Consider the following 113,681-nt stretch of genomic DNA (forward strand, 5'->3'; position numbering starts at 1 on the left):
ACGCCCAGTTGCTTCAGTGCATCGTGCACCGGTTGGGTCAGCTCGGCGTCATAAGCAGGCAAAATCCGATCCTGCGCCTCGACCACGCTGACTTCGGCGCCGAGCTTGCGATAGGCAATGCCCAGCTCCAGACCGATGTAACCACCGCCAACCACGGTCAGGCGTTTCGGCACCGATTTCGGTGCCAGTGCCTCGGTGGACGAAATGATTGGCCCACCAATCGGCAGGCTCGGCAGATTGACGCTTTTCGAACCGGTGGCCAGCACCAGATGCTCGCACTGGATGCGGGTGTCGCCGACTTCCACGGTCTTGCCGTCGATGACCTTGGCCCAGCCGTTGATAACCTGAACCTTGTTCTTCTTCAGCAACGCGGCGACGCCGGTGGTCAGGCGATCGACGATGCCGTCCTTCCACTCGACGCTCTTGGTGATGTCGAGGGTCGGCGCCGAAACGCTGATGCCCAGCGCCGAATGCTGATTGTGGTGTTGCGTCTGGTGAAACTGCTCGGCCACATGGATCAGCGCTTTCGACGGAATGCAGCCGATGTTCAGGCAGGTGCCGCCCAGCGATTGGCCCTCGACCAGAAGGGTCGAAATGCCCAGTTGCCCGGCACGAATGGCCGTTACGTAACCGCCAGGACCGCCGCCGATGATCAGCAGCGTGGTGTTCAGAGTTTGCATGCCATCACTCCACAAACAGGGTCGCGGGTTGTTCGAGCAGGCCACGAATGGCCTGGATGAAGAGCGCCGCGTCCATGCCGTCGACCACGCGGTGATCGAAGGAACTGGAGAGGTTCATCATCTTGCGGATCACCACCTGGCCTTTGACGACCATCGGGCGTTCGACGATTTTGTTCACACCGACGATCGCTACTTCCGGCAGATTCAGCACCGGGGTGCTGACGATGCCGCCAAGGGCGCCGAGGCTGGTCAGGGTGATCGTCGAGCCGGACAGCTCATCGCGGCTGGCCTTGCCATTGCGCGCGGCGGTGGCGAGGCGGGAAATTTCCGCCGCGTTGTCCCACAGGCTGCGAGCCTCGGCGTGACGCACCACCGGCACCATCAGGCCAACATCGCTTTGGGTGGCGACGCCGACATGCACCGCGCCGAGGCGGGTGATGACCTGAGCTTCGTCGTCGTAACGGGCGTTCATCTGTGGGAAGTCGCGCAGGGCGACCACCAGCGCACGCACCAGGAAGGGCAGCAAGGTCAACTTGCCACGGCTGGCACCGTGCTTTTCGTTCAGGTGGGCGCGCAGTTCTTCGATTGCAGTAACGTCGATTTCCTCGACATAACTGAAGTGCGCCGCACGCTGAGTCGCGTCCTGCATGCGCTGGGCAATCTTGCGGCGCATACCGATAACCTGAATCTGTTCTTCATCGTTACGCTGGGCGTACGCGGCGGCAACCGGCGCCGAAGCGTTCGACTGACCCTGCGCCAGATAGGCCTCGAGGTCTTCGTGCAACACGCGACCGGCCGGGCCGGAACCGCGCACCAGACGCAATTGAATGCCCAGGTCCAGCGCATGCTTGCGCACGGCCGGCGAGGCCAGCGGACGCTCATCGGCTTCGCGAGCAACCATCGGGCCCTGGCAAACGGCAGCTGCCGGACGTGGTGCGGCGGGAGCAGGTTTGCTTTCAACGACAGCTTCAACTTTGGTTGCGACTGGAGTTTCTTTCGCCGCCACAGGCGCCGGTTTGTCCGACTCCTTCAGATTGCCAGCGCCTTCAACCTCGATGCTGATCAGCACACTGCCGACCGCCATCACTTCACCTGGCTGGCCGCCCAGCGCAATCACCTTGCCGTGGACTGGCGAGGGAATATCGACCATGGCCTTGTCGGTCATCACATCCGCCAGCACCTGATCTTCAACGACCAGATCGCCGACCTTGACGTGCCACTGCGACAGTTCGACTTCTGCGATGCCTTCGCCGATGTCCGGCATCTTGATAACGTGCGTGCCCATTCAGACCTCCATGACCCGTTTCAGCGCCGCGCCCACTCGGGACGGCCCAGGGAAATACGCCCACTCCTGCGCGTGCGGGTAGGGAGTGTCCCAACCGGTGACGCGTTCGATCGGCGCTTCCAGGTGGTGGAAGCAATGCTCCTGCACCAGCGACACCAGTTCGGCACCGAAACCGCAGGTGCGGGTCGCTTCGTGAACCACCACGCAACGGCCGGTTTTTTTCACGGATTTGACGATGGTTTCCAGGTCCAGCGGCCACAGGCTGCGCAGGTCGATGACTTCAGCGTCCACGCCGGATTCTTCGGCGGCGACTTGCGACACGTACACGGTGGTGCCGTAGGTCAGGACGGTCACGTCCTTGCCCGGACGGGTGATGGCAGCGACATCCAGCGGCACAGTGTAGTAACCGTCCGGCACTTGTGCGGCCGGGTGTTTCGACCACGGGGTCACCGGGCGGTCGTGGTGGCCGTCGAACGGGCCGTTGTACAGGCGTTTGGGCTCGAGGAAGATCACCGGGTCATCGTTTTCGATGGAGGCAATCAGCAGGCCTTTGGCGTCATACGGGTTGGACGGCATGACGGTGCGCAGGCCGCAGACCTGAGTGAACATCGCCTCGATGCTCTGGCTGTGGGTCTGGCCGCCGTAAATGCCGCCGCCGCACGGCATGCGCAGGGTCATCGGCGCGGTGAACTCGCCGGCCGAGCGATAACGCAGGCGGGCGGCTTCGGAAATGATCTGGTCGGACGCCGGGTACACGTAGTCGGCAAACTGGATTTCAGCGACCGGACGCAAGCCATAAGCGCCCATGCCCACGGCAACGCCGACGATGCCGCTTTCGGAGATCGGCGCGTCGAACACCCGCGAGGTGCCGTACTTGGTCTGCAGGCCTTCGGTGCAGCGGAACACGCCGCCGAAGTAGCCGACGTCCTGGCCGAACACCACGACGTTGTCGTCACGCTCAAGCATCACATCCATGGCCGAGCGCAGGGCCTGGATCATGGTCATGGTGGTCGTGGTCATGGCGGTTTCCAACTGAATATTGTTGTTGTGATCGTTCATGTCAGATCCCCAACTGCTGACGCTGGCGCTTCAAGTGCTCCGGCATCTCTTTGTAGACGTCTTCGAACATGGTGGCGGCGCTTGGAATCTGGCCGCCGGCAAGGGTGCCGTACTGCTCGGCCTGTTTCTGCGCGGCAATCACTTCGGCTTCGAGCTCGGCGCTGACGGCGGCGTGCTCTTCTTCCGACCAGTGGCCGACCTTGATCAGGTGCTGCTTCAGGCGGGCAATCGGGTCGCCCAGCGGGAAATGGCTCCAGTCGTCGGCAGGACGGTATTTGGACGGATCGTCGGAGGTCGAGTGCGGGCCGGCGCGATAGGTGACCCATTCGATCATGGTCGGACCGAGGCCGCGGCGGGCGCGTTCGGCGGCCCAGGCGGAGGCGGCGTAAACCGCGTAGAAATCGTTGCCATCAACCCGCAGCGAAGCGATGCCGCAACCGACGCCGCGTCCGGCGAAGGTGGTGGCTTCACCACCGGCGATGGCCTGGAAGGTCGAGATCGCCCACTGGTTGTTGACCACGTTGAGGATCACCGGCGCACGGTAAACGTGGGCGAAGGTGAGGGCGGTGTGGAAGTCCGATTCGGCGGTGGCGCCGTCACCGATCCAGGCCGAGGCGATTTTGGTGTCGCCCTTGATCGCCGAGGCCATGCCCCAGCCCACGCCCTGAATGAACTGGGTGGCGAGATTGCCGGAAATGGTGAAGAAACCGGCGTCCTTGACCGAGTACATGATCGGCAGTTGACGGCCCTTGAGCGGATCGCGCTCGTTGGACAGCAGTTGGCAGATCAGGTCGACCAATGGTACGTCGCGGGCCATCAGAATGCTTTGCTGGCGGTAGGTCGGGAAGCACATGTCGTCGATGTTCAAGGCCAGGGCCTGGGCGCTGCCGATGGCTTCTTCGCCGAGGCTCTGCATGTAGAACGACATTTTTTTCTGACGCTGGGCGACCACCATGCGGTTGTCGTAGATCCGGGTCTTGAGCATGGCGCGCATGCCTTTGCGCAGGATCTCGACCGGCACGTTTTCGGCCCATGGGCCGAGCGCATTGCCCTGATCGTCGAGCACGCGGATCAGTCCTCGGGCCAGGTCGGCGGTGTCGGCCGGTTCAACGTCGATGGAAGGTTTGCGCACCGTGCCGGCATCGGTCAGATGCAGGTAGGAGAAATCGGTTTTGCAGCCTGGGCGGCCCGAGGGTTCAGGGACGTGCAGACGCAGCGGTTCATACGCTTGGGTCATGGCTTCTACGCTCGATCTTGTGAATTTCTTGTAGTGAGCTGGCAGTCATTCTTGGATAAAAGAAATCCTGTCCTACAACAATCATAGGCCCGGGCAAGAAGAATATTTCTCTCTGTTTCGTTGCGCTGGCGATCATTTGCAGATAGAAAATCTGCATAAACATAAAAAACAGGTGGTTTTGTCTCATGCGCAAACTGGACCGTACCGATATCGGCATTCTCAACAGCCTTCAAGAGAACGCGCGCATCACCAATGCCGATCTGGCCCGTTCGGTCAATTTGTCGCCGACGCCGTGCTTCAATCGGGTCAAGGCGATGGAAGAGCTGGGGCTGATCCGCGAGCAGGTGACCCTGCTGGATGCCGATCTGCTCGGTCTGCACGTCAACGTGTTCATTCACGTCAGTCTCGAGAAGCAGGTAGAGGAAGCGCTGCAGCATTTCGAAGAGGCGATTTCCGATCGCCCGGAGGTCATGGAGTGTTACCTGATGGCCGGCGACCCGGACTATCTGATCCGGGTGCTGGTGCCGACCATTCAGGCGCTTGAACGCTTCATGATGGACTTTTTGACCAAGGTGCCGGGCGTGGCCAATATCCGGTCAAGCTTTGCGCTCAAGCAGGTTCGCTATAAAACGGCGTTGCCGCTGCCGGCGAACGGTCTGACGCTGGGCAACTGAGCGCGGCGCAGGTCACAGGTATTCATAGCGATAACCCAGTTCTTCGGTAAAAAGTGTCTGCTGAGCGGTGAAGCTCTGAGGCCAGGGCGCAACTTCGTTTTCCGGGTGGAAGACCAGTGTCGAGTTGCTCAGGTCGTCCTGCGGGAATGAGGGGACGTTCGGATGCAGGTTTCTCCAGCGTTCCCAGAGCAGGTCCAGGTAGCAATGGTGCAGGAAGAATATCGGATCGTTGGGAGAAGAGGCCTCCATCATGTTGCCCCCGATCCAGGCATGAACCGGATTGTGCAGCTCACGCTCGGAAAAGTTTTCCCAACCACCCGGCTCCATCCAGTAGGGCGTTCTGTTGAGCGCCGAAATGACGGTTTCTGGTGACGGCAAGGCACCTGCAGCCCCGAGATTGCGGCGCACGCCGGCGTTACCGAATCCCTCGTCCCATACCGAGACAATGAATGGCGACTGGTTGCTGGAAAAGGGGCCGGTGGTTACCAGCTGGTTCTGGGTATTGTCACCGTTGCCGCCCATGAAGTCCGAGGTGAACGGATTGTCGGCACCGCCGAGCTGCCAGTTCCAGTAGGGCAGGGTGATGCGCGGGTCATCGACGGCGGCTTGCAGCGCCAGTTCGAACTGGCGGATCAGGATCCGGTGCCACGGATAGAACAGGGGACTGCGGTGCGGATTGGGGACGAGCGGATTGCCACGCCCCATCGAATTCTTGTGGATCTGGACAAAGTCATCGTAGCGACTTTGTTGCCCGGGACGCAGCACGCTGTTGACGTTGTTTTTCAGCCTCAGCACCGCCTCGACAAATGCGGATTTCTGCTGCGGTGACAGATCCCGATGGTTACGGCGAATATCCATATTGCACAAACTCCATTGGTTGATTGCCCAATGAAGTCTGCCTGTTTGCTGGAGAAGCGCCAGTTCACCGCTATCGACGCGTTACGTGGGAAAGCTTTCCGTCAACCCGACTTACGCTGCCGTTTCTTATAGGGAATTGATCGGAATCTTCAGGTACGTCACACCGTTGTCTTCCGCCGGCGGCAGATTTCCCGCCCGCACATTCACTTGAATCGCCGGCAGCAGCAACGTCGGCATTCCCAGCCCTGCATCACGTTGTGTGCGCATCTCGACAAACGCGGCTTCGTCGACGCCATCATGCACATGGATATTGCTTTTACGCTGCTCGCCTACAGTGGTCTGGCACTGCGAGGCGCGGCCTTGCGGCGGGTAGTCGTGGCAGACGTAGAGCTTCACGCTGGCGGGGAAGGCCAGCAGCTTGTGGATCGAATTGAACAGCTGATGCGCGTTGCCGCCGGGGAAGTCGCAACGGGCGGTGCCGACGTCGGGCATGAACAGCGTGTCGCCGACCAGGATCTGCTCGCCGTCGATGAGATAGGCCATGTCTGCCGGGGTGTGGCCGGGGACGTGCAGGGCGGTGGCCTTGAGATTGCCGATCCGGAAGGACTCGTTCGGTGCGAACAGGTGATCGAACTGCGAGCCGTCGACGCGAAATTCCGGTTCCAGGTTGAACAGCGCCTTGAACACGTTCTGTACTTTGCTGATCGATTCGCCAATCGCGATTTTCCCGCCCAGTTCCCGGCGCAGGTAGGGCGCAGCGGACAAGTGATCGGCATGGGCATGGGTTTCCAGCAGCCATTGCACTTGCAGATGATGGGCACGGACGAAAGCGATGATCTTGTCCGCCTGAGCCGTGCAGGTGCGACCGGCGGCGCCGTCGTAATCGAGCACCGGATCGACGATTGCGCACTGACCGCCGTCGGCCTCGTAGACCACATAGCTGTAGGTCGAAGAGGCGGGGTCGAGGAAAGCTTCAATCAGCGCGGGCATGAAAACGGTCCTGTGGGGGAGGTGGAAAGTCAGGGTTGCAACACTTTATGTAAACACATAATGTCCGCAGCTTAAGTGACGTTGAAGGCATCCTGCAAATGCAATCCAGTCTGACCGAATGTGAAGTGGCGCAACTGCGCGCCTCGGCCTCCAAGGCCTGTTCTTTGCTCAAGGCCTTGGCCAACGAGGATCGGCTGCTGATCCTGTGTCAGTTGACCCAGGGCGAGCGCAACGTCGGCGAGCTGGAGAAAATGACCGGCGTGCGGCAGCCGACCCTGTCCCAGCAATTGGGCATCTTGCGTGACGAAGGGCTGGTCGCGACCCGACGTGAAGGCAAGTACATTTTTTACGGTCTGGCCAGTCACGAAGTGATCCAGGTGATGAAAACCCTCTCGGGACTCTACTGCGGAGCCGTGCTCAAAAGCTGGGCGCAATAGACCCGGCCATCCTTGCGTGCAGCCATAAGGAACAAACAATGAACGATCAACACTGGGGCCCCTCCATCAGTGCGGACATCGTGGTCATCGGCGGCGGCACTGCCGGCATCGGTTTTGTCGCGAGCCTGCTCAAGCGCGATCCCGGTCTGAACATCACGGTGATCGAACCGAGCACCCTGCATTACTACCAGCCGGCGTGGACGCTGGTCGGCGGTGGCGCCTTTGATGCCAAAGACACCGCCCGACCGATGAACAAGGTGATGCCGCGCCAGGCCAACTGGATACAAGCGGCAGTGACCGGCATCGACCCCGACCAGCGCCGTCTCACCCTCAACGACCAACGCAGCGTCACCTATCAGAACCTGATCGTCTGCCCCGGTCTGCGCCTGGCGTGGGAGAAGATCGAAGGCCTGCAGGAAAGCCTCGGCCAGCACGGCGTCACGTCCAACTACAGCTATCAGCACGCGCAATACACCTGGGATCAGGTGCAAAAGCTGAGCGGCGGCAAAGCCCTGTTCACCCAGCCGCCGATCCCGATCAAGTGCGCCGGCGCGCCGCAAAAGGCGCTGTACCTGTCCTGCGATCACTGGCTCAAACGCAACGTGCTGAGCAAGGTCGACGTCGAGTTCAATCTGGCCGGTGCCGCGCTGTTCGGTGTGCCGACTTTCGTGCCGCCGCTGATGAAGTACATCGAAAAATACAACGCTCGGCTGGCGTTCAATTCGAATCTGGTAAAGGTGGACGGCCCGGCGAAAACCGCCTGGTTCGACGTCAAGGATGCGGACGGCAACGTCACCCGACAGGCAAAGACCTTCGACCTGCTGCACGTCGTCCCGCCGCAGGTTGCGCCGGATTTCATCGCGCAGAGTCCGTTGGCCGACGCCGCTGGCTGGTGCGAGGTCAATCCGCACACGCTGCAACATCCGCGTTATCCCGACGTGTTTGCCCTGGGCGATATCTGCGGCACCACCCATGCGAAAACCGCCGCGGCCGTGCGCAAGCAGGTCGTGGTGGTGGCGGAAAACCTGCTGGCCCTGCGCAAGGATCTGGCACTGCCGCTGAAGTACGACGGCTACGGTTCCTGCCCGCTGACGGTGGAGAAGGGCAAGGTGATCCTCGCCGAGTTCGGCTACGGCGGAAAACTGCTGCCGACCTTTCCTCTCGACCCGACCGTGCCGCGCCGTTCCGCTTGGTGGCTGAAGGCGACGCTGCTGCCGTGGTTTTACTGGAACGGCATGCTCAAGGGACGCGAATGGCTGACGAGCCTGTCCAGGGTCGACTGAGAACACTTTATGTTGCTGGCAAGTCTGTTTGGCATGGTGATGGGATTGATCCTCGGTCTGACCGGGGCGGGTGGCGGGATTCTCGCCGTGCCGGCGCTGGTGTTGGGGCTGGGCTGGACGATGACGCAGGCCGCGCCGGTGGCGTTGTTCGCAGTGGGCAGCGCGGCGGCGGTCGGCGCGATCGATGGTTTGCGCCACGGTCTGGTGCGTTATCGCGCGGCGCTGCTGATTGCAACGCTCGGCGCGGTGTTTTCGCCGGTGGGCATCTACTTTGCCCATCAGTTGCCGGAAAAGGTCCTGATGATCCTGTTCAGCCTGCTAATGGTGATGGTGGCGTGGCGCATGTTGCGACGCGAACGCCAGCAGGAAGGACCGAGCGACCATGGCCACGCCAGTTGGGGCCAGAAAAACTGCATGCTCAACGAGCAGACCGGCCGTTTCGACTGGACCGCCAAATGCACCGCGACCCTCGCGGTGCTGGGCGCGGTCACGGGTGTGGTGTCCGGGTTGCTGGGGGTGGGGGGCGGGTTTCTGATCGTGCCGGCGTTCAGGCAACTGACCGATGTGCAGATGCGCGGCATCGTCGCCACTTCACTGATGGTCATCAGCCTGATTTCCGCCATCGGCGTAATTGGCGCGTTCCATGCCGGGGTGCGGATCGATCATCTGGGCGCATCGTTTATCGTGGCCAGCATCGTCGGCATGATCATCGGTCGTAAACTCTGCGCGCGAGTACCGGCGAGGACGTTGCAGGTGGGGTTTGCCAGCGTATGTCTGGTGGTCGCCGCTTACATGTTGCTGCGGGCGTGAGACAACACCTGTGGCGAGGGAGCAGGCGCCCTCGCCACAGCGTAGTGTTACAACACCAGATGCGGTAACCACAGCGACAGCGCCGGAACGTAGGTCACCAGTATCAGCACCAGAAACAGCACGGCGTAGAACGGCATCAGCGCCTTGACGGTGCTTTCGATGCTGACCTTGCCCACCGCCGAACCCACGAACAGCACGGCCCCTACCGGCGGCGTTATCAGGCCGATGCCGAGGTTGACCAGCATGATCATGCCGAACTGCACCGGGTCGACGCCGATACCGAGGATCACCGGCATCAGGATCGGCGTGAGGATCAGGATCAGCGGCGCCATGTCCATCACAGTGCCGAGCAACAGCAGCATGACGTTGATGCACATCAGGATCACGTAGCGGTTATCGGACAAGGTCAGGAACAGCGTGGTGATCTTCGCCGGGATCTGCATCAGGGTCATGATGTAGCCGAAACTGGCGGCGAAGCCGATCAGGATCATCACGATGGAAATGGTGCGCACTGTGCGGTGCATCAGTTTCGGCAGTTCACTCCATTTGTAGTCGCGGTAGATGAACATGGTGACGAAAAACGACCACAACACGGCGATGGCCGCCGACTCGGTGGCCGTGAAGATCCCAGACAGAATCCCGCCGAGAATGATCACCATCGCCATCAGCCCCCACAACGCTTCACCGCAGATCTTCAGGGCTTCGCGCAGCGGGATCACTTCCCCCTTGGGATAGTCGCGTTTGCGCGCAAAAATCAGGCACAGCGCCATCAGACACGCGCTCATCAGCAGGCCCGGCACCACGCCGGCCATGAACAGCGAGGCAATGGAAACGGTGCCGCCGGCCGCCAGCGAGTAGAGCACCGAGTTGTGACTGGGCGGGGTCAACAGGGCCTGTACCGAACCGCTGACGGTGACCGCCGTAGAGAATTCCCGAGGGTAGCCCTTGCGCTCCATTTCCGGGATCAGCACCGAACCCACCGACGCGGTGTCGGCCACCGACGAGCCGGAAATTGCGCCGAAAAAGGTCGAGGCCATGATGTTGACCAGTGACAGGCCGCCCCGCACGAAGCCCACCAGGACCCCGGCGAACGCCACCAGCCGTCGCGACATGCCGCCCTCGGCCATGATCGCGCCGGCCAGCACGAAGAACGGAATCGCCAGCAGCGAAAATTTGTTCACCCCGCCCGCCACCTGAATCATCAAGGCCTGGAACGGAATGTCGATCCACCACGCGCCGATCAGCGCCGACAGCCCGAGGGCATAGGCCACCGGCATGCCGATCAGGATCAGTGCGATAAAACTGCCCAGCAGAATCAATGCGTCCATCAGGCAGCCCCTTCGTTTTCTTCAACCAGGTCGAATCGCACCACGCGGCGATTGCTTTGATCGCCGAGCAAGAGTTTTTCCAGTACGAAAACCAGCGTCAGCGCACCGCCAACCGGGATCGGCATGTAAGTGATGCCGACCCGCAATGTCGGCAGGGCGCTCATGAACTGGTTCCACGTCGACAGGCATAATTTCGTGCCCCAGATCGTCATGAACAGGCAGATGATGCCCATGAGCACTTGGGAAACGATGCTCATGGCTCGGCGCATCTTCGGTTGCAGGCGGTCGGTGACCATCGCCACCGCCATGTGCGCCCCGGCGCGGTAGCTGGCGGCGGCACCGATGAAGGTGAAGACCATCATCAGCAGGATGGCGGTGGGCTCCGGCCAGCTTGAGCCGGTGCCGAGGACGTAACGGGCGAACACGCCCCAGGGGATGATCAGGGCTATGGTCAGCACCGACAGACCGGCGACCCAGATGCAGGCCATGTAGATCCGGTCATTGATGCGCAGCAGCAAATTCTTCATCGGGTTCCACCGTAACCGGGCAGGCGCGGACGTCGAGCGACGCCAGCGCTGCCGGGCCTTTTGCAGAGGTCTGGGAGGGTTACTGAACGGCTTCGATGCGCTTGATCAGGTCGGCGTAGGGTGCGCCGTATTTCTCGCGGATCGAGGCGGTGGCCTCGTAGAAGGGTTTCTTGTCGACGGTGATGAACTCGACGCCGGCCGCCTTGAGTTTTGCCTCGCTGCTGACGGACTTGGCGTCCCACAGCGTGCGCTCCTGGGCTTGCGCGGCCTTGGCGGCTTTTTTCACCAGCGTCTGCTGATCGGGCGTGAGTTTGTCCCAGGTGATTTTCGACATCACGATGGGCTCTGGCAGGATCAGGTGTCCGGTCAGGCTGTAGTACTTGGCGTTCTGGTAGTGGTTGTGTTCAAGCAAGGTCGGCGGATTGTTTTCCGCGCCGTCGATGACGCCGGTCTGCAGGGCACTGAAGATTTCGCCGGTGTCCATGGCGATACCGTTGCCGCCCATGGCGTTGATGGTTTCGATGAACATCGGGTTGCCTTGCACGCGGATTTTCATGCCTTTGAGGTCTTCGAGGCTGCGTACCGGTTTCTTGGTGTAGATGTTGCGCGTGCCGCCGTCCATCCACGCCAGGGCGACGAGGTTGAATTCGGAGTTGGTGATCTTGTCGAGGATTTCGTCGCCGATTTCACCGTCGATGATCTTGCGCATGTGCGCCTGGTCACGGAACACGAACGGCATGTTGAATACGTTCACGTCCGGCACCACCGGGCCGACGATGCCGAGGCTGACGCGGGCCATCTGGATGGCACCGACCTGGGCCTGCTCGACCACTTCCTTTTCCGAGCCGAGTACGCCGCCGGGGAACATTTTGAAGGTCAGTTTGCCGTCACTTTCGGCAACCAGGGTCTTGCCCAGCTGTTCTTCGGCGACCACGGTCGGATAACCGGCGGGGTGGATGTCGGCGAATTTGATTTCCAGCGCCTGGGCCGCGCTGCCGAAGGTGAGCGCGAGGGGGAGGGCGGCGGCGAGCAACGTGCGTTTGAAGTCCATCAGGGGTTCTCCAGTCTTGTTATTTTTGTGTTCAAGGCACAGCAATGCAGCAAGGGCGGGTTACAGCAGGTCGTCGAACATGGGCTCCGGCAGGCCTTTGACGCCGGGGTTGAGGGCGAACACGCCGCCGGCCAGGGACTGCGGATCCTGGTCGTCGCCGGGGCGGATCGAGGTCACGAACAAGGTGTCCATCCGGCTGCCGCCGAAGGCGCACATGGTGGGCTTTTTCACCGGTACCGACAGCGAGCGGTCAAGGCGACCTTCGGGGGTGAAACGATGGATCAGGCCGACATCGTTGGCGCAGATCCAGTAGCAGCCATCGGCATCCACGGCAGCGCCGTCGGGGCGGCCGTAAAAATGGTTCATGTCCACGAACACCCGTCGGTTGGAGGGTGTGCCTGTCTCGGTGTCGTAATCGAAAGCCCAGATCAGTTGGACGTTCGGGTGCGAATCCGACAGGTACAGGGTTCTGCCGTCCGGGCTGAAGCCCAGGCCGTTGGGCACGATGAAGCCATCAAGCTGTGCCTCGGTCGCGCCTGTTTGCCCGGCACCGTAACGATAGAGCCGGCCCTCGGGCAGATTCAGGCCCATGTTCAGTACCATGCTGCCGGCCCAGAACCGGCCCTGACGGTCGCAGCGACCGTCGTTCAGGCGCATGTCCTGGCGGCTGTGTTCGACCGGGGCCAGCAGGTCGCTGTCGAGGCTGCCATCGCTGTGCGGTTGCAGGTGAAAGAACCCGCTTTCCATGCCGGCAACCCAGCCGCCCTTGCTGTGGCGGGCGAGGCAGGCGAGCATTTCGGGAGCCTTCCAGGCTTGGACGTGGCCAGTGTCGGCGCTCCAGCGTTGCAGGCCACGGTTGGGAATATCGACCCAGTACAAGGCGTTTTCCTGCGATACCCAGACCGGGCTTTCACCCACGGCGTTGCGCGCATCGACGATCAATTCGGCTTGCATACTCATTCCCTTGGTTTGTTCTTTTGGAGACGGACCAGCGCAGCGCTCAATCGCCAAACGGGCCGGCCGCAACGAAGGCTCCGCCCTGATAGATCCGCGCCGGGTCATCGCGGGTGGGCATCGGCTGCGCTTCGACCTGTTCGCGAAACACTTCGGAGGTGTCCTTGGCCTCGAAACCGAGGTGGCTGGCGCAGCGGTTGTCCCACCACACGTCCTTGTTGGCGGACATGCCATAGACCACGGTGTGGCCGACGTTGGGGGTGTACAGCGAACGTTCGAGCAATTGGGTAAGGTCGTCGAAGCTCAACCAGGTGTGCATCATCCGGCGGTTCTGCGGTTCGGGAAACGACGAGCCGATGCGGATGCTGACGGTTTCGATGCCATAGCGATCAAAGTAGAAACTGGCCATGTCTTCACCGTAGGACTTGGACAAACCGTAGTAGCCATCGGGGCGGCGAGCGGAGCTGGCGTCGAGGTGTTCGTCTTGTTTGTAGAAGCCGATGACATGGTTGGAACTGGCGAAGATCACCCGTTTGACGCCGTGTCGGCGTGCCGCTTCATAGATGTGGAACACACCGCAGATATTGGCGCCGAGTATCTCTTCGAAGGGACGCTCCACCGAGACGCCACCGAAGTGCAGGATTGCATCCACGCCTTCCACCAGTTGATGCACGGCGGTTTTGTCGGCGAGGTCGCAGAGCACGACTTCTTCCCGGTCATCGATGGCCGGGGCGAGGGCGGCGATGTCCGACAGGCGCAGCACATTGGCGTAGGGGCGCAGACGTTCGCGCAGAACTTTGCCCAGGCCACCGGCGGCGCCAGTCAGCAGCAGGCGATTGAAGGGAGTGAGGGCGGTGGAGGTGGACGTCATGGCAATCCCTTATACGTTGTTATTAGGGTTGTTGTAGGTTGTCGTATGACTGCGCTGAAGTATCGGTAGGGTTTCCGGAACTTGTCAACGCGACTTTCGGTGTAAGTGACGGAAGGCCCGATTCACCTTCCGTTTCTGTCTCGTCGGGGTTTACAACAGCGAAATCGGGTAACTGATGAAGATCCGGTTTTCGTCGAATTCGTTGGTGCTGAAGTCCCGGCGAATCGTCGCATTGCGCCATTTGACGTTGAGGTTCTTCAGCGGACCGCTCTGCACGGTGTAGGCCAGTTCCGACTCGCGACCCCATTCCTTGCCATCGGTGAGGGTGCCGGTGTGCACGTTGTCACCGCTGATGTAGCGGTTCATCAGCGTCAGGCCGGGGACGCCGAGGACGACGAAGTTGTAGTCGTGGCGGATCTGCCAGGAGCGCTCCTTCGCGTTGTCATAACTGGCGTTGTAGCTGTCGTTGGCCAGTGTGCCGCCGCTGGTGCCGTTGACGCGCATCCAGGCATCATCGCCACTGAGCTTTTGCAGGCCGATGTAGAAGGTGTTGCCGCCGTACCGGGCCGAGAGCAGGGCGAACGCGGTTTTGTTATCGAGGTCGCCGGCCTGGGCGCTGCCGTCTTCCTTGCCGGTGAAGAAACCGAGGTTGGCGCCCAGTGTCCAGTCGCCCAGTGGCTGGCTGTGGCTGAGGTTGAAATACTGCTGCTGGTAGATGTCGCTGAGTTCGGCGTACCACAGACCGACAAGTGTGCGTTTATCGTTGAAAGTGTATTCGCCGCCGCCGAAGTTGAAACGGTCGGAGGTGAAGGCGCCTCGGCCGTTCATCGACATGTCTTCCATGCTGGCATCGTTGCGTGGGCTGTTGCCACGGAACTGGCCACCGTAGAGGGTCAGGCCGTTGATTTCGGTGGATGTGACCTGGCCACCGCGAAACGTCTGCGGCAGGGAGCGGCCATCATCCGAGCGAAGGATGGGCAGCACCGGCATCCATTCACCGACCTTCAATTCGGTCTTCGACACCTTGGCCTTGAGCGCGACACCCAGGCGCCCGAAGTTGTCCGCCGGACGCCCGTCATCGTGAATCGGCAACAGTTGCGTACCGCCGCTGCCTTTGCCGCCATCGAGTTTTTGCGAGTACATGCCCAGCACGTCCAGGCCAAACCCGACGGTGCCCTGGGTGAAACCGGATCGGGCGTCGAGAATGAAGTTTTGCGTCCACTCTTCAGCCTTGCCCTGCGGATGGTTCGGGTTGACGAAGTTGCGATTGAAGTAGGCGTTGCGCAGGTTCAGCGTGGCTTTGCTGTCTTCGAGGAAACCCTCGGCATTGGCGCTCATCGGCAGGACGAGGGCGAGACTGCCGCAGCCGATCAGGCTCAGGGTGGAACGCGGGCGGGGGCCGGAAAAACGGGACGTGCGGACGGAATTGCAGTCGAGTGTGCTCACTGTGACGCTCCCTGTTTCGGTTGTTGTTTTTATTATTTGTCATACGTCGTCGTACAACATGGGGGCGAATATTTGCGAGGTTTTCCGGAAAAGTCAACAGGGCGTCGTACGATGACTTTGGGTGAGCGGGCAGCCCTCAAAGCGCTGTGAAGAGGGCTGCTTTCGAGCGTTTTTAATGGTTGTAGAGCGCTTCAGTGTTATCGATCAGTGGGTTTTTTTCGGTCAGCACGATTTGCGCGATCTGGTCCTTGCGCATGAATTTCACTTTCGGATGGGATTGGGCATACCGGATGAAGCGTTCCATGGCTTCGACCATCGCCGGTGTGCCGCCGATGCGATCGTGCAGACTCACCGACATCATCCGCCGCTTGCTCGCGCCTTCGGCGTAGAGGCGATCGAATTCCAGCACCAGTTGCTGATAGAACTGCTCGGCGGAGAAGTGCCGGCCCTCGACCAGTACGATGTCGTTGTTGCGCAGGGTGTACGGCACCACGGCGAATTTTCGCCCACGGACCATGGTCACGAACGGTTCGTCGCGGCTGACATCGTCGATGTGGTAAGTAAAGTTCAGGTCCTGCAGCACCTTCAGCGTATTGGGACTGCGGCGCAGCCAGTTGGCGTTGTAGCCGACCGAGCGCTGGCCGGTGATTTTTTCCACCGCCGCGACGCCATCACCGATGAACTGTTTTTCCTGGGCGTAGTTCATGTTGTACGAATCGGCCCAGCGCATGCCATGGGCTGCCAGTTCATGACCGCGCTCAGCAATCGCTTTGGCCAGTTCCGGGTGTTTGAGCGCCGCTTCGCCGACCACGTGGGAGGTGACTTTGATGCCGGTGCGATCCCACAGGTCGAGCATCCGCCACAGGCCTTCCTTGTACCCGTAATCGAACCAGGTCTGCGCCGGCAGATCCGGATAACCTTTTGGCAGCGGTGTACCGGAGAACGGACTTTCGGCGCCCTCGGGCTGACCGCCGGTTTCGAATTGCATCGACACCGAAATCACCAGTTGCGAGCCGTCCGGCCAGGGGCGTTCCTGGGCGAAGGCGAGGGCGGGCAGCAACAGGGCAGCGGCCAGCAGGTTTTTCAGCAGACGCGGGGAGCGCTGCCAGCGGGGAGTGGTCATATCGGGCACCTTGCAGGTTGAGAAGTGCTGCAAGGTTGGCATTGGCCAGGCCCGGGAAACATCCGCTGCGGGCGAGATGACCTTTAAACAAAATTTACGAATCCCGGCGACCCCGGCAAACTGATGCCATCTCCGGCACAAGGCCAATCAATGAACCAATACGCCCCGCGCAACTGGCAGCCGCACGAGAAGCCCAGTCTGCCCGGCTCCCCCTCGACGCCGCTGCACTCCAACCCCAAGCGCCTGGCCTATGCGCTGGTCGGGTTGCTGGTGGCGGTGACCGGTGGCCTGGGCAATTCGCTGGTGGTCGCCAACCTGCCTTACCTGCAAGGTGCGCTTGGAGCGACCACGGCGGAGATGGCCTGGCTGCCGGCGGCGTACGTGATGACTAACGTCTCGATGAACCTGCTGCTGGTGAAATTTCGCCAGCAGTTCGGCCTGCGGGCATTCACCGAGGTGTTTCTGGTGCTGTATGCGCTGGTGACCTTCGGCCATCTGTTCGTCAATGACCTGAATTCGGCGGTCGCGGTGCGCGCGGCCCACGGCATGGTCGGCGCGGCGCTCAGCTCGCTGGGCCTGTATTACATGGTGCAGGCGTTCCCGGCCAAATGGCGGTTGAAGGCATTGGTACTGGGCCTTGGCACCTCGCAGTTGGCCTTGCCGCTGGCGCGGCTGTTTTCCGAAGACTTGCTGCAGATTGCCGAATGGCGCGGCCTGTACCTGTTCGAGTTGGGCATGGCGCTGCTGTCGCTGGGCTGCGTCCTGATGCTCAAGTTGCCGCCGGGTGACCGGTTCAAGACCTTCGAACCCCTCGACTTTCTGACCTTCGCCATCCTTGCCACCGGCGTGGCGCTGTTGTGTGCGGTGTTGTCCCTGGGCCGGATCGACTGGTGGCTGGAAGCCGACTGGATCGGCATCGCCCTGGCCGCGTCGATTGTCCTGATTCTCGCGGGGCTGGCCATTGAACATAACCGCAGCAACCCGATGCTGATGACCCGCTGGCTCGGCAGCGGGGTGATGATCCGCCTGGCGCTGGCGGTGATCCTGATTCGCATGGTGACCTCGGAGCAATCGACCGGCGCCGTGGGCTTCATGCAAAACCTGAACATGAGCAGCCAGCAGTTGCACAGCCTGTATGTGGTCATGCTGATCGGCAGCGTTGCCGGGCTGCTCATCAGTGCGCTGACCATCAACCCGCAACACTTGCTGATGCCCCTGATCATTTCGCTGGCGTTGATGGCCACCGGCTCGATCATGGACAGCTCATCAAATAACCTGACTCGCCCCGGCAACCTGTATTTCAGCCAGTTCCTGCTGGCGTTCGGCAGTACCTTCTTCCTCGGTCCGACCATGGTGCTGGGCACGCGCAACGTGCTGACCAACCCGCGCAACCTCGTGAGCTTTTCCGTGTTGTTCGGGATCTGCAACAACCTCGGCGGCCTGATCGGCGCGGCATTGCTGGGGACTTTCCAGATCGTGCGCGAGAAATTTCATTCCAGCCATATCGTCGAGCAACTGGTAATGTCCGACCCGCGTGTTGCCGCCCGGGTGCAAAGCGGGGGCTCGGCGGTTGGCTCGCTGATCGCCGATCCGAGCCTGCGTCATCTGGCGGGGATCCGCAGCCTGGCCAACGCCGCCACCCGCGAAGCCAACGTGCTGGCCTATAACGATGTGTTCATGCTGATTGCGGTGATCGCGATCCTGACCATGATCTGGATTTCCATCCGTGCGCTGTGGCTGATCAGTACCACCAAAGCCGTCGCCCCGACACCTTCCGTACCTTCCAGCGGTGCCACTTCTTCATGACCGAACCGACCACTACGACCACCAATGCCATCGCCGCCACCCCTGAGGGCGTGGCGCCGCCGTCATCACCGAACACCGAGCCGCGTTCGCTGCGGGTGCGGATCATCTCGTCGCTGGGGTTTGCCGCGATTGCCATCGTCGGCGTGCTGATCGTGCTTTACGCCTGGCAACTGCCGCCGTTCAGCAGCGCGGTGGAAACAACCGAAAACGCGCTGGTGCGCGGTCAAGTGACGATCATCGGCCCGCAGCTCAGCGGTTATGTGTTTGAAGTGCCGGTGCAGGATTTCCAGTTTGTGAAGGCGGGCGATTTGCTGGTGCGTCTCGATGACCGTATCTACCAGCAACGACTCGACCAGTCGCTGGCGCAACTGGCGGTGCAGAAAGCCTCGCTGGCCAATGTGGTGCAGCAGCGCAACAGCGCCGAGGCGACGATCAAGCTGCGGCAGGCGGTGGTGGCCGACAGCGAAGCGCAGCTGCGCAAAAGCGAGGCGGATCTGCGACGCAACAAGGCACTGGTCAATGATGGCTCGGTGTCCAAGCGCGAGATGGACGTGGCGCTGGCTGCCAACGCGCAAAGCATTGCGGCGGTGGCGCAGGCCAAGGCCAATCTGGAAATCGCCCGGCAGGATCTGCAAACGGTGATCGTCAATCGCGGTTCGCTGGAGGCGGCGGTGGCCAGTGCCGAGGCGGCGGTGCAGCTGGCGCGAATCGACTTGTCCAACACCCGGATCGTTGCCCCGCGTGACGGCCAACTGGGGCAGATCGGCGTGCGCCTGGGCGCTTACGTCAACTCCGGGGGGCAGTTGATGGCGCTGGTGCCGGACCAGAAATGGGTGATCGCCAACATGAAAGAGACCCAGATGAACAACGTGCGGGTCGGGCAACCGGTGAGCTTCACCGTCGATGCCTTGAACCACCGCACATTCACCGGCCATGTGCAGCACATCTCGCCGGGCACCGGTTCCGAATTCGCGTTGTTGCAGGCTGACAACGCCACCGGCAACTTCGTGAAAATCGCCCAGCGGGTGCCGGTGCGCATCACCATCGATCCGGATCAGCAAGAGAGCGAGCGCCTGCGACCGGGGATGTCGGTGGTGGTCAGCATTGATACAGCGGCGGGCGACACCCAGAAACATTGACCTCAGGCGGCGATCATCGGCGGCAGGGTACCGAGCACGGACACCGCCGCTACGGCGCCGATCCCCAGCAGCCACTCGAGCATGACGCTGCACTTGAGGGGGGCGAGCCGTTGTTCGCAATCGTTGATCCGCAGGCGCTTGAACAGCGCCAGGGCGAGCCTGCCGCCCACCAGTCCGTAGCCGAGTCCGCTGAATCGCCGCCCTTGCCGGAATAGCCAGGCCCCGAACAGCATCAACACCACGACGAAATGCAGGAACCGGCACAGCGCCAGCGCTCCGCTCTTGTGCATGTCGACCGACACCGCGTGCCATTCGACCTTGTATTCGCCGGCGTTGAGCAGGTTTTGCAGCTTCATGGGAAATCCCTTTTCCGTGAGTGACGGCGCACGGTATAGGGCGTGCCCTTGCCGAGAGCGGATGCTAGTCTTCAACCACGTTGTCTTCAGGGAGCCCTCATGGGCAATCACAAGATCGAAATCCGCCGCACCAACGTCGATAAGATTCTGCTGGCGGCGGAAAAAGTCTTCGCCGAAAAAGGTTTCGGCGGCACCGCCATGGCGGACATCGCCGCTGAAGTGCAGCTGCCACGCTCCAATCTGCATTACTACTTTTCGACCAAAAGCGAGCTGTACAGCGCAGTGCTGTTCGACCTGCTGGAAGTGTGGAAGCAGGACGCGCTGTGCTTCGAGATGTTCGACGATCCGCGCGTGGTGCTCAGCAGCTACATCCGCGCCAAGATGAACCACTCGCGCAGCCGGCCCTACGGCTCGAAAGTCTGGGCCAACGAAATCATCCACGGCGCACCGACCCTCGGTGAGGCGTTGGACGTGAGCCTGTACGACTGGGCGAAGATGAAAGAGGCGAAGATCCGCCAGTGGGTGGAGGACAAGCGGATTCTGCCGGTGGAACCATCGAGTCTGCTGTACATGATCTGGGCGTCGACCCAGCACTATGCCGACTTCGATCATCAGGTGAATATTCTGAATGAGCACCAGCCGTTGTCGGACATGCAGTTCGAGCGGGCGGTGCAGACGGTGACCAGCGTGATTTTGCGGGGGATCGGATTAGAACCTTGAGCCTCGTAACCGATCGTTCCCACGCGGAGCGTGGGAACGATCTTTCAGCGTGGGAACGATCATTCAGGCACTGACGTGATACGGATTCCTCGGATCATGATTCCAGTCCAAAAACGGCTTGCCCGTCTCCATCGGTACCATCTCGATGCAATCCGCCACCGGGCAGGTGATCTGGCACAGATTGCAGCCCACACATTCGTCATCGATCACTTCGTATTTGTGCGTGCCATCGGCCTGTTTCAGGCTGCTGATCGCTTGGTGTGACGTGTCCTCGCAGGCAATGTGGCAACGCCCGCAACCGATGCACGCCGCCTGGTCGATTTTCGCGATGACCTGATAGTTGATATCCAGGTATTTCCAGTCGGTCGTATTGCCCACCGCACGTCCGGAAAACTCGGCGATGCTGGCGTAGCCCTGACTGTCCATCCATCGCGACAGGCCATCCTTCATCTCATCGACAATCCGGAAACCATGCAGCATCGCCGCCGTGCACACCTGCACCGCGCCGCTGCCCAGGGCGATGAACTCCGCTGCGTCGCGCCAACTGCCAATGCCGCCGATGCCGCAGATCGGCAGGCCCTGGGTCTGCGGGTCACGGGCGATTTCCGCGACCATGTTCAGCGCGATCGGTTTGACCGCCGAACCGCAATAACCGCCGTGGGTGCTTTTGCTGCCGACGGTGGGCAGGGCGACCATGTGTTCGAGGTCGACACTGGTGATCGAGTTGATGGTGTTGATCAGCGACACGGCATCGGCGCCACCCCGGTGCGCAGCGCGGGCGGCCACGCGGATGTCAGTGATGTTCGGCGTCAGTTTGACGATCACCGGCAGCGAGCAATAGGTCTTGCACCAGCGCGTGACTTGCTCGACGTACTCCGGCACCTGACCGACCGCCGCGCCCATGCCGCGTTCAGGCATGCCGTGGGGGCAGCCGAAATTCAGCTCGATGCCGTCGGCGCCGGTGGCTTCCACCAGTGGCAGGATGTGTTTCCACGACGCTTCGACGCAGGGCACCATCAGTGACACGATCAGCGCGCGGTCCGGCCAGTCCTTTTTCACTTGGGTGATTTCCCGCAGGTTGATTTCCAGCGAGCGGTCGGTAATCAGTTCGATGTTGTTGATGCCCAGCACTTCACGATTGGCGCCGTAGTGCGCCGAATAACGCGACGACACGTTGACCGCCGCCGGGTCTTCACCCAGGGTTTTCCAGACCACGCCGCCCCAGCCGGCCTCAAAGGCGCGGACCACGTTGTAGGCCTTGTCGGTCGGCGGCGCGGAGGCCAGCCAGAACGGGTTGGGGGCTTTGATACCGGCGAAGACAATCGAGAGATCGGCCATTTACGCAGCCTCCACATTGAGCATCAGTTGAGCGTTGATCGCCTCGGCGGCGCGCTTGCCGTGTTGCACCGCTTGCACGGTCAGGTCCTGATCGAGGCTGGTGCAGTCGCCGCCGGCGTACACGCCGGGGAGGCTGGTGCGCAGGTTCTCATCGACCTGGATGCGTTCGCCCTGACGCTTGAGCTCGCGGGCCAGCGGATCGGCGAGGGCGCTGCCGTCGAAGGCCTGACCGATGGCTTTGAAGATTGCGTCGGCGGCCAGCTCGAACGTTTCGCCAGTGGTTTGCAGGCGACCGTCCACCAGATGGGTGCGGGCGAAACGCATGCCGCGCACCTTGCCCTGAGCGTCGAGCAGCACTTCTTCCGGTTGCGCCCAGGTCAGCAGCCGCACCTGATTGGCCTTGGCGATGTCCTGTTCGTGGCCGGTGGCGCCCATGTCCGCCGCACCACGGCGATAAACCAGGTTGACGTCGCGGGCACCGAGGCGGGCCATTTGCACGGCCATGTCGATGGCGGTGTTGCCGGCGCCGAGGACGATGCAGTGATCGGCCAGCGGCAGTTGCGACAGGTCATCGGCCTGGCGCAGTTCGCGGATGTAGTCGGTGGCGGCGAGCAGGCCGGGGGCCTCTTCGTGGGCCAGACCGAGCTGCTTGCTGGCGTTCAGGCCGAGACCGAGGAACACCGCGTCGAACTGTTGATGCAATTCGCTCAAAGTCAGATTCTCGCCGAGTTTCTGGCCGTGGCGGATTTCGATGCCGCCGATTTGCAGGAGGAAGTCCAGCTCCTTCTGCGCGTAGTCGTCCACCAGTTTGTACTTGGCGATCCCGTATTCGTTGAGCCCGCCAGCCTTCTCCCGCGCTTCGAAAATCACCACGTCATGCCCGTGCATGGCGCTGCGATGTGCGCAGGACAACCCTGCCGGGCCGGCACCGACCACGGCGATGCGTTTGCCCGTCGCGGCGGCGCGTTGGAATGGATGTTCAGTGAAGTGCGCGTTGTCCACGGCGTAGCGTTGCAGCAGACCGATCAGCACCGGTGCACATTCTTGGGCGTTGTTGCGCACGCAGGCTTGCTGGCAAAGGATTTCGGTCGGACAGACTCGCGCGCAACTGCCACCGAGGATGTTTGCCGAGAGGATTTTCTGCGCGGCGCCGGGCACGTTGTCCTGGTGGATATTGCGGATGAACGACGGAATGTCGATCTCGCTCGGGCATGCATTCACGCACGGCGCGTCGTAGCAATACAGGCAGCGCGAGGCTTCCAGGTGCGCCTGTCGGGCGTTGAGCGGCGGCGCCAGATCGGTGAAGTGGCCGGCGAGGGCGGCCGCACTTTCGTGCGGGTGCGGGAGATGGTTCAGGGTCTCGATCACGGTTTTTTGCCTCACGGTTAATTGAGGTTTTCTGCCTCTGTCGGGCAGTGGTTTTTTTGATCGTTCCCACGTCGAGGCGTCGAACCGTCCGCGTGGGAAAGATCATTGTGAGAACGATCCGGGATCAGCGCTTGACGGCCACAGGCCTGTGCAATTCCGCCCGCTTGCTCAGCAAATCAAACACCGCCGGATACGCCGGCCGTTCGATATACCGGCCCGCTCCACGCTCGGCGCGCAGGTCGCCGTCGGCCCAGACCACCCGGCCCTGGCTGACGGTATGGCTCGGCACGCCGGTCACGGTCTTGCCTTCGAAGATGTTGAAGTCCACCTGCTGATGGTGGGTCTTGGCGGAGATGGTGCGGGTGCCTTGCGGGTCCCACAGCACCAGGTCGGCATCGGCGCCGACGCGGATCGCGCCCTTGCGCGGATAGAGGTTGAAGATTTTCGCGGTGTTGGTGGAGGTGAGGGCGACGAAGTCCTGCATCGACAAACGTCCCGAGTTCACCCCTTCATCCCACAACACCGCCATGCGGTCTTCGATGCCGGCGGTGCCGTTGGGGATCTTGCTGAAATCGTCGCGGCCGGCGGCTTTCTGTTCGGCGCAGAAGCAGCAGTGGTCGGTGGCTGTGGTGTGCAGGTTGCCGCTCTGCAAGCCGTGCCACAGCGCGTCCTGATGTCCGCGCGGACGGAACGGCGGGCTCATCACGTAACCGGCGGCGGTCTGCCAGTCCGGGTGCTGGTAGACACTGTCGTCCAGCAGCAGATGCCCGGCCAGCACTTCGCCGTAGACCGGTTGGCCCTTGCTGCGGGCATAGGTGATTTCGTCGAGGGCTTCCTTGGTCGAGACGTGTACCAGGTACAACGGTGTGCCGATGGTCTCGGCAATACGGATCGCCCGGCTCGCGGCTTCGCCTTCGACCTGCGATGGCCGCGACAGTGGATGCGCCTCCGGCCCGGTGATGCCCTGGGCCATCAGCTTGCGTTGCAGGTGATAGACCAGCTCGCCGTTTTCCGCGTGCACGGTCGGTACGGCGCCGAGTTCCAGGCAGCGCTCGAAACTCGCCACCAGCGTGTCGTCGGCGGCCATGATCGCGTTCTTGTAGGCCATGAAATGCTTGAAGCTGTTGATCCCGTGATGGCTGACCAGCTCGGCCATTTCCTCACGCACCTGCTCGCTCCACCAGGTGATTGCGACGTGGAAGCCGTAGTCGGACGCCGATTTTTCCGCCCAGCCACGCCATTGGTGAAAGGCTTCAAGCAGCGACTGCTGCGGATTGGGAATCACGAAATCGATGATCGAGGTGGTGCCGCCGGCCAGGCCAGCAGCGGTGCCGCTGTAGAAGTCTTCGCTGGCCACGGTGCCCATGAACGGGAGTTGCATGTGGGTGTGCGGATCGATGCCGCCGGGCAACAGGTATTGACCGCTGCCGTCGAGCACTTCGGCGCCGGCCTGGGCATCCAGGCTTTCACCAATGGCTTTGATCACGCCGTCAGCGCAATAAACATCGGCGCGGTAACTTTCATCATGGGTAACAACGGTGGCGCCACGGATCAACAGAGACATTCCGAGTTCCTCGCAGGCATGACCGACTTGTGCCGGTTCTAGTGTTTTATTGTTTGCGGCGCTAAATGCGTAATCTTGTCAGCGCTGTCAGGAATAGACGCTAGTCGCAGTTATGTAATTGATCAAGATTATTTTTCATAAGCTTATGATTATTTTAAGTAGCTGAAAAATAACGATAAAAATGCAAAATCACCAAAATGGTGAGGCGCTTCACCATTTTGACGCACTTGACAGGTTGGAAATATGAGCAAGATTTCCTATGTGAAATCAGCCGCTTGAAGTTGAGCGGAGAGTGAGGCGTCCTGAAGAAAAAATAATGCAGTGCACCAGATTGAGTCCTGACAGTTCGGACAACTTGCCTGGCATTTGGCCTGAGTGTTCAGTCAAGTTTTCGCGGCCTCATAAGGTGAATAATTAAAACTGATCAATATCAGTCAGTTACAAAACGATCGAAGCACGGCCCCAGCGCCAAGCGGTTCCCCCGGCACGTTTATTGATGCCGCCGCTGACACCATGGCCGGTGCATGAAAGTTGTCAGTTCCTCCGGCCATCGTCCGGTTCGCACCTGCGTGTGCAGCCGCCTGATGAGCAAAAAATAATCAGAAGAACAGTGGAGCGGCCATGCAACAGAACAGATCGCAAGTGACCGAGCGCGACGGCTTGTTCGAACTCGAAGCCGGCAGCGACGTCCTCGACAGTCCCCGTTACAACCACGACATGGCACCGACCAAGGTGCGCGAACGAACCTGGAACAAATGGCACATCACCGCGCTGTGGGTCGGCATGTCGATCTGCGTGCCGACCTACACCCTCGGCGGTGTCCTCACCGCGTATTTCGGCCTGAGCGTCGGCGAAGCCTTGCTGGCGATTCTGGTTGCCAACGTCATCGTCCTGATTCCCCTCACACTCAACGCTTTTCCCGGCACCAAGTACGGGATTCCGTTTCCGGTGTTGTTGCGCTCATCGTTCGGGATCCTCGGCTCCAACGTGCCATGCCTGATTCGCGCGCTGGTGGCGTGTGGCTGGTTCGGCATCCAGACGATGTTCGGCGGGCTGGCGATTCACCTGTTTCTCGGTTCGGTGTTCGAGGGCTGGAAATCCCTCGGTGGGACGGGGGAGGTGATCGGCTTCATGATCTTCTGGACGCTTAATCTATGGGTGGTAATCCGCGGCGCCGAGTCGATCAAATGGCTGGAAACCCTGTCGGCACCGCTGCTGGTGGCGGTCGGCATCGGGTTGCTGGTGTGGGCCATGCCCAATGTGTCGATGACCGAGTTGCTGGCGATCCCGCCAAAACGTCCCGAGGGGGCGAGCGTGGTCAGTTACTTCGCCGCCGGGCTGACGGCGATGGTCGGTTTCTGGGCCACCCTGTCGCTGAACATTCCCGATTTCAGCCGTTACGCCCGCAGCCAGAAGGATCAGATCCTCGGGCAGATTTTCGGCCTGCCACTCACCATGTTCCTGTTCGCCGCGCTGGGCGTGGTAATGACCGCCGCCTCGGTGAAACTGGTGGGTGTCAGCGTTTCCGATCCGGTGACGCTGATCGGCCATATCCAGAGCCCGGTGTGGGTCGCGGTGGCCATGGCGCTGATCATTATCGCCACGCTGTCGACCAACACCGCCGCGAACATTGTTTCGCCGACCAACGATTTCCAGAACATCGCGCCCAAGGTGATCAATCGCACCAAAGCGGTAATTCTCACCGGGTTCGTCGGGCTGGCGTTGATGGGCCATGAGCTGCTGAAAAAGCTTGGGTTGATCGTCTCCGATGTCAGCCTGGAAACCGTGTATTCGAACTGGCTGCTGGGCTATTCCAGCCTGCTCGGGCCGATCGCCGGGATCATGGTGGTGGATTATTTCCTGATCAAGAAACAACAGCTGGACCTGGCCGGCCTGTACCGCGACGACGTGTACCCGGCGTGGAACCGGGCCGGGTTCATCGCCTTCGGCGTGCCGGTGGTGCTGACCCTGCTGTCGCTGGGCAGCAGCGCGTTCAGCTGGTTCTACAGCTACGGCTGGTTCACCGGCTCGGCGTTGGGCGGGTTGATCTATTACGGGTTGTGCGCGATGCGTGCGACGCCGGTGGCCGCTAAATCGCCGTTGTAATTCCCATAAGAACTGCCTGAGGAGATCCCCATGAACGCAGCCGTAGACGTTCTGCAATCGACCCATCAGCACATCAACCGCGACCGCTTGTGGGCGTCGCTCATGGAGCTGGCCAAGCTCGGCGCCACCGTCAAGGGCGGGGTCTGTCGCCTGGCCCTGACCGACCTCGACCGCCAGGCCCGCGACCTGTTCGTGCAGTGGTGCAAGGACGCCGGTTGCAGCGTCACGGTCGATGAAGTCGGCAACATCTTTGCCCGTCGCCCGGGTCGCAACCCGAACCTGCCACCGGTGATGACCGGCAGCCACATCGACACCCAGCCCACCGGCGGCAAGTTCGACGGCTGCTTCGGCGTGCTGGCCGGGGTCGAAGTGCTGCGCACCCTCAACGACCTCGGCGTGGAAACCGAGGCCCCGCTGGAAGTGGTGGTCTGGACCAACGAAGAAGGCTCGCGTTTCGCCCCGTGCATGATGGGCTCCGGCGTGTTCGCGGAAAAATTCACCCTCGAAGAAACCCTGGCCAAGGTCGATGCCGACGGCGTAACGGTCGGCGAAGCGCTGAACGCCATCGGCTACGCCGGACCGCGCAAGGTCAGCGGGCACAAGGTCGGCGCCTATTTCGAGGCGCACATCGAACAAGGCCCGATCCTTGAGGACGAACAGAAAACCATCGGCGTAGTGCTTGGCGCACTGGGGCAGAAGTGGTTCGACCTGAAACTGCGCGGCGTTGAGGCCCACGCAGGGCCAACCCCGATGCACCTGCGCAAGGACGCGCTGGTCGGCGCTTCGGTGATCGTCGGCGCGGTCAATCGCGCTGCGCTCGGCCATCAACCCCACGCCTGCGGCACCGTCGGTTGCCTGCAAGCCTATCCCGGTTCGCGCAACGTCATCCCCGGTGAAGTGCGCATGACCCTCGACTTCCGGCATCTGGAACCGGCACGCCTCGACTCGATGATCGCCGAGGTCAAGCAAGTCATCGAAGCGACCTGCGAAGAACATGGCCTGACCTATGAACTGACCCCGACCGCGGACTTCCCGCCGCTGTACTTCGAAAAAGGCTGCGTCGAAGCCGTGCGCGGCGCCGCCCAAGGTCTGGGCCTGTCGCACATGGACATCGTCAGCGGCGCCGGCCACGACGCGATTTTCCTCGCCGAACTCGGCCCGGCCGGGATGATCTTCGTGCCGTGCGAAGGCGGCATCAGCCACAACGAAATCGAAAATGCTGCGCCGGATGATCTGGCGGCCGGCTGTGCGGTGTTGTTGCGGGCGATGCTGGCGGCTTCGGCAGCGGTGGCCGGGGGACAACGCGCTGCCTGACGTTCATTAATCGTTCATGAAGATGTGCGACGTTGCCGCCCCTGAAAAGGAAGTCAGGACGCGCAATGTCGCCCATCAAAGTCATCACTTCAGGCTCGGCGTATCTGGATATTGATGCCTACGCCTGCTGCATCGCCTACGCCGAACTGCTCAACCTGCAAGGCATTCCCGCCCGCGCCGGCAGTAGCGCAAAACCCAATGCCAGCGTTTCAAAAACCGTGCTCGGCTGGGGCACTGTTCTAGAGCCTTCAATACTGCGCAAGGAACTGCTGAAGCTTTCTTTACAGACCCCACGTCACAAACCCGAAAGCTGAATCGTCATCCCGTTGAATCCCTCAAACATGGAGCAACGCGATGTCGTCCAACACCCAAGCCGTCAACCTGCAACAAGCCATGCCGCAAGTGTTCGAAAGCCTGATCCAGGTGCATGTCAGCCTCAACGACCATGACTTGCCGCGGTCGCTGCGGTACCTGATTCACCTGCGTGCCTCGCAGATCAATCAGTGCGGTTTCTGCGTGAAGATGCACACTCGCGAAGCGCGCGAAGCCAATGAGAGCAACGAGCGTCTGGATCGCTTGATCGTCTGGCGCCACGTCAACGATTTCACCGCCGCCGAACAAGCGGCGCTGGCCCTGTTCTAGAACTTGAAGACGCCAGGATAGTCTTCCTGCGGCTCGCCCTTGCGGTCATAGATGCGTGCCTGACCGATCTTGCCTTTCCTGCTCGCATCCACCGAAACGGTGACAAAGCTCTCTTCACCGATAAAGCCTTCGCCTTCGTAGCGGTACTCTATGCGGTCGCGCATGCGGCGGGTGCCATCGCTCCACTGCATGAACTCGAGTGTCCGGCCTCCGTAGAAGTTGCTGCGATTTTCATGGGGATAAGGCCAGTAGAAGGGGGAGGCGACCAGTGAGGTCAGCCCGAAGGTCGGGTCCTGGTAGCAGCGCATGCCGGCGAAGCAGCTGTTGTGCACGTCGCCGGACAGCACGACGACATTGTTGATCTTCTCGACCCGGATGAACTCCAGAATGATGCTGCGCTCCTCCGGAAAGCCCACCCACTTGTCGTCTCCGGATTTCGGGTCGGGGAAAAACGGTACGCTCGACACCACAAAGATCATCGGCGCCCCGCGATGCTCACTCAGCCATGTCAAAAACGCATTGAGCTGTTCACGCCCCAGCACCGAGCGCGGTTCGATCGAGGACGACTCACGAATGCGCTGGGTTCGGGTGTCCATCACGAAAAACGGAAAGGCACCTTTCTGGAAGGTGTACCAATACTGGCCCTTGGGCGTCGCCGGATTGTGCAAGTGCTGGTAGGACTCATAACCACGCATTGCACTGACGTAAAAGCCTTTGCCGACATCGTCGAGTTTCTCTCGCGACCAGTCGTCGCGGATCTCGTGATCGTCAAGGATCATGTAGGTCGGGATCCGGTTCATCATCTGCCGGATCCAGGGCAGGCCGAAGGCCTGGCGATAGATATCGAACATCTCTTCAAGCGTGCTGTACTGGCGCAGCGCATTCAGCGGATCGAGATACACCTGATCGCCGATCATCAGCGTCAGGTCGAAAGGCTTCTGCGAATGTTTTTCGACAATCGAGCGGAATGTCTTGTCGCCTTTTTCCGCGTCGCTCTGAAAGATGTTGTCCCAGTACAGATAACGGCACGAGCCGAATACAAAGTTCAGCGTGCCGTCTGCGGGTACCCGGTCGGTGGTGAACGTACCCTCGACGGATTCTTCCGGACGATTGAGCGGACGAACGGGTTTGTCGTCCCTGACCAGTCGGGTGACCTCCAGCTCATCGCTGACGTAGCTCGTGTTGCAGACCACGCGATAGGCCGTGGCGGGTTTCAGTTCACTGAGTTCTACCACACCGGTGAAGTCATAGTAGTCACGCAGGAAACAGCGGTACGACACCACCCAGGTCTTGCCCTTGAATACATCGATCAGCCCGACGCAAAACCGCTTTGTCTCCTTGTCATCATTAGCTTCCCCGCGTATCCAGATTTTTGCAGACGTGTCCGTGGTGTGCCCGATGATCGGGCCCAATGTGATCGTCATGTCCCTGCTCCAGTGAGTGATGGGCTATCCGTTTTCTCCACAGGTTCAGGAAAACCCGCGAGGCTTTCCTGAAACGACCCAATGGCTGGAGTGGCAGACCTGATCATTCAGAGGCGTAAGTCCGGACTCCATGGCTGGCAGTGTAGACAAGGTTATGGCAGCCGGCTGGCCGCCTTAACGGGGAGTCTTGTCCTGGCGTCGATCCGGTCCGTCGGGGTTGCCAACGTCCAGCAACCGTCGTTCCACCATGACTTTCTCAAGCGCCTGGCGTTCGGCCGGCGCCATCTGGTGCTCGCGCTTTTTCAGCTCCAGCAGAATGGGGCTGGACCAGGTGCGATAGGTCTGTTCGATGAGGCGGTTGGATGTCATCAGTCTCTCCTTGATCAAGAGCCCGGTGGAACCGGCAGGGGCTCAATCCGATGAGGTACTAACGTTAGTCGACAGAAGCGCAAGGCGCTAATGCTAGGTTTTTATGGAGGGCGTTGGTGAGCTTGTGAAACGCGCATGAGTTAAACAGGCATATTTCCTGCTCATTAATGGAGTAAATCTAGAGGCTCGACTGTAGGAGTGACCTTATCTCTACCTTTGATCGAAAAAGCAGTTTCAAAATCCCCCCTTGTCGGTGAGTATGGCCTCTGTTTGTTTCATCGAATTTTCCATGGAGAAGTGGTTCATGACCATCAAGATCGAGGGAGTGATCGCCAGCAAGATTGGCTTTGCTTCTCACCAAAATTCTGTCCCGGTCCTCAGAGAACTGACCGTACACAACGATGGTGAAGCTGATTACAGCGATCTTGAACTGGAGCTTGTTGCGGACCCTCCCTTCCTTGAAGGCAAGACTTGGCGTCTGGATCGATCAAACAAAGAGTCGACGCTGCATATTTCAGAACGAAGTTTGAAGCTGAATGCCGCTTATCTCGCCGATCTGACGGAGAGCCTCAGCGCGACCCTTTCGCTGCACCTACGTTGCAATGGTGAAGTTCTCAATAGTCAAATCTTCCCGGTTGAGCTTTTGGCACGAAATGAGTGGGGGGGCGTTAACTCCATGCCAGAGCTTCTGCCGGCGTTTGTAATGCCAAATGACCCTGCGGTAGATCGGATACTCAAATCTGCTTCTGATGTTCTGCGCCGGGCTGGCAAGGCAGATGGCATCAACGGTTACGAAAGTAAGTCCAGAACCAGAACCTGGGAGCTCACGTCCGCAATATGGTCCGCAGTCTGCGGACTTAAATTGAGCTACGCACTACCACCGGCAAGCTTTGAGACTTACGGTCAGAAAGTAAGAACTCCGAGCCTCATATTGGAGGGCGGTGTTGCAACCTGCCTGGACACAGCATTGCTTTTTGCCGCAGCACTGGAGCAAGCCGGACTGAACGCACTTCTGTTGCTGACGAAAGGTCATGCTTTTGCAGGAGTCTGGTTGCAGCCCCAGGAATTTTCTCAACTGATTACAGATGAGGCTTCCGCAGTACGAAAGCGTATCGACCTGAAAGAGGCTCTAGTATTTGAAACTACTCTAGCAACGCAATTTCCTGTACCAGGTTTCAGTCAGGCGATCAGTACAGGTGAAAGGCAGGTCAACGATGATGATTTCATCATGGCCATTGATATGCATCGAGCACGCATGCAGCGCATCCGTCCTTTGGCAACATCAATTCCCGCGTCGAAATCAGATGTGATTCAAGAGGCAGAGACACCACTCGAGGCATTAGAGATCGCGCCACAATTACCGGGTTTTGATGTAGAGATTCTTACTGAGTCAGAAACTCCCGCCGGTAAGCTGACGCTGTGGCAACGCAAACTTCTCGACCTGACTACTCGAAATCGACTTTTACATCTGCCGGATAGTGCTAAAGGCGTCCGCTTGATCTGTCCTGAACCCGCTGAGCTAGAAGACCAACTGGCCAGCGGCAAGCGCATCAGGATCGTGTCTATACCGGATCTGGAGGCTGGAGGTAGAGATGCGGCACTCTATGAGCAACAAAATCGAGAGTCGCTCAGAGATGAATACGCTCGCAGTGCATTGAATCGTGGTGAGGTACTGGCCACGCTTGATAAAACGAAGCTCGAAGTAGCGCTGATTGACCTGTACCGGAAAGCTCGAAGTGATCTTGATGAAGGCGGAGCAAATACTCTCTTTCTTGCACTCGGGTTTTTAAAGTGGAAAAAGTCGGCAGACGACCCGAAAACCTATTCCGCTCCTTTAATTTTGCTACCCGTAAAACTTGATCGTAAAAGTGCGTTGTCCGGCGTGACAATGACTTTGCTTGAAGATGAGCCTCGCTTCAATTTGACCCTGCTCGAACTGTTAAGACATGACTTTGAACTCGTTATTCCGGGGCTTGAAGGTGAACTTCCCTCCGACGACAGTGGCATTGATGTCACTGGGATCTGGAATACAGTGCGCCGTGCAATCAGAGACGTACCGGGCTTTGAGGTCACCACTGAGCTCGTGCTGGGAACGTTCTCTTTCGCGAAGTATTTGATGTGGCAGGACCTGGCTGCTCGCTCTGAGCAGCTTTTGAAGAGCCCGATGGTCAAACATTTGCTGGAAAGAAGTGTCGGCGGTGATGGCTTTGCAACGTCGGGGGAGTTTCCGCAGCCTCACGAGTTGGATAGAAAAGTCAGCCCGGCCGATCTGTTTACACCGTTACCTGCTGACTCCTCCCAACTGGCTGCAGTTGTTGCCTCCGCCAGCGGTTGTGATTTCGTTCTTGATGGACCTCCCGGCACCGGTAAGTCCCAAACCATCGCCAACATGATTGCCCACAACCTGGCTCTAGGTCGCAGGGTCTTGTTCGTAGCAGAAAAAATGGCCGCTTTGGACGTTGTCTATCGTCGGCTTGAAGAAAAAGGACTAGGCGAATTCTGTCTTGAGCTGCATTCCAGCAAAACATCCAAGGTTGAAGTACTTAAACAATTGGAGCGGGCTTGGGATGTTCGCGATGCGTTGACCGCTGAAGAGTGGGCTGTAGAAACGGCAAAACTGCACAAACTACGAAATCGATTGAACGAAGTCGTGGGAACCTTGCATCGTCGGCAACCTAATGGATTAACAGTCCATCAGGCTATAGGTCGTGTCGTACGAGATGGGCACGCCACGTTACCGCATATTGCATGGCCAGAGGGAACGTCTCACGACGCGGAAGAGTACGCGCGCCTGCGTGATCTTGCCCGACGTCTCGATTTGAATAGTCAGGCTGCCCGCGATCTGTCAGCTGACTTCTCGCTCATCTCTCCCACCGAATGGTCAAACGGCTGGCAAGAGTCGATCGCTGCAGTTTCCAGGGAGCTGCCGGGAGTCATTGAGCGGCTGAAGATTGCTTCTAACAACTTGTTGAGAGCCACCGATCTTCCCCTAGCCGTTTCGAGTGGGGAGGACATCGAACGTTTTTGCCAGTTTGTTGCGCTCTTGGTAGATACGCACGGTATCGATCTCTCTTTTGCATTCACGTTGAATGCAAGTGCCAAGATAGTTGCAGCCAAGAAAGCTGTGCAGATCCTCACAAATTACCAAGAAATTGAACACTCGCTGTCTGTGCGCTACGCCTCAGAAGCCTGCCGCACCATCAACCTCGAACAAGTCAAAAGCGATTGGGAAACTGGCAAGGCCAAGTTTTGGTTCCTCGCGACTTTGGCCAAGAAAAAGGTGGGTAAAAACCTTGCGGGTCAGGGCGAAGCGGCTGGCTTTCCGGACGTTGAGCAGGATCTTGCGAGACTCTTTGAAATGCGTGATCTGCTCATCTCGCTGGACAGCTTGTCTGCAGATTTGAACGCTGTGCCTGGGTGGAGCGGAGTTTCAAGTGATCAATCCGCGATGGCAGTAGCTTGGGAGCTCGCTGAACGCTTGAGAACGTTGATCAGCTCGAGCGCAGAGTCCCCTGAAGATCTCATTGCATTGCGGGGGGCCACACAAAAGCTCGTCGTTGAAGCCAATGAGTTATTAGGCGGGGGTGGTTTTATCGCAGCAGCGCTTCACCAATTAAAAGATGCATTGGAAGCGTTCAATCAAACGAGCAAACGCTTCTATGAACTGAGTAATCGCCCGGCAGAGGGCAAATTAACAATTGGGTCATTGCTCGATGCGGCCAGTGCTATTTCTCGGCATGAGTCGAAGCTGAAAGCCTGGTGCGATTGGTGTCGGGTGCGTGAAGAGGCGATAGCATCCGGGCTTCAACCGTTAAGTGATGCATTGACAGTGAAAGGGTTGCCAGAGGGCGGGACTGTAGACGCATTCGAAACATCTTACGCACGCTGGTTTGCAAGGGTGATGATCGACGCGGAACCTCTGCTTCGTAACTTCGTGCCAGCGGAGCACACTAGCGATATTGAGGCGTTTGTACGTCTGGATGAGGACCTTTCCAAGCTTACTGTTCGATACATTCGAGCGAAGCTGTGTGGAATGATCCCGTCGAAAAACGAGATCGGCAAGCAAGGTGGTTTCGGCATCTTGAAGCACGAGCTGCAAAAATCACGTCGGCACAAACCCGTGCGACAACTTGCTGTTGAGATGGGCGATGCCATGTCGAAACTCGCTCCTTGCATGCTGATGAGCCCTCTATCGATTGCGCAGTATCTTCCAACAGATCTCGCACTTTTTGACTTGGTGATATTCGATGAGGCCTCGCAAATTGCGCCATGGGATGCCATCGGGTCAATTGCGAGGGGTAAGCAGGTGGTCATTGCGGGTGATCCACGTCAGATGCCTCCAACCAATTTTTTCAATCGCGCCGCGTCTGCCGCAGAGGATGATACTGCTGAGGACATGGAGAGCATCCTGGATGAGTGTCTGGGCGCAGGCATCCCAAGTCATAGCCTCAGTTGGCACTACCGCAGTCGCCATGAAAGCTTGATCGCGTTCTCGAACCATCGCTACTACGACAGTAATCTCATTACCTTCCCTGCGGCTGAAACGCGTGCAAGCGCTGTGGAGTGGCGACGTGTTGATGGCGTCTATGCGAAAGGCAAGGACAGGCACAATCAGGCCGAGGCAGAGGCCATCGTTACCGAAACTGTGAAGCGTTTGATGGATCCGGCATTTGTAGCGAGCGGTCATACTATTGGGATCATCACACTCAATAGTGACCAGCAAAGACTGATCAATGATCTGCTGGATAGGGCGCGGCAACAGTTTCCGCAAATCGAGCCGTTCTTCCAGCATGACATTGCAGAACCCGTCGTCGTAAAAAACCTGGAAACAGTTCAGGGCGATGAGCGCGATTTGATCATGCTAGGTATCGGGTATGGCCCAACTGAGCCTGGTGCGCAGGTTATGTCGATGAACTTCGGTCCATTGAACAAAGAAGGCGGATGGCGTCGTTTGAATGTGGCGATAACCCGTGCACGCAGGGAGATGATGGTTTTCTCCTCTTTTGATTCTTCAATGATTGATTTAAATCGCACCAACGCCCGAGCTGTTCGCGATCTGAAGCACTTCATTGAATTTGCTCAGAGAGGGCCAAGGGCTCTTGCTGAGGCAGTGCAGGGTTCAGTGGGCGGTTATGACTCGCCTTTTGAGGAAGCTGTTGCTCAAGAGCTGAGACGAAAAGGCTGGCAAGTCGTGCCGCAAATAGGCGTATCACGCTTCCGCATTGATTTAGGCATTGTCCATCCAGACAGACCCGGCGATTACCTGGTTGGTGTTGAATGTGATGGTGCGACCTATCACAGTGCGGCGACCGCGCGAGATCGCGACAAGGTTCGTAGCGCAATCCTGCAAGGTTTGGGCTGGAAGCTGGTTCGGCTCTGGTCGACAGAGTGGTGGATTGATAAGTCCGGCGCGCTGGATCGCTTGCATGCATCGCTTGAGGCTCTTTTGGAGGAGTCGCGTGCATCGGCTCTCGTTAGCAAAACAGTTGAGCAAGAGTCCTCAATACCTCATTTGTCGTTAGTGCATAGCGCTCCACTGGCAAACGACGTAGAGAAAGAGGAAGTTTCTGCTGTATCAGAGGGCGATGCTACTGATGAACGACCTCCCGAACTCAAAATCGCGAAGTCGTTCACACTGCACGCCTCACCCGCAATCAAAGATGAATACCGTGTCACCGACTTCACAAGCGTCGGCGACAGAATCAATGCTGAGGCGTTTTACTCGCCTGAATATGATGCAGTTCTAGCCGAACTGATTGCACATGTGTTGTTGCAGGAGGCCCCGATCCTCGATTCAGTGTTGGTACAGCGCGTAGCCCGGGCACATGGTTTTCAACGCTCTGGCCGTCTCATTCGAGAGCGAGTTCTTGATCTGACAGAGCAAAATCATCATCTGAAAACTGATCCGGTTGAGGGTCAATTTGTTTGGCATTCCGAAAGTGATATAGCGGGTTGGAACAAATATCGGATACCTGCGACATCGGATGATGGCAGGTCGGTGGAGGAGATCGCCGCTGAGGAACTACTGATGGTTGCGTCTTTGATTTCCGCCGGCGACATGCCTTTGGAAATTGCCAAAACTTTCGGCGTGAAGCGTTTGACTGGAGCAGCGCGTGAAAGGATAGAGCTGGCAATCAAGTCGATGTCAGATTTGTGATTTTTTAAAGCACTACAACAAAAGGAGAGCATGGCGTTTGCCAGCTCTCCTTTTTATTGCGTGTTTACACGGTCGACTGAAAGTCCGCCATCGCTGGCAAGCCAGCTCCCACAGGGTTATGCAGTAGGTTTAGGTTAATCGTCGACCTTCATCATCGCCTGCACACCCTCCCAGGCCTCGGCCCGCATCCGCTCGACGTCCAGCCCCGGAATCACGCCGTTGTCGACGACGATCCGCCCACCCATCAGGCTGTATTTCACGGCAATCGGCTCACCCGCGACAACCGGTGCGACGGCGCTGTCGTGGAAACCGTAGAACCGTGGATGGTCGAGGCTGTAGATCACCAGATCCGCTGCCTGGCCGATTTCCAGCGTGCCGACCGCGCCGAGGCCGAGCACTTTCGCGCCGCCGGCCGTGCCCCAGTGAATGACGTCTTCGGCGGTGGTGGCCGAGGCGCCTTGTTCGGCGCGGTGGATCAGCCACGCGGTGTTGGCTTCGCCGACCATGCTCCCGGATTCGTTGGAGGCCACGCCGTCGACGCCGAGTGAGATCGGCACGCCGGCCTCATACATCTGCGGGATCGGCGCGACGCCGCTGCCCAGCCGGGCGTTGCTCACCGGGCAGTGGGAGACGCCGGTGCCAGTCTGGGCGAGCATGCGGATTTCTCCCGGTTGCAGGTGCACGGCGTGGGCGAACCAGACGTCCGGGCCGAGCCATTCGTGTTCGGCGACAAACTCCACCGGCAGGCAGTTGTACTTGTCGCGGCAGAAATTCACGTAGTTCTCGGTTTCCGACAGGTGCGTGTGCAGGCGCAACCCCATGCCTCGGGCTGTGCGCGCCAGTTCGCGCAGCAGCGTTGGCGGCAGCGAGAAGGTCGGTGTGGTCGGCGCCACGACCACCCGGCGCAGGGCATCCGGGGTGTCCTGGTGGTAGCGCGATTTCAGCCGCTCGATATCGCCGACCATTTGCTCCAGGGATTCCGGTTGCAGCGCGGTTTTCGAGAAGCCCGGGTGTGCGCTGGCAGACTCCAGTGCGCCGCCACGGCAGAGCACAAAACGCAGGCCGAATTCCTCGGCGAGGTCGAACAGCAGGTCGCCGGCCTCGGTGCTGCCGTGGGCGTGATAGAGGTAGTGGTGATCGGCGCAGGTGGTGACGCCGGACAGCAGCAGCTCAACCATTCCCAACCGTGCGGCGATCCGCGCCAGTTGCGGGGTGAAGCGGTTCAGGCGCGGGTAGGGCACGCTGGCCAGCCAACCTTGCAGATCCTGATTCAAACCTTCGGGCACGGCTTTGAGCAGGTTCTGGAACAGGTGATGGTGGGTGTTGATCCAGCCCGGATAGACCACCGAATTACGCGCGTCGATCACTCGTTCACCGGGTTGCGGCTCAAGGTTGGCGGCCATCTCCGCGATCCGGCCGTTGACCACGCGGATGTCCACGGCGCCGGCCCGGGCACGGGGGCCGCGCAGGCCGGTCATCACCGCAACCGGGTGCTTGATCAGGATGGTTTGAAGTCGAGTCATGGGCAGCTCCAGTCAGAGGATGTGCGAGGCGGATTTGCCGGGTGTGGTTTCTGGCACGCTGACGCCGTTGAGCGCCGCGTTGAGCAGCACCGACACCAGGCAGGCGATGACCACGCTGCTGTGCAGGAACGGCTGTGACCACTCGGGCAGTTGTTTGAACAGGGTCGGGGCGAGCACCGGCACCAGGGCGGCGGCGATGGTGAAACCGACGATCAGCACGTTGTAGCGATTGCGCTCGTAGTCGACCTTGGCCAGGGTCTGGATCCCGGCCGCCGCAACCACGCCGAACATCGCGATACCGGCACCGCCCAGCGCGGCGGTCGGCATCGAGGCGATGATCGCCCCGGCTTTGGGCACCAGCGCAATCGAGCACATCAGCAGACCGCTGATCGCCACCACCCAGCGGCTGCGCACGCCGGTCAGGATCACCAGCCCGACGTTCTCCATGAAGGCAATGAACGGAAACGCGGCGAACATCCCGGCGATGGTGCTGGCCAGGCCGTTGGCGCGCAGGCCATTGATCACCTGCTTGTCTTCCACCGGTTTGTCGACAATGTCGCCAATGGCCACGAACAGCCCCATGGACTCGACCATCTGCACGATCATCACCACCACCATGGTGGCGATGGGGATCAGGCTGAAAGTCGGCAGGCCGAAATAGAACGGGTAGGGCACGGTCAGCCACGGCGCGTCCTCGACGCTGTGAAAGTTGCCCATGCCCAGGCTGTAAGCCAGACCGGCGCCCACCAGCATCCCGACCAGCACCGCCATGTTGCGCAGCAACGGGCTGCCATAACGGTTGACCAGCAGGATGGTCAGCAACACCACCACGGCCACGGCGAGAAACGCCGGCGCGCCGAAATTGCTCGCGTTGCGCCCGCCGCCGACCCATTCATAGGCAATCGGGAACAACTGCAGACCGATCACCGTGACGATACAGCCGGTCACCACCGGCGGGAAAAATCGTCGCAAGCGACCCACGAACGGCGCGATCAGCATGGTGAAAATCCCCGCGCCGATCACCGCCCCGCAGACCCCGGCAAATCCCACCTCCGGGTTGCTGCCGATGGCGATCACCGGCCCCACGCTGCTGAACGCCACGCCTTGCAGAATCGGCAGGCGCACGCCGAACTTCCAGAAACCGACGGTCTGCAACAGGGTGGCGATGCCGGAGCAGAACAGCGTGGTGCTGATCAGCACCACCGTGTCGGCGTGGGACATTTTCAAGGCGCTGGCGACAATCAACGGCACGGCGATGGCGCCGATGTACGAGACGGCCATGTGCTGCAGGCCGAGGGTGAGCATCTGTCGCACCGGCAGGACGCGATCGACGGGGTGGACGGTGGAGGAGGAACTGGCTGACGACATGGGGAATCACCTCTAGCTGTTGTTATTCGGTACAGAGGGGTATTCGTTCTGTGTGCCCGGAACCGCCATCCACCGGCTCCGATGCCGGACTTCAGCCGGCCAGGCAGGCAGCAAAGCCCTGGTTCAGCGCCGCCCGATCCAGGTCGCGGCCGATGAACACGATCTTGCTCGAGCGCGGCTCGGAGCCCCACGCGGTCGAGGCGCGGAACTCCACCAGGCTATGCACGCCTTGCAGCACGTAGCGCTGGTCTTCGTTGGCCACCGCCAGCACGCCCTTCATGCGGTACAGGTTGTCGGCCTGAGCACTGCGCAACTCGCTGATCCAGCGGTGGAACGCCATCAGGTTGACGGCGCCGTCCACGGCGATGCCCACCGAGGACACGCTCGGGTCGTGCTCGTGGTCGGGTTCTTCAGCGTGATGGTCATGGTCGTGGTGATCGTGTTCGTGCTGATCCGCGCCGATCTCCATCAGCTTCTGTGTGCATTCGAAGGCGCCGATGCCGAGGATTTTCGACAGGTCGATTTGTGCGTGGGTCGAGGTCACCAGATCCGCCGTGGCGTTCAGGCCACGGATCTTGCCGCGCAGGGTTTCCACCTCTTCAGCGCTGACCAGATCGACCTTGTTGATGACGATGCGGTCGGCGCAGACGATCTGATCCACTGCCTGATTGTCGACGCCGTCCAGCTGCAAATCTTCCAGATGCTGGGCGATGTGCTTGGCATCGACCATGGTCACGATGGCGTCGAGTTCGACTTCCTCGGCGATCGGGTCGTTGATGAAGAAACTCTGGGCCACCGGGTACGGGTCGGCGAGGCCACTGGTCTCGATCAGGATATGGTCGAGCCGCACCGGGCGCGCCACCAGCTCACGGACGATGCGCACCAGGTCCTCGCGGACTTCGGCGGTGCAGCAGACGCAACCATTGACCATTTCGTAGATTTCTTCGGTCTCGGAGCTGAGTACCAGATCGCCGTCGATGCCGACCTCGCCGAACTCGTTTTCGATCACCGCGATCTTGCGGCCGTGGTTCTCCTTGAGGATGTAATTGAGCAGGGTGGTTTTGCCGGCACCGAGAAACCCGGTGAGGATGGTGACCGGGATTTTGGTGTTCGGGGTCGGGGCGTTGAAGGGGGTGTTCATGTGAGACTCCTTGGTAGTGATAGACCGGTGCACGATGAAGGGGAATGAGGCTGGATTTGGTCGGTGGCCGGGGCTTCACCCCAGCGCAGCGCGGTGCCGGCATCGAGGCCGAACAGGTCGAGGACGCGGCCGAGGCTGTGGTCGACCATTTGCGCCAGGCTATCGGGGCGGGCATAGAAAGCCGGGACCGGCGGGGCGATGATCCCGCCCATCTCGGTGACGGCAGTCATGTTGCGCAGGTGGGCGAGGGTCAGCGGCGTCTCGCGGGCCATCAACACCAAAGTGCGGCGCTCCTTGAGGGTGACGTCGGCGGCGCGGCCGATCAGCCCCGATGACGTGCCGGTGGCGATCTCCGCCAGCGTCCTCATTGAACAGGGCGCAACCACCATGCCCAGGCAGCGGAACGAACCGCTGGCGATCCCGGCAGCCACGTCATCGGCACGGTGATAGTGGCTGGCCAGAGCGGTGACGTCGGCCAGTTTGTAATCGGTTTCGTGGGCCATGGTCAGCAACGCGGCGCGGCTGATGATCAGGTGGCTTTCGATGTTCAGCTCGGCCAGCAGCTCCAGCAGGCGCACGCCGTAGACAAAGCCGGACGCGCCGCTGATGCCGACCACCATCCGCTGGCGGTTCACGATGGCAGACCTTCAAGCAGTTGACGGGCGCGGTGGAGGACGTCCTGATCGAGCTGCGCCTTGATCCCGTCGAACCCCGAACCGCGCGTGGCATCCAGGCCCATGCGCGACGTGGTGCCATTGACCGAGGACGACGGGTCCAGCGGACTGCCGGGCAAACCGTCGATGGTGAAAATGTCGAGGTGCGGCTGGAAATGCGTGGCCAGCGCCCACAGCACCTGACTGTCGTCGGTGAGGTCGATATCGCTGTCCACCGCGATCACGGTTTTCAGGTACGGATCCCAGCCGAGCAAGGCCAGCATGATCTGCCGGGCCTCGCCGTCGCGGCTCTGATCCAGCGCCACATAGCAATGAAAATGCGTGCCGGAGTTCGGGTAATGCACGGCGGTGACGGCGGGGAAACGTGCCTTGAGCTTCTCGCTCATTTCCGCTTCACGAGGCAGCCGCGCCAGGGTCAGGTGCTCGGCATAACGCCCGCCCATCACGTCCACCAGCCACGCGTCCTTGCGCCGCAATAGCGTGTCGACGCGCAGCACGTTGTTGGTCGAGCGGTCCGAGGAATAACCGCTGAACTCGCCGAACGGGCCTTCTTCGGCATAGGCCGTCGGGTCTATCGCGCCCTCCAGCACGAACTCGGCGTAAGCCGGGACGCCGATGCCGTAGCGCGGGGTCTTGACCAGTTCCAACGGCGCACCGAACAGCCCGCCGGCCACTGCGCGTTCATCGCTGCCATAGGGCAGGCGTGCAGCAGCGGCGAGCATGAACAGCGGGTGCGCGCCGACCACCATGGCCACGCGCAATTCTTCGCCGCGTTCGCGGGCGGTCTGCAACATCCGCCACAGGTGCCCCCGTGAATGCAGGCTGGTGGCCAACGCCTGACGGGCGTGGCGCATCGAGCGGTGGTAGCTCATGTTGGCGATGCCGGTCTGCGGGTCCTCGGCGATGATGATCGCGTTGGTGATGTACGGACCGCGATCACTGTCGAAATGCTTGAGCATCGGCAGCAGCGCCAGGTCGAGGGTTTCGCCTTCGAACACCTCGTCGAGCACCGGGCCGGTTTCGACGTAGCGTGGCGGGATCGGCTGGTTGGAGCGGGTCTGGAAGGTTTCGTGCAACTGCGCGGCGCTGACGCCGAACAGCCGGGCGATACGCCGGCGGGAGGCGAACAGATTGGTCGCCACCGGCACACCGAGGTTGCCGACGTTTTCGCAGATCAGCAGCGGATCGCGACCCTGGGCGGCGAGGGCATCGACCAGGGCGGTGACGTCCTGATCGGCGGAAAGGGGTTGGGTGATGGTCAGCACATCGTCCTGGTACTGGCGGCGATAGGCGTCGATGAATACGTGAAAATCCTGAGAGTCGCCGAGCGTCGAACGGGTCATGGTTTCACCTTGTAAAAAGCAGGCGCGCAGGGGTGAGGGTGGCGTTCGATCGACAAGCCGTTGGCCTGCCGGTCGATCGAACGCCGGGTCATCTTCGCGCCTGTAAAGTCGCTGTGTGGCTGGGTTAAAGCCGGGTCAGACCCTGTTAGAGATAGGTCGTGGTCAGACGAATGTCCGCCTCGGCCAGATCCTTGGGCGGCGGGGTCGGTTCGATCCCGCACAACCGGGCGATGTTGTTGCCCAGGTAATCCTCAAGGTGATCCTCGTCGATCCCCAGGCCCTGCGGCGCCGGCGAGCACAACACCTCCAGCTCGCGCAGCCACATGCCCGGTTCGTTCGGCGGCGAATCGGTGCCGAACACGATCTTGTTGCGCGGCAGCTCCTTGGCGAACTCGACGATCCGCGACTGGAAGCACCAGCCGGATTCGCAGTACACGTTCGGCGTGTCCATCGCCATCCAGAACGCCTCGAACGAGTAGTTGCCACCGGTCTGGATGCCGAAGTGACCGATGATGAAATTGACCATCGGGAACTCGCGGATGATCGGGTAGAACATCGTCGGTATGGTGTACGGGCCGTCGCCGGTGTGGATCAGCACCACGATGTTGTACTTGGCGCAGACTTTCATCGCCGGGCGCAGCCAGTCGAGTGCGCGATCCGGGCGATAGCCGTGCATGTTGGCGTGCAGCTTGAGCATCTTGAAGCCGTATTCCTTGATGTGAAATTCCAGCTCTGCCGCACCGTTTTCCGGTCCCCAGCGCGGGTTGAAGTTGAAGTTGCCGATGAAGCGGTCCGGGTACTTCACGCACAGTTCGGCGACGTACGACATGTAGTCACGCACGCCCTCGCGGCCACGGCGGTTGCCGTCGCGATAACCGGTGTTGCCCGGTGGCGGCTGGATGAACCCCATGTCGATCCGGCGCGGTTTGCCGTTGATCATGTACGGGCCGTCCATCAGTTTGAGCATGCGCTCGCCGGTGAACGGTTCGCCGGTGTGGCGCCAGGCCTCGTCGACCAGGTTGGTGGGGTGCAGATGGGTGTCGATGATCATCGGTTCAGCTCCTGGCCAGTTGAGTGGTGACGGGACGCTTGAGTTGCGCCTCTGCTTCGGAAACGGAACGCGGCGGCGAGGACGGCTCGAGGCCGATCATCCGTGCGGTGTTGTTGCCCAGGTAGTCTTCGAGGGTGTCCTCGTCGAGATTCAGGCCCTGCGGCGGCTCGTGGCAGAGCACTTCGAGCAGGCGCAGCCACATGCCCGGTTCATTCGGCGGGGTGTCGGTGCCGAACAGGATCTTGTGCGTCGGCAGGACCTTGGCGAACTCGACGATCCGCGATTGCAGGCACCAGCCGGACTCGCAGTAGACGTTGGGCAGCTCCATCGCCCACTGCATCGGTTCGAACACGTAGACGCCGCCGGTCTGCACGCCGAAGTGGGCCATGATGAAATCGACGTTGGGAAACTCCTTGATCATCGGCACCCATTCCGACGGGATGCTGTAAGGCCCGTCGCCGGTGTGCAGCTTGACCGGAATGCCCAGCTCGGCGCATTTCTCGAAGGCCGGACGCACCCAGTCCAGCGCGCGGTCAGGCCGGTAGGCATGCATGTTGGCCTGCATCTGCACCATCTTGAATCCGTGTTCCTTGACGTAGCGCTCGATCGCCTCGACGCCGTTTTCCACGCCGCAGCGCGGGTTGTAGACGAAGCAGCCGATGAAACGGTCCGGGTAGGTCTGGACCATTTTCAGGGTGTAGGCCATGTAGGCGTCGATGGATTCACGGCCCGACAGTTCGCCGTCGGTCCAGGTGTAAATGGTGTTGCCCTGCGGTGGCTGGATGAAGGCTTTGTCGATGCGGCGAGGCTTGCCGTTGACCATGTACGGGCCATCCATCATCTCCAGCAGACGCTCGCCGGTGAACGGGTCACCGTCATGCCTCCAGGCGAGGTCCACGAGATCCGTGGGATAGCAGCTGATATCGATGATCATTGAAGTCGATCTCCTGATAGCGGGGAAGGGAGCCTTGCGGCTCGCAGCATCCACGTCCCGGGCAATCGGCCGTTTCTATGCGCAGCACTCGCGCATTCCCTCGCCTGTTCGCATCCGGCCCGGGTGGGTGGTTGCTTGAGGCGAGTATTGGAAGGCGGGGGAGGGTTCGTACAATATTAATTGGGTGGGGTGGTGATACTTGTTCGATATGGGCTTGCCAGCGATGGCGTCAGTGAAGTGTTTGCATGGCCAACTGCTTGATCACTTCAACAACAGGTGCCACCCGCTCAGCCTGCCCATGCGGCCACACCGCATACAGGTTGTAATGCGCCGCAATCTGCGCCTCGTTCAACGCCACCAGCCGCCCGCTGCGCAACGCATCGGCGGCCAATAATCCACGCACCAGTCCAGCGCCGACTCCCGCTTCAGCCGCCGCAACCAGATTCGCCGCATTATCAAAAATCACCCGCGCCGGCGGTTCGCTCGGTGTCATCCCCACCGCATCCAGCCACGGAATCCACGACCGTCGCGTGTACCCCAGCAACGGCAACTCAAGAATCTGCGCCGGGCTCAGCGGCACCTGCAAACCCTGCCGTTCCAGCAGCGCCGGTGACGCCACCGCCAGCACCCGATCCCCGCAGATCTGCGTCATCTCGCAATCGTCCCAATCGCCGTAGCCATAGCGCAGCGACAAGTCCACCCGTTCGAACGTGCTGCGATCACTGCGCGGCATCGACAGCAGCGTCACTTCAAAATCCGGCAAGCCGTCGAGCAACTGTGGCAGACGCGGATTGAGCCAGCTCTGCGCCAGTTCGCTGTCTACATCCAGGGTCAGACGCTGGGCCACGCTGCGGTTTTTCACCGAAGACAACGCCCGGTCAATCTGCGCCAGACCATCCGACAGCACGCTGGCAAACAACTGCCCGGCGTCGGTCAGGTTGCTGCCGCCGCCTTCGCGCACGAACAGCGGCTGGCCGATGAAGTCTTCAAGGGCGCGGATCTGTTGGCTGATCGCGCTGTGGGTCAGGTCGAGCTTGCGCGCGGCGCTGGAAAAACTGCCGCTGCGCGCCGCGTGGATGAACGCGCTCATGGACTGCACCGACGGGTATCGCTTGTACATGTTGTTAGTCCTGCTTACACCGGTTGGCAGAAATCGTCGCTGGCCGCGCGTTGCCGGGGGTTCCAATAATCGGTCACCAGGCCCGCACAAAGACGGGCCGCTCTTTTGGAGCCTGACAATGATTGCATTCACGGTAAACGGCGAACGACGCGAGCTGGATGAGGCGTCCCCCTCCATGCCCTTGTTATGGGTGTTGCGTGATCAGTTGAAACTCACCGGCACCAAGTTCGGTTGCGGCATGGGCCTGTGCGGTGCCTGCACCGTGCACCTGAATGGGGTCGCGGTACGTTCCTGCCAGTTGCCGCTGGCCGCCGTCGCGGGCCACAGCATCACCACCATCGAGGGCCTGTCATCCAGCGAAAATCATCCGCTGCAACTGGCCTGGATCGCCGAAGATGTGCCGCAATGCGGCTACTGTCAATCCGGGCAGATCATGTCGGCTGCCGCGTTACTCAACACCGGCGCATCGGTCAACGACGACTCGATCCGCAACGCGATGGCCGGGAATATCTGCCGCTGCGGCACTTACGGGCGGATCAACAAAGCGATCAAACGTGCGGCGAATATGCCGAAGGAGGCGTGATGAGCCTCATCGATGGCACCCTTCGAGAACCCTCGCGCCGGGTGTTTCTCAAACAGGCGGTGACAGTGGCGTCCGGTCTGGCGATTGCGCTGTACCTGCCTTCCGGCGCCGCCGCGACTGAAACGAAAACCACCGCCACGGAATTCGAACCCAACGCCTGGGTGCGCGTGCTGCCCGACGGCACGGTGAAACTGGTGGTGCACAAGCACGATTCCGGCACCGGCACCCAGACGACTTTGGCCGCGTGCGTGGCCGAGGAACTGGATGTGAACCCGATGACGGTGCAGGTCATCACCCCCGAAGATCCGTTCTTCGACACCTACATTCATCCGGTCTGGAAAGTCTTCTCTACGGGCGGTAGCACCAGCGTTTCTCTGGAGTACGATCGCTTGCGCATGGCCGGCGCCACGGCTCGGGCGTTGCTGATCAGTGCGGCGGCGCAGCAGTGGAAAGTCAGCCCCGACAGTTGCTCCACCGAAGAAGGCCGGGTCGTGCATGCGTCGAGCAAACGCAGCCTCGGCTACGGCGAACTCGCCGGCGCGGCGGCGCGACTGCCGGCACCGGCCAACGTCACGCTGAAGGATCCGGCGCAGTTCAAATACATCGGCAAGTTGCGACACAAACGCGATGCGGCGGCCAAGGTTTGCGGGCGCTTCAAGTACAGCATCGACGTGCAGTTGCCGGGGATGTGGGTGGCGGTAATCCAGCGTGCGCCGGTGGTGGGCTCGAAGGTTGTCGCCGTGGATTCGGCGGCCGCCTTGCAGGTGCCGGGCGTGCGCAAGGTGATCGCGATTCCGGGGCGGCCGGACGTACTCGGCGGCAACCTCGAAGGCGTCGCGGTGCTGGCCGAAACGTTCTGGGCGGCGCAACAGGGGCGCACGCTGCTGGAGATCAAATGGAGCGATTCTCCGCTGGCCGGTTTCGACAGCGCCGGGCTGAGCAGGGCACAGATCGCAGCGATCAGCGACCCGGCAACGCAAACCGTCAAAGCCATGGCCCAGGGCGATGTCACCGGACAATGGCCGGGTGCGGCGAAGCTGCTCGAAGCCGACTACACGATGCCCTACAAGGTGCAAAACCCGCTGGAGCCGATCTGCATCACCGCGCAGGTCAAGGACAGCGCGATGACCTATTGGGGCGGCGTGCAGGTGCCGTCGTCGGCGCTGGAAGCGGCGCAAACCGTGTGCGGCATCGGCAAGGACAAGGTCACCATCCATGAGCTGGTCTCCGGTGGCAGCTTCGGTGCGCGGGAAGCCAAGTACTGGCTGTTCGAAGTGGCGTATCTGGCGCAGAAAACCGGTGTGCCGGTGAAACTGCTCAACAGCCGCGAAGACGAAATGCACGCGCTGTTCAATCACCCGGCCACGCTTCATCGGGCGAAAGGCGCACTGGATGCCCAAGGCAAACTCACCGCGCTGCAACTGCATGCGGTGTCGCCGGCCTCGCCGGAGCAGTGGGAACCGGGCTATTTTGAGCGCCCGGATCACATGGATTACAGCACCACCGAAGCCATCACCGCGTGGGACTTCGCCTACCGTCCGCCGCACCTGGAACTGAACTGGGTCAAGCACGAAAGCAACGTGCCCAGCGGCTGGTATCGCTCGGTCAGTTTCATTCCCAACGTGTTCGCCGTGGAAAGCTTCATGGATGAACTGGCCCATGCGGCCGGTGAGGATCCGCTGGCGTTCAGGCTGGCCAACATGCAGGAGCGGCCACGGCATGTGGCGGTGTTGAAGCACGCCGCCGAACGCGCCGGTTGGGGTCAGAAGCTGCCGCCGGACACGGCGCTGGGGATCGCCACCAATCAGGGTTACACCAGTTTCATCGCCGTGGTGGCGCGGGTCGCGAAGGTGGACGGCAAGGCCCAGGTCGAGAAGCTGACGTGTGTGGTCGATTGTGGTCTGGCGGTGTCGCCCGGCGGGGTCGAGGAGCAGATTTACGGCGGTTTGATGTGGGGCCTCGGCCACGCGCTGTTCGACCGCCTCGACATCCAGCAGGGCCGGGTGGTGCAGAGCAATTTCCACGACTATCGCGTCACGCGCATGTCGGACATGCCGCCCGTGGACATCCTCGTGCTCGACGGCCAGCCGGACAAGCCGGGCGGCGTCGGGGAGCTGGGCAGTCCATCGGTGGTCCCGGCGATTGCCAATGCGCTGTTCAGCCTGACCGGGGTGCGTCAGCGTTCCACGCCACTGAACCTGGGGTAAGTCGCCATGGACCTGCGTTTGCTGCGGTACTTCATGGCCCTGGCCGATGAGCTGCACTTCGGTCGTGCCGCGGAACGGCTGCACATCTGCCAGCCGCCGCTGAGCCAGCAGATCCGTTTGCTGGAGGAAGAACTCGGCACGCCGCTGTTCGAGCGCAGCCATCACCGGGTCGAGCTGACGGCGGCGGGGCAGATGCTCAAGGAGCAGGCGCCGCTGGTGTTCGAACAACTCGAGCGGGCGCTGGACCTGACCCGCCAGACCGGGCGCGGGCAACTGGGTGAGCTGGAAATCGGCATGATCAGTTCGGTGATGGTCGGCGTGCTGCCCTGGGCGCTGCACCTGTTTCGCGAGCGCTATCCGCAGGTGACCTGGCGTCTGCATGAGATGACCCCGGCGGCGCAGGTCAAGGCGTTGAAGGAAAAACGCATCGACGCCTGCGTGTTCCGCGTCGGTTATGACGACCCGCAGTTGCGCAATGAATTGCTGATCCATGAGCCGATCCATGTGGTGATGCCGCAGGATCACCCGCTGGCCCAGCGCGAGGTGCTGGCGCCCGCTGATCTCGCGCAGGAGCCGTTCGTGGCGCTGGAATTGAAGCAGTCGCGATTTGCCAATTTTCTCTATCAGTGCTGCATTCAGGCCGGGTTCACTCCGCAGATCCGTCAGCAGGTGATCGAGGTACAAACCCTGCTCAGTCTGGTTCGAGCCGGGTTCGGCGTGGCCTTGCTGCCGGCCTCCATCGAACAGTTGGCCCCGGCAGGACTGGTGTTCCGGCGCCTGACCCCGGCGCTGCCGCAAGTGCCGCTGTACGCGACGTATCGGGCGGACGATGCCTCGCCGGTGCTCAAGCTGTTTCTCGATACGCTGCGCGAGCTGGTCGATCACTCATCGCGGTAATCAGGAGCAAAGTTGCTCGGCACGATCGCAACGGCCTGCGGTCGTAAACTTCACATGCGCGAACTTGTGGAGAACCAATGAGCCGGGACGTCCTGACCACCGAAACCAATCGCCGTCAGTTGCAGCAGATCATTGCCGGGCTGTCCGACGGGGTGATTCTGCTGGAGATTGACCAGACGATTCTCTGGGCCAACGAGGCGGCGCTGGCGATGCATGGCGTCAGCCGCATCGGTGAATTGGGCAACAACGCCGGGGAATACGTCGAGCGTTTCAACCTGCGGTACCGCAACAACCACACGCTGACCCCGGAGCAATACCCGATCAGCCGTGTGGCTGCCGGCGAAACCTTCAGCGACGTGCTGGTCGAAGTCACCCCGTGCAGCGACGGGGAACGCACTTGGGTACACAGCGTGCGCAGCATGGTGCTGACCGATCGCGATGGCGAGGTCGAGTCGCTGGTGCTGATCATGAGCGACCTCACCGATTGGGCCAACGCCGAGCAGCGCTTCGAAAAAACCTTCAACGCCAACCCGGCGCCGGCGGTGATCTGTCGCCTCAGCGATCTGCGTTACATCAAGGTCAATCCGGGGTTCCTGGAGATGACCGGCTATACCCGCGATCAGGTGATCGGCGCCTCGACCTATGAGCTGGATATTCTTGAACAGGCCGAGCGCAAGGACCTGGCCATCCAGCGCCTGCGCGATGTCGCGACGATTCCGCAGATGCAGGCCGAGTTGCGCCTGCCGGACGGTGGCAGCAAACAGGTGATCGTCGCCGGCCAGCCACTGGTACTCAACGATGAGGATTGCATGCTGTTTTCGTTCGTTGATATGGAGCCACGGCACAAGGCCGAAGTCGCTCTGCGCCAGAGTGAAGAACGGTTTGCCAAGGCTTTTCGTCTGACCCCGGTGCCGATCCTGATTTGCAATGCCGATCAACAGCGGGTGATCGACGTCAATCAGGCGTTCCTCGATACCCTGGCCTACGACAGCGATGAAGTGCTTGGAAAAACTGTCACACAGCTTGAGTTCATTGATGAGTCGGCGGCCCGGGCGCAATTGCTGGCGGCGCTGGAGAAAAACGGCCGGGTCGATCGTGTCGATGTGCGGGTGCGCAGGAAGGACGCCGAACTGCTGGAATGCGCGGTCTCCGCCGACACCGTCAACATCCAGGACGCCGCGTGTTACCTGTTGGTGCTGATGGACATCACCGAGCGCAAGCGCACCGAGCTTGAGCTGGTGGCGGCGATTGAAGAGGTGATGAAGGATGCGTCGTGGTTCAGCCGTACGCTGATTGAAAAACTGGCCAATGTGAAGAAGGTCAATTCGCCGCAATTGCCGTCGGTGTCCTTCACCGATCTCACCGCCCGCGAGCGTGATGTGCTGGGGCTGATCTGCGAAGGACTGGCGGACAAGGAGATCGCCGCACGGTTGAAACTGGCGCCGAACACGGTGCGCAATCATGTGGCGACGGTGTATTCCAAGCTCGATGTGCACAGTCGCAGCGAGGCGATTGTCTGGGCTCGCGAGCGCGGGTTGTTCTCGGGCAGTAGCAGGGGGCAGCGGTAAGGTGCAAATGCACTAGTTCAGGGGGTGCAAATTCGGGTGTCTGACAGGGCAGGCTGTTCTTAGGCTGATGAGATGCGGTGCGGGTTTTGTTCGTGATCGTATTCCTTTCGTCGTTGCTTATGGATCAGCCCATGAATGTGTTTGTCATTGAACCTGGCGTGTTGCGCCGATTGTCGGAGTTGGCGCGATGATTTATCTGGCGCAGTTGCGGGCTCGGCTTGAGCGCAGTTTTTCGCCGTTGGCATGTGAATGTGTGGTGGATGGGGATCATTCGCTGACGGTGAAGCTGTATCACCCGGCTTCCGGGCAGGTTGATCTGGTGATCAGTGGTTTGAGTCTGGATGCCTTGCGTACGGATGAGGCGGTGGATGCTTTGATCGATGAGTTGCAGTATGAGCTTGAGAGTAATTCTCTGCGGTCGCCCAGTTGAACTTGGCGGCCTCTGGGCCGACCAGGTTCTTGTTCGGTTTGGGTGAATATCCGTTTCTGCGGGTGTTGCCTCTGGCGGTTTCGCCCTTACGGCGAGTCCCTTTTTCAAACGCCGGAATGCCGGCCCAGCAAAAAGGAACCAAAAGGCTGGGCCCCGGCGTTCGGCCCCTCGCTTTGGCTCGGTGTTCCTTCGCTCCGGGATTGATCCGGGGGCATCGCCTACGGTTTGCTTCGCTGCACCTCCTCTCGATGTGTTTGGCTTCGCCAAACGGTCGCTGCGCTCCCACCCCGGATCAATCCCTCCACTCAGCCTGCCGACGGGGCCAGCACGTCAAAAGCGGTACTCGAGCTAACGCTCATCGTGGTGAGTGGTGAGGAGCGAGGAGCGTAGGGTCGATTTTGATCGTTCCCACGCTCCGCGTGGGAATGCAGCCCGGGACGCTCTGCGTCCCAATCCGACGTTCACCTGTGAGTGATGGCTTGTCGGCGGTGGCGATGGATTAGTTGACTCATTCAGAAAATCGACAGCCAATTCCCCCCAATCCCACCATTTCACTGGCACTCACCCCCCACTGGTCTATAAGGAATGAGTGGTTCGGTTTCCATGGCCGGGCGTTGTCCTGCTCGGCGACGGGAGTTTTCTTCCTTTGATCGCGGGTCATCCTATGAACAATCCTGGGAAACGCGTGGGTTCTTCGCTGCTGTCGGCTTTCGGTCTGGTGCTGCTCAGTGGTTGCGCCAGTCCTCCACCCCCTCCGCCGGCAGCACCGCCTCCGCCACCTGAGCGCACGTGTCAGGTCATGGAAAATACCGAGGTCGCCGGTGATGCCTATGCCGACGGGCAAGTGACTCGACACATCACCAAGACCCGTTGCGTCACTCAATAAGCCGGGCGCCGTTGAAGGCGCGGGTCGAGTGGACTGTGCTGGTGGCCGATCTGGTCGGCACAGCGGTGTTTGCGGTTGAAGGCGCGATTGCGGCGATGCGCAGTCAGCTCGATCTGCTCGGGGTGATGGTGATTGCGTTCATCGTCGCACTGGGCGGTGGGGTGACCCGTGATCTGCTGATCGGTGCCACGCCGCCCAAGGCAGTGGCGGACTGGCGCTATCCGGCGCTGGCATTTGCCATGGGCGGGGTGGCGTTTGTTTTTCATGAGTGGGTGCTGGGTTGGTCCGGTTCGACGCTGATCGTGCTGGACGCGGCGGGGTTGGCGTTGTTTGCCGTGGCCGGGGCGCAAAAGGCGTTGAATTTCGGGATCTCGCCGTTTGTGGCCATGTTGATGGGCACCATCACCGGGGTCGGTGGCGGGGTGCTGCGTGACATTGTGCTGGCGCGGGTGCCGGTGGTGTTGCAGGCGGATTTGTATGCCAGCTCGGCGTTTGTCGGGGCTGCGGTATTGATTGTCGGACGCAGGCTGGGTGTGCCGCCGGTGGCGGCCGCGTTGCTGGCGGGCGCGGCGTGTCTGTCGTTGCGGTTGTTGTCGGTGCATTTCGGCTGGCAGTTGCCGAAGGTTCTGGAGGTATGAAAAAGGCAGCCCAGGGCTGCCTTTAGTTTTGCGTCAGAAACGGATCAGGACAGGAAACCGCCGTCCACGTTCAGCGACACGCCGGTGGTGTAGCTCGAGGCATCGCTCGCCAGGTACAGCACGGCGCCGGCCATTTCGCTCGGGTCGGCCACGCGTTTGAGCGGGATCTGTGTCAGGGCCTGTTTCAGGATCGCGTCGTTCTTCACCAGCGCCGAGGCGAATTTGGTGTCGGTCAGGCCCGGTAGCAGGGCGTTGCAGCGGATGCCGAACTGGGCGCATTCCTTGGCGAAGACTTTGGTCATGTTGATCACCGCGGCTTTGGTCACCGAGTAGATACCCTGGAAGATCCCCGGCGAGATGCCGTTGATCGACGCCACGTTGATGATGCTGCCGCCGCCGTTTTCGCGCATCAGCTTGCCGGCTTCCACCGACATGAAGAAGTAGCCGCGGATGTTCACGTCGACGGTTTTCTGGAAGGCGCCGAGGTCGGTGTCCAGCACGTTGCAGAACTGTGGGTTGGTCGCGGCGTTGTTGACCAGGATGTCCAGGCGCCCGAACTGTTCCTTGATGCCGGCGAAGACCTGGCTGATTTGTTCCATTTCGCCGATGTGGCAGGCAATGGCGGTGGCCTTGCCGCCGGCGGCGATGATGGCGTCGGCCACATGTTGGCAGCCTTCAAGTTTGCGGCTCGAAACGATGACGTGGGCACCTTGCTGGGCCAGCAGTTTGGCGATGGCTTCACCGATGCCGCGGCTGGCGCCGGAGACGAAAGCGATCTTGCCGTCGAGGTCGAACAACTGAGTCTTGGACATGGGATTCCCTTGTAGTAAGCCTTGTTATAACGCCGTCATCAGAGGCTGGATTTGGCAATGACCTGAAGGCTCATCTGCTCCAGCAGTTTGTTCATGTGAATGAACTGCGCGAAGCGTTTGTCCTGGGTCTGGCCATGGAAGAAGCGGTAGTAGATCTGCTGCACGATGCCGGCCAGGCGGAACAGGCCGTAGGTGTAGTAGAAGTCGAAATTGTCGATCTGGATGCCCGAGCGCTCGGCGTAGTAGTCGACGAATTCGCGGCGGGTCAGCATGCCCGGCGCGTGGCTTGGCTGGCGGCGCATCAGTTGTACCGGTGCCGGGTCGTCGGCCTGGATCCAGTAGGCGAGGGTGTTGCCCAGGTCCATCAGTGGATCGCCGAGGGTGGTCAGTTCCCAGTCGAGCACACCGATGATCTGCATCGGGTTGTTCGGGTCGAGGATGACGTTGTCGAAGCGGTAGTCGTTGTGGACGATGCTGGAGGTCGGGTGATCGGCCGGCATCTTGTCGTTGAGCCAGGCTTTGACCTGTTCCCAGTGCGGTGCGTCCGGGGTCAGGGCTTTTTCGTAACGCTCGCTCCAGCCTTTGATCTGGCGGGCGACGTAGCCTTGCGGTTTGCCCAGATCGCCCAGACCGCAGGCGTTGTAATCGACCCGGTGCAGCTCGACGAAGCGGTCGATGAAGCTCTTGCACAGCGCCTCGGTCTTTGCTGAATCCAGGCCCAGCTCCGGTGGCAGGTCAGAGCGCAGGATGATCCCCTTGACCCGTTCCATCACGTAGAACTCGGCGCCGATCACCGATGCGTCGGTACAGTGCACGTAGGCTTTCGGGCAGTACGGGAAGCCGTCGCGCAACTGGTTGAGGATGCGGAATTCGCGGCCCATGTCGTGGGCCGATTTGGCCTTGTGGCCGAACGGCGGACGACGCAAAACGAATTCCTGGTCCGGGTATTCGAGCAGGTAGGTCAGGTTCGACGCACCGCCGGGAAACTGGCTGATCTGCGGCGTGCCGGTCAGGCCCGGAATGTGCGCCTTGAGGTACGGATCGATCAGGCTGGCATCGAGTTCTTCGCCAGAGCGGATACGGGTGGACTGGTCAGTAAGCGCCATGCTTATCCCTTCTGCTTATTTTGGAGGCCAGACATCATTGGCTAATCTAATGGCGCGCTCGGGTCGTCACAAGCGCGGTTCGGTCTTATAGGTTAGCGTGTTGGACGATAATCACCTTTGGGAATGTGCGCGTCGGGCCGCTGGCGACTAAGGTTTAGCGCGTATGCCTTGTTCACAAAGGAGCTTTGAAATGGGCTGCCCGCAAGTCTGTGCCAGCGCCACCCTGCAATGCAGTTTCGGCGCCGCGCCGGCGGTGCTCAACGTGCTGCCGGTCAACCGCACGCTGACCGGCGGGATGCCGGCGGCGAACATCATGGATCACATTCCGCTGGTCAACGTCACCACGTTCGGTATGTGCATGAGCCTGGCCAACCCGATGGTCGCCGCTGCCACGGCTGCGGCATTGGGCGTACTGACGCCGATGCCCTGCATTCCCGCCACCGCCACGCCGTGGATCCCCGGCGGTGCGCCGACCCTGCTGCTGGGCGGGATGCCGGCGATCGATGCCAACAGTACGTTGATGTGCAACTGGGCGGGGGTGATCAAGATCGTGATGCCGGGGCAGATGCAGATGTTGATTCCCTGAATCAGGCCTGCGCCGGATCCGTCCACTTGCGAAACCACCAGCGCACCCGGGAAATCGGCTTGCCATCGGCATCCAGCGGCCGCCCGTCCTCGGCAAATCCCTGTTCGGGTTCCATCAACTGCCCATTCAGATAACGCGCATCCACCGCCGGTTTGCCGTTGGGATGAAAGCGCTGATAACGCCCTTCACGCACGCCATCGCGATAGAACTCGGCTTCCGCCACTTGCCCGTCGGGAAAGTAATTGAACGCCTCGCCATGCAACAGCCCGCGCCGGTAGGTGGCCTTACGCTGCAACCCACCCTCAGGCGCGTAGAAACTGGCGATGCCTTGCAGTTTGTTGCGCACGAACGGCATCTGCGCCGAAACCTTGCCGTTGGGGTGATAGAGCAGGGACGTGCCCTGCAATTCGCCCTGGCTGTAATTCAGGTCCGCCTGCGGGCGACCGTCATCCTTGATGTTCAACGGGCCGTCGAGCTGGCCGTCCTGCAGGCGGCCCTTGAGGTGTTTTTCATCCTGCTGCCAATCCAGCGGTGTGATCGCCATGGTTTCTCCTTGTCAGTTGACCTGCACCAGCCCGCCCTTGATGGTCAGCATGCCGCCGCCGTCCACGGTCTGTGAGGCCGCGCCCTTGTTGGTCAGGCTGATCCCCGCGTCGTTGGTCAGCGTGGTTCCGGCCTTGTTGTCCAGCGAAGTCCCGGCCTGATTGGTTATGGCGGTGCCGGCCTTCTGGGTGATCGACGTGCTGGCCGAAGTGGCCAGATCCGCGCCGCTCTTGATCGTGAAGCTGCCGCCGCTTTGCAGGGTAAGGGTGCCGCTGACCTTGATCGTCAGGTTGCCGTCCACCGTCAGGCTGTAATCGCCGGTGACCTTGTCGGTGTAGTTGCCGCCGGTGCTGTGGTTCTGGTCGGCGCCGACCTTGACGGTGCGGCTGTCCTTCACATCGAGGCTGTCGCTGCCGGTCTGGATCGTGACGCTGCGTTTGCCTTTCTCCAGCGTGACGGTTTCATCGCCGTCCTTGACCGTGCGGGTGCGGGCGTTTTGTACGGTCAGGGTTTCGTCGTGGCCGACCGTGGCGGTGGTGTCGTTGAGCACGTTGATCTTCAGGTCTTTCTGCGCCTGCAGGAACACTTCCTCGGCATCGTTCTTGTCCTCGAAACGCAGCTCGTTGAACCCGCCGCCGCCCTTGGACGATTGAGTCTTGATCCCCGACTGGGTCTGGTTCGCCGGCAAGGCATAGGGCAGGGCGTTGTCGCCGTTGTACACGCAACCGGTGACCAGCGGCCGGTCCGGATCACCGTCGATAAACGTCACAATGACTTCCTGACCGATACGCGGCACAAACTGCATGCCGAAACCCTTGCCACTCCATGGCAGCACGACGCGTACCCAGCAGGAACTGGTTTCGTCATTTTTGCCATCGCGATCCCAAGGGAACTGCAACTTGATCCGGCCGTATTCGTCGGTCCAGATTTCTTCGCCGGACTTGCCGACCACGACGGCGGTTTGTGGATGCATGCGCGGTTTCGGCGTGAGGCGTTGCGGACGAAATGGCGTGGCCTTGGGGATCGCTTCGAAGCGGTTGCGATAGCTTTCGTGGCTGGCGTCGTGGGTGACCCGAGTGACGACCCAATCGATGTTCAGGGTCGCATCTTCGTGGCCGTCGAGGGTGAACCAGTGCCCCGGAATCAGCCAGCGACAGTCGCTTTCGCCAACAAAACGCTTCTCTTCACTGCGCAGCCCGTCGACCCGTTGTTTGGTCAAGGCATCGCCGCGAGCCTTGGCGTTGTAGCCGCCGGGATGCTCATAGATCGATCGCGGCCCGGCCACGGCCTCGGCCTGGCCGAAGAGCGAAGTGGTCGGCGTCGTGAACTCGTAATCCGTTGCCTTGTACACCCCGGCCACGGCTTGCAGGCACACCTGGCCCGAACGGATGCCGTGCAGCTCGCGCCCGCCCATTTGCTGGCCCAGATACTTGACCTTCGGCCCGTTGGGGATCTGCACGAAGGCGTCGTTGCTGTCACCCAGCACCAGTGTGTGCTTGCCGTCCTCGTGGGTGAAAAACCAGAAAATGCCTTCTTCTTCCAGCAGTCGCGAGACGAAGGCGAAATCGGTTTCGCCGTACTGCACGCAGTATTCGCGTGGGGTGTAACTGCCGGTCAGCGAGAGTTTGAAATCGGTGAAACCGTGGGCCTTGAAGATCGTGGTGACGATGTCCGAAGTGGCGAGGTTCTGGAACACGCGGTTGTTGCTGGCCAGAGACAGCCACCAGAGCCACGGTCTTAATAAAAGTTGATAGCGCTCGGCGGTGGCGTCGGCCGGGAGCTGGCGGATCTCGGCCACCAGTGCGTCGAAGGGGCGCAGTTGCGCGTCGTTGTGCAGGGTGGTGGTGACGTGGGTGGCGATGGCGCTGGTGAGGGTGAGCGAGGTACCGTCGTTCAATCCGTTGAGGGTTTGAACGCCGAGGGTGTTCAGGGCTTCCTCACCGGAGAGTGACTCAGGATAAAGCGCCGACAGCGAGGTGGCGGTGAGGGAGAGCGTAGTGTTGCTGTCGGTGGAACGGGGCATCCGCATTGCCTCCGATCAGGAATTCGCAAAAACAAGTTGTGAGGATGCGATGCCATGTTGAACTTTGATGACCTGCATTGGCGTCCCGTGGGGGCAGCTCCATCCATTGAGTGAGTCAGATACTTTTTTCAAATATTTTTTCTTGACGCTGACAAACACCATGACCCGATCACGGCTGTCCGTCTGTGCGCGGATCACACTGGAGGTAAACATCCAGGACTGAGTTTTCCGTTGTTCGGGTCTGGAGCCAATGAGTGTTTGATAGACGGTTTCACGAACATTGAACCGGCCGATTTCATTGGTATTGCAGGCAGCGATCAGTGTGACCGCGCGCTCAGGAGGGCTCAGCCTTATCTCGTGTTCGAGTGTCGGGAAAATATCGAAGCTCATAGTCACCTCACGATGCCCAGCAGCCTTGGGCGACATGTTTCGGGCTACCTTCGTGAAACTTGTACACGCCGTTGAGAATATAGAGCGGTCCAGTGTTCCAGCCTTCACCATGCTCCGTCAAAACCCGATATATCAATGGGTAATTCAACTTTCCAGGTGCTTCTGCGTAGAAAAAGTCGATTCGTAAAGATTCCGGGCAGGGAAGCGGGCAGTAAGGATTGTTGGCAGCCCCGGATGTCGAACCACCGGGTGCAACTTGCGCAACCAAGTAGCGCGAGGTGTCGTACTGTGCGGTGACTTGATACACAAACTCGATCCCGGGATTCTTCTTCACGTACTCGTAAACCATGGCTTCGTACTCATACATGATTGGATGGTTGCTACCTTCGGTCAGTGTTACCAGATTCCGAAGATCGGTTCCGCTGCCGCCCAGCTTGTTTCCAATCAGATGCCCTCGTTGATGATGTTCCGGGCAAGTACCGGACACGAATCCCGGTGGTCGCAAGGACTGATCCGGGCCCGAGCCGCCGGTCATGTTGGTCGATGTCAAAGTTGCCTTTGCATAAAGAGGCACCGTGACGTTGCTACCGTTTACGTTGACAGTGGTGGATTTGTATTCCGGATTCAATGGCATTGGCGTTAGTCCCGTTAAAGGCCTGCAATCTTGAAAATTTATCAATAGGCTTGCTGCTCTCCTGAAGGGGACGGATTTATCTGTTTCGCATAAATAAATATGTCCCCTTGAATCCTTGTCCCCTTAAATCCTTAATTTCCTGTCGTCCGTTACGCCCCGACGGCCACGGGCACGGCGACAACGGGCGCAGGCCAGGTGACTGCATCCACTCTGCTGCCGCTGAACAGCAGATTAAAACGAGGATCAGCGGTGTCGACTTTGCAGCCTTCAGGCGCCACGAGGGCTGGTATGAACTCTGAAGGGCAGGTGGAATCGGTCGCGGTAGTCGATGGGCGGGCATCTTCCGGGGTATGAAGTGAGGCGCCGTTCACGAGAATCTTCTTGTAGTTATCAATCCATTTCTGGCAATTCTCACAGGCGGCTTTTTTGCCACCGAGGAAGATTTTGCTCTTTGAAAAATGACCCTCGACCATGCCCTTCGTAAAAAATTTGAGCAGCGCCAATTCAGCGTGAACGTTCTCTTCATTGTTTTCGATCACGTTGACGGTTTGCGTACCGATGCTGGCTAACGAAGTCACAAGGTGAAGGCTGCCGGTGGTGGTGTTCAGTTTCTTGGGATCAATGCTTTTGCCCGCCAGTTTTTTATACAGCCAGGCATGCGGAGCCTCGATGTCTTTTGGCAGCTTTGTTTCAATATCGACAATTTTTTTGATCTTGGTCGTTTGTTCTGCGGTCAGGGGGGCGGGGTTGAATGATGCATTGACGGTGTGGACGGCACTGTAGCCGTCTCGATCCTGGGCCGAGTAAAAGTACGCCATACCCAGCGAGTGCAAGGTCACACTCGGTGCACTGAAAATCTTGTGCGCTTTATACAAGAGTTGCATCAGGCTGCTGAGATTGGTGACGCCGCAACGATTGAGCATATTGAGGACACCCGTGTGCTCACGTGGGTTTGCTGCAATGAAAAGACGCTCCTCACCCTGAAAGAACGCGCACTGCACTTCCTGGATATCAAAAGCCTTGGATTGCTCATAAGCATGGGTGACCCAGTTTTGCCCGCTGGCGAGCGAGCCCAGAATGATTGAGATCTTGGCCAGATCGTATTGGTTGCTCAGCTCCATGCGCGTGTCGCCTTCTCTCTGGCATCAGTAAAAAACTGTGCCTGCAATGCGGTTACTGGCTAATAGCGTTTCACTATTCCAGCACCCACTCGGCCAACTTTCCTGTCACCTGTGTCATCAATACGTTCTCGACATCCCGCGCGCCTGCCGCGCTGCATTTGGCGAGCACGGCTTTGACGATGCCCGCATCGAACTCGAACGGTTTGCCGGTCGCCGCTTTGTAGCGGCCGCGCAGTTTCTCCAGCTTCGCCAGCACGATGCCTTCCAGCGTCTGCTCATCCAGCGGGCGATACGCCACCACCGTCATGCGCGCCAGAAAGGCCGGGCGGAAAGCTTGCAACAGGACTTTGTGCAGCGCCTCGTTGAAGGCTTCGGAACCGATCTGGGTGACGGGCGTATCGAGCAACAGTTCAGCACCAACGTTGCTGGTGGCGAGCATCACGGTGTTCTTGAAGTCGACCACCAACCCGGTCCCGTCTTCCATCAAGCCTTTGTCGAACACGTTGTAAAACGCTTCGAGCACATCCGGATGCGCCTTCTCGATTTCATCCAGCAACACCACCGAATACGGTTTGCGCCGCACCGCTTCGGTGAGCACGCCGCCACTGCCGTAACCAACGTAACCGGGCGGAGCGCCCTTGAGCTGGCTGACGGTGTGGGCTTCCTGATATTCCGAGAGGTTGATGCTGATCAGGTTGCGCTCACCGCCGTACAGCGCGTCGGCCAGCGCATACGCGGTTTCGGTTTTGCCAACGCCGGTGGGGCCGACCAGCAGGAACACGCCGACCGGTTTTTGCGGATCGGTCAGACCTGCACGGTAGGCCTGCAAACGCTGGGCGATGGTGTTGAGCGCGGTGCTTTGGCCCATCACCCGCTGGCCCATGCGGGTGCCGAGGGTACGCACGGCATGGGCTTCGTCGGCGAGCATTTTGCCGACGGGGATACCGGTCCAGCCGGCGATCACGGCGGCGACGGTTTTGCCGTCGACCTGTTCAGGCACCAGCGGATCGTCCTGGCGGATCGCATCGAGCCCGGCTTCCAGGCGCATAAGTTCGGCGGCCAGATGATCGATGCGGTTGTCGGTGGCTTCGTCGGGCCTGTCACTGTCGGCGCTTTCGCTCAACGTCAGTAACTCGCGGCGGGTGTCGAGCAGTTCGCGCACGGCGACGCGCTCTTCGCTCCAGCGGGTTTCCAGTTCGCGAATGGCCTGGACATTGGTCTTCGATTCGCTTTCCAGCAGGGTAATGCGCTCGCGGTGATCCAGCCCCGTGGCCTGTTCGCGGCGCAGGCGCTCGACTTCTTCTTTGAGGCTTTGCTGACGGTGGCGCAGGCTCTCCAGCGGTGGCGGCACGTCGTGCTGGCCGAGGGCGACCCGAGCGCAGGCGGTGTCAAGGACGCTGATGGCTTTGTCCGGCAACTGGCGGCCAGAGATGTAGCGGTGCGAGAGTTTCACCGCTTCGTGGATTGCCGCATCCAGCACCTGCACGCCGTGGTGCTGTTCGAGTTTGGCGGCGACGCCACGGAGCATTTCCACGGCGGTGATTTCGTCCGGTTCCTCGACCTGCACAAGCTGAAAGCGGCGGGCGAGGGCCGGGTCTTTCTCGAAATATTTTTTGTATTCCATCCAGGTCGTCGCGGCCAACGTGCGCAGTTCGCCCCGGGCCAGCGCGGGTTTGAGCAAGTTGGCCGCATCGCTGCCACCTTCGGCACCGCCAGCGCCGATCAGGGTGTGTGCCTCGTCGATGAACAGGATGATCGGCTTGTCGGCGCTGCGAACCGCGTCGATCACCCCTTTGAGCCGCTGTTCGAATTCACCTTTGACCCCGGCCCCGGCCTGCAGCAAACCGAGGTCGAGCACCCGCAGACTGACTTCCTGCAACGACGGCGGCACATCCCCGGCGGCGATGCGCAGCGCCAGGCCTTCGACCACGGCGGTTTTGCCTACGCCGGGTGCGCCGACGAGAATCGGGTTGTTCTGCCGGCGTCTTAAAAGAATGTCGATGCACTGACGGATTTCGCCATCGCGACCGACGATCGGGTCGATGCGTCCGGCGTGAGCGTCGGCGGTCAGATCCTGGGTGTATTGATCGAGTACCGAGTCCTGCCGTGGCGCTGGATTTGCAGAAGACACAGAACGCGGGCCAACGTGTTCGCGGGAGTTTTCCGTCCACTCCAGCAGGTTTGAACGCAGGGCTTCTTTTGGAATCCGCAGCAATGACGATGCACTGTTGAGCAGCAGGCTGCGGCGCTCGTCGCGATCAATCAGCGCCAATAAAAGCAGCCCGGAACGAATGTTGTCGACGCCCAGCACACTGGCCTGCACCACCGCGTCCTCCAGCAACCCCAACGTGTGCGAAGACAACGCCGGTGTGCGCGTGCTGCCAGCCTTGAACAGCTCCAGCGCCTTGTTGATCTCCGCCGTCAGTGCATCTCGTTCCAGTCCGAAACGCGGCAGCAGAAAGGCAAAATCGCCACCCTCGATCTCCAGCAACTCCAGCAACAGATGCTCGATCTCGACAAAGTGATGCCCGCGCTGCAAACACCGTTGCGCGGCACGCTCGAGGGCGCGGCGGTTATCCGGGTTGAGGCGTCCGATCAGGCTGGCCAGTTCCATGTCAGGTGATCTCCAACTGACGCAAGCGGGTTTCGATCCGTTGCACGGCCAGGCTGCTCTGCCGTTGCAGGCCACCGTTCCAGCTGAGCAGGGCCGGGGTTTGTCGGTCGAGTTGCAGGGGCCCGGCACCGCGCACCAGCAGCACCAGTTTCACGTCCAGATCCGGACCGAAATACAACGCTGCGAGGCTCGCCAGTGCCGGATGCGCTTCGCCGTCCGGCAGAAAACGTCCGGCCTGCGCCGAAGACAAGGGCCCGAGCGTCAGGCGAATACCGGCGTGTTCGTCCCAGACGCGAGTACCGGCGACGGCCGTGCGTCCGAGTTGCAAATTGCGTCCGCCAGCCTTCATGACGCTGCGGCTGGCCCGAGGGATCTCGCGCCAGGCCCCTGCATAGGCACTGAGTTCCACCGGCACGCAAAATTGCTCGCGGACAATCGCCGCGAACCCTGCCAACGAGCGGCGGCGATCGGCGTACAACGCCGTGCAGGCCAGAACGGCGCAGTCGGGAATCGCCTGGCGCTCTTGCAGGGACCTGGGCAACAACCCGGTCAGCGCCCGCAATTGCGCCTGCACCGGTGAGGCCCCCGGGGTGGTAAATCCGAGGGCGATCCGGTGTTTGCGCAGCACCTTGTACAGCAGGCTGAGCAACCGATGCTGGAACAGATCGAGGAACTCGGCGGGCGCGTGATCCTTGGCCCGCGCCCGTTGTTGCAGCCATTCCTGATAGGCGTAAGGCAACGGACCGTCGGGGCCGCCGAGACCGAACATCGGCGTGTTCAGGGTCAGCGGTTCACCGGGTTTTTCCTCCAGGCGCTCGATCTGACTGGCGGCGAACACCGGCGTCAGCGGCCCGCGCAACTTCAGCGCTTCGGCCTGTGGCGATGAACCTGTACCAAGACTGTCCGCCTGCGGCTGTTCGCGCTCCAGCAACAGCAACGCCTGCAACCATTCGAACGCCTGCGGATCGCGGCGCAGGCGCTGGCTCAGGGTCAGAGCGACAGGGGCATGCCGGCTTGGGGTTGCCATGCCTTGACCTCCTTGTCTGCCTGCATGAGTACCGTGCGCACAAAGCGATTGGCCGTGGCGTACACCGAAAAGAATTGCGCGAGCACCGCCGAAAACAGCACGGCGCTGCTGCCGACGAAATGCTGTGGATCGAGCTGCAGTTGCACTTCAAGCCCATTGCGCCAACCGCGCCAGGCGTCGGCGCCGACATGGCCGATCACCCGTTCGCAACCGAGGCTCGACAATCCTTCGATCTGGCGCAGGGCGCTGGCCTCATCGCGCAGGTTATGCAGGGTCAGGATTTCCTTCAGTGCATCCAGCGCCTGCGGTCCTTCGACCAGCGACAGATGATTGAGGGTCAATTGCGACACCAGCCGCCAGCGCGAATCACCGTCCAGACGCGGCAGGCTCTGTGGGCTCGGTGGATTGCGCAGGCGGACCCACGCCACCGGGCCTGGTCGTTCGAAACCCAGTGGTGTGCCGGCAGGCAGGCTCTGGGCCAGATGCCGATTGGTGCACAGCAGTTCGGCGGTCAGGCTGTAATCGGGCAGGTCGGTCTGCGGTTCGAGACGGGTGTCGACGACGCTGACCAGAAGGTCGCTGCCGAGCCGGTTCGGCGTCTGCCCGTTGACCCGTCGCGCATGCCAGTAACGTTGCCGGTCACCGCTGCTGTGCTGGCTGCCGTAATACGCCGGCAGTCTTTGTACGCCGCTGGCGGAGCTGGCGCGCAGGCTGCGGATGCTGTGGATCTCGACGCTGTTTTCCCGGTGGCTGTCGGCGACCAGTCGATACTCGCTGCGGGTTCCGTCCGGGCGCAGCGGCTCCGAGGTCCGCGGGAACAGGTTGATCACCGGCGCGCAGCCCAGTGCGATATCGCTGGCCTGCAAGTGCAGGCGACCCGCCGGGGCCCGGTCGAAAACGACGTACAGATACAGCGTCTGGCTGTCGCTCGAAACGCCGGACAGGGGCAGATCAAAGAAGTGGAATTTGTCCGGGAATGCGAAGTACTCGGCCAGCAGGCGCATGCCCGGATGCACGCCGTCTTCGTCCGGCAGCAGTACCTCGTCGTCGGCGAAACCGACGATCTTCGGCAGGCCTTTCACGCTGACGGGAATGCTCCCCGGTGAGCCGGCCAGTACCTGCACCGCGTGAGCGCCGAGCAGGTCATAGAGGCTGGCGTTGATCACCGGTGATGCGGCCAGGTGGATACGCAGCTGTTCGATACCCAGTTCGGACCATTGGCTGTCGCCGAGGCAACTCAGGCTCAGGCGCAGCGCCGAACGGGACTGCGCCACACCTGTCAGCGCCTGGGCTTCATCGCTACCGAGGAACAAGGCTTCGCTGACTTCGATCGGCCACAAGCGCACGGCGGCACTGGTGCGAAAGTGAATGCTTTCGCCCTTGCCGGTGGTGACGAACAACGGCGTGTCCCGGGGCAGGGAATAGCCGCCGTCGAGGTTACCTTTGCTCGGATCCGGCTCGAACTGGACGATGGCGCAGGACGGCAAGGGGCGCATGGCCAGAGGATAAAGCTGTTCGAGCAGCGCATCACTGAACTCGGCGTAGTCATCATCCAGTCGTCGTTGCAGACGTGCGGCGAGCAGGGCGAAACCTTCCAGCAAGCGTTCGACATGCGGGTCGGGGCATTCGCCGGGGGACAGCTCCAGGCGCCGCGCGACTTTCGGATAGCGCTCGGCAAACTGGCTGCCGGCGTGACGCAGCCAGGTCAGTTCGCGCTGGTAGTAGTCGAGCAGTTGCGGGTCAATCGAGTCGCTCATGGCGCACCTCCAGCCCTTCGTTGCCGGGCTCGATGACAAAGGCCACCGGCCAGTGCTGCGAACCGCTGTGCAATTCGCCGAGCAGGCGAATGCTCAGGCGCTGCGGGTGCTCGGGCAGGGGATTGACCTGAACCTCGCCCAGCAGCAGGCGCGGTTCGAAATGGGTGATGGCTTCGCGAATGTCCCGCGCCAGCCGACGCCGGTCATCGCTGCGCTGTTGTTGCAGGGCGCTCCAGTCGGCGATGCCGTAGTCGATGACGCTGGGCGGGGAGGTCAGGGCGCGCGGGCCACGGCGGGTGTTGAACAGGCGCGCCAGTTCGGTGTGCACCGAATCGAGCAGGTCCTGGCGATCGAACACCTGCACGCCGTCCGCCTCGCTGCACGCGAGGCGTTCGAACAGCGGCGGGAGCATCCCCGTGCCTGCCATGGCCGTTGCGTCCGGTTACTTGCTGGCCTTGTTCGCGGCCAGGTCCCAGACCGTGCCGGCGGTGCCTTCCTTGGTGCCGTCGTCTTTCTGCGCGGTGAGTTCCCATTTGATCTTGGTGAAGTTCAGGGACAGCGTCTCTACCGGCTTGCCACCGGTGCCGCCACTGACGCTGACGTTGGAGATCACCACGTTGGTCAGGGTGTAAATGATGAACGGCATGATCTGCCCGCTGCCTTCGGCGGCGTTGCGACCGATGGTGATCTTGGCTTCCGGGATCGGCTTGCCGGCGCAGCAATACTCGTTGAGCGAGGGGGTCGAACTGTCGATGAATTTGGTCAGGGTAAATTCACCGATGTGCGGCCGACCGGAGGTGCGCTCCGAGTTGCTGACGTCGTTGGTCACCTGCATCGCCACGTTGTGGCTGAAAGACATGACTTCGATCTTGTCCTTGTAGCCCTCGAGCAGGCTGTCGCCTTTGATGTCGCCGCCGAGGTCGAGAATGATTGCATCCATCGCTTGAAACTCCTGAAAGGTGTCGTGCCAGGCAAACAGGGAAACGCCCGCAAGGAACCCTGCGGGCGTGTACGGGTCAGGCGGCGACCGGTGGCGGCAGGGTCGCGACCAGGCGGATCGACGCAGTCAGCTCTTCGAGCTGGAAGTGCGGCCGCAGGAACACTGTCGCGCGATAGGCACCGGGCTTGCCGGCGACTTCGGTGACGTCCACCCGGGCTTCACGCAACGGGTATTGCGCCTTGATCTCCTGTGGCGCGTTGTCGTTGATCAGCACGTAGTCGGCGATCCAGTTGTTGAGGTAGGTCTGCACGTTGTCGCGGGTCATGAAACTGCCGACCTTGTCGCGCATGATCACCTTCAGGTAGTGGGCGAAGCGCGAGGCGGCGAGCACATAGGGCAGCATCGCCGAGATCCGTGCGTTGGCGTTGGCCTCGTTGGTGTTGTAGACCTTGGATTTGTTGGTGGTCTGGCCACCGAAGAACACCGCGATGTCGCTGTTTTTCTTGTGGCACAGGGCGATGAAGCCGAGGTCGTTGAGCTCCTTCTCGCGGCGGTCGGTGATCGCCACTTCGGTCGGACACTTCAGCGACAGATCTCCGGAGCTGGTGCGGAAGGTATGCGCCGGCAAACCTTCCACGGCGCCGCCACCTTCAGCACCACGGATTGCCGCGCACCAGCCGTATTTGGCAAAGGCTTCGGTGATGCGTTGCGACAGCGCCCACGCGGCATTGCCCCACAGGTATTTGCTGTGGTCGGTGCCGTTGGTGTCTTCGACATAGTTGATGCCTTCCACCGGCGAAGTGTCCGGGCCGTAAGGCAGGCGCAGCAGGAAGTGCGGCAGCACCAGCGAGACGTAGCGCGAATCTTCGCTTTCGCGGAACGAGCGCCACTTGATCAACTCCTGGCTTTCGAACACCTTCGACAGGTCACGCGGCACGGCCAGCTCGGTGAAGCTGTTCATGTCGAACAGACGCGGACTGGCGGCGGCAATAAACGGCGCGTGGGCAGCGGCGGCGACGTTCGACAGTTTCTCCAGCAGGCCGATGTCCTGCGGGTGGCGGCCGAAGGTGTAATCACCGACCAAAAGGCTGTACGGATGGCCACCGAAGGTGCCGTATTCTTCTTCGTAGATCTTTTTGAACAGCGCGCTCTGGTCGAACTCGACGGCTTTTTCCAGATCGTTCTGCAGCTCCTTCTGGGTCACGTTGAGCAGACGCAGTTTCAGCCGGGTGCTGGTTTCGGTGTTTTGCACCAGCATGTGCAGGCCACGCCAGGACGCTTCGAGTTTTTGCAGGTCCGGGTGATGCAGCACTTCGTTGAGCTGAGCGCTGATCAGCTCGTCGATCTGGCTGATGCGGTCGTTGATCATCGCCACGGTGTCCTTGTCGATGGCCATGCCTTCGTCGAGCACCTGGGTGGCGAATTCCGCGAGCATGTCGCGGGCGTAGTCCTGCTGACTGTCGTCATGGGCCATGCGGCCCTCGGCGATGATTCGATCGAGCAGGGATAAAGTCTCGGCAGCAGCATTTTCGCTGGCTTGATTCTGGGCGGCGGCGGGCATGGCGAATTCTTCCTCGGTCAGGTGGACGATCAGGCTTGCGGTTCGGCCGGAGCTTCGGCATCAGCGGCCGGGACAGCGGTGTCCGGGCGGGCCGACTTGATCTCTTGCAAGCCTTCGGTGTTGGCGATGACGTCGCGCAGCAGCTTGTCCAGATCGTCATTGCCGTCGAGTTTGGTCAGCAGGTCGCGCAGACGTTGGCGGGCTTCGAACAGGCGCCGCAGCGGTGTGACTTGCTCCACCACCTTGACCGGGTCGAAGTCGTCGATGTGCTTGAAGTTGAGTTCGATGTTGAGCTTGCTGTCGTCCCCGCTGAGGGTGTTGTTGACTTGCAGCGTGGCGCGGGGGGCGATGGAGGCGAGGACGTCGTTGAAGTTGTCGCGGTCGATTTCGGTGAAGCGCCGTTCATTCAGTTTTGGCAACGGCTCGAGTGGTTTGCCCGAGAGATCGGCCAGGATGCCGACCACCAGCGGCAGTTCCTTTTTCTCGATGGCGTTGCCGATTTCGACGTCGTAGGTGATTTGCACGCGGGGCGGGCGAACCCGGTCGAGCTTGTGCTGGGTACTTTCTGCCATGTCGGCGGACTCCGATGCGATGGGCGGGCGCAATGCATCGGGGAGGCCCGTTCATCGCTTTCCCTTGCTGGACCACAGGTTAGAAAGGGTGGCAGATGACCTGTCGTTCCTTTGACAAACCTTCCTCATTCGGCTGTAGGAACCGAACTACCCAAGACGCTAGAACAGGTCTATAAAAATGCAAGCGAAAAGCTTTTTTGGACTGACTGGCGAAAAGGAAAATTCATTTTGTCTGCACGACTTTTTCTAACGATCGGGTTTGCGCTGCTCGCCGGCTGTTCGTTTTTCGGGCCGAAAGTCGATCTCGACAGCCTGACCCTCGACGTCGCTCCCAAGGCCAATGACGACACTCCGATCGCCGTGGACTTCATCGCGGTCAACGATCCGGATCTGCTCAAGCAACTGTCGGGCATCACTGCCCGCCAGTGGTTTGCCGAGCGCGAGCAGTATCAACGCGACTATCGTCAACTGATGAGCGTGTGGGGGCTGGAGCTGGTACCGGGGCAATTCATCGACCGCCAGCCGTTCCCTCTGGGGGGCAAGCGGGCGGCTGGACTTTTGGTCTTCGCCAGCTATAAAACTCCCGGAGCGCACCGCCTGCGGCTGGACGATCAGAGCGACGCATGGCTCAAGTTCGACAGTCGCGAGATGAGCCTGGTCAGCAAGGAAAACTGAAACACACCGTCCGCCGCCGGTTCGCGGTGCAGTCGAAGGGAGTCGTATGAGTCTGCTACCTGACGCGGTCTGCTGGCATGAAGGCATGCAATTGCTGCCACAGCATTTTCAGTTGCAGGGCCTGCGGGCCGAGGCGCTGGGTGCGCATCTGGCCCAGGCGTGCAACCCGTGGTTTTTCGGTGTCAGCCACATGGAGTTCGACCCGTCGGCGATGAGCGCCGGGGTGGTGCGCGTGCTGTCGTTGCAAGGGACGATGCCGGACGGCCTGCCGGTCAATCTGCAAGTCGGCGTCGATCCGACGCTGGAGCTGGACGTCGCTGCCGCGATCGACGCCACGAACGATGCGACGGTGACGGTCTATCTGGCGATCAGTCCGTTGTGGCGCGCCGGCCAGTTGCTCCCGCTCAAGGGACGTCTGCAATCGGTGGTCGGCGAGGCATTGCCGGATCTTACCAGCGGTGAATTCCCCGAATCGATTACGGTGTGGCGCCCCAATCCACGGCTGTGTACGCAACTGAACAAAGCCGATTCGATCTGCCTGCCGCTGCTGAAAATTCGCAAGGAGGGCGGCGGTTTCCTGCCGTTGCCGTACACGCCGCCGACACCGGTCCTGCTGCCGGAGTCGCCATTGGGTCGGCGGGTGGCCGGGCTCTGCGCCCGGGCGCGGGAGAAGTGCCTGTTCCTCGGCGGGCGATTGCGCCAGGCGCAGCAGGCCGGCAATCAGGACGACGCGCTGGAGATTCGTCGGCAGATGACCGCGTTGTGGGCCCGGTTGCCTGAAGTGGAAGGGGCGTTGATCAGTCGTGTCGCTCATCCGCAAAGCATTTATGTGCAACTGCTGGGACTGGCTGGCGCATGGTCGGCGCTCGATCCGCTGGCGGGCGTGCCGGCGTTCGCGCCGCTGGATTTTCTCGAATTGCAGCGCGGTTATGAACCGCTGCTCGACTGGCTGGAAAACACCCTGGAACTGATCCGCGCCGGTTACCGCAGCATCGCGTTCGAGCGCAGCGAGCAGAGTTTTTCCATTCAGTTGCCGGACGAGCAACCGAGTCAGCGTCTGGTCATCGGCCTGCGCATGCCCAACGGTGCCAGCGAGCAGGCGGCCGGCGAATGGCTGCGGGGCGCGATCATCGCTTCGGCGCCGCACATTGCGTTGCTCAGCCGTCAGCGCATGAGCGGTCTGACGCATCAGGCCATGAGCCGCAGCGAGCAGGTGGCCTACAGCGTCGGCGACGACACCCGGCTGTTCGTGGTGACCGCCGAAGGCAGCTGGTTCGACGCGCAACTGCCGCTGATGATCGCCGCGCCGGCTACCAAGCTGACCAGCAGTCCGTGGCAAGTGGTGCTGTTTGTCGCCCAGAACAGTGAACGTGCCTGATCACACAAGGAACGTCGTATGTCGCAAGGAAGTGCCGCCAGCCTCGGATTGCAGGACGCTCCGCTGAGCAGTGCGTTCCGTCAGGCGTGGCAGCAGTGGTCGCAGGACTGGAGCCAGTTGTCCAAGGACAGCGAGGACGAGGCGGCGCTGGTCGAAACCGTGGTCGAACTCTCGACCCAGGCTTCGCAACGGTTGTGGCGCACGGCGTTTGCCCGGGTGGGCGATTCGGCGACCGAACAGGTCAAGGCGCTGGTGTATGCCTTCGTCGCGCTGGTCGATGAAACCTTGCTGTTCAGCCCGTGGCCGGGCCAGAGCGCCTGGCAGGAAAAGCCCCTGGAGTCGCGACTGTATTCCAGCCGTCAGGCCGGCGAGCAAGTGCCGGCGGCGATCCAGACCCTGCTCGATGAACAACAGCCCACCACCCGCGATCTGGCCAACGTCTATTTGCAGTGCCTGATCCTCGGTTTCCAGGGACGTTTGCGCGGTGAGCAGGGCCAGGTACAACGGGAAAAGTGGCGGCGGGCCCTGTTCACGTTTGCCTGGCAGGACGAGGCCGATTACGCCGGTGTCAGCCAGCGTCTGGTACAGCCTTCGCTGGCGACACCCTTGCAGTTGCCGCTGCGCACGGCGTTGCCCGACGGCTTTCGCCTGGCGCTGGGCATTCTGGCGATGATGCTGCTGCTGACCGGGCTCGGGCAGTTTCTGTGGCGTGACATCCGTCAGGAACTGGAGCCGGTGCTGCAGGCACCCGACACCCTGACGGTGCCGGAGCAAGACTCATGAGTACCCTGACGATCGTGGCCTGGGTGGTCGCCATTCTTTTGCTGCTGGTGATCATCGCGGTGGCAGTGTGGTGGTTGCGCACCCGGAGCGGCGCGGCGATCCGCAGTTTCTACGCCGCGGTGCGACACATGGAACAGGAGCAGGGCGCCCACGACCGTTATCAGATGCCGTGGCTGCTGATGCTCGGCGATGAAACCCAGGGCGCGCAACTTGCCACTCAGTGGCGTCTGCAACCCACCGACAAACCGGCGTGGTTCGGCCGCTGGTGGTCGGACTCCGAAGGCGCGGTGCTGGTGGTGCCCCAGGCGCTGTTTCTGCCGGAAGACGGCATGCACCTGCAACGCGGCGGCTGGTGGCGCCTGCTCGGGCTGATCCTGCGCCTGCGCAGCAAGCGGCCGCTGGACGGAGTGATCTGGACCGTGCCGGTCAATCGGTTGAGCCATCTGGAACAGGCCACGCAACTGGGGCTGGCGGCGCGTCGGCGCTTCATCGATCTGTTGCAGCGCTTTGGTCTGAGCCTGCCGGTGTACGTGGTCATCACCGGGCTGGAAGAACTGCCGGGATTTCAGGAGCTGATCAGCGCCTTGCCGGAAGAGGCCCGCGAGCGCACCCTGGGCTGGTCGTCGCCCTATGCCCGCGATGCGGTGTGGCAGGGGCAATGGAGCGATCAGGCGCTGAATCGGTTGCACCGCGCGGTGGCGGAAGCCGTGATCGAAATCGGCACCTTGTCCGGTCATTTGAGTGCGGATCTGTATGCCTTGCCGGAGCGTCTGGAAACGCTGCGTCGTGGTTTGCAGACCGTGCTGGAACCGGTGTTTCAAGGCAATGCTCAGGGCGAGGCACCGTGTTTTCGAGGCGTTTACCTGACGGCCAATCAGCCGGCCGAGGATGCGCTGGACGGTTTTTCTGCCGATGACAGCGGCTTGCAGCAAAGTGCGTTTGTCCGTCAGTTGTGGCGCCAGCGGATAGTCGGCGAGCGAGGACTGGCCCAGGGCGTGCCGCGCCTGTTGCGCCTGCGTCAGCGCTGGCAGCGAGTGACCGCCGGGGTAGCGCTGGTGGTCGGCGTGGTGTGGGCGGTGGCGATGGTCTGGGTCTGGCAGGCGTCGGTCAAGGACGCCCACGAACTGGCGCGGCTGCTGCAAGGCGCGCAGAAGAATTACGTGGCAGTCATCGACGACGAGCATCGGGTCGAGCCGACCCGGCGCAACGTGCAGAACTTCTGGCGAGTGCTGGAGCGGGCGCCGCACTGGCACTACGTTTCGCTGGTTTTTCCGACGTCGTGGTTGTCCTCGCTGGACGTGCGACTCGAGCAGGAAGTGTTCAGATCGACCCAACGCCACATGCTGCAACCACTGCACGATCTGCTGGTCGCGGAACTGGCGAAAATCAAGGCAATCCGCGCCACCGACCGGCGCGCGAGCGTCGAAAGCGAAGACCCGGCGCAGTGGCAGAATTACCAGAAGGCCACAGATCTGGTGGAGCGAGCCTTGCGGCTTGAACAGCAGAACCAGTTGTTCGCCCAAGTGCAGAACAATCAGCGAGCGCCGCTGGAAGACCTGGCGCAACTGAGCAACAGCGCGCTGTCGCTCAACCTCAATGCCGCGACTTTGCCCCACGCCGCCTACTACAACCGGCTGCTCGCGGCCAATGATGGCGGAGACTTGCAGGCGCTGGATCTGAGTGTTGAACGGCCGCTGATCGTGAGCCATTTCACCGGGCTGATGGAGCGCTGGCTCGATCAGTATTTTCTGGCCGACAACTTCGTCAGCAAGGCCGGTTACCTCAAACTGCACCTGGAACGGCTTGAAGCCGGAAGTGGCAACAACCTGCCCGAGCTGGAAGACCTGCGTGCACTGATCGATGACCTGCAAGCGGCGATTGCCCTGACCAACTCGACCTGGAGTCGCGGCAAGGGCCAGGAATTGGTGCCGGGGTATCGCGAGTTTCTCGACAAGGTGCGCAAGAGTTCATTGCTGGGACCTGCGGTCGAACAGCAGCTCGATGCGCAGGCCGGTAAATTGCAGCAGAGTTTTCGCGATCAATGGATCGCTCAAGTGGGCGCGCGGGGCAATCTGCTGGTGCAGCAGGGCAGCGGCCAGCTGGCGCTGCAGGACCAGGTGGTCAAGCTCGACAATGCCGTGCACGCGCTGTTCAAGCGTGACTTCGTCTCGATTGCGCTACGGGCGAGCCAGGACAGCGTCAACCGGCAAGGCCAGACGGTGGATGGTGATGACCTTAATGAGTCACTGAATTATTTCGCCAGTTACAAGAGCTATGTCGCCGAAGAGCTGCCGCGCATTCCGCCGGATTATCGCGAAGCACTGCTGAAAGCGGCCGAAACCGCCGCCGCGCAGGCGATGTGGTTGAGTCTCAAGGATCACGATGACCGGACTCATCCCTATGAGGTGTTCAACGTGCAGGCCGTGCAGGCGATGAACCTGCAAAAGGCTTTTGTCGAGGTGCATCGTGCCGATCTGGCGGCGCTTTTGCAGGGCGCGTTGAACCGCCGCGCCATGGCGCAGATTGTCGGCGGTCTGAATGAGATTACCGAGCAGCCGTTGTTCGGAGGCCGTACGGAAATCAGCCAGTGGGACGGATCGAAAAACCTCGGTTTGCAACTCTATGGCGCCAGCGACGTGCAGGAGCTGAAGCTGAGTCTCAAGCAGCAATTCAACACCATGCTCGGCATCATCGAGCGTCGTGCCCCGGCCCTGGAATGGCTGAAGACCCAGCAGGGCAGTCTGTCGGCGCTCGATTACGAGCGTGTGACCCAATTCAGCGCGCTCAACGAGGACTTGCTCAAGTACAAGGACTCGAACCCTGCCAGTTCACCGGCGCAGATCGAACAACTGGTCAGTCGTGATTTCATTGAAATGGACACCGGTTCCTGCGTGCAGATGTTGCAGACGGCCAATGTGACCGGCGGGCGTGGCACCCTGGCGATGCGCGCGGTGGAGCTGCAACAGTCGGCCCTGCAACGCTGCCAGTTTTTGCAACAGCAACAGGCGGCTGCCGCGTGGAACGAGCTGGCCGGCTATTTCAATCAGTACCTGGCCGAGCGCTTTCCGTTTGCCAACGGCGTGCAGGCTCAGGATGCTGACCCGGCGCGGGTCCGGCACTTTCTGGACATCATCGACAAGCGCTTGCCGGTGGCCCAGGCCGGCCTGGTCCTGAGTCAGACACCGGAGCGGCTGGCGGCGGAAGACTTTCTCAACCGGGTGAAGCAGGCCAGCGTCTGGCTGACCCCACTGTTCGTGCGCGACAAGAGCGGCATTCTCGGCGTTGAACTGGACGTGCGCTGGCGCACCGATCGTGAAGAAGAGAAGGGGGCCGATCAGGTGATCGCCTGGGGCCTGCAGGCCGGCAATCAGCAGATCAGTTATCCCGCCGCCGATCAACCGAACCTGCGCTGGATGCCCGGTCAGCCGATTCGCCTGACCCTGCGCTGGGCGCGCAACGGCAAGGAGCGTCCGGTCAACGATCCGCTGCAACCGAACCTGGTGGTGCGCGATCTGGAGGCCGGTTGGGAGTATGGCGGGCCTTGGTCACTGCTGCGCCTGATGCGCGCGCACTTTTCGGTACAGCGTCAGCCGAGCATGGATTACACCGATTTTCCGCTGAGCCTGCGCCTGCCGGTCACTGCTCAGAACGACAGCGTCACCAGCGAATTCACCCGGATGTTCGTGCGCGTTTCGCTGATGAGTCAGGGCTCGAAACTGCCGTTGTCGATTCCGCCGTTGCCGACCCGCGCGCCGCGTTCACCGTTTCAGGTGACCGGCACCACCGCCGCCCTTGAATCAAAGAAGGAGGATCTGTGAGCCTGCCCTCGACCCCGTTGCCGGACCTGATCGATCAGCTGCTCGCGCCCATCAGCGACGACGCGCCCTGTGGGGCGGACCTGCGCTACGAACGTGAGTACGACCTGTTGCGCGACCTGCGCCGCGAGGACGACGCGAGTCTGCCCACCGGCGTCTGGCAGTCGACCCTGAAACGGGCCAACTGGCCGGAAGTCGAGCGGCTGACCACCACGTTATTGCTCGAACGCAGCAAGGACCTGATGCTCAGCGCGTGGCTGGGCGAGGCCTGGCTGCATCTGCAGGGACTCGATGGACTGCCGGGCAGTCTGGCGCTGATCGCCGGCCTGTGTGAGCGCTATCCCGAACAGTTGCACCCGCAGGCCGACGACGGTGACCCGTCGTGGCGGACGATTCCGCTGGAGTGGCTGGTGCGTCGCTACAGCGAAGTGCTGCTGACCCGGGTGCCTTTATTCGGAGCCAATAACAGCGATTTTGAGGGTTACACCCTCGAAACCTGGCGACGGATTCAGGTGCAGCAGGTGCAGGCCAACGACTCCAAAGGCGCCAAGGCATCGGCCGAAAGCGCGCGCAGCGAACACAAGAAACTCATCGAGCAGGTGCGGGCCACGCCCATGGCTTTCTGGCTGCGCCATCAAGGCAATCTGCTGCTGAGCCTGCAACATCTGCAGCGGCTGGATGCCTGGTGCGATGCTTATCTGGGGGATCAGGGGCCTGGGCTCGGGCCGTTGCAGGACACCCTTCAAGCGTTGCTGACACTGATTCAGGAGTTCATCGCCATGCACCCACAACAGCCATTGTCGGCACCGACGCCTGCGCCGGACGCGGTCTCGCCGGTTGACGCGTCAGTCAAGGTCACGCCCGAAGCCGCGCCAGTGCAGCGCGAACCGGCCAGTCGCGAAGAGGCTTATCGGCAATTGCTGTTGATCGCCGAGTACCTGGCCCGCACCGAACCCCACAGCCCGGTGCCGTATCTGATCCGGCGCGGCGTCGAGTGGGGCAACAAGCCGCTGAGCGAGTTGCTTGGCGAGCTGATTTCGGCAGACGCCGAATCCCGGCGTCTGTGGACCTTGCTCGGCGTGCTTTAGTGCACGCGCTGGTTGTTCAGTTTCGGCGGTAGTTGGAGCGGCGTCAGTACCGGTTGGCCGGAGAAGAACGCCACCAGATTTTTGCCCACCAGCTCAACGGTGCCTTGGGTGGCTTCCGGAGACAGGCCGGCGACGTGAGGGGTAAGAAGCACATTGCTGAGGTTTTTCAGCGCATCGGGCACTTGCGGCTCGTGGTCGAATACGTCCAGCGCTGCACCTGCGATTCGCCGCTGTTCCAGAGCGCTGATCAGGTCAGCGGTTGCGATCACGCTGGCGCGGGCAATATTGACGATAAAACCGTTGGGTCCCAGGGCATCGAGCACCGGGCGGGTCACCAGATGCTGGCTGCCGATGCCGCCAGGCGTGGCGACCACCAGAAAGTCAGAGGCCCGGGCCAGTTCGGTCGGCGTCGAGCAGAAGGCGTAGGGCACGTCACTGCGCACCTGACGGTTGTGGTAACTGATCTCCATGTCGAAGCCCAGGCTTGCGCGCTTGGCAATCGCCATCCCGACCGCGCCCAATCCGAGAATCCCCAGGCGCTTGGCGGCCAGCGACGGGCGCATGATCTTCGGCCACTCGCCCCGACGCACGGCGGCATCACAGCGCGGTATGTCACGCACCAGCGCCAGCAACATGGCCATGGCGTGGTCAGCCACCGACGAAGCGTTGACCCCGGCACCGTTGGTCACGGTCAGGCCCCGGTCGCTGGCGGCTTGCAGGTCGACCTGTTCGTAACCGGCGCCGATCACGCAGATGATTTTCAGCGCGGGTAATGCGGCGATCTCTTCAGCGTATAAACCCAGCGGGCCACGGGTCAGCACCGCGTCGATCCGCGCCCCGTGGGTGGCGATGGCTTGCGCGCGTTCGGCAGGGGTCGGCGCGAGAATCAGGTGAAAACCCTGTCGTTCGAGAATCGGTAAATAGTCATTGATGGTTTCAACCAGTACCAGAACGGTGGCGGGCATTGCTCGGCTCCTGTGATCGTCGGTCTTCGGGCGCAAAAGTCGGTTCAGAGTGCTGATTCCAGAGCGCATTGGCAATGGTTGGCACGGCCCCGCATCAGGCAGTGTAGGAGCTGAGGCGGGGAGTGCGCGGGTGCTTCGTCAGAAGGTGACGCCGGCGCAGGCGGTCACTGAATCACGTCACGTACTGGGCGATGCCGTTGCCGAACGACCAGTTCTCTTTTTTCACCTCCACCAGATTGATGAACACGTCTTCCTGGCGCACGGCCAGTTGCTGGTTCAAGTTGCGCGCGATGGTCTGGAACAGCCGTTGTTTCATCTCCACGGTGCGGCCTTCGCTGATGGTCAGCTGGATGAACACGATGCCGTCGCTGCGCTGAATCCCCAGATATTGCGGGTCATAGACGAAGTGCTGGTCGTCGTGCTCGGCCAGCACCTGAAAGTTGTCATGTTCCGGCACATTGATCTCGCTGCGCAGGGCGGCGTAGATCACTTCGCCAATGCGTTTGGCGAACGTCGGGTCCGGGTTTTTCTTGATGTCGACGCGGACGAGAGGCATGGGATGGCTCCACAGGCGAAGGGGACTGGACGGGGATGTCAGTCAATTCGCCATTGGGTATAGCCGAAAAATGCCAGTCGGTGGGGCTGTTTAAAAGTGTTAGGAAATGGACGCACCGTCCTGCGGGATTTACGGATGTTGCCTACGCGTGCTGCCGGATTCATCCGCTATACGGCGGGGTGAGAAACGCGAAACCATAGAGAGTATGACGTGATGCGCTCTTCAGGACGGAGCGGCAACCCGGACGGAAATTGCCATCAGCCAAGGAAGGCCAATGCTTCAGAACAACCGTGAAAACCTGGAACTCGACAGGCTGCATAACGAAACGCGAAAACTGATAGCTGAGCGGCAGAAGCTTCTGGCGGAACAGAAGAAGCTGAAGTGGGAGACGTATTTTTATCCAGTCGCGGTGGTGGCCGGCGTGTTGACGGCAAGCGCGGCATTGGCAGGCGTCTTTTTCAAGTTTTGAGCGTTCGTTTTCGCAATCTTCAGACACATGACCCAAAAGGAAATCCATATGAGCACCTATGACGCCAAAGCCAGAATGGAACAACTGGAACGGGAACACGATGAGTGGGCCGAAAAAATACGCATCAAAAACCGGAAAGAAATGCGCCCGATCTGGGGGTTGCTGGGGCTGGGCATCTTTTGCATGTTCCTCGGCTTCATATTGGCCCGATCAATCTGATCGGGCTTTCCCATGGCTTATTCGGCGCCGGTACATGCCATAAAGCGACATATGGCGTATCTGGCGCCGACAGTATTTTTCCCAAAAACGACAAGCCTCCGATCTGCTCCGTACAACCATTCCTCAGCTAAGTCTTTGCTTCTGCTCATTTATCGCGGAGAATCGCGCCCCTGTTTCGGCCGGAGCATGTCTGTCGGTTTTTTCCGACGCGTCCTGACCGAGTGGCAAGTGACCGGAATGCGGAGATCCGACCGGATGAATGATCAGGCCAATAGCGTCGAACAACGCTTTGAGGCGGCAGCACCAGCCGAACTGTCGAGCTGGAATCGCCATGACACTACCTGGATGTTGGGACTGTTCGGGACGGCCATCGGCGCCGGTACCCTGTTTTTGCCGATCAACGCAGGTCTGGGTGGCTTCTGGCCGCTGGTGATCCTCGCGCTGCTGGCCTTCCCGATGACGTTCTACGCACACCGCGGCCTGACCCGCTTCGTGCTCTCCGGTCGCGAAGGCGCCGACATCACTGACGTGGTGGAACAGCATTTCGGCATCAAGGCCGGCGCGCTGATCACCTTGCTGTACTTCTTCGCGATCTTCCCGATCCTGCTGATCTACAGCGTCGGCCTGACCAACACGGTCGCCAGTTTCCTCGAACACCAACTGCACATCACGCCGCCACCGCGCGCGCTGCTGTCGTTCGTGCTGATCCTCGGCCTGCTGGCCGTGGTGCGTTGCGGCGAACAGGTGATCGTCAAGGCTATGAGTCTGATGGTGTATCCGTTCATCGTCGCGCTGCTGTTCCTGGCGGTGTACCTGATTCCGCACTGGAACGGCGGCATCCTGAGCACCGCTTCGCAGGTGCCGGCACCGTCGGCGCTGCTGCACACGTTGTGGCTGGCGATTCCGGTGATGGTGTTCTCGTTCAACCACTCGCCGATCATCTCGGCGTTTGCGGTGGATCAGAAGCGTCGTTACGGCATTCACGCGGATGAGCGCAGCTCGCAGATCCTGTCCCGCGCCCACCTGCTGATGGTGGTGATGGTGCTGTTCTTCGTCTTCAGCTGCGTACTGACCCTGTCGCCGGAGCAACTGGCGCAAGCCAAGGCGCAGAACCTGTCGATCCTGTCGTACCTGGCCAACCACTTCAGCAACCCGACCATCGCGTTCGCGGCACCGCTGATTGCGTTCGTGGCGATCTCCAAGTCGTTCCTCGGCCACTACATCGGTGCCAGCGAAGGCCTGAAGGGTTTGATCGTCAAAAGCGGCAAGCGTCCGGGTGCCAAGGCGCTGGATCGCATCGTGGCGGCGTTCATGCTGGTGGTGTGCTGGATCGTGGCGACCCTGAACCCGAGCATTCTCGGCATGATCGAAACCATCGGTGGCCCGGTCATCGCAGCGATCCTGTTCCTGATGCCGATGTACGCGATCCGCAAAGTGCCGGCGATGGCCCGTTATCGTGGGCAGATGTCGAACGTGTTTGTCACCGCTGTGGGTCTGGTGGCGATTTCGGCGTTGATTTATTCGCTGACGGCGTGAGATCCAACACAAGATTGCGTTTGATCTTGTGAAACTCAAAGGCCGATCTGCCTCGCAGGTCGGCCTTTTTTGTGCTTGCGATCTTCGCGGGCAGGTTCGCTCCCAAGATGATCGTTCCCACGTGGAGCGTGGGAACGATCAGCGCGGGGCGAGGCCCCCTCCGGCAGGCATAAAAAAACGCCGCTCATCTCGCGATGGGCGGCGTTTTTCATTGCGTTGCAGCGTTAGGCTTGAACGACCGGAATCTTGGCGTTCGCAGCCGCTTCACGGAACTCGGCAATCTGGTCGAAGGACAGGTAGCGGTAAACGTCGGCCGCCATGCTGTCGATCTTGCCAGCGTATTCCATGTACTCCTCGACGGTCGGCAGGCGACCCAGGATCGAGGCAACGGACGCCAGCTCAGCCGAAGCCAGGTAGACGTTCGCGCCGTCACCCAGACGGTTCGGGAAGTTACGGGTCGAGGTCGACACCACGGTGCTGTTCGGCTCAACGCGTGCCTGGTTACCCATGCACAGCGAGCAGCCTGGCATTTCCATGCGGGCGCCGGCCTTGCCGTAGATGCCGTAGTAGCCTTCTTCGGTCAGTTGGTGAGCGTCCATCTTGGTCGGCGGCGACAGCCACAGACGGGTTGGCAGTTGACCCTTGACCTGATCCAGCAGTTTACCGGCAGCACGGAAGTGACCGATGTTGGTCATGCACGAACCGATGAACACTTCGTCGATCTTCTCGCCAGCAACGCTGGACAGCAGACGGGCGTCGTCCGGGTCGTTCGGCGCGCACAGTACAGGCTCGCTGATGTCCGCCAGATCGATTTCGATGACTTCGGCGTATTCGGCGTCGGCATCGGCTTCCATCAGTTGCGGGTTGGCGATCCAGGCTTCCATCGCTTGGGCACGACGCTCCAGGGTACGCGCATCGCCGTAGCCTTCGCCGATCATCCAGCGCAGCAGGGTGATGTTGGACTGCAGGTACTCGGTGATCGACTCTTTCGACAGCTTGATGGTGCAACCGGCAGCCGAACGTTCGGCCGAGGCGTCGGACAGTTCGAACGCCTGTTCCAGGGTCAGACCTTCCAGGCCTTCGATTTCCAGGATGCGGCCGGAGAAGGCGTTTTTCTTGCCTTTCTTCTCGACGGTCAGCAGACCGTTCTGGATGGCGAAGTAAGGAATGGCATGAACCAGGTCACGCAGGGTGATGCCAGGTTTCATTTTGCCTTTGAAGCGCACCAGGATCGATTCCGGCATGTCCAGCGGCATGACGCCGGTGGCGGCGGCGAACGCGACCAGACCGGAACCGGCCGGGAACGAGATGCCCATCGGGAAACGGGTGTGCGAGTCACCACCGGTACCGACGGTGTCCGGCAGCAGCATGCGGTTCAGCCACGAGTGGATGATGCCGTCGCCCGGACGCAGGGAAACGCCGCCGCGGGTCATGATGAAGTCAGGCAGGGTGTGGTGGGTGGTCACGTCGATCGGCTTCGGATACGCCGCGGTGTGGCAGAAGGACTGCATCACCAGATCAGCGGAGAAGCCCAGGCACGCCAGGTCTTTCAGTTCGTCACGGGTCATTGGACCGGTGGTGTCCTGAGAACCTACGGTGGTCATCTTCGGTTCGCAGTAGGTGCCAGGACGAACGCCTTTGCCTTCTGCCAGACCGCACGCCTTGCCGACCATTTTCTGCGCCAGGGTGAAGCCCTTGGTGCTTTCAGCCGGAGCTTCAGGTTTCTTGAACAGGTCGAACGCTGGCAGACCCAGTTCGGCGCGAGCCTTCTCGGTCAGGCCACGGCCGATGATCAGCGGGATACGGCCGCCGGCGCGGACTTCGTCCAGCAGAACCGGGGTCTTCATTTCGAAGGTGGTGATGACTTCGTCGGTACCGTGCTTGCAGACTTTGCCAGCGTGCGGGTACAGGTCGATCACGTCGCCCATGTTCATGTTCGACACGTCGAACTCGATCGGCAGTGCGCCGGCATCTTCCATGGTGTTGTAGAAGATCGGAGCGATTTTGCTGCCGAAGCAGAAACCGCCAGCGCGCTTGTTCGGCACGTAAGGGATGTCGTCGCCGAAGAACCACAGCACCGAGTTGGTCGCCGATTTACGCGAGGAACCGGTACCGACCACGTCACCGACGTAGGCGATAGGGAAGCCCTGGCCGCGCATTTCTTCGATCTGCTTCATCGGGCCGGTCTTGCCTTGCTCGTCCGGAACGATGCCGTCACGGGCCATTTTCAGCATGGCCAGGGCGTGCAGCGGGATGTCTGGACGCGACCAGGCGTCTGGCGCAGGGGACAGGTCGTCGGTGTTGGTTTCGCCGGTGACCTTGAAGACGCGCAGGCTGATCTTGTCGGCCAGCACAGGGCGCTTCTTGAACCACTCGCCGTCAGCCCAGGATTGCAGCACGGCCTTGGCGTGAACGTTGCCGTTCTTGGCCTTTTCAGCCACGTCGTGGAAGGCATCGAACATCAGCAGGGTGTGCTTGAGTTCCTCGGCAGCCACTGGCGCCAGCTCGGCGTCGTCCAGCAGTTCAACCAGGGTCACGATGTTGTAGCCGCCCTGCATGGTGCCGAGCAGTTCTACAGCGCGCTTCTTGTCCAGCAGAGGGGAGGAGACTTCGCCCTTGGCCAGTGCGGAGAGGAAACCGGCCTTGACGTAGGCGGCTTCGTCCACTCCTGGTGGTACGCGATTGGTGATCAGGTCAACGAGGAAAGCTTCTTCGCCAGCCGGAGGATTCTTCAGCAGCTCGACCAGGCCTGCAGTTTGTTCGGCGTTAAGCGGCTGGGGAACGATACCCAGGGCTGCACGCTCTTCGATATGTTTGCGGTAGGCTTCAAGCACAGTTATTACCCTCATCAGTGGTCCCAAATGGGTGTCCGGGACGCTCATCCCGAAATTGCCGTACTCATGCTCCTCACGACGTTGTGGGTCGTTCGGCCAGAATTACCGGCAATTCCTTACAGAAGCTGCTTTCAAAGTTTTACGCCTGCAGAACGGGGAGCTGATGAGGGTTGGCGCTGGGCTTTTCCCCGCTGGAAAAACCCTTCGCCAACACCGCTCTGAAGGAACGACTGTGCTCGTGACGCTTTGAAAACAGCTTCTAACGGACATTGGCGCCTAAAAAGGCTGGCTGATTCTACGGCAAAAAAAATTTAAAGGTAAGTCGCGCTCTATTGGACTTTGGTTGCGTTGTGCGCGGGCGGGGCCAACCCTGATCCAGCGCTTGCCCCTGACGTTTGAGGGGTGATGAATGCCGGACAAAGGGCTAACATGCCGACCTGTTCCGCGTTTCAAGTGTTTTGCCCATTTATGCCCAATCAGACCATCAAGACCCCCTGCGTCGGCCTCTGCTCCACCGTTTACGGTGATCTGGTGTGCCGTGGCTGCAAGCGTTTCCACCACGAAGTGATCCACTGGAACGGTTACAACGAGGAAGAAAAGCGCGCGGTGTGGCTGCGTCTTGAGCAATTGCTGTCACAGGTGATGGCCAGCAAGGTCGAGGTCTTCGATCCGGCGCGTCTGCGCCAGCAGCTGGAACAGCGCAAGATCCGCTTCGTGCCGCATCAGTCGGAATATTGCTGGGCGTATCAGCTGATCGCCCGGGGCGCGCGGGTGATCATTAATCTGGAAGCCTACGGGATGGTGCTGCTGCCGGAGTTTCGCGACTGGAACCTGCCGGAACTGCGCGATGCCATTGATCGGGAATTCTTCCTGCTGTCGGAAGCGCACTATCAGCGCTACATTGCGCCGGGTTTTCTGAAGGATGCACTGGGCGAGTGAGCATTTCCGGTGGCGAGCATGCTCGCCACCGGATGACAACAGTGCTTAATGCTTCACCGCCAACTCGACCAAATGGTCTTCAACCTCCTGCGGCTTGAGCACCAGCACATCGCTCTCCAGCTGATCCAGCACCTGTTCGGCCGTGTTGCCAATCAACGCACCGGACACGCCGCTGCGCGCCACGGTGCCGATCACGGTCACCGCCGCCTGCAGCTTGTGCGCCATGAATGGAATCAGCACGTCCGCCGGACCTTCCTCGACATGCAGATGCTCGTCGTCGACATCGAATTCAGCCTGAAACGCCCGGCATTGCTCGCGATAGCGCGCCTCGATGGTTTCCTTGAGCTGGAACGTCGGGTCGGCCGCCGAGAGCATCGGTGACGGATGGGCGGTAATTACGTGCAGATGCCCTTTGGCCAGGCTGGCGATGTCATAGCCGTGGTCGATGATGGTGGTGTGCAGATGACGGTGTTCGCCGTCGGCATTGCCCACGTCGATCGCCGCCAGAATCACCTTGTCCTTCCATGAGCCCGCGGTTTTCACCAGCAGCACCGGGGTCGGGCAGTGGCGCAGCAGTTTCCAGTCCGCCGGGGTCAGCAGGGCCTTTTTCAGCGGGCTGTCGGGGAAGTGCTGCTTGATCACCAGCCCGCACCCTTCAGCCTGCTGCACATCGATAATGGTTTCGTGCAGGCTCTCGTTCCATGCCTGTTCGGTGGTGACGCTGTAGCCGTCCGCCAGCAGCGCGGCCTTGAGCACGCTGAGCATGCCGGCGTGATCGTGCTTCTTGTCGCAGACCAGCAGGTGCAGATGGGCCTGGGTCACACCGGCGATCAGCTTGGCGCGCTTGAGCGCCAGGCTTTCCGCGTGTTCGGGTTCGATGACCACCAGAATGCTGCGAATGGCTTGCATGAGCGGAGTCTCCAGCAATGAAAAGGCACGGCGTTGCACAACTATAGTTGCTGCGGCCGTGCCTGCGACTTGATGCATATCAATCCAGGCCGCTGGTGGTCTGCGGACAGGCCGGTATAATCGGCGCCCTTCGCTCGAACACCTTTTGACCGTGAGCCCCATGATCCTTCCCGAAATCCACGAATTCCTTGGTTGCCGCACGCCTGATGCCTGGGTCCAGGCCGCGCTGGCCGATCAGGAAACCCTGCTGATCGACCACAAGAATTGCGAGTTCAAGGCCGCCAGCACCGCGTTGAGCTTGATCGCCAAATACCATTCCCATGTCGATCTGATCAACATGATGTCGCGTCTGGCCCGGGAAGAACTGGTGCACCACGAACAGGTGATGCGCATCATGAAACGGCGCAAGATCGAACTGCGCCAGCTGCACGCCGGCCGTTATGCCTCGAGCCTGCGCAAAGTCGTGCGCAGCCACGAACCGGTGAAACTGGTCGACACCCTGGTGGTCGGCGCCTTTATCGAAGCGCGCAGTTGCGAGCGGTTCGAAGCGCTGGTGCCGCATCTGGACGAAGAACTCGGCAAGTTCTACTTCGGCCTGCTGAAAAGCGAGGCCCGGCATTTTCAGGGTTACCTGAAACTGGCTTACCAGTACGGTGACGCCAAGGACATCGCCCAGGTGATCGAGAGAGTGCGCGCCGCCGAGCAGGAGCTGATCGAATCGCCGGACGAGGAATTCCGTTTCCACAGCGGCGTACCTGTCGCGGCATGAATTGTTAAAAACTCTTAAGAGTATGAAACATCAACGAAAACCGGCCCCGGAGGCCGGTTTTTGCTGCCTGCGATAAACGACTCGCCCGCGAATGCCGCCATAATGGCGCCCACTTCACAAAGCGGTTGGCGGCGGTTGTTATGGATAACCTGGGTTTTGGCAGAGTCCTGCTGGTGGAAGACGATGAGCGGCTGGCCGCGCTGATCGCCCACTTTCTCGAACAACACGGCTATGAGGTCCGCACGGTGCATCGCGGCGACCTGGCCGTGGCCGCGTTTCTTGAATTCAGGCCCAAAGTGGTGGTGCTCGACCTGATGCTGCCGGGGCAGAGTGGTCTGCACGTGTGCCGGGAAATCCGCAGCGTGTCGGACACGCCGATTGTCATTCTGACGGCCAAGGAAGACGACCTCGACCATATTCTGGGCCTGGAATCCGGCGCCGACGATTACGTGATCAAACCGATCAAGCCGCCCGTCCTGCTCGCACGCCTGCGGGCCCTGCAACGCCGGCAGGTGCCGGACAGCGGCGTGGTCAGTTCGCTGGAATTCGGCAATCTGGTCATCGACCGCAGTTGCCGCGAAGTGCGTCTGGCGGGCGAGCTGATCGAACTGACCACCATGGAATTCGAGCTGCTGTGGCTGCTGGCCAGCGCCGCCGGCAAGATCCTGTCGCGCGATGACATTCTCAACCGCATGCGCGGCATCGCGTTCGATGGCCTCAACCGCAGCGTCGACGTGTACATCAGCAAGTTGCGCAACAAACTCAAGGACAACCCTCGCGAGCCGGTCTGCATCAAGACCGTGTGGGGCAAGGGTTACCTGTTCAATCCGTTCGCGTGGGAGTTGTAGATGCTGCGGTTATTTCTCGGGCTGTTTCTGGTGATGACCGTCGGGCTGGTGGCGGCGCTGCAAACCGTCGAGCACACTTTCAATGCACTGCTCGACAACCAGATGCAGGCCTACAACCGGGAAGCGGTGCGCGGTCAGGCCTGGTCGCTGGTCGAACACATGCGCGACCAGCAGGGCGCGGCGCGCGAGGCGCAACTGGAGACCTTGCGACCGCACTACGGGCTGACGTTGAGCCTGGTCGAGGCTGACCAGTTGAACCTCAACGATCAGGAAAAAGCCGAACTGGCTCAGGAGCTGTTGGTGATCCGCGACGATTACACGCAGTTCATCAGCAACATCGACGGTGGTTCGCAGCTGCTCAGCATCAAGCTGCCGCCCGAGCCGAGTCTGATGCAGTTCTACATTGCCGGGGCTTATCTGATGCTGGCCGTGCTGCTCGGCATTGTCCTGTACTTCTGGGTTCGCCCGCACTGGCGCGATCTGGAAAAACTGCGGCTGGCCGCCGAGCGTTTCGGCGACAACGACCTCTCGGTGCGAATCCAGCTGTCCAAACGCTCGAACATCCGCGACCTGGCCGGTCACTTCAACCTGATGGCGGCGCGCATCGAGGGGCTGATTGCCAACCAGCGCGAGCTGACCAACGCCGTCTCCCACGAATTGCGTACGCCGATTGCCCGGTTGTCGTTCGAACTCGATCAGCTCAAGCAGCAACCGGATGCCAGCCAGCACCGCGAACTGATCGCCGACATGTACGCCGACCTCGGCGAGCTGGAAGAAATGGTTTCCGAGCTGCTGACCTACGCCAGCCTCGAACGCGGCGCGACGGTGATTACCCGCGAGAACATTCAGGCTGCCAACTGGCTGGACAGCGTAGTCGGCAGCGTAGCCCTGGAGGCCGAGGCGGCCGGGGTGCAGTTGCTGATCGTTGATTGCCGGGTCGATGAAGTGCGGATCGAACCACGCTTCATGGCGCGGGCGGTGATCAATCTGCTGCGCAATGCCATTCGCTATGCCGAGCAGCGGGTCGAGGTGTCGCTGGTGCGCATCGGCGATCAGTACGAAGTGCAGGTCAACGACGACGGGCCGGGTGTGCCGCTGGAAGGCCGGGAGAAAATCTTCGAACCGTTCTCGCGCCTGGACGCCAGCCGCGACCGCCGCACGGGCGGTTTCGGCCTCGGTCTGGCGCTGGTGCGGCGGGTGTCGCAATCCCATGGCGGGCAGGTCGAAGTCGGCGATTCACCATGGGGCGGGGCGTCGTTTCGCATGACCTGGGCGCATCTGGATTGATAACGTTCCTTCCTCCGAAGGGGGCGGCAGTCGATTAACTGAGAACGTAGTCCACCGGTTTCAGCGCCGGCGGCAACGGCTCAGTCCCCAGCTCCGAGAGAATATCCCGCTCGATACCACGCACCAGCGCATCGGTCGGCAAATCGTTTTCATCCCGGCCGAACGGGTCTTCCAGTTCATCGGCAATCGCATCTAGGCCAAAAAAGGTGTAGCTGACAATCGCCGTGAACAATGGCGTCAGCCAGCCCAGCGGTTCGGCCATGGCGAACGGCAGGAGGATGCAGAACAGATAAATCGTGCGGTGCAGCAGCAAGGTGTAAGGGAAGGGCAGCGGCGTGTTCTTGATCCGCTCGCACACCGCCTGCGCCTGGGTCAGGCTGGTCAGGTGATTGGCCAGCAGCATGTAGCGCCACTCGCTGAGCGCGCCTGACTCATGCAGATCGGAACATTGCTGCCCCACCGTTTGTAGAATCCGCCCGCTGTAATCCGGCACTCGCGCATCGTGCTGCGGGGTGATCCATTGGGCGCTGGCGGCGGCTTCGTCTTCCCGGCGCAGTCGCGCATTCAGCGCGTGGGCAAAGCCGCAGAGGTTGAGCAGCAACAGGCGGCGTTGTGCCGACTCGCGGATCACATGGGTTTCGCGGATCACCGAGCGCACCTGCACGATCACTTCGCCCCAGGCCTTGCGCGCTTCGTACCAGCGGTCGTAACAGGCGTTGTTGCGAAAATTCATGAAGATCGACAGCGACAGGCCGAGCAGGGTGAACGGCGTGGCGTTGACCTTGGTGAAGTTGCTTGGGTGGAGCATTTCCATCAGCACGATGACCGACGCCAGCAGCGTGACCATCAGGGCGCGCAAGGCGATGCGCTTGGCAATCGAGCCCTTGAGCGTGAAGAGGATGGCGAATTGATTGACCTTGGGTCGAATGATCATGCGGCTTTCTGCCTTGAAAACGTGGCGGATCAGCCGCCGGTCATGTTCATGAAACGCACCACTTGCACGTCGTCGTTCACTTCAAAGTTGTGCCGGTAAGGCTTGAGTTTCATCGCTTCGATGATGGCTTTCTCGAGCCGTTCCGGTTGACCCGGATGGGCGCGCAGTACCGCTTTCAGATCCACCGAGTGCTCGTTCCCCAGACACAGTAGCAAACGCCCCTCGACGGTCAGCCGCACCCGGTTGCAGGTGCCGCAGAAGTTGTGGCTGTGGGGCGAGATGAACCCCAGCCGGATGTGCGGTGCTTCCGCCAGCCGCCAGTAACGCGACGGGCCATGGGTCGATTCGGCGGAGTCGATCAGGGTGTAGCGCTCGGCGATCTTTTCGCGCACCTGGGTGCTGGAAAAGAACGACTCGGCGCGGCTGTGTTCGCTGATGATCCCCAGCGGCATTTCCTCGATGAAGGAAATATCCAGATCCCGCTCGATGGCGAACTGCACCAGATCGTTGATCTCGTGATCGTTGCGGCCCTGCATCACCACGCAGTTGAGTTTAGTGCGGGTAAATCCGGCGGCGCGGGCGGCGTCGATGCCGTCGATCACCTGGGCCAGGTCGCCGGTGCGGGTCATCTGCTTGAAGCGCTCGGCATCAAGGCTGTCGAGGCTGACGTTGAGGCGTTTGACCCCAGCGTCGAACAGCGGGCTGGCCAGTTTGCCGAGTTGCGAGCCGTTGGTGGTCAGGCACAGTTCGCGCAGGCCGGGCAGGGCGGCGATCTGTTTGCACAAACCGACGACGCCGGGGCGAATCAGCGGCTCGCCACCGGTCAAACGAATCTTGCGGGTGCCCAGCGCAACGAAGCTCTGCGCCAGTTGATAGATCTCCTCCAGCGTCAGCACCCGTTGGCGCGGCAAAAACTGCATGTCTTCAGCCATGCAATACACGCAGCGAAAGTCGCAGCGGTCGGTGACCGACATGCGCAGGTAGTCGACGCGGCGGTTGTAACCATCGATCAAGACGCGCTCTGACATGACAGCCTCGCTGGGGTGAAATCCACTATTGAAGGGATCGGGGCGGTGCAGGTTATGAGCAACTTTGAACAGCGTCCAATCACTCTTAATGAACGGCCGATTGATGCTGTCGATGACCAAATGGTTATTTCGGATTTATCGCTTCTTGGTTTTGCAAGTGCCCGGATTTTAAGGGTTTAAGTCGGTGACCTGACCGAACCACGCGATCCAACCCTTTCGTTTTTTTGACTGGCTGCAGGCGATTGCCGCGTTCGTTGCTACGGCGTTCTTTGTCGGCGCTTCGGCGGCCCGGCATTTGCTGCGCGGCAATGGGAGGATGCCTTGATGTTTACTCTCCGCCAAACATCGCCGTCCAGTAAATGCCGGCGCTGCTCTTCGGATCGACTGCGTAAGCGGCGCCCAATTCGCGATACTGCGGGTTCATCAGATTGGCGCAATGCCCAGGACTGGCAAGCCAGCCGGCCACGACTTTCTGCACGGAGTCTTGTCCCGCAGCGATGTTCTCGCCGACCTGCTGGCCGCTGTAGCCGGCCAGTTCGGCGCGGTCGCCGGGAGTGCCGCCGTTGCGGTCCTTGTGGTCGAAATAATTGTTGTTGGCCATTTCGCGGCTGTGCTCCTGGGCTACGCCGCCGAGCACCGCGTTCCATGCCAGCGGCGCAGTCGCTGCAAACGCCTGACTGCCGCACTGGCGCGGTTGGGCGCGGGCCGCGTTGAGTTGTTCGAGGAGTTTCTGGCCCTCAGCCTGACCGTCGCCGAGGCGGGCGGAGAGCAGTGGTCGGGCCAGGGTGATGCGCCAGTCACGGTCGGCGCGGCTGACACCGATATCGACGAACTGCGGATCCAGCACCACCTGGCAGAAACTCTCCTGAATCGCCTTCATCGCCGACGCCGCATCCCGGGGGCCGTTGAGGGTGATTGCCTGCACGTTGACCATCGGGTAGCGGGCGCTGGACATCGCCTGCTGTAAATCCACCACGCCGCTGGCCGGCAGAATCAGGCGCGGATCGGCCGACAGCGGCGGCAATTCGCTGGACGCCTGGCTGCCACAACGCTGCGGCTGGCTGCGGTAGCTGTTGATCGATTCGATCAATTGCGACTCGTCGGCGGCCATGGCCGAAGTGGCCAGCGTCAGGCCCACGGACAACGCGGCGAATCGCAGAAAGGATGGCATGAAGCGCATGGAAATCTCCCTTGGGCTGAGTGCGCACATCATGCGCGAAAGGGCCCCGGTTCGTGCAATGTCTTTTTCTTCACAACGCTGCTTTTTCTACAGAACGATTCCGTGCAATTTGCCGTCTACACTCTGCGAAGGCCCCGGAAACCGGGCGTCTCAACCACGTAATACTTTGCCCGCAGCGGGCCCTGCCGGAAGAATGATCATGGGATTGAACGGGTTGCTTTGCTGTCTTGTATTGACCCTGTTGAGCGGCACGGCGCTGGCCACCGATCAGGCACCGATCAAGGAAAAGGCCGAAGCGAAAGCCGAGGTACTGGAAGAGAAGGCCGCCGACAAACCCGATGCACCTCCTGCACCCAAATCCGAAGCCATCACCCCGACCGAAGCGCAGGCGGTCGACCCCGCCGGCGCCGCACCGCTGGACGATCCGATCACCTGTCTGGCGCGCAGTATCTATTGGGAAGCCAAGGGCAAGGACACTGCCGACATGGAAGGCGTGGCCAGTGTGGTGATGAATCGCCTCGGGCATGACGGCTTTCCCGGCACGGTGTGCGAGGTGGTCAAGCAGGGCTCGGAAACCAGGAGCTGCCAGTTTTCCTGGTGGTGCGACGGGCGTCCGGATCAGGTCAAGGAAGATGCCGAATACGCCCTGGCCAAGGAAATCGCCGGCAAGGCGCTGAACCGCCAGCTCACCGATCGCACCCACGGCGCGCTGTATTTCCACGACCGCAACGTTCACCCAAGCTGGGCGAAGGAATACCGGAAAACCGCCGAGACCAGGAAATTTCTGTTCTATAAACCCGCTGGCGGGGATGCGCGTTAGGCGCAGACTTCCCGCACGCAATGGCGCAGCCAGCGATGTGCCGGATCGGCGTCCGTACGCGGGTGCCAGAGCATCGACACGCTGATGTCCGGCATGCGCAAGGGCAGGGAGAAACTGTGCAGGCCCGTTCGCAGCTTGCTGGTGTGACGTTCCGGAACGGTGGCGATCAGGTCCGATTCGCGGACCAGCGTCAGCGCCGCCGAAAACCCGCCGAACGAAGTGACGATGTCCCGCGTCAGGCCGAAGGCGAGCAACGCTTCGTCTACCGGGCCACTGCTGCGCCCGCGCCGTGACACCAGAATGTGCTGGCCGGCGGCGAAGCGTTTGGCGCTGACCTTGCCGCTGCTCAACGGATGACCCTCACGCACCACGCCAATCCACTGATCGCGGAACAGGATGCGGCTGTGCAGCGTCGGGTCGGTGCTGTCGTCAACCACACCGGTTTCCAGATCCACCCGGCCTTCGCGCAGCAGCGTGCTGTCCTTGTCGGCCTTTTGCACAAAGCGCAGGCGCACGCCCGGCGCCTCTTCGGCGATGCGGGCGAGCAGGGCGGCGGCGAAGGTTTCGACAAATCCGTCGGTGTTGCGCAGGGTGAAGGTGCGCTGCAACTGGCCGGGATCAAGCACTTCTGCCGGGCGCAAAACCGCTTCGGCTTCCTGCACCAGATAGCTGACCCGGTCGCGCAGCTCCAGCGCACGCGGGGTCGGCACCAGACCGCGACCGGCGCGCACCAGCAGGGGATCCCCGGTGGTTTCGCGCAGCCGGGCCAGCGCCCGACTCATCGCCGAAGGGCTCAGGCGCAGGCGTTCGGCGGCGCGAGCGACGCTGCCTTCACTCAGCAATACGTCGAGGGTGATCAACAGATTCAGATCCGGAGTATTCATGACATGGCGTTCCATGCAGGTATCAAGTGCAAAGCATGCGTCTTGCGCCTTGTATTGTCGAGGCTCAGGCTATGTCCCATGACCTCTGCCGTGTGAGCCACCCCATGCCCCGAGAACCCCTGAGCCCTCCCGCCCGCTGGGCGCTGACCAGTCTGGCGCTGTCGATGTTGATGCCGTCACTCGACACCAGCATTGCCAATGCCGGATTGCCCACGCTGGCGGCGGCGTTCGATGCGACGTTTCAACAGGTGCAGTGGATCGTTCTGGCCTATCTGCTGGCGGTCACCACGCTGATTGTCAGCGTCGGGCGATTGGGTGACGGCGTCGGGCGGCGGCGCTTGCTGTTGATCGGCATCGGCATTTTCACCGCTGCTTCGCTGGCGTGTGCACTGGCGCCGAGCCTTGCCTGGCTGATCGGTGCGCGGGCGGTGCAAGGCCTCGGCGCGGCGATCATGTTCGCGCTGACCGTGGCGCTGGTGGCCGATGCGGTGCCCAAATCCCGGGCCGGCAGCGCGATGGGCTTGCTGGCCACGATGTCGGCCACCGGCACCACCCTCGGGCCGTCGCTGGGTGGGCTGTTGATGGCGCATGTCGGCTGGCCGTCGATCTTTGTGATCAACGTGCCGTTGGGCTTGCTCAATGCGTGGCTGGTGTATCGCTACCTGCCGAAGGATCGAACTGCACGCACAAGTGTTGCGTTTGATTATCCCGGCACCGCCGTGTTGATGCTGACACTGGCGGCCTATGCCCTGGCGATGACGGTTGAAGGATTCGAACAGGCGTTGCTGCTGATCAGCCTGTTCGGTGCGGGGTTATTCATTCTGGTCGAGAAGCGGAGCAAGGCGCCGCTGATTCACCTGTCATTGTTCACCGACAGACGCACCAGCGGCAGTCTGGCGCTGACCTTGCTGGTGACGACGGTCATGATGACCACGCTGGTGGTCGGGCCGTTTTATCTGAGCCGAGGCTTGGGCCTCACCAGCACGCAGGTCGGCCTGGTGTTGTCGGTCGGGCCGTTATTGGCGGCGTTCAGCGGCGTACCGGCCGGGCGTCTGGTCGATCGTTTCGGCGCGCGGCGGATGGTGCCGGGTGCATTACTCGGCCTGGCGTGCGGTTGCGCGCTGTTGGCGCTGTTGCCGATGAGCTTCGGAGTGCTCGCTTATGTGCTGCCGATCACGGTGGTGGCCTTGAGTTATGCGCTGTTCCAGGCCGCCAATAACACCGGGTTGATGGCCGGCGTTGCGCAGGATCAACGCGGTGTGGTCTCGGCCATGCTGGGCTTGTCGCGCAATCTGGGGTTGATTACCGGGGCGGCGGCGATGGGCGCGGTGTTTGCCCTGGCCACGGACGATCCGACCCAGGCGTCGGCCGCAGTCATCGCGGGCGGATTGCACCTGACCTTCGGTGTGGCCACGGTGTTGATGCTCGCGGCGTTTGCGCTGGCCGTCTTCACACACCCGCGTCTCGCGTCTCCCGTGCCGGAAAGAACAGTTCAAAGCAGGTGATGCCGTCAGCGCTGCTGACGCTGTAGCGACCCTGATGCAATTGCATGATGGTCGCCACGATCGACAGGCCCAGACCGTTGGATTGGGCCGAACGTTCACGGGACGGATCGACGCGATAGAAACGCTCGAACAGGCGCGACAGATGCTCGGCAGGAATGGTCGTGCCCCGATTGCGTACCCGCAGATAGCTGCCGTCCGCTTCGGCGATGGCCTCGACCTGCAGCGTCGAATCTGCGGCACCGTACTTGATCGCGTTGGCGCACAGATTGGCCAGGGCCCGCCGCAGCAGCATCGGCTCGGCCCAGATGACGCCGCTGCCTTTCGCCTCGATGGTGACGCCGACATCGGCGGCCAGACCTTCGAAGTAGTCGGCAATGCGCTGCATCTCATCGCCGGCGTCCAGCTCCTGACGCTGGCTCAGCGCGCTGGCCGGGTCGGTGCGGGCGAGAAACAGCATGTTGTCGAGCATGCGCGCCAGGCGTTCGAGTTCTTCGACGTTGGAGGCGAGCAACTGTTGATAGGCGTCAACGCTGCGGTTTTGTTGCAGGGCGACCTGGGTTTCGCCGAGCAGGTTGTTGATCGGCGTACGCAGTTCGTGGGCCATGTCGGTGGAGACCTGGCTCAATTGCGCGACACCTCTGTCGAGCCGGTCCAGCATCGCATTGAAGGCTTCGATCATCGGCTGCAATTCACGAGGCGTGCCTTGGCTATCGAGGCGTTCGCCGAGGTTGGCGATGCCGATTCCGTGGGCATGCCGGGCAATCCGCCGCAGCGGCAGCAGGCCGCGATAGACCAGCAGGCAGCCGACCAGCGCCAACACGACCGCTGCCAATGAAGCGAGGCCGTACACGCTGAGCCGGTAATTGGCGAGCATTGCCGTGCGCTCGGTCATCAGCCGGCCGGTGAGCACCTGCAGGTTGCCCAGATCGCCCGAGTCGATGGTCGCCGCCACCGCCGAAAACGGCACACCGTCGACGCTCGGCAAGTGCTGCACATCGCTCAGGGCCATCGGATGATCGATCGGTACGGCGGGCAAGTCCGGGGTGGCAAGGTTGCCGGGGTTGACCACCAGCAACGGCGGCTGGCCGGGTGCGCCGATGGTCAGCAAGGCTTCGCGGTTACCGAGCATGTTTTGAAACAGCGCCGGCTTGTTCTTGATCAGCTCCAGGGTGTTGCTGTCGTTGAGGAAGGTGCGCAACTGATCGACACGACTGACCAGTTGAATGTCGTCACGACGAATCAACTGCGTTTCCAGCTGGTTGTAAAGCGCGGCGCCCAGGCCTGCCAGCGCGGCGAAGGCGAGCACGGCGAAGACCAGTGCCAGACGCAAGGTCAGGGAATACGTGCCGGCGATTTTCATGGCTGGGTATCGAAGCGGTAGCCGATGCCGCGCACGCTGTGGATCAGCTTGAGCGGGAACGGATCGTCGATCTTCGCCCGCAGGCGGCGCACGGCGACATCGACCACATTGGTGTCGCTGTCGAAATTCATGTCCCATACCCGCGAGGCGATCAGCGAGCGCGACAGCACTTGCCCGGTGTGGCTGGCGAACAATTGCAGCAGGGCGAATTCCTTGTTGGTCAGGGTGATCCGGTTGCCGGCGCGGCTGACCCGACGCTTGAGCACATCGATCTGCAGATCGGCCACCTGCAATTGCTCTTCTTCATGGATCGGCCCGCGCCGGGTCAGGGTGCGCAGGCGCGCCACCAGTTCGGCAAAGGAAAACGGCTTGATCAGGTAATCGTCGGCACCCAGTTCCAGGCCCTTGACCCGGTCGGCGATGTCGTCGCGGGCGGTGAGGAACAGCACCGGCGTGTCGGTTTCCTTGCGCAGCCGGCGCAGCACTTCCCAGCCATCCATTTTCGGCATCATCACGTCCAGCACGATCACGTCGAAGTCGAATTCCAGCGCCAGGTGCAGACCGTCGGCGCCGTCCCGGGCCAGGCTCACGCAGTAGCCCAGTTCCTGCAAGCCGTTGAGCAAGTAATTGCCGGCCTTGGGTTCGTCTTCGACAACAAGGATATTCATGGGCACTGTGCCTCAATTGTCATTGATGCAGCCGCTGCCTTGCACTTGATAGTCCAGCACATGTTCGCGGCCCTGGTGGTCGAGGTAATTGAGCTGCGCGGGGATCACGCCGCAAGCCTGGGAAATATCGGTGCTGGAGAGGACTTTGTCGACATCCAGGTGCACGAAGAAACCGGTTTTGTCATGAATGACGGCGGCGTCCGGCGCAGGCGCAGCGAACACGGAACCGGTGGCGAGGAGGGCGGTGAAGGCGAGGATCAGGGTTTTCATGATGGGTCACTCGAGTCGTTGAAGTTGATCGGCGTTCTGGCCGGGACAACTTCAAGCTACCGGGCGATCCGCTCGGCAAACCGACAACTCGATGACAAATCTGTAATAAACCGAATCTGTGGGAGCCAATGCACTCCCACAGGGAGTTCAGCTGGCGTGAGTGCTGAGAATGCTCGCGATCTGTTGTGGCTGGCAGTTGAGGTACGGCGAGGATTTCAGCCATTGCTGATCCGGGTACCAGGAGAACATGAACTGGCCGTTCTTCAGGCTGTCGATCACCCGTTTGGCGACCTGCGGTCGCACGGCCGGGCAACCCTGGCTGCGGCCCAGACGGCCCGTACGTTTACTCCAGAACGGGTTCACGTAGTCGGCGGCGTGGATCACGATGGCTCGGTCGCGGGCCATGTCGTTGATGCCCGGTTCCAGACCGTCCATGCGCAGCGAATAACCGTGAGTGCCCTGGTAACTTTCCTGGGTCCGGAACAGGCCGAGGCTGGACTGAAAACTGCCTTCACGGTTGGAGAACCGGGTGGCGAAATTTTCCCCCGAGTTCGAACCGTGGGCGACCAGATCGCGCAGCACCAGTTTTTTCCGGGTCAGGTCGAAGATCCACAACCGGCGCTCGGTGGAGGGCTGCGAATAGTCGATGATCGCCAGATGACGAGACCGCTTCGCGCCGTTGTTGATCGCACATTGCATGGCGCTCAAGGCACCTTTCAGCGCCTGGGGATTGAGTTCCGGAGCGGCGTGCGCGAGGCTGGTGTACAGAACCGGCGAAGAGGTGCCGGCGGCAAAGGCTGGGCTGGTCAGCACGCCAAGGGCGGTGGCAGTCAGCAGAAGTCGGCGCAAAAACGTCAACATTTAAGGTGAGTCTCCACTTGCTACTTGTTTGGCACTTAGGCTCCTGACGTCCAGTCATCCCCGGCAAGCCCGCGAATCGGGCCTGACTGTTCACCGCACCTGAGGTAAGGTTGACCGTCAATCAAGACGGCCATGGATTGGAGTAAAGCAGTTGTTCAAAAAGTACGCATGCTACTTGAGCATTTGTTTGCTCGCTGCGCCGTTTGTCGCTTGCGCCGAAGAGCCGTTGCCGGGGCTCCCGACGCTGCCGCCCGTGCCGACACAAATGCCCATCGAACCGCAGAGCCCGTTGCAGGCTGCGCTGATCAGCCTGCCTCAGGCGTGCCCGACGATCGGCACCCGCCTCAATGGTCCGGCGCTGGATCAGTTGCGGGCGTTCTACCAGCAGCAGGACTGGCTGCCGGTGTGGGCCGATGGCGGGCAATTGCCGGCCTTGCATGCGCAATTGCAGCTGTTGGCCGACGATGGCCTTGACCCGAAACGCTACCCGGTGGCGCTCACTGCCCCGCAGGACGGCGAACTGTGCGCCGACATCGAGATCAGCCGCTATTACCTGCAAGCCCTGCAGGATCTGCATTACGGCCGCCTGTTGCAATCGCATTTCGAACCCCTGTGGCATGCCGACCAAACGCCGCGCGACCGTCAGGCCGAATTGCTCGCCATCGCCGTGCCGGGCGTGCACAACGTCCCGGCCGCCTTCGATCTGGCTAGGCCGCAGCTGGCGCAGTACCAGAATCTGCGTCATCACTATGCAGCTCAACGCCTGCAAGCCTTGCCCCAATGGACAACAGTGGGTAACGGGCCGTTGCTGCGTCCAGACATGGAAGACAAGCGTGTGCCGGACCTGGCCCGGCGGCTGTACGGCGAAGGCTACCTGAGCAGTGTGGTCGGCACCCCGGACAACGCTTATCACGGCGTATTGGTGGAGGCGGTGAAGCGTTTTCAGGCCAGCCATTCGTTGCAGGCCGACGGGGTGGTGGGGCCGGGAACGATTGCCGAACTCAACATCAGTCCGCTGACCCGCCGCGAACAGTTGCGGGTCAACCTCGAACGTTTCCGCTGGATGGCCCAGGACATGGAGCCGGACGGTTTGCTGGTCAACGTCGCCGCGGCCGAGCTGACGCTTTATCAGGGCGGCTTGCCGGTGTGGCAGACCCGCACCCAGGTCGGGCGCGCCGAACGCCAGACCCCGCTGCTCAAATCCCGGGTCACACGCTTGACCCTGAACCCGACCTGGACCGTGCCGCCGACCATCTGGAAGGAAGACAAGCTGCCGGAAATCCGCAAGGACCAGACTTTTCTCAGCCGCCAGAACCTGCAAGTGCTCGACGCCAACGGCCAGCCGCTGGCCGCCGCCGACATCGACTGGGACAACCCCGGCAACATCCTCTTGCGCCAGGACGCCGGGCCGCGCAACCCGCTGGGACAAATGGTCATTCGTTTCCCCAACCCGTTCTCGGTGTATCTGCATGACACGCCGAGCAAGTCGCTGTTCGACAAGGGGCCACGGGCGTTCAGCTCCGGTTGTGTGCGAGTCGAGCATCCGATGAAGCTGCGCGATTTCCTGCTCAGTCCGGCGGAGAAGGCGCGCACCGACACCTTGCTGGCCACCGGCACCACCCATGAATTCCGCCTGAGCAATCCGGTGCCGATCCTCATGACTTACTGGACGGCCGAGGTCGATGGCCAGGGGCGTGTGCTCTACGCGCCGGACATCTACAGCCGTGACAGTGCGTTGCTGGCCGGGCTGGACCGGGCGCATTGATCCTCAGTGGCTGGCGCGTTTCCAGAAAAACCGCGCCAGCCACGCATCCACGCTCAACTTGCCGGCCCCGGCAAACACCAGCGGCACCAGCGCAGCCAGATAAATCGCCGGCAGCTTGAAGTTGCCGAAGCCCTTGTTGGTGATCGCGTAACCCTGGGCCAGCTCACTCAACGATGACCAGTCCGCCGGCCAGTGCACGGCAGCGGTGGCAACAACGGTCACGACAATCAACGAAATCGCCGAAATCCGCGTGCCGAATCCGATCAGGATGGCCAGCGCGCAAATCAGCTCGGCCCACATCGACAGCTCCCAGTTCAGCGTGGCCGGCAAGTGGTCGAAGGGAAACGGGAACCGCTCCTGAATGTCTTCGAACCAGTTCTGGCCGTTGAACTTCTCCAGCCCCGATTCGAAAAACTCCCAGGCGATGAACAGGCGCAAGGTCAGCGGCGCGAGCCACTGGCCGGCGCGGTCGAGGTTCCAGTGCAGGCCTTTGACGGCCGACGAGAGAGCTGTGGTCATGGCAAGGCTCCATTCATTCAGGGGAAAGCGGGGCGTGTAAGTGCCCCGTGAAAAGGGTTATTCACCGGCGCCGCACTTGCCTTCGCCGCATTTGCCTTCCGAGGTTTTTTCCGCCGTGTCGGCCTTGGCCTGGGTCTGGCTGTAGCCGTGATCCAGTTGCTTGACGCTGAACGTTTCGGCAGCCGAAGCCGCGTTGGACAGGGCCAGGCCACCGGCAAGCAGCAGGCCGACGGTCAGGGAGGTTTTCGAGCGCTGGGTCATGGTGAATCTCCGATGCGAGAGGTGAGTTCAAAGGCTTGATCGGGGTTGCCGATCGACAGGTTCATTTGAACGTCAGGCTGTATCGCGGATGTGTCGCAAAGGGCCGGATTTGTGCGCGGGATGTGTCGGACCTCGGGCCGTACACACTGCGATACACAGAACCGGTGTGATTCGATCGCCGGGCGCAGCGTCTAGCCACCGTGTCCCCGCAATCCCATGGGGCGAGACTTCGAGACCCGGCATGCAAGCGCTGTTGAACGAGATCCTTGACGCGGTCCGGCCCCTGATCGGGCAGGGCAAAGTGGCTGACTACATTCCCGCCCTCGGCACCGTGCCGGCCAATCAACTGGGCATCGCCGTGTATGGCAACGACGGCGAAATGTATTGCGCCGGCGACGCCGAGACGCCGTTCTCGGTGCAGAGTATTTCCAAGGTGTTCAGCCTGGTGCAGGCCATCGAACATTCCGGCGAGGCGATCTGGGAACGCCTGGGCCACGAGCCGTCCGGCCAGCCGTTCAACTCGCTGGTGCAGCTGGAATTCGAACGCGGCCGTCCGCGCAATCCGTTCATCAATGCCGGGGCGCTGGTGATCTGCGACATCAACCAGTCGCGCTTTGCCGCACCGGCCTTGTCGATGCGTGACTTCGTGCGGCGGCTGTCGGGCAATCCGCAGGTGATGGTTGACGGCAAGGTCGCCGACTCCGAATACCAGCACCGTGCGCGCAATGCTGCGATGGCGTACCTGATGCAATCTTTCGGCAATTTCCACAACGACGTCGAAGCGGTGCTGCGCAGCTACTTCAGCCACTGCGCGTTGCGCATGAGCTGCATCGACCTGGCCCGGGCCTTCTGCTTCCTGGCCAACGACGGCTTCTGCAAACACAGCGGCGAACAGATCCTCACCCGCCGCCAGACCCAGCAAGTCAACTCGATCATGGCCACCAGCGGTCTCTACGATGAGGCCGGCAACTTTGCCTACCGCGTCGGCCTGCCGGGCAAGAGCGGCGTCGGTGGCGGCATCGTTGCGGTGGTGCCGGGGCAGTTCACGGTGTGCGTGTGGTCGCCGGAGCTGAACACGGCGGGCAACTCGCTGGCGGGGATGGCGGCGCTGGAAATGCTCAGTTCGCGGATTGGCTGGTCGGTGTTCTGAGCCCGTGTTGCTTTGCGGGAGGCCAACCTATACATTTTCCGGCCGCCCTCAATATGGTGAATCCGCTCCATGTCTCTCGCGCTCGAACGTCTCGTCGCTGGCACGCCCATCCCTTTCGCCGGTAACCGCGTCACCGTGGTCAGCCCCGAACTGGCCGAGCGTTTCCGACCCGGCGACCACCTGCTGGTGGAGCAGGTGAGTGGCGAGCTGTTGCTGATTCCGGTCGTGGATCAGCAGGCCGCGTCGGTGGCGATCGAGCGTGCAGCGGCGGCGTTTGCCGCGTTGTCTGCGGTGCCGGATGAGGCCATCAGCCGCTTCTTCGATCTGTTCGCTCAACGTCTGGAAAACCCGGACGCCTGGGCGCTGATTGAAACCGCCAACCTCGCCGACATCGAACGGGCCAAGGCGCGCGGTCGTTCCACCACCCGTTTGCTCGCCGACGAGCGCATGCGCCGCGACATGATCGCCGGCCTGCGCGCCTGGCGTGATGCACCGGCCACCCGCGGCAAGGTGATCAGCTGCGTCGAGCATGACGGCTGGAAGGTTGAGCAAGTGGTGTCGCCGCTGGGTATCGTCGCGTTCGTGTTCGAAGGTCGGCCGAACGTCTTTGCAGATGCTGCCGGCGTACTGCGCACCGGCAACACGGCGGTGCTGCGTATTGGCAGCGATGCGCTGGGCACCGCGCAAGCCATCGTCACCCACGCCCTGAACCCGGCGCTGGCCGATGCCGGTCTGCCGGCGGGTGCGGTGTCGCTGGTGGAGAGCGTCAATCACGCCGCCGGTTGGGCGATGTTCGCCGACCGGCGTCTGTCGCTGGCGGTGGCCCGTGGTTCGGGTCGTGCGGTCAGCCAGTTGGGCAGCATCGCCCAGCAGGCCGGCACCGCCGTCAGCCTGCACGGCACCGGTGGCGCATGGCTGATTGCTGATCGCGATGCCGACGCCACACGCTTCGCCGCCGTGGTGCGCAACTCGCTGGATCGCAAGGTCTGCAACACGCTGAACGTCTGCCTGATCCAGCGCGACCGCGCTGCCGAACTGGTGCCGTTGTTCCTCGATGCCTTGCAACAGGCCGGTGCAGCACGCGGTCAGGGCTGCAAATTGCACATTGTCGAAGGCAGCGAAAGCGTTCTGCCGAGTGACTGGCAGAACGCGACGGTTGAGGTCTATCGCGCCGAGGGTTACCAGACCGAAGCCCTGGCCGAGCCGCTGCCCGAAGCTCAACTGGGCCGCGAGTGGGAATGGGAAGAAACCCCTGAAACCAGCCTGATGATCGTCGACGATCTGGATCAGGCGATTGCGCTGTTCAACCGTTACAGCCCGCAGTTCACGGTGTCGCTGATCAGTGAAGACGCGGCGGTTCAGGAGCGTTTCTACAGCGCGGTCAACGCGCCGTTCGTGGGTAACGGCATTACCCGTTGGGTCGATGGCCAATACGCGCTGAACAAGCCGGAACTGGGGCTTTCGAACTGGGAAAGCGGCCGGTTGTTTGCCCGCAGCGCGATCCTCTCCGGCGACGGTGTGTTCACCGTACGCAGCCGCATGACGCAACTCGATCTGGGCGTAAAACGCTGAACAGAACAACGCCGCGTCCGTCGCAATGACGGGCGCGGCGTTGTGTTTTCAAGCAGCATCGACTGCCTGACCGTACACCGCGCACGTCGACGGTTGCTCGGCCAGCGAGACAAAGGTGCGACGGTCGGCACTCAGCGCGTCGATCGAGCCGGTCTCGATGTCGTACACCCAGCCGTGCAGGTTCAGCAGGCCTTTCTCCTGGGCCAGGCGCACGCTCGGATGCGTCTGGATATTCGCCAGTTGCGCGATCACGTTTTCCCGCACCATCGAACTCAGCCTGGCCGCGTCATTGGCGTGCGGCCGCGATTCGTTGACCACTTTCGCCGACTCGGCGTGTTGCAGCCAGCCGCTGACGGCGGGCAGGTGATCCATGCACTTGCACTGGGCGATGGCGGTCATGGCGCCGCAGTCGGAGTGGCCGCAGATCACGATGTCGGTCACACCGAGCACGGCCACCGCGTATTCCACCGTCGCCGAAACCCCGCCCGGATGCGGGCTGTAGGACGGCACGATATTGCCGGCGTTACGGATCACGAACAGCTCGCCGGGTTCTTGCTGGGTCAGCAGTTCCGGGACGACGCGGCTGTCGGAGCAAGTGATGAACAAGGTGCCTGGGGTTTGGGTCGTCGCCAGGTGTTTGAACAGCTCGGTGCGTTGTGGAAACGCTTCGTTCTGGAACTTCAGGAAGCCTTCGATCAGGTTTTTCATGGTGTAGTCCTCTCAGTTCGAACAGCCGGTGCCGAATTCGCTGTATTGAAGAATGTGTTTTACGCCGTGGCTGTCGAGGTAAGTCATCTCGACCGGCACCACGCCACAGACGTCGGCGACCGGGGTGATGCTCACGACTTCAGCGATATCCAGCGACATGCCGTAGCGATAGGCGACGGCCTCTTCATCAGCCTGGGCCTGGGCGGCAAGGCCGGCGAGCAGGGCCAGGGTCAACAGAATTTTTTGCATGGGGCAGCCTCCAGACAGATGGGGTGACGACTTGGCAATTGAGGTTTGGATGGGCCCGCACGCGGTGTGCGGGCCCGGAGGGATCAGAACGGACGCAGCGGGAGGAACTTGCCGTCGAGGGTGACCACGGCGCGGGAGCCGCCTTCAGGGTCTTCGACTTTCTTGATGTCGAGCTTGAAGTTGATTGCGCTGATGATGCCGTCGCCGAACTGCTCGTGAACCAGCGCCTTCAGGGTGGTGCCGTAGATCTGGATCATCTCGTGGAAGCGGTAGATGGTCGGGTCGGTCGGTACGCCGTCGAGGCTGCCGCGCAGCGGGATGATTTGCAGGGCGGCGACGTCTTCGGCACTCAGCTCAAGTTTGTCGCCGACCACTTCGGCGGCCGCTTTCGGCAATGGATGCTGGCCGAGGAGGGCGGCGGTGACATAGGCCAGGCTCAGACCGGTACCGTCGGCCAGATCCTGCCACGACAGGTTTTTCTGTGCCTTGGCATCCAGGGCGCGGGTGGTCAGGGCAATGCGGCTGTCGTTGTAGGCTTGGGATTGCATGGTGCTTCTCCTTTCGGGGTTGGCTTGCTGTGTGGGATTGATCTTCTGCCGATTTATCCATAGCGTCCAAGACCGATATACAATGCAAAGCATAAGCACTGCCTATAGATGGAGCGTCCCCATGTTGCTGCGACATTTGCGATACCTGCTGGCCGTGGCCGATCACGGCGGTTTTACCCGGGCGGCCGAGGCGCTGCATGTGTCCCAGCCGACCCTGTCGCAACAGATCCGCCAACTGGAAGAAAGCCTCGGTGTGGATCTGTTTGATCGCACCTCGCGCTCGGTCAAACCCACGGATGCCGGTCAGGCCTATATCGAATGTGCCCGACGGGTGCTGGTGGAGCTGGAGGCGGGCAAGCGCGCGTTGCATGACGTGAAGGATCTGTCCCGAGGCTCGCTGCGGCTGGCCATGACCCCGACGTTCATGGCGTACCTGGTCGGGCCATTGGTGCGCGATTACGTGGCGCGGTATCCGGGCATTCACCTGGAGATTTTCGAGTTGTCGATGGATGACATCGAGGCCGGGCTGGCGGATGACTCGCTGGATATCGCGATTGCCTTTAGCCCGGTGCGCCATCCGGACATTGAGTGCATTCCCGCGTTTGTCGAGACGTTGGGGGTGATGGTCGGGCGTGAACACCCGCTGTATGACAGCTCATCAGTGCTTAAGCCAGATGACATTGCGCAACTGGATTTCGCCTTGCTGGCGCCGGACTTTTTCACGCGCCTGTCGATCGATGAATATTTCCGCCAGCACGGCATCACGCCCAAGGTGCAGATCGAGGTGAATTCGGTGAGCACGTTGCTGGAAGTGATCCGGCATTCGCCGATTGCGACCATGTTGCCGGAGGCGATTGCGACCGAGGACCGGGCACTGCGCCGTTTGCGTATCGAGAGCGAGGCGCCGCAGCGGGGAGCGGCGTTGTTGCGGCGCCAGAATAACTATCACAGTGCGGCGGCTGAGGCGTTCATGAAGCTGGTGCTGGAAACCCGTTCATGAACATGGTTTACGATCAATAAAAAGGGCCTGCGTCTTTATCGGACGCAGGCCCTTTTGTTTATCGAACTTTTAACTTAGCAGAACCGATCAATCACCCGAACTTCGTTCTTGTTCTGCATCGAGTCCCACGCCTGTTTCAGCGTCTGCAGAACATTACCGATGAAGTCCTTGTCGGCCGCGGCTTTCTTGCCGACATAGCCGTGGCCGCGGCGGTACATCTTCAGACGGGCCAGCAGGTTCTGGTTGTTCCGGTCGAACTCTTCTTCACCAGCATGGGGCGACAGGCAGTCGATATGGACCTGACCCGACTTGCTGATCCACAGAATATGGCTGTCGTGGCTGTCTTTTTGTGCCGCGAACATACGAGCCAGTTCTTCGATAGTAGGTTGATTGTTCAGATTCATGATATTGCCCCTTGACCAGTCTGGTGATCTTTCAAAGTTGATTCGCTAATACAGGTAGCCCATCGGTTAGTTGATCCCTGGCACCGAAACCAGGACGTCAGCGGTCGCCCGTGTGAAGCACGGGGTCATGCGTCTGTTGCATGTAGTCGTGTTGAATAACTGCTACGCAATAGCGTCACAACGAGGAGAAGCAGCGAAAACCGGGAGGCTCCTTGACGACGTTTTCAGTGTCGACCACAAGCGTCTTGAGAATTTTCGCCAGCGCTTCTCGTCCTTGTACTGGACGTTCAGGCCAGGTCAGCTTCTTCAATCTGCCTTGTGGGCAGCGTGTATCCGGAAAAAACAGCTCGGCGGTCAGACGAGCTTGCTCAAGCGTGTTGCCAGTGCTCCCGATCGGGGAGACGTCTGCATCATGCAAAAGCCCAACGACGCCGTCAACGCTTTTGTAGTGAATATTTTTTCTCACTACATATTGTCGGACAAAGTCATTCTGGAATGAAAAAAGGGAACTTCAGGCAGCGGGAGAAAGGCTGCGCAGGCAGTAGACCGTGCAGGGATAGCCGTCCACGGTTTTTGTCTGGCGGGTAAAGTCGCCGCCGCTCAGCTCGGGGATGAGCCGGGCCCAGAACCGCTGTGCAGGCAGGTTGGCGTCGACATGGAAAATCTGCCATCGACCGGGCAAGTGGCTCAAGAGGGCAGAGGCGACAAACTGCGCGACGCCTTGGCCACGCCAGCGCCGGCTGACGAAGAAATAGCCGATGTTGTAGTCGGCGCCTTCGATGAGGAGGTGGTCATCCACGGTCACGAACCCCGCCAGCTCATCGTCGACGTGGATCAGGAACGGCCGGGTTGCCGGCTGGCGCCAGTAATCGTCCTTCAACTGGATCGGGAAGAAACCATGCCCGCCGAGCTTCAGCGGCAGCCACTGGCTGAAGTCATAGGTGTAGAACTGCATCAGGTTTTCGAGGGTGTCCAGTTCGTCGCGCCGGGCGACGCGCAGTTCGATGACAGACATGCCGCTGCCTCCTGACCATCACTACGGAAACAGTAGCGCGCAGCGGGCTAGTTGGCTGCCGGTTTCGCCGCGCGCTTGCTGGTCCCGGTGGTTTTGCGCCGTGTGGTCTTACGCTTTTTCTTCCACGGCGCAGCGGCCTTGCCGGCGGGCGGCGGGCCGCTGATGGTCAGGCTCAGCCCGGCACAACGAGTCACTTGCTTGCTCATCCACGCCGCCTGTTTGGTGACGAATTCTTCAAGACTCATCTCGCCGCTCTGCACCATGTCCAGCGCCTGCTCCCAGATCGCCGTGGTGCCGGGGTCGGCAATCGCGCGCGGCACGGCGTCGATCAGGCTGAACGCAGCAGGCGTGGCGGACAGCGCCTTGCCGTTCTTCACCAGATATCCGCGATCCAGCAGCCCTTGAATGATCGAGGCGCGGGTGGCTTCGGTGCCGATGCCGGTGGTGTCCTTGAGTTTCTGCTTGAGCAGCGGATCTTCCACCAGTTTGGCGACGTTCTTCATTGCCTTGATCAGGTCGCCTTCGGTGTAGGGCTTGGGCGGTTGCGTCCACAGGTCCTTGAGCTTTACGTCAGCAATCGCACACTCGGCGCCTTGGGTCAGTGGCGGCAGCGTTTGCGGCGCGGGGGCTTCACGGCCCTTGGCGGGGGCCAGCGCTTCGGGCAGTGCGCGTTTCCAGCCCGGCTCGATGATCTGCTTGCCGACCGCGCGCAAGGCTTGCCCGGCGCAATCGAAATCGGCCTGGGTGCGGTCGTATTCGTGATTGGGCAGGAACTGCGCCAGGTACCGCGCGCGAATCAGCGTGTAGACCGCGCGGTGCTTGCCGGTCAGGCGCTCCAGATTTTTCGCGGCAGCGGTCGGAATGATGCCGTGGTGAGCGCTGACCTTGGCGTCATTCCACGCGCGGGAGCGGCGCTGTGGCTCCAGATGCTCGCGCAAGGTTTCCAGACTCTGATCGGCCTGACGCAGCGCCGCGAGAATCCCCGGCGCCTCGCTGTGCTGGCTCAGGGGCAGGTAGCCGCAATCGCTGCGCGGGTAGGTGATGACCTTGTAGGTTTCGTAGAGGGCCTGGGCGATGTCGAGGGTTTCCTGGGCGCCGAGGCCGAGTTTCTTCGAGCAGACTTCCTGCAAGGTGCCCAGATCGAAGGGCAGGGGCGCCACCTCACGCATGCGCTCGGTGCGCAGCTTGACCACCCGGGCGCTGGCAGCGCTGCCGATTGCGGCGGCCGCTTGCCGGGCGAGGGCCTGATTGAGGCAGCGATCCTGATCGTCACAGGCATCGTTCGGTGCACGCCATTGCGCGGTGAACGGCGTGCCTCCGTGCAGCAGTTGCACGTCGATGGCCCAGTACGCGACCGGCACGAAATCGGCGATGCTGCGGTCGCGATCCACCACCAGTCGCAGAGTCGGTGTCTGCACCCGGCCCACCGGCAGCACGCCTTGATAGCCTGATTGCCGGCCGAGCAGGGTGAACAGGCGACTCATGTTCATCCCGATCAGCCAGTCCGCCCGCGAGCGCCCCAATGCCGAGTGATACAGGCTGAAGGTCTCGGCGCCCGGTTTGAGCGTCGCCAACGCCTTGCGAATCGACGCTTCGTCCAGCGCCGACAGCCACAAGCGGCGGATCGGCCCGCGATAGCGGCAATGCTCGACCAGTTCCCGGGCAATCATCTCGCCCTCACGGTCGGCGTCGGTGGCAATGATCAGTTCGGTGGCTTCGCCGAGCAGGCGCTTCACCGCCTTGTACTGGCTGGCGGTACGCGGCTTGACGGTCATTTTCCACTTGTCGGGGATGATCGGCAGGTCGGCCAGCACCCAGCGCTTGTAGCGAGCGTCGTAAGCGTCCGGTGGCGCGGTTTCCAGCAGGTGGCCGATGCACCAGGTCACCGTGACATCCGTTCCCAGCCAGCAGCCGTCACCCCGACGCTTTGCGCCGAGCACGGCCGCAATGTCTTTGGCCTGGGAGGGTTTTTCACAGAGGTACAGCCGCATAACCACCGTCGTCGATCATTGCCCGAAGAGGCGCACAGGATGGCCTGACTCGGGCGATCGGGCAACTTTTATCTGTATGGATATACAGATAAAAGGATTGCCGTTCATGACCGCGCGCGTCGGGACAAACCGGGACGCTATCGAGAAATTGATTAGCGCCCTCGTTGGCGGCTGTGGCAGGTTCAATCTGCCTACCAGGGCGAGTGACAGGACGATCTCGCCAGAAGATCGCCGCTTTTCTGTCTGACACTGACTCTTTAAAAACAAGGACGTACACCATGCCTCAACCTTCCTCCCAGACCAGCAGCGCCTTCACCGCGGTCGACACCTTCAGCCACCTGTATGACCGGGGCACCGGAACCGTCAACGGCAAGCCGTCGTTCACCGCCGACCAGGCCGCCGATGAAATCCTGCGCAAGGGCATGTCGTGGCAGGACAAGAATGCCGACGGCAAGATTGATCTGACCTACACCTTCCTGACCGACAAGCCGTCGAACTACAACCCGAAACTCGGCAACTTCAGCGAGTTCAGCGCCCAGCAAAAGGCCCAGGCCGTGCTGGCGATGCAATCGTGGTCAGACGTGGCCAACGTGACCTTCACCGAAGGCAAGGGCGGCGACGGTCACATGACCTTCGGCAACTACGACGTCAGCACCGGTGGCGCGGCGTTCGCCTACCTGCCGCAGGGCAGCAGCTACGACGGCCAGTCGTGGTACCTGATCAACGATCAGTACCAGGTCAACAAGACCCCGGACACCAATAACTACGGGCGTCAGACCCTGACCCACGAAATCGGCCACACCCTCGGCCTGTCGCACCCGGGCGCCTACAACGCCGGCAACGGCAACCCGACCTACGGCGACGCCAAATACGCCGAAGACACCCGTGGCTACAGCCTGATGAGCTACTGGAGCGAAGCCAACACCGATCAGAACTTCAGCAAGGACGGCAGTGGTGCCTACGCCTCCGCGCCGTTGCTGGACGACATCGTCGCGGTGCAGAAACTCTACGGCGCCAACGTCGAAACCCGCGCCGACAACACCGTGTACGGCTTCAACTCCAACACCGATCGCGATTTCTACAGCGCCACGTCGAACACTTCCAAAGTGGTGTTCTCGGTGTGGGACGGCGGCGGCAATGACACCCTGGATTTCTCCGGCTTCAGCCAGAACCAGAAGATCAACCTCAACGAAGGTTCGTTCTCCGATGTCGGCGGGCTGGTGGGCAACGTGTCCATCGCTCACGGCGTGACCGTGGAAAACGCCATTGGCGGCTCGGGCAATGACTTGCTGATCGGCAACGCGGCGGCCAACGACCTGATCGGTGGCGCGGGCAACGACATCCTCTACGGCGGTGGCGGCGGTGATTCGCTGTGGGGCGGTGAAGGCGCGGACACCTTCGTGTTCGGCGCGGCCAGCGACTCGACCATGACCGCGCCGGACTGGATCATGGATTTCACCAGCGGCCTGGACAAGATCGACCTGTCGGGCATCGCCGGGTTTGCTACCGGCGCGGCCACGCTGAACTTCGTCAGCGGCTTCACCGGGCATGCCGGCGACGCGATCCTTACTTACTTCGAACAGACCAACCAGACCAGCCTGATGATCGACCTCACGGGCCAGGGTTCGGTGGACTTCGCCGTGGGTGTGGTGGGGCAGGCCGTGGCGACCGATATCGTCGCGTAATCTGAGCGTGAAAAAACCGCAGTCCTTCACAGGCTGCGGTTTTTTTGTTTTCGGATATCGCTCTATGACAGTGGAGTCCGCTACTGCTCGGTTTCGAGGATCGAAGCGGCGGATGTATTACGTACTCTGGCAAACCACCAGAGAGCCGTCACGCCCAGCAGCGTCGCCATTACGGCCAGAATGAGAATCACACGTTGCGTCCCCAATGGCGCAGCGAGCAGCGCAACCAACAGACCGGCCAGCGGTTGCGACAAGTTGTTGAGCAGGGTGATCACGCCCACGGTCTTGCCGAAGTCCTGAGGGGGAATGACTCGCTGGCGAATACTGCGCATGTAGACATTGAACATTTTGTCGAAGCCGACAATCAGCAGGAAACCCAGCACATAACCCGCCAGGTTCGGGCTCAGGGCACTGATGAAGGCGCCGGCGGCGAGCATCGTATAGGCAACCCCACCCAGTACGCGCAACGGCAATACCACCCGGGCGAGGAAAAACAGAATCACGATGGTGGTCACCGCACCAGCCGCTTGCAGCACAGCGTAGTCGTCCTTGCCGGCGCGGTACTGACCGAGCACCATGGCCGCCGAAGTGGCCAGGGTAACCCCGACAATCAGGTTGACCCCCACTGCCAGCGTGATGATTTTTTTCAGCGCCGCCCGTTCGCGGATATGCCTGAAAGCGATGCGCAGAGGCTGCAGCCAGATGTCCTGATGCTGCTCGAACACCTCCAGGGTGATACGGCTGAAACGTTGCCACAACCGCATGCTCAGGTCGGCCAGCAGGAACAGCCCGGCCACCCACAGCACCACCCAGTGCCAGGCCGAAACCTCCAGCAGCAATGCCGCCACCAAGGGCCCCAGAACCAGTCCGGTCTGGTCGGCTATCTGCGAGTAGGAAAGGGTTTTGGTGTAGCTGTAATGCTGGAAAATATGCGGCATCAGCACTTCGCGGGCCATGATGCCCTGAGTGGTCAGCACGCCGCACAGCGCGGACAGCACCACCAGCCACGCGATACCGCCGAAGACGGCATAAAGCCCTATCGCCAACACGCAGAGCAGAGCGCGGTAGACCTGACTGATGTGCAGAATCCTGATGGGTGAAAACTTGTCACACAGGGCTCCGCATAACGGAAACGCGAGAAAACGCGGCAGCGACTCGACGAAGAATGCGAGTCCGGCCCACGACGCGCTGTTGGTGGTCTGGAATACCACCAACGGCACGATGAACAACAGGATCTGATCCGCCAGCCGCGACAGGAACAGCGAGATGAAGAAAGCCAGGTAATCCTTACGCATGATGACTCCTGTCGGTGGGCGTTTTGGCCGTTTTGCGCGTGATATGAAACCAGAAACCGCAGCCTTCGCAAGCGGCGTTTTTCTGTAAGCGGAAAAGCCGTTCGGCTGCGAACCTGACGAGATTTGCCGGCATGGGTTATACCTGAACCGGTGCTTTCGCCGCCGTCAGGAGAAACCGATGAAAACGTCCGGTCCCAGTCCCGTTATCACCATCGCCGAGCAGCCAGGCTGCCTGCTTGTGAAATTTCACGGTATACAGGTTGCCGCGTCGGCCCGAGCGCTGGTGCTGCTCGAAGCCAATTACCCGCCGGTCTACTACATCCCCCGCGAGGACATCGACGAAAAATATTTCGCCCGCACTGATCACACCACCTACTGCCCGTACAAGGGCGATGCCAACTATTTCAGTCTGCAAGTGCCGGGACATGAGGGCGCGAACGCGGTATGGACGTATGAAAATCCGAAGATTTCGGTGAGTCAGATCAAGGACTATGTGGCGTTTTATCCCGATCAGGTGAAGTTTGAATTGCTGGAGGCGGAGGTTTGAGATCCAGCCGTGTGGCGAGGGCATTGCGCCCCCGCCACACGTCTATCAATCAGTTCTTGTCGAGATCGATATTCTTCGTCTCACGCAGACAGATCATCCCCACCACCAGGCTCACCCCGGTTATCAGCACCGGATACCACAGCCCATAGAAGATATCCCCGGTGTACACCACCAGCGCGAACGACACGGTTGGCAGAAAACCGCCGAACCAGCCGTTGCCGATGTGGTACGGCAGGGACATCGAGGTGTAGCGGATGCGGGTCGGGAACAGTTCGACCATCAGCGCCGCGAGCGGGCCGTAGCACATGGCGGAGATGATGATCAGGCCGACGATCAGGGCCACGATCATCGGTTTGTTGATCTGCTGCATGTCGGCCTGTTGCGGGTAGCCGGCGAGGGTGATGGCGCCGCGCAGGGCGGCTTCGTCGAAGCCGTCGAGTTTCACATCGCCGACGCTCACTTGCACCGTGCTGCCCGCCGGGGCGGCGACGCTGGAGTAGGGCAGGCCTTGCTTGACCAGGAAGGTCTTGACCTTGTCGCACGGGCTGTCGAATTTGGCCTTGCCCACCGGATCGAACTGGAAGGTGCAGGTCGCCGGGTCTGCGACAACGGTGATCGGCGCCTGCTGGCTGGCGCGGTCGATGGCCGGGTTGGCGTAGTGGGCCAGGGATTTGAAGATCGGGAAGTACAGCGCGGTGGCCAGCAGCAGGCCGAGCATCAGCACCGGTTTGCGCCCGACCTTGTCCGACAGCCAGCCGAAAATGATGAAGAACGGCGCGCCGATCACCACGCTGATGATCAGCAGACTGTTGGCCACCGCCGGGTCCATTTTCAGGAACTGGGTGAGGAAGAACAGCACGTAGAACTGCGCCGCATAAAAGGTCACCGCCTGGCCGGCGTTGATGCTGAACAGGGCGATCAGCACGACCTTGAGGTTTTCCCATTTGCCGAAGGATTCGCGGATCGGCGCCTTGCTGGTCTTGCCTTCCTCTTTCATCTTCAGATAGGCCGGCGACTCGTGCAGGCTCAGGCGAATCCAGGTGGAAATGCCCAGCAGCACGATCGACAGCAGGAACGGAATGCGCCAGCCCCAGACTTCGAACTGATCGCCGGTGAAGTAGCGGCAACCGAGCACCACCAGCAGCGACAGCAGCAGACCGAGGGTGGCAGTGGATTGAATCCAGCTAGTGTGGAAACCGCGTTTGCCGATCGGCGCGTGTTCGGCCACGTAAGTCGCAGCACCGCCGTATTCGCCGCCGAGGGCCAGGCCCTGAAGCATGCGCAGCACCACCAGAATGATCGGCGCCGCGATGCCAATGCTGGCGTAGTTCGGCAGCAGGCCCACGGCGAACGTCGCCACACCCATCAGGATGATGGTCGCGAGGAAGGTGTATTTGCGCCCGATCATGTCCCCCAACCGACCGAAC

102 protein-coding genes and 2 pseudogenes (2 of these 104 running past the window's edge) are annotated in these 113,681 nt (G+C 61.2%); 41 read left to right on the top strand and 63 right to left on the bottom strand.

Features of this window, described 5'->3' with window-relative positions:
• The 4 genes in view from lpdA to L6D81_RS01635 are tightly spaced (at most 4 nt apart) and all read right to left on the bottom strand, a layout consistent with a single transcriptional unit that may run on beyond the window.
• Positions 1-680, bottom strand: partial view of a dihydrolipoyl dehydrogenase gene (gene lpdA / locus L6D81_RS01620; RefSeq protein WP_236177635.1) — the beginning only. 694 nt of this gene lie to the left of the window's left edge; only the first 680 of its 1,374 coding nucleotides appear in the window; it begins with the start codon at positions 678-680; its stop codon lies beyond the left edge, outside the window.
• Between the two features lie 4 nt (positions 681-684).
• Positions 685-1,965 carry a dihydrolipoamide acetyltransferase family protein gene (locus L6D81_RS01625; RefSeq protein WP_236177636.1) on the bottom strand — a complete coding sequence of 427 codons (1,281 nt, stop codon included), beginning with the start codon at positions 1,963-1,965 and terminating at the stop codon, positions 685-687.
• Complete coding sequence (locus L6D81_RS01630; RefSeq protein WP_007952909.1) at positions 1,966-3,024, bottom strand: alpha-ketoacid dehydrogenase subunit beta; 1,059 nt, start codon at positions 3,022-3,024, stop codon at positions 1,966-1,968. It lies immediately after the preceding gene.
• Position 3,025: 1 nt separating this feature from the next.
• On the bottom strand, positions 3,026-4,261 hold the full coding sequence (locus L6D81_RS01635) for a 3-methyl-2-oxobutanoate dehydrogenase (2-methylpropanoyl-transferring) subunit alpha (protein WP_007965287.1): 1,236 nt from the start codon (positions 4,259-4,261) through the stop codon (positions 3,026-3,028).
• A 185-nt stretch (positions 4,262-4,446) separates the two neighbouring features.
• Here L6D81_RS01635 and bkdR point away from each other — a divergent pair, with 185 nt between their 5' ends.
• Entirely contained in the window at positions 4,447-4,935 is a 489-nt protein-coding gene (bkdR, locus tag L6D81_RS01640) for a Bkd operon transcriptional regulator BkdR (protein ID WP_007952904.1), read from the top strand.
• Between the two features lie 12 nt (positions 4,936-4,947).
• On the opposite strand, the gene L6D81_RS01645 is transcribed toward bkdR, so the two are convergent.
• On the bottom strand, positions 4,948-5,793 hold the full coding sequence (locus tag L6D81_RS01645; RefSeq protein WP_236177637.1) for a tyrosinase family protein: 846 nt from the start codon (positions 5,791-5,793) through the stop codon (positions 4,948-4,950).
• Between the two features lie 126 nt (positions 5,794-5,919).
• Positions 5,920-6,783 carry an MBL fold metallo-hydrolase gene (locus L6D81_RS01650; protein ID WP_236177638.1) on the bottom strand — a complete coding sequence of 288 codons (864 nt, stop codon included), beginning with the start codon at positions 6,781-6,783 and terminating at the stop codon, positions 5,920-5,922.
• A 98-nt stretch (positions 6,784-6,881) separates the two neighbouring features.
• Between L6D81_RS01650 and L6D81_RS01655 the strand changes: the two genes are divergently transcribed.
• Genes L6D81_RS01655 through L6D81_RS01665 form a run of 3 tightly spaced genes read left to right on the top strand, consistent with a single transcriptional unit; the run spans position 6,882 to position 9,313 of the window.
• Entirely contained in the window at positions 6,882-7,220 is a 339-nt protein-coding gene (locus L6D81_RS01655) for an ArsR/SmtB family transcription factor (RefSeq protein WP_007952897.1), read from the top strand.
• Positions 7,221-7,258: 38 nt separating this feature from the next.
• Positions 7,259-8,503: an NAD(P)/FAD-dependent oxidoreductase gene (locus tag L6D81_RS01660; protein ID WP_236177639.1), complete on the top strand. Its 1,245-nt coding sequence runs from the start codon at positions 7,259-7,261 to the stop codon at positions 8,501-8,503.
• A 9-nt stretch (positions 8,504-8,512) separates the two neighbouring features.
• On the top strand, positions 8,513-9,313 hold the full coding sequence (locus L6D81_RS01665; protein WP_236177640.1) for a sulfite exporter TauE/SafE family protein: 801 nt from the start codon (positions 8,513-8,515) through the stop codon (positions 9,311-9,313).
• A gap of 47 nt (positions 9,314-9,360) precedes the next feature.
• Here L6D81_RS01665 and L6D81_RS01670 read toward each other — a convergent pair whose 3' ends face one another.
• The 7 genes from L6D81_RS01670 to L6D81_RS01700 form a co-directional block, all read right to left on the bottom strand.
• The gene (locus tag L6D81_RS01670; protein ID WP_236177641.1) at positions 9,361-10,641 is read right to left on the bottom strand and encodes a TRAP transporter large permease; all 1,281 of its coding nucleotides are present in this window, start codon (positions 10,639-10,641) and stop codon (positions 9,361-9,363) included.
• Complete coding sequence (locus tag L6D81_RS01675) at positions 10,641-11,168, bottom strand: TRAP transporter small permease (RefSeq protein ID WP_236177642.1); 528 nt, start codon at positions 11,166-11,168, stop codon at positions 10,641-10,643. The genes L6D81_RS01670 and L6D81_RS01675 overlap by 1 nt, the downstream gene beginning before the upstream one ends.
• 79 nt (positions 11,169-11,247) lie before the next feature.
• The gene (locus L6D81_RS01680) at positions 11,248-12,219 is read right to left on the bottom strand and encodes a TRAP transporter substrate-binding protein (RefSeq protein WP_236177643.1); all 972 of its coding nucleotides are present in this window, start codon (positions 12,217-12,219) and stop codon (positions 11,248-11,250) included.
• A 60-nt stretch (positions 12,220-12,279) separates the two neighbouring features.
• Positions 12,280-13,173, bottom strand: coding sequence for an SMP-30/gluconolactonase/LRE family protein (locus L6D81_RS01685; protein WP_236177644.1), 894 nt, complete (start codon positions 13,171-13,173; stop codon positions 12,280-12,282).
• 46 nt (positions 13,174-13,219) lie between these two features.
• On the bottom strand, positions 13,220-14,044 hold the full coding sequence (locus L6D81_RS01690; RefSeq protein ID WP_236177645.1) for an NAD-dependent epimerase/dehydratase family protein: 825 nt from the start codon (positions 14,042-14,044) through the stop codon (positions 13,220-13,222).
• A 150-nt stretch (positions 14,045-14,194) separates the two neighbouring features.
• A complete protein-coding gene (locus L6D81_RS01695) occupies positions 14,195-15,490 on the bottom strand; it encodes an OprD family porin (protein ID WP_236177646.1) in 1,296 nt (431 codons plus the stop codon).
• Positions 15,491-15,662: 172 nt separating this feature from the next.
• On the bottom strand, positions 15,663-16,613 hold the full coding sequence (locus tag L6D81_RS01700; RefSeq protein ID WP_236177647.1) for a polysaccharide deacetylase family protein: 951 nt from the start codon (positions 16,611-16,613) through the stop codon (positions 15,663-15,665).
• 150 nt (positions 16,614-16,763) lie between these two features.
• Between L6D81_RS01700 and L6D81_RS01705 the strand changes: the two genes are divergently transcribed.
• Both L6D81_RS01705 and L6D81_RS01710 read left to right on the top strand, forming a co-directional pair.
• Positions 16,764-18,419, top strand: a complete 1,656-nt coding sequence (locus tag L6D81_RS01705) for an MFS transporter (RefSeq protein ID WP_236177648.1) — start codon at positions 16,764-16,766, stop codon at positions 18,417-18,419.
• Positions 18,416-19,558 (top strand): HlyD family secretion protein, encoded by a 1,143-nt coding sequence (locus L6D81_RS01710; RefSeq protein WP_236177649.1) that lies wholly within the window; start codon positions 18,416-18,418, stop codon positions 19,556-19,558. The genes L6D81_RS01705 and L6D81_RS01710 overlap by 4 nt, the downstream gene beginning before the upstream one ends.
• Before the next feature lie 2 nt (positions 19,559-19,560).
• On the opposite strand, the pseudogene L6D81_RS01715 reads toward L6D81_RS01710, so the two are convergent.
• Positions 19,561-19,812: pseudogene (locus L6D81_RS01715) on the bottom strand (copper homeostasis membrane protein CopD); the annotation flags it as partial.
• Positions 19,813-20,013: 201 nt separating this feature from the next.
• Between L6D81_RS01715 and L6D81_RS01720 the strand changes: the two are divergent.
• Entirely contained in the window at positions 20,014-20,634 is a 621-nt protein-coding gene (locus L6D81_RS01720; RefSeq protein ID WP_007952885.1) for a TetR/AcrR family transcriptional regulator, read from the top strand.
• A 63-nt stretch (positions 20,635-20,697) separates the two neighbouring features.
• On the opposite strand, the gene preA is transcribed toward L6D81_RS01720, so the two are convergent.
• The 3 genes from preA to hydA form a co-directional block, all read right to left on the bottom strand.
• Entirely contained in the window at positions 20,698-21,972 is a 1,275-nt protein-coding gene (preA, locus tag L6D81_RS01725) for an NAD-dependent dihydropyrimidine dehydrogenase subunit PreA (RefSeq protein WP_236177650.1), read from the bottom strand.
• Positions 21,973-23,340 (bottom strand): NAD(P)-dependent oxidoreductase, encoded by a 1,368-nt coding sequence (locus L6D81_RS01730; RefSeq protein WP_236177651.1) that lies wholly within the window; start codon positions 23,338-23,340, stop codon positions 21,973-21,975. It lies immediately after the preceding gene.
• Positions 23,341-23,464: 124 nt separating this feature from the next.
• Positions 23,465-24,904, bottom strand: coding sequence for a dihydropyrimidinase (gene hydA / locus L6D81_RS01735; protein WP_236177652.1), 1,440 nt, complete (start codon positions 24,902-24,904; stop codon positions 23,465-23,467).
• A gap of 621 nt (positions 24,905-25,525) precedes the next feature.
• Between hydA and L6D81_RS01740 the strand changes: the two genes are divergently transcribed.
• The 4 genes and pseudogenes from L6D81_RS01740 to L6D81_RS01755 all read left to right on the top strand — a co-directional run bounded on the left by L6D81_RS01740 (position 25,526) and on the right by L6D81_RS01755 (position 28,966).
• Positions 25,526-27,010, top strand: coding sequence for an NCS1 family nucleobase:cation symporter-1 (locus L6D81_RS01740; RefSeq protein WP_236177653.1), 1,485 nt, complete (start codon positions 25,526-25,528; stop codon positions 27,008-27,010).
• A 30-nt stretch (positions 27,011-27,040) separates the two neighbouring features.
• Positions 27,041-28,324, top strand: coding sequence for a Zn-dependent hydrolase (locus tag L6D81_RS01745; protein WP_236177654.1), 1,284 nt, complete (start codon positions 27,041-27,043; stop codon positions 28,322-28,324).
• Between the two features lie 74 nt (positions 28,325-28,398).
• Positions 28,399-28,569: pseudogene (locus L6D81_RS01750) on the top strand (DHH family phosphoesterase); the annotation flags it as partial.
• Between the two features lie 109 nt (positions 28,570-28,678).
• Positions 28,679-28,966 (top strand): carboxymuconolactone decarboxylase family protein, encoded by a 288-nt coding sequence (locus tag L6D81_RS01755; RefSeq protein WP_236177655.1) that lies wholly within the window; start codon positions 28,679-28,681, stop codon positions 28,964-28,966.
• On the opposite strand, the gene L6D81_RS01760 is transcribed toward L6D81_RS01755, so the two are convergent.
• Both L6D81_RS01760 and L6D81_RS01765 read right to left on the bottom strand, forming a co-directional pair.
• The gene (locus L6D81_RS01760) at positions 28,963-30,390 is read right to left on the bottom strand and encodes an alkaline phosphatase D family protein (RefSeq protein ID WP_236177656.1); all 1,428 of its coding nucleotides are present in this window, start codon (positions 30,388-30,390) and stop codon (positions 28,963-28,965) included. The genes L6D81_RS01755 and L6D81_RS01760 overlap by 4 nt on opposite strands.
• Positions 30,391-30,564: 174 nt before the next feature.
• A complete protein-coding gene (locus L6D81_RS01765; protein WP_236177657.1) occupies positions 30,565-30,759 on the bottom strand; it encodes a hypothetical protein in 195 nt (64 codons plus the stop codon).
• A 304-nt stretch (positions 30,760-31,063) separates the two neighbouring features.
• Here L6D81_RS01765 and L6D81_RS01770 point away from each other — a divergent pair, with 304 nt between their 5' ends.
• Complete coding sequence (locus L6D81_RS01770) at positions 31,064-36,916, top strand: DUF3320 domain-containing protein (RefSeq protein WP_236177658.1); 5,853 nt, start codon at positions 31,064-31,066, stop codon at positions 36,914-36,916.
• Positions 36,917-37,050: 134 nt separating this feature from the next.
• Here the strand turns inward: L6D81_RS01770 and L6D81_RS01775 are convergent, their stop codons facing one another.
• The 8 genes from L6D81_RS01775 to L6D81_RS01810 all read right to left on the bottom strand — a co-directional run bounded on the left by L6D81_RS01775 (position 37,051) and on the right by L6D81_RS01810 (position 46,070).
• On the bottom strand, positions 37,051-38,439 hold the full coding sequence (locus L6D81_RS01775; protein WP_236177659.1) for an amidohydrolase family protein: 1,389 nt from the start codon (positions 38,437-38,439) through the stop codon (positions 37,051-37,053).
• A 12-nt stretch (positions 38,440-38,451) separates the two neighbouring features.
• The gene (locus tag L6D81_RS01780; RefSeq protein WP_236177660.1) at positions 38,452-39,807 is read right to left on the bottom strand and encodes a nucleobase:cation symporter-2 family protein; all 1,356 of its coding nucleotides are present in this window, start codon (positions 39,805-39,807) and stop codon (positions 38,452-38,454) included.
• A gap of 91 nt (positions 39,808-39,898) precedes the next feature.
• Positions 39,899-40,948 (bottom strand): CobW family GTP-binding protein, encoded by a 1,050-nt coding sequence (locus tag L6D81_RS01785; protein ID WP_236177661.1) that lies wholly within the window; start codon positions 40,946-40,948, stop codon positions 39,899-39,901.
• Complete coding sequence (locus L6D81_RS01790; protein WP_236177784.1) at positions 40,945-41,568, bottom strand: UbiX family flavin prenyltransferase; 624 nt, start codon at positions 41,566-41,568, stop codon at positions 40,945-40,947. The genes L6D81_RS01785 and L6D81_RS01790 overlap by 4 nt, the downstream gene beginning before the upstream one ends.
• A gap of 11 nt (positions 41,569-41,579) precedes the next feature.
• Positions 41,580-42,965 carry a UbiD family decarboxylase gene (locus L6D81_RS01795; RefSeq protein ID WP_236177662.1) on the bottom strand — a complete coding sequence of 462 codons (1,386 nt, stop codon included), beginning with the start codon at positions 42,963-42,965 and terminating at the stop codon, positions 41,580-41,582.
• A 145-nt stretch (positions 42,966-43,110) separates the two neighbouring features.
• Complete coding sequence (locus L6D81_RS01800) at positions 43,111-44,016, bottom strand: amidohydrolase family protein (protein WP_007952854.1); 906 nt, start codon at positions 44,014-44,016, stop codon at positions 43,111-43,113.
• Between the two features lie 4 nt (positions 44,017-44,020).
• On the bottom strand, positions 44,021-44,950 hold the full coding sequence (locus L6D81_RS01805; protein ID WP_236177663.1) for an amidohydrolase family protein: 930 nt from the start codon (positions 44,948-44,950) through the stop codon (positions 44,021-44,023).
• A 229-nt stretch (positions 44,951-45,179) separates the two neighbouring features.
• Entirely contained in the window at positions 45,180-46,070 is an 891-nt protein-coding gene (locus L6D81_RS01810) for a LysR substrate-binding domain-containing protein (protein ID WP_236177664.1), read from the bottom strand.
• 118 nt (positions 46,071-46,188) lie between these two features.
• Here L6D81_RS01810 and L6D81_RS01815 point away from each other — a divergent pair, with 118 nt between their 5' ends.
• The 7 genes from L6D81_RS01815 (at position 46,189) to L6D81_RS01845 (ending at position 53,279) form a co-directional block, all read left to right on the top strand.
• The gene (locus L6D81_RS01815) at positions 46,189-46,653 is read left to right on the top strand and encodes a (2Fe-2S)-binding protein (protein WP_236177665.1); all 465 of its coding nucleotides are present in this window, start codon (positions 46,189-46,191) and stop codon (positions 46,651-46,653) included.
• Positions 46,653-48,860, top strand: coding sequence for a xanthine dehydrogenase family protein molybdopterin-binding subunit (locus L6D81_RS01820; protein WP_236177666.1), 2,208 nt, complete (start codon positions 46,653-46,655; stop codon positions 48,858-48,860). Before L6D81_RS01815 ends, L6D81_RS01820 begins: the two co-directional genes overlap by 1 nt.
• Positions 48,861-48,866: 6 nt before the next feature.
• Positions 48,867-49,757: a LysR family transcriptional regulator gene (locus L6D81_RS01825; protein WP_236177667.1), complete on the top strand. Its 891-nt coding sequence runs from the start codon at positions 48,867-48,869 to the stop codon at positions 49,755-49,757.
• A 77-nt stretch (positions 49,758-49,834) separates the two neighbouring features.
• Positions 49,835-51,325: a helix-turn-helix transcriptional regulator gene (locus L6D81_RS01830; protein ID WP_236177668.1), complete on the top strand. Its 1,491-nt coding sequence runs from the start codon at positions 49,835-49,837 to the stop codon at positions 51,323-51,325.
• 187 nt (positions 51,326-51,512) lie between these two features.
• On the top strand, positions 51,513-51,755 hold the full coding sequence (locus L6D81_RS01835; RefSeq protein ID WP_197867631.1) for a DUF1652 domain-containing protein: 243 nt from the start codon (positions 51,513-51,515) through the stop codon (positions 51,753-51,755).
• Positions 51,756-52,419: 664 nt separating this feature from the next.
• Positions 52,420-52,641 carry a hypothetical protein gene (locus L6D81_RS01840; protein ID WP_236177669.1) on the top strand — a complete coding sequence of 74 codons (222 nt, stop codon included), beginning with the start codon at positions 52,420-52,422 and terminating at the stop codon, positions 52,639-52,641.
• Positions 52,626-53,279 carry a trimeric intracellular cation channel family protein gene (locus tag L6D81_RS01845; RefSeq protein ID WP_236177670.1) on the top strand — a complete coding sequence of 218 codons (654 nt, stop codon included), beginning with the start codon at positions 52,626-52,628 and terminating at the stop codon, positions 53,277-53,279. The genes L6D81_RS01840 and L6D81_RS01845 overlap by 16 nt, the downstream gene beginning before the upstream one ends.
• Positions 53,280-53,323: 44 nt before the next feature.
• Here L6D81_RS01845 and L6D81_RS01850 read toward each other — a convergent pair whose 3' ends face one another.
• Together L6D81_RS01850 and L6D81_RS01855 are read right to left on the bottom strand one after the other, a co-directional pair.
• Positions 53,324-54,091, bottom strand: coding sequence for an SDR family oxidoreductase (locus L6D81_RS01850; RefSeq protein ID WP_064380507.1), 768 nt, complete (start codon positions 54,089-54,091; stop codon positions 53,324-53,326).
• Positions 54,092-54,129: 38 nt separating this feature from the next.
• Positions 54,130-55,197, bottom strand: coding sequence for a phosphotransferase family protein (locus L6D81_RS01855; RefSeq protein WP_236177671.1), 1,068 nt, complete (start codon positions 55,195-55,197; stop codon positions 54,130-54,132).
• Between the two features lie 190 nt (positions 55,198-55,387).
• On the opposite strand from L6D81_RS01855, the gene L6D81_RS01860 reads away from it, so the two are divergent.
• Complete coding sequence (locus L6D81_RS01860) at positions 55,388-55,783, top strand: DUF4280 domain-containing protein (RefSeq protein WP_236177672.1); 396 nt, start codon at positions 55,388-55,390, stop codon at positions 55,781-55,783.
• Between the two features lies 1 nt (position 55,784).
• Here L6D81_RS01860 and L6D81_RS01865 read toward each other — a convergent pair whose 3' ends face one another.
• The 12 genes from L6D81_RS01865 to tssB all read right to left on the bottom strand — a co-directional run bounded on the left by L6D81_RS01865 (position 55,785) and on the right by tssB (position 68,965).
• Entirely contained in the window at positions 55,785-56,327 is a 543-nt protein-coding gene (locus L6D81_RS01865; RefSeq protein WP_236177673.1) for a toxin-antitoxin system YwqK family antitoxin, read from the bottom strand.
• Positions 56,328-56,339: 12 nt separating this feature from the next.
• Positions 56,340-58,349, bottom strand: coding sequence for a type VI secretion system Vgr family protein (locus tag L6D81_RS01870; RefSeq protein WP_236177674.1), 2,010 nt, complete (start codon positions 58,347-58,349; stop codon positions 56,340-56,342).
• A gap of 15 nt (positions 58,350-58,364) precedes the next feature.
• Entirely contained in the window at positions 58,365-58,739 is a 375-nt protein-coding gene (locus L6D81_RS01875; RefSeq protein ID WP_236177675.1) for a DUF4765 family protein, read from the bottom strand.
• A 7-nt stretch (positions 58,740-58,746) separates the two neighbouring features.
• The gene (locus L6D81_RS01880; RefSeq protein ID WP_007958878.1) at positions 58,747-59,373 is read right to left on the bottom strand and encodes a DNA/RNA non-specific endonuclease; all 627 of its coding nucleotides are present in this window, start codon (positions 59,371-59,373) and stop codon (positions 58,747-58,749) included.
• Between the two features lie 149 nt (positions 59,374-59,522).
• Positions 59,523-60,494, bottom strand: coding sequence for a hypothetical protein (locus L6D81_RS01885; protein ID WP_236177676.1), 972 nt, complete (start codon positions 60,492-60,494; stop codon positions 59,523-59,525).
• A gap of 73 nt (positions 60,495-60,567) precedes the next feature.
• Positions 60,568-63,108: a type VI secretion system ATPase TssH gene (gene tssH / locus L6D81_RS01890; protein WP_236177677.1), complete on the bottom strand. Its 2,541-nt coding sequence runs from the start codon at positions 63,106-63,108 to the stop codon at positions 60,568-60,570.
• 1 nt (position 63,109) lies between these two features.
• Complete coding sequence (gene tssG, locus L6D81_RS01895) at positions 63,110-64,135, bottom strand: type VI secretion system baseplate subunit TssG (RefSeq protein ID WP_236177678.1); 1,026 nt, start codon at positions 64,133-64,135, stop codon at positions 63,110-63,112.
• Entirely contained in the window at positions 64,099-65,892 is a 1,794-nt protein-coding gene (tssF, locus tag L6D81_RS01900; RefSeq protein WP_236177679.1) for a type VI secretion system baseplate subunit TssF, read from the bottom strand. The genes tssG and tssF overlap by 37 nt, the downstream gene beginning before the upstream one ends.
• Positions 65,876-66,319, bottom strand: coding sequence for a type VI secretion system baseplate subunit TssE (gene tssE, locus L6D81_RS01905; RefSeq protein ID WP_236177680.1), 444 nt, complete (start codon positions 66,317-66,319; stop codon positions 65,876-65,878). Before tssE ends, tssF begins: the two co-directional genes overlap by 17 nt.
• Before the next feature lie 15 nt (positions 66,320-66,334).
• Entirely contained in the window at positions 66,335-66,832 is a 498-nt protein-coding gene (locus L6D81_RS01910; protein ID WP_236177681.1) for an Hcp family type VI secretion system effector, read from the bottom strand.
• Positions 66,833-66,908: 76 nt separating this feature from the next.
• On the bottom strand, positions 66,909-68,393 hold the full coding sequence (gene tssC / locus L6D81_RS01915; RefSeq protein WP_236177682.1) for a type VI secretion system contractile sheath large subunit: 1,485 nt from the start codon (positions 68,391-68,393) through the stop codon (positions 66,909-66,911).
• A 29-nt stretch (positions 68,394-68,422) separates the two neighbouring features.
• Positions 68,423-68,965, bottom strand: coding sequence for a type VI secretion system contractile sheath small subunit (gene tssB, locus L6D81_RS01920; RefSeq protein ID WP_236177683.1), 543 nt, complete (start codon positions 68,963-68,965; stop codon positions 68,423-68,425).
• Positions 68,966-69,193: 228 nt separating this feature from the next.
• Between tssB and L6D81_RS01925 the strand changes: the two genes are divergently transcribed.
• From L6D81_RS01925 to tssA, 5 genes are read left to right on the top strand one after another with little or no spacing between them, the layout of a single operon-like run.
• On the top strand, positions 69,194-69,640 hold the full coding sequence (locus tag L6D81_RS01925; protein WP_236177684.1) for a type VI secretion protein: 447 nt from the start codon (positions 69,194-69,196) through the stop codon (positions 69,638-69,640).
• A gap of 46 nt (positions 69,641-69,686) precedes the next feature.
• The gene (tssK, locus tag L6D81_RS01930; protein WP_236177685.1) at positions 69,687-71,018 is read left to right on the top strand and encodes a type VI secretion system baseplate subunit TssK; all 1,332 of its coding nucleotides are present in this window, start codon (positions 69,687-69,689) and stop codon (positions 71,016-71,018) included.
• An 18-nt stretch (positions 71,019-71,036) separates the two neighbouring features.
• A complete protein-coding gene (locus L6D81_RS01935) occupies positions 71,037-71,801 on the top strand; it encodes a DotU/TssL family secretion system protein (RefSeq protein WP_236177686.1) in 765 nt (254 codons plus the stop codon).
• A complete protein-coding gene (locus tag L6D81_RS01940) occupies positions 71,798-75,619 on the top strand; it encodes a type VI secretion system protein (protein ID WP_236177687.1) in 3,822 nt (1,273 codons plus the stop codon). Before L6D81_RS01935 ends, L6D81_RS01940 begins: the two co-directional genes overlap by 4 nt.
• Positions 75,616-76,704 carry a type VI secretion system protein TssA gene (gene tssA, locus L6D81_RS01945; protein ID WP_236177688.1) on the top strand — a complete coding sequence of 363 codons (1,089 nt, stop codon included), beginning with the start codon at positions 75,616-75,618 and terminating at the stop codon, positions 76,702-76,704. The genes L6D81_RS01940 and tssA overlap by 4 nt, the downstream gene beginning before the upstream one ends.
• Here the strand turns inward: tssA and L6D81_RS01950 are convergent.
• Both L6D81_RS01950 and L6D81_RS01955 read right to left on the bottom strand, forming a co-directional pair.
• Positions 76,701-77,669, bottom strand: a complete 969-nt coding sequence (locus L6D81_RS01950) for a 2-hydroxyacid dehydrogenase (protein WP_236177689.1) — start codon at positions 77,667-77,669, stop codon at positions 76,701-76,703. The genes tssA and L6D81_RS01950 overlap by 4 nt on opposite strands.
• A gap of 172 nt (positions 77,670-77,841) precedes the next feature.
• Positions 77,842-78,225 (bottom strand): tautomerase family protein, encoded by a 384-nt coding sequence (locus tag L6D81_RS01955; protein ID WP_007958838.1) that lies wholly within the window; start codon positions 78,223-78,225, stop codon positions 77,842-77,844.
• Between the two features lie 274 nt (positions 78,226-78,499).
• Between L6D81_RS01955 and L6D81_RS01960 the strand changes: the two genes are divergently transcribed.
• The 3 genes from L6D81_RS01960 to L6D81_RS01970 all read left to right on the top strand — a co-directional run bounded on the left by L6D81_RS01960 (position 78,500) and on the right by L6D81_RS01970 (position 80,449).
• A complete protein-coding gene (locus L6D81_RS01960) occupies positions 78,500-78,694 on the top strand; it encodes a hypothetical protein (protein WP_039767148.1) in 195 nt (64 codons plus the stop codon).
• Positions 78,695-78,742: 48 nt separating this feature from the next.
• Positions 78,743-78,913 carry a hypothetical protein gene (locus tag L6D81_RS01965; protein WP_236177690.1) on the top strand — a complete coding sequence of 57 codons (171 nt, stop codon included), beginning with the start codon at positions 78,743-78,745 and terminating at the stop codon, positions 78,911-78,913.
• A 255-nt stretch (positions 78,914-79,168) separates the two neighbouring features.
• Complete coding sequence (locus tag L6D81_RS01970; protein WP_236177691.1) at positions 79,169-80,449, top strand: HAAAP family serine/threonine permease; 1,281 nt, start codon at positions 79,169-79,171, stop codon at positions 80,447-80,449.
• A gap of 224 nt (positions 80,450-80,673) precedes the next feature.
• Here L6D81_RS01970 and acnB read toward each other — a convergent pair whose 3' ends face one another.
• Positions 80,674-83,283: a bifunctional aconitate hydratase 2/2-methylisocitrate dehydratase gene (gene acnB, locus L6D81_RS01975; RefSeq protein WP_041475328.1), complete on the bottom strand. Its 2,610-nt coding sequence runs from the start codon at positions 83,281-83,283 to the stop codon at positions 80,674-80,676.
• 468 nt (positions 83,284-83,751) lie between these two features.
• Between acnB and L6D81_RS01980 the strand changes: the two genes are divergently transcribed.
• Positions 83,752-84,222: a DUF1289 domain-containing protein gene (locus tag L6D81_RS01980; RefSeq protein WP_085711613.1), complete on the top strand. Its 471-nt coding sequence runs from the start codon at positions 83,752-83,754 to the stop codon at positions 84,220-84,222.
• Between the two features lie 45 nt (positions 84,223-84,267).
• Here L6D81_RS01980 and L6D81_RS01985 read toward each other — a convergent pair whose 3' ends face one another.
• Positions 84,268-85,131, bottom strand: a complete 864-nt coding sequence (locus L6D81_RS01985) for a universal stress protein (RefSeq protein ID WP_236177692.1) — start codon at positions 85,129-85,131, stop codon at positions 84,268-84,270.
• Between the two features lie 160 nt (positions 85,132-85,291).
• Here L6D81_RS01985 and L6D81_RS01990 point away from each other — a divergent pair, with 160 nt between their 5' ends.
• From L6D81_RS01990 to L6D81_RS02000, 3 genes are all read left to right on the top strand, one after another.
• Positions 85,292-85,900 (top strand): MiaE family protein, encoded by a 609-nt coding sequence (locus L6D81_RS01990; RefSeq protein WP_236177693.1) that lies wholly within the window; start codon positions 85,292-85,294, stop codon positions 85,898-85,900.
• 140 nt (positions 85,901-86,040) lie between these two features.
• Complete coding sequence (locus tag L6D81_RS01995; protein WP_236177694.1) at positions 86,041-86,748, top strand: response regulator; 708 nt, start codon at positions 86,041-86,043, stop codon at positions 86,746-86,748.
• A complete protein-coding gene (locus L6D81_RS02000) occupies positions 86,749-88,035 on the top strand; it encodes an ATP-binding protein (RefSeq protein ID WP_236177695.1) in 1,287 nt (428 codons plus the stop codon). It abuts the gene before it with no gap.
• Between the two features lie 34 nt (positions 88,036-88,069).
• On the opposite strand, the gene L6D81_RS02005 is transcribed toward L6D81_RS02000, so the two are convergent.
• From L6D81_RS02005 to L6D81_RS02015, 3 genes are all read right to left on the bottom strand, one after another.
• Positions 88,070-88,969, bottom strand: a complete 900-nt coding sequence (locus L6D81_RS02005; RefSeq protein ID WP_236177696.1) for a bestrophin family protein — start codon at positions 88,967-88,969, stop codon at positions 88,070-88,072.
• Between the two features lie 29 nt (positions 88,970-88,998).
• Positions 88,999-89,997 (bottom strand): GTP 3',8-cyclase MoaA, encoded by a 999-nt coding sequence (gene moaA / locus L6D81_RS02010; protein WP_236177697.1) that lies wholly within the window; start codon positions 89,995-89,997, stop codon positions 88,999-89,001.
• A 328-nt stretch (positions 89,998-90,325) separates the two neighbouring features.
• Positions 90,326-91,177 carry a CAP domain-containing protein gene (locus L6D81_RS02015; protein ID WP_236177698.1) on the bottom strand — a complete coding sequence of 284 codons (852 nt, stop codon included), beginning with the start codon at positions 91,175-91,177 and terminating at the stop codon, positions 90,326-90,328.
• Positions 91,178-91,376: 199 nt separating this feature from the next.
• Here L6D81_RS02015 and L6D81_RS02020 point away from each other — a divergent pair, with 199 nt between their 5' ends.
• Positions 91,377-91,997 (top strand): cell wall hydrolase, encoded by a 621-nt coding sequence (locus L6D81_RS02020; RefSeq protein ID WP_236177699.1) that lies wholly within the window; start codon positions 91,377-91,379, stop codon positions 91,995-91,997.
• On the opposite strand, the gene L6D81_RS02025 is transcribed toward L6D81_RS02020, so the two are convergent.
• On the bottom strand, positions 91,994-92,881 hold the full coding sequence (locus L6D81_RS02025; RefSeq protein WP_236177700.1) for a LysR family transcriptional regulator: 888 nt from the start codon (positions 92,879-92,881) through the stop codon (positions 91,994-91,996). The two genes, L6D81_RS02020 and L6D81_RS02025, sit on opposite strands and share 4 nt — an antisense overlap.
• 104 nt (positions 92,882-92,985) lie before the next feature.
• On the opposite strand from L6D81_RS02025, the gene L6D81_RS02030 reads away from it, so the two are divergent.
• Positions 92,986-94,386: an MFS transporter gene (locus L6D81_RS02030; RefSeq protein ID WP_236177701.1), complete on the top strand. Its 1,401-nt coding sequence runs from the start codon at positions 92,986-92,988 to the stop codon at positions 94,384-94,386.
• Here the strand turns inward: L6D81_RS02030 and L6D81_RS02035 are convergent.
• From L6D81_RS02035 to L6D81_RS02050, 4 genes are all read right to left on the bottom strand, one after another.
• Positions 94,331-95,746 (bottom strand): heavy metal sensor histidine kinase, encoded by a 1,416-nt coding sequence (locus L6D81_RS02035; RefSeq protein WP_236177702.1) that lies wholly within the window; start codon positions 95,744-95,746, stop codon positions 94,331-94,333. The two genes, L6D81_RS02030 and L6D81_RS02035, sit on opposite strands and share 56 nt — an antisense overlap.
• Complete coding sequence (locus L6D81_RS02040) at positions 95,743-96,414, bottom strand: heavy metal response regulator transcription factor (RefSeq protein ID WP_236177703.1); 672 nt, start codon at positions 96,412-96,414, stop codon at positions 95,743-95,745. Before L6D81_RS02040 ends, L6D81_RS02035 begins: the two co-directional genes overlap by 4 nt.
• 12 nt (positions 96,415-96,426) lie before the next feature.
• A complete protein-coding gene (locus L6D81_RS02045) occupies positions 96,427-96,684 on the bottom strand; it encodes a DUF2790 domain-containing protein (RefSeq protein WP_007950580.1) in 258 nt (85 codons plus the stop codon).
• Positions 96,685-96,831: 147 nt separating this feature from the next.
• Positions 96,832-97,545: a murein L,D-transpeptidase catalytic domain family protein gene (locus L6D81_RS02050; protein ID WP_236177704.1), complete on the bottom strand. Its 714-nt coding sequence runs from the start codon at positions 97,543-97,545 to the stop codon at positions 96,832-96,834.
• Between the two features lie 151 nt (positions 97,546-97,696).
• Here L6D81_RS02050 and L6D81_RS02055 point away from each other — a divergent pair, with 151 nt between their 5' ends.
• Positions 97,697-99,310, top strand: a complete 1,614-nt coding sequence (locus L6D81_RS02055) for a L,D-transpeptidase family protein (RefSeq protein ID WP_236177705.1) — start codon at positions 97,697-97,699, stop codon at positions 99,308-99,310.
• Between the two features lie 3 nt (positions 99,311-99,313).
• On the opposite strand, the gene L6D81_RS02060 is transcribed toward L6D81_RS02055, so the two are convergent.
• Entirely contained in the window at positions 99,314-99,829 is a 516-nt protein-coding gene (locus tag L6D81_RS02060; RefSeq protein ID WP_236177706.1) for an HvfX family Cu-binding RiPP maturation protein, read from the bottom strand.
• Between the two features lie 57 nt (positions 99,830-99,886).
• Positions 99,887-100,090, bottom strand: a complete 204-nt coding sequence (locus L6D81_RS02065; protein WP_236177707.1) for an HvfA family oxazolone/thioamide-modified RiPP metallophore — start codon at positions 100,088-100,090, stop codon at positions 99,887-99,889.
• A gap of 241 nt (positions 100,091-100,331) precedes the next feature.
• On the opposite strand from L6D81_RS02065, the gene glsB reads away from it, so the two are divergent.
• Together glsB and L6D81_RS02075 are read left to right on the top strand one after the other, a co-directional pair.
• Positions 100,332-101,240 carry a glutaminase B gene (gene glsB, locus L6D81_RS02070; RefSeq protein WP_102687036.1) on the top strand — a complete coding sequence of 303 codons (909 nt, stop codon included), beginning with the start codon at positions 100,332-100,334 and terminating at the stop codon, positions 101,238-101,240.
• Between the two features lie 69 nt (positions 101,241-101,309).
• Complete coding sequence (locus tag L6D81_RS02075; RefSeq protein WP_236177708.1) at positions 101,310-102,812, top strand: aldehyde dehydrogenase family protein; 1,503 nt, start codon at positions 101,310-101,312, stop codon at positions 102,810-102,812.
• Positions 102,813-102,860: 48 nt separating this feature from the next.
• On the opposite strand, the gene L6D81_RS02080 is transcribed toward L6D81_RS02075, so the two are convergent.
• The 3 genes from L6D81_RS02080 to cynS form a co-directional block, all read right to left on the bottom strand.
• The gene (locus tag L6D81_RS02080) at positions 102,861-103,520 is read right to left on the bottom strand and encodes a carbonic anhydrase (RefSeq protein ID WP_039767103.1); all 660 of its coding nucleotides are present in this window, start codon (positions 103,518-103,520) and stop codon (positions 102,861-102,863) included.
• Positions 103,521-103,532: 12 nt separating this feature from the next.
• On the bottom strand, positions 103,533-103,769 hold the full coding sequence (locus tag L6D81_RS02085) for a DUF2790 domain-containing protein (RefSeq protein ID WP_236177709.1): 237 nt from the start codon (positions 103,767-103,769) through the stop codon (positions 103,533-103,535).
• Positions 103,770-103,852: 83 nt separating this feature from the next.
• Complete coding sequence (cynS, locus tag L6D81_RS02090) at positions 103,853-104,317, bottom strand: cyanase (protein WP_011334741.1); 465 nt, start codon at positions 104,315-104,317, stop codon at positions 103,853-103,855.
• Between the two features lie 121 nt (positions 104,318-104,438).
• Between cynS and cynR the strand changes: the two genes are divergently transcribed.
• Positions 104,439-105,317 (top strand): transcriptional regulator CynR, encoded by an 879-nt coding sequence (gene cynR / locus L6D81_RS02095; protein ID WP_236177710.1) that lies wholly within the window; start codon positions 104,439-104,441, stop codon positions 105,315-105,317.
• Positions 105,318-105,391: 74 nt separating this feature from the next.
• Here cynR and L6D81_RS02100 read toward each other — a convergent pair whose 3' ends face one another.
• Entirely contained in the window at positions 105,392-105,721 is a 330-nt protein-coding gene (locus L6D81_RS02100) for a hypothetical protein (protein WP_047293552.1), read from the bottom strand.
• Between the two features lie 127 nt (positions 105,722-105,848).
• Here L6D81_RS02100 and L6D81_RS02105 point away from each other — a divergent pair, with 127 nt between their 5' ends.
• Positions 105,849-106,220 carry a hypothetical protein gene (locus L6D81_RS02105; protein WP_236177711.1) on the top strand — a complete coding sequence of 124 codons (372 nt, stop codon included), beginning with the start codon at positions 105,849-105,851 and terminating at the stop codon, positions 106,218-106,220.
• A gap of 12 nt (positions 106,221-106,232) precedes the next feature.
• On the opposite strand, the gene L6D81_RS02110 is transcribed toward L6D81_RS02105, so the two are convergent.
• Both L6D81_RS02110 and L6D81_RS02115 read right to left on the bottom strand, forming a co-directional pair.
• Positions 106,233-106,736 (bottom strand): GNAT family N-acetyltransferase, encoded by a 504-nt coding sequence (locus L6D81_RS02110; protein WP_236177712.1) that lies wholly within the window; start codon positions 106,734-106,736, stop codon positions 106,233-106,235.
• A 47-nt stretch (positions 106,737-106,783) separates the two neighbouring features.
• The gene (locus L6D81_RS02115) at positions 106,784-108,727 is read right to left on the bottom strand and encodes a DNA topoisomerase III (protein WP_236177713.1); all 1,944 of its coding nucleotides are present in this window, start codon (positions 108,725-108,727) and stop codon (positions 106,784-106,786) included.
• Positions 108,728-109,005: 278 nt separating this feature from the next.
• Between L6D81_RS02115 and L6D81_RS02120 the strand changes: the two genes are divergently transcribed.
• Positions 109,006-110,412, top strand: a complete 1,407-nt coding sequence (locus L6D81_RS02120; RefSeq protein WP_236177714.1) for a serralysin family metalloprotease — start codon at positions 109,006-109,008, stop codon at positions 110,410-110,412.
• Between the two features lie 80 nt (positions 110,413-110,492).
• Here L6D81_RS02120 and L6D81_RS02125 read toward each other — a convergent pair whose 3' ends face one another.
• Entirely contained in the window at positions 110,493-111,707 is a 1,215-nt protein-coding gene (locus L6D81_RS02125; RefSeq protein ID WP_236177715.1) for an MFS transporter, read from the bottom strand.
• Positions 111,708-111,885: 178 nt separating this feature from the next.
• On the opposite strand from L6D81_RS02125, the gene L6D81_RS02130 reads away from it, so the two are divergent.
• A complete protein-coding gene (locus tag L6D81_RS02130; RefSeq protein WP_064379499.1) occupies positions 111,886-112,254 on the top strand; it encodes a DUF427 domain-containing protein in 369 nt (122 codons plus the stop codon).
• A 49-nt stretch (positions 112,255-112,303) separates the two neighbouring features.
• On the opposite strand, the gene L6D81_RS02135 is transcribed toward L6D81_RS02130, so the two are convergent.
• Positions 112,304-113,681: the 3' portion of an MFS transporter gene (locus L6D81_RS02135; protein WP_236177716.1), read on the bottom strand. It continues 245 nt past the right edge of the window; only the last 1,378 of its 1,623 coding nucleotides appear in the window; its start codon lies off the right edge, out of view — the gene reads right to left on this strand; the stop codon is at positions 112,304-112,306.

The sequence above is a fragment of the Pseudomonas sputi genome (assembly GCF_021603585.1).
GTDB classification, from domain to species: Bacteria; Pseudomonadota; Gammaproteobacteria; order Pseudomonadales; family Pseudomonadaceae; genus Aquipseudomonas; species Aquipseudomonas sputi.

Coding starts and splice junctions, on each gene's coding strand:
- L6D81_RS01625 (WP_236177636.1), bottom strand. CDS start 1,965: ATGGGCACGCACGTTATCAAGATGCCGGACATCGGCGAAGGCATCGCA.
- L6D81_RS01630 (WP_007952909.1), bottom strand. CDS start 3,024: ATGAACGATCACAACAACAATATTCAGTTGGAAACCGCCATGACCACG.
- L6D81_RS01635 (WP_007965287.1), bottom strand. CDS start 4,261: ATGACCCAAGCGTATGAACCGCTGCGTCTGCACGTCCCTGAACCCTCG.
- bkdR (WP_007952904.1), top strand. CDS start 4,447: ATGCGCAAACTGGACCGTACCGATATCGGCATTCTCAACAGCCTTCAA.
- L6D81_RS01645 (WP_236177637.1), bottom strand. CDS start 5,793: ATGGATATTCGCCGTAACCATCGGGATCTGTCACCGCAGCAGAAATCC.
- L6D81_RS01650 (WP_236177638.1), bottom strand. CDS start 6,783: ATGCCCGCGCTGATTGAAGCTTTCCTCGACCCCGCCTCTTCGACCTAC.
- L6D81_RS01655 (WP_007952897.1), top strand. CDS start 6,882: ATGCAATCCAGTCTGACCGAATGTGAAGTGGCGCAACTGCGCGCCTCG.
- L6D81_RS01660 (WP_236177639.1), top strand. CDS start 7,259: ATGAACGATCAACACTGGGGCCCCTCCATCAGTGCGGACATCGTGGTC.
- L6D81_RS01665 (WP_236177640.1), top strand. CDS start 8,513: ATGTTGCTGGCAAGTCTGTTTGGCATGGTGATGGGATTGATCCTCGGT.
- L6D81_RS01670 (WP_236177641.1), bottom strand. CDS start 10,641: ATGGACGCATTGATTCTGCTGGGCAGTTTTATCGCACTGATCCTGATC.
- L6D81_RS01675 (WP_236177642.1), bottom strand. CDS start 11,168: ATGAAGAATTTGCTGCTGCGCATCAATGACCGGATCTACATGGCCTGC.
- L6D81_RS01680 (WP_236177643.1), bottom strand. CDS start 12,219: ATGGACTTCAAACGCACGTTGCTCGCCGCCGCCCTCCCCCTCGCGCTC.
- L6D81_RS01685 (WP_236177644.1), bottom strand. CDS start 13,173: ATGCAAGCCGAATTGATCGTCGATGCGCGCAACGCCGTGGGTGAAAGC.
- L6D81_RS01690 (WP_236177645.1), bottom strand. CDS start 14,044: ATGACGTCCACCTCCACCGCCCTCACTCCCTTCAATCGCCTGCTGCTG.
- L6D81_RS01700 (WP_236177647.1), bottom strand. CDS start 16,613: ATGACCACTCCCCGCTGGCAGCGCTCCCCGCGTCTGCTGAAAAACCTG.
- L6D81_RS01705 (WP_236177648.1), top strand. CDS start 16,764: ATGAACCAATACGCCCCGCGCAACTGGCAGCCGCACGAGAAGCCCAGT.
- L6D81_RS01710 (WP_236177649.1), top strand. CDS start 18,416: ATGACCGAACCGACCACTACGACCACCAATGCCATCGCCGCCACCCCT.
- L6D81_RS01720 (WP_007952885.1), top strand. CDS start 20,014: ATGGGCAATCACAAGATCGAAATCCGCCGCACCAACGTCGATAAGATT.
- preA (WP_236177650.1), bottom strand. CDS start 21,972: ATGGCCGATCTCTCGATTGTCTTCGCCGGTATCAAAGCCCCCAACCCG.
- hydA (WP_236177652.1), bottom strand. CDS start 24,904: ATGTCTCTGTTGATCCGTGGCGCCACCGTTGTTACCCATGATGAAAGT.
- L6D81_RS01740 (WP_236177653.1), top strand. CDS start 25,526: ATGCAACAGAACAGATCGCAAGTGACCGAGCGCGACGGCTTGTTCGAA.
- L6D81_RS01745 (WP_236177654.1), top strand. CDS start 27,041: ATGAACGCAGCCGTAGACGTTCTGCAATCGACCCATCAGCACATCAAC.
- L6D81_RS01755 (WP_236177655.1), top strand. CDS start 28,679: ATGTCGTCCAACACCCAAGCCGTCAACCTGCAACAAGCCATGCCGCAA.
- L6D81_RS01760 (WP_236177656.1), bottom strand. CDS start 30,390: ATGACGATCACATTGGGCCCGATCATCGGGCACACCACGGACACGTCT.
- L6D81_RS01765 (WP_236177657.1), bottom strand. CDS start 30,759: ATGACATCCAACCGCCTCATCGAACAGACCTATCGCACCTGGTCCAGC.
- L6D81_RS01770 (WP_236177658.1), top strand. CDS start 31,064: ATGACCATCAAGATCGAGGGAGTGATCGCCAGCAAGATTGGCTTTGCT.
- L6D81_RS01775 (WP_236177659.1), bottom strand. CDS start 38,439: ATGACTCGACTTCAAACCATCCTGATCAAGCACCCGGTTGCGGTGATG.
- L6D81_RS01780 (WP_236177660.1), bottom strand. CDS start 39,807: ATGTCGTCAGCCAGTTCCTCCTCCACCGTCCACCCCGTCGATCGCGTC.
- L6D81_RS01785 (WP_236177661.1), bottom strand. CDS start 40,948: ATGAACACCCCCTTCAACGCCCCGACCCCGAACACCAAAATCCCGGTC.
- L6D81_RS01790 (WP_236177784.1), bottom strand. CDS start 41,568: ATGGTGGTCGGCATCAGCGGCGCGTCCGGCTTTGTCTACGGCGTGCGC.
- L6D81_RS01795 (WP_236177662.1), bottom strand. CDS start 42,965: ATGACCCGTTCGACGCTCGGCGACTCTCAGGATTTTCACGTATTCATC.
- L6D81_RS01800 (WP_007952854.1), bottom strand. CDS start 44,016: ATGATCATCGACACCCATCTGCACCCCACCAACCTGGTCGACGAGGCC.
- L6D81_RS01805 (WP_236177663.1), bottom strand. CDS start 44,950: ATGATCATCGATATCAGCTGCTATCCCACGGATCTCGTGGACCTCGCC.
- L6D81_RS01810 (WP_236177664.1), bottom strand. CDS start 46,070: ATGTACAAGCGATACCCGTCGGTGCAGTCCATGAGCGCGTTCATCCAC.
- L6D81_RS01815 (WP_236177665.1), top strand. CDS start 46,189: ATGATTGCATTCACGGTAAACGGCGAACGACGCGAGCTGGATGAGGCG.
- L6D81_RS01820 (WP_236177666.1), top strand. CDS start 46,653: ATGAGCCTCATCGATGGCACCCTTCGAGAACCCTCGCGCCGGGTGTTT.
- L6D81_RS01825 (WP_236177667.1), top strand. CDS start 48,867: ATGGACCTGCGTTTGCTGCGGTACTTCATGGCCCTGGCCGATGAGCTG.
- L6D81_RS01830 (WP_236177668.1), top strand. CDS start 49,835: ATGAGCCGGGACGTCCTGACCACCGAAACCAATCGCCGTCAGTTGCAG.
- L6D81_RS01835 (WP_197867631.1), top strand. CDS start 51,513: ATGATTTATCTGGCGCAGTTGCGGGCTCGGCTTGAGCGCAGTTTTTCG.
- L6D81_RS01840 (WP_236177669.1), top strand. CDS start 52,420: ATGAACAATCCTGGGAAACGCGTGGGTTCTTCGCTGCTGTCGGCTTTC.
- L6D81_RS01850 (WP_064380507.1), bottom strand. CDS start 54,091: ATGTCCAAGACTCAGTTGTTCGACCTCGACGGCAAGATCGCTTTCGTC.
- L6D81_RS01855 (WP_236177671.1), bottom strand. CDS start 55,197: ATGGCGCTTACTGACCAGTCCACCCGTATCCGCTCTGGCGAAGAACTC.
- L6D81_RS01860 (WP_236177672.1), top strand. CDS start 55,388: ATGGGCTGCCCGCAAGTCTGTGCCAGCGCCACCCTGCAATGCAGTTTC.
- L6D81_RS01865 (WP_236177673.1), bottom strand. CDS start 56,327: ATGGCGATCACACCGCTGGATTGGCAGCAGGATGAAAAACACCTCAAG.
- L6D81_RS01870 (WP_236177674.1), bottom strand. CDS start 58,349: ATGCCCCGTTCCACCGACAGCAACACTACGCTCTCCCTCACCGCCACC.
- L6D81_RS01875 (WP_236177675.1), bottom strand. CDS start 58,739: ATGAGCTTCGATATTTTCCCGACACTCGAACACGAGATAAGGCTGAGC.
- L6D81_RS01880 (WP_007958878.1), bottom strand. CDS start 59,373: ATGCCATTGAATCCGGAATACAAATCCACCACTGTCAACGTAAACGGT.
- L6D81_RS01885 (WP_236177676.1), bottom strand. CDS start 60,494: ATGGAGCTGAGCAACCAATACGATCTGGCCAAGATCTCAATCATTCTG.
- tssH (WP_236177677.1), bottom strand. CDS start 63,108: ATGGAACTGGCCAGCCTGATCGGACGCCTCAACCCGGATAACCGCCGC.
- tssG (WP_236177678.1), bottom strand. CDS start 64,135: ATGGCAACCCCAAGCCGGCATGCCCCTGTCGCTCTGACCCTGAGCCAG.
- tssF (WP_236177679.1), bottom strand. CDS start 65,892: ATGAGCGACTCGATTGACCCGCAACTGCTCGACTACTACCAGCGCGAA.
- tssE (WP_236177680.1), bottom strand. CDS start 66,319: ATGGCAGGCACGGGGATGCTCCCGCCGCTGTTCGAACGCCTCGCGTGC.
- L6D81_RS01910 (WP_236177681.1), bottom strand. CDS start 66,832: ATGGATGCAATCATTCTCGACCTCGGCGGCGACATCAAAGGCGACAGC.
- tssC (WP_236177682.1), bottom strand. CDS start 68,393: ATGCCCGCCGCCGCCCAGAATCAAGCCAGCGAAAATGCTGCTGCCGAG.
- tssB (WP_236177683.1), bottom strand. CDS start 68,965: ATGGCAGAAAGTACCCAGCACAAGCTCGACCGGGTTCGCCCGCCCCGC.
- tssK (WP_236177685.1), top strand. CDS start 69,687: ATGAGTCTGCTACCTGACGCGGTCTGCTGGCATGAAGGCATGCAATTG.
- L6D81_RS01935 (WP_236177686.1), top strand. CDS start 71,037: ATGTCGCAAGGAAGTGCCGCCAGCCTCGGATTGCAGGACGCTCCGCTG.
- L6D81_RS01940 (WP_236177687.1), top strand. CDS start 71,798: ATGAGTACCCTGACGATCGTGGCCTGGGTGGTCGCCATTCTTTTGCTG.
- L6D81_RS01950 (WP_236177689.1), bottom strand. CDS start 77,669: ATGCCCGCCACCGTTCTGGTACTGGTTGAAACCATCAATGACTATTTA.
- L6D81_RS01955 (WP_007958838.1), bottom strand. CDS start 78,225: ATGCCTCTCGTCCGCGTCGACATCAAGAAAAACCCGGACCCGACGTTC.
- L6D81_RS01960 (WP_039767148.1), top strand. CDS start 78,500: ATGCTTCAGAACAACCGTGAAAACCTGGAACTCGACAGGCTGCATAAC.
- L6D81_RS01965 (WP_236177690.1), top strand. CDS start 78,743: ATGAGCACCTATGACGCCAAAGCCAGAATGGAACAACTGGAACGGGAA.
- L6D81_RS01970 (WP_236177691.1), top strand. CDS start 79,169: ATGAATGATCAGGCCAATAGCGTCGAACAACGCTTTGAGGCGGCAGCA.
- L6D81_RS01980 (WP_085711613.1), top strand. CDS start 83,752: ATGCCCAATCAGACCATCAAGACCCCCTGCGTCGGCCTCTGCTCCACC.
- L6D81_RS01985 (WP_236177692.1), bottom strand. CDS start 85,131: ATGCAAGCCATTCGCAGCATTCTGGTGGTCATCGAACCCGAACACGCG.
- L6D81_RS01990 (WP_236177693.1), top strand. CDS start 85,292: ATGATCCTTCCCGAAATCCACGAATTCCTTGGTTGCCGCACGCCTGAT.
- L6D81_RS01995 (WP_236177694.1), top strand. CDS start 86,041: ATGGATAACCTGGGTTTTGGCAGAGTCCTGCTGGTGGAAGACGATGAG.
- L6D81_RS02000 (WP_236177695.1), top strand. CDS start 86,749: ATGCTGCGGTTATTTCTCGGGCTGTTTCTGGTGATGACCGTCGGGCTG.
- L6D81_RS02005 (WP_236177696.1), bottom strand. CDS start 88,969: ATGATCATTCGACCCAAGGTCAATCAATTCGCCATCCTCTTCACGCTC.
- moaA (WP_236177697.1), bottom strand. CDS start 89,997: ATGTCAGAGCGCGTCTTGATCGATGGTTACAACCGCCGCGTCGACTAC.
- L6D81_RS02015 (WP_236177698.1), bottom strand. CDS start 91,177: ATGCGCTTCATGCCATCCTTTCTGCGATTCGCCGCGTTGTCCGTGGGC.
- L6D81_RS02020 (WP_236177699.1), top strand. CDS start 91,377: ATGGGATTGAACGGGTTGCTTTGCTGTCTTGTATTGACCCTGTTGAGC.
- L6D81_RS02025 (WP_236177700.1), bottom strand. CDS start 92,881: ATGAATACTCCGGATCTGAATCTGTTGATCACCCTCGACGTATTGCTG.
- L6D81_RS02030 (WP_236177701.1), top strand. CDS start 92,986: ATGCCCCGAGAACCCCTGAGCCCTCCCGCCCGCTGGGCGCTGACCAGT.
- L6D81_RS02035 (WP_236177702.1), bottom strand. CDS start 95,746: ATGAAAATCGCCGGCACGTATTCCCTGACCTTGCGTCTGGCACTGGTC.
- L6D81_RS02040 (WP_236177703.1), bottom strand. CDS start 96,414: ATGAATATCCTTGTTGTCGAAGACGAACCCAAGGCCGGCAATTACTTG.
- L6D81_RS02045 (WP_007950580.1), bottom strand. CDS start 96,684: ATGAAAACCCTGATCCTCGCCTTCACCGCCCTCCTCGCCACCGGTTCC.
- L6D81_RS02050 (WP_236177704.1), bottom strand. CDS start 97,545: ATGTTGACGTTTTTGCGCCGACTTCTGCTGACTGCCACCGCCCTTGGC.
- L6D81_RS02060 (WP_236177706.1), bottom strand. CDS start 99,829: ATGACCACAGCTCTCTCGTCGGCCGTCAAAGGCCTGCACTGGAACCTC.
- L6D81_RS02065 (WP_236177707.1), bottom strand. CDS start 100,090: ATGACCCAGCGCTCGAAAACCTCCCTGACCGTCGGCCTGCTGCTTGCC.
- glsB (WP_102687036.1), top strand. CDS start 100,332: ATGCAAGCGCTGTTGAACGAGATCCTTGACGCGGTCCGGCCCCTGATC.
- L6D81_RS02075 (WP_236177708.1), top strand. CDS start 101,310: ATGTCTCTCGCGCTCGAACGTCTCGTCGCTGGCACGCCCATCCCTTTC.
- L6D81_RS02080 (WP_039767103.1), bottom strand. CDS start 103,520: ATGAAAAACCTGATCGAAGGCTTCCTGAAGTTCCAGAACGAAGCGTTT.
- L6D81_RS02085 (WP_236177709.1), bottom strand. CDS start 103,769: ATGCAAAAAATTCTGTTGACCCTGGCCCTGCTCGCCGGCCTTGCCGCC.
- cynS (WP_011334741.1), bottom strand. CDS start 104,317: ATGCAATCCCAAGCCTACAACGACAGCCGCATTGCCCTGACCACCCGC.
- cynR (WP_236177710.1), top strand. CDS start 104,439: ATGTTGCTGCGACATTTGCGATACCTGCTGGCCGTGGCCGATCACGGC.
- L6D81_RS02100 (WP_047293552.1), bottom strand. CDS start 105,721: ATGAATCTGAACAATCAACCTACTATCGAAGAACTGGCTCGTATGTTC.
- L6D81_RS02105 (WP_236177711.1), top strand. CDS start 105,849: ATGCGTCTGTTGCATGTAGTCGTGTTGAATAACTGCTACGCAATAGCG.
- L6D81_RS02110 (WP_236177712.1), bottom strand. CDS start 106,736: ATGTCTGTCATCGAACTGCGCGTCGCCCGGCGCGACGAACTGGACACC.
- L6D81_RS02115 (WP_236177713.1), bottom strand. CDS start 108,727: ATGCGGCTGTACCTCTGTGAAAAACCCTCCCAGGCCAAAGACATTGCG.
- L6D81_RS02120 (WP_236177714.1), top strand. CDS start 109,006: ATGCCTCAACCTTCCTCCCAGACCAGCAGCGCCTTCACCGCGGTCGAC.
- L6D81_RS02125 (WP_236177715.1), bottom strand. CDS start 111,707: ATGCGTAAGGATTACCTGGCTTTCTTCATCTCGCTGTTCCTGTCGCGG.
- L6D81_RS02130 (WP_064379499.1), top strand. CDS start 111,886: ATGAAAACGTCCGGTCCCAGTCCCGTTATCACCATCGCCGAGCAGCCA.